This window comes from Kineosporia sp. NBRC 101677, from assembly GCF_030269265.1.
GTDB classification, from domain to species: domain Bacteria; phylum Actinomycetota; class Actinomycetes; order Actinomycetales; family Kineosporiaceae; genus Kineosporia; species Kineosporia rhizophila.
Genome location: NZ_BSTA01000001.1, coordinates 973319 through 1087946 on the forward strand (window position 1 = coordinate 973319; position 114628 = coordinate 1087946).

103 protein-coding genes, 1 tRNA gene and 1 riboswitch (2 of these 105 cut by a window edge) are annotated in these 114628 nt (G+C 69.7%); of the genes, 62 read left to right on the forward strand and 42 right to left on the reverse strand.

Annotated features, from left to right (window positions below):
• The 6 genes in view from QSK18_RS04440 to cpaB are tightly spaced (each overlapping or abutting the next) and all read right to left on the reverse strand, a layout consistent with a single transcriptional unit that may run on beyond the window.
• A protein-coding gene (locus tag QSK18_RS04440; RefSeq protein WP_285616625.1) for a type II secretion system F family protein crosses the window boundary here: on the reverse strand, window positions 1-820 show its 5' portion. It extends 86 nt beyond the left edge of the window; the window shows 820 of its 906 coding nt (coding positions 1-820); the start codon lies at window positions 818-820; the stop codon falls past the left edge of the window.
• Entirely contained in the window at window positions 820-1734 is a 915-nt protein-coding gene (locus QSK18_RS04445) for a type II secretion system F family protein (protein ID WP_232808631.1), read from the reverse strand. The genes QSK18_RS04440 and QSK18_RS04445 overlap by 1 nt, the downstream gene beginning before the upstream one ends.
• A complete protein-coding gene (locus tag QSK18_RS04450; protein WP_232808632.1) occupies window positions 1731-3047 on the reverse strand; it encodes a TadA family conjugal transfer-associated ATPase in 1317 nt (438 codons plus the stop codon). The genes QSK18_RS04445 and QSK18_RS04450 overlap by 4 nt, the downstream gene beginning before the upstream one ends.
• A complete protein-coding gene (locus tag QSK18_RS04455; protein ID WP_232808633.1) occupies window positions 3038-3400 on the reverse strand; it encodes a hypothetical protein in 363 nt (120 codons plus the stop codon). The genes QSK18_RS04450 and QSK18_RS04455 overlap by 10 nt, the downstream gene beginning before the upstream one ends.
• On the reverse strand, window positions 3397-4974 hold the full coding sequence (locus QSK18_RS04460; RefSeq protein WP_232808634.1) for a CpaE/TadZ family protein: 1578 nt from the start codon (window positions 4972-4974) through the stop codon (window positions 3397-3399). The genes QSK18_RS04455 and QSK18_RS04460 overlap by 4 nt, the downstream gene beginning before the upstream one ends.
• A complete protein-coding gene (cpaB, locus tag QSK18_RS04465; RefSeq protein ID WP_232808635.1) occupies window positions 4971-5729 on the reverse strand; it encodes a Flp pilus assembly protein CpaB in 759 nt (252 codons plus the stop codon). The genes QSK18_RS04460 and cpaB overlap by 4 nt, the downstream gene beginning before the upstream one ends.
• A gap of 280 nt (window positions 5730-6009) precedes the next feature.
• Here cpaB and QSK18_RS04470 point away from each other — a divergent pair, with 280 nt between their 5' ends.
• A complete protein-coding gene (locus QSK18_RS04470; protein WP_285616626.1) occupies window positions 6010-6351 on the forward strand; it encodes a hypothetical protein in 342 nt (113 codons plus the stop codon).
• 106 nt (window positions 6352-6457) lie between these two features.
• Here QSK18_RS04470 and QSK18_RS04475 read toward each other — a convergent pair whose 3' ends face one another.
• From QSK18_RS04475 to QSK18_RS04500, 6 genes are all read right to left on the reverse strand, one after another.
• On the reverse strand, window positions 6458-6949 hold the full coding sequence (locus tag QSK18_RS04475; RefSeq protein WP_232808637.1) for a heme-degrading domain-containing protein: 492 nt from the start codon (window positions 6947-6949) through the stop codon (window positions 6458-6460).
• An 11-nt stretch (window positions 6950-6960) separates the two neighbouring features.
• The gene (locus QSK18_RS04480; RefSeq protein ID WP_232808638.1) at window positions 6961-7425 is read right to left on the reverse strand and encodes a heat shock protein transcriptional repressor HspR; all 465 of its coding nucleotides are present in this window, start codon (window positions 7423-7425) and stop codon (window positions 6961-6963) included.
• Window positions 7426-7450: 25 nt separating this feature from the next.
• Window positions 7451-8518, reverse strand: a complete 1068-nt coding sequence (locus QSK18_RS04485; protein WP_232808639.1) for a DnaJ C-terminal domain-containing protein — start codon at window positions 8516-8518, stop codon at window positions 7451-7453.
• A 77-nt stretch (window positions 8519-8595) separates the two neighbouring features.
• The gene (grpE, locus tag QSK18_RS04490) at window positions 8596-9420 is read right to left on the reverse strand and encodes a nucleotide exchange factor GrpE (protein WP_232808640.1); all 825 of its coding nucleotides are present in this window, start codon (window positions 9418-9420) and stop codon (window positions 8596-8598) included.
• Window positions 9420-11288, reverse strand: coding sequence for a molecular chaperone DnaK (gene dnaK, locus QSK18_RS04495; RefSeq protein WP_232808641.1), 1869 nt, complete (start codon window positions 11286-11288; stop codon window positions 9420-9422). The genes grpE and dnaK overlap by 1 nt, the downstream gene beginning before the upstream one ends.
• 143 nt (window positions 11289-11431) lie before the next feature.
• Window positions 11432-12463 (reverse strand): hypothetical protein, encoded by a 1032-nt coding sequence (locus tag QSK18_RS04500; protein WP_232808642.1) that lies wholly within the window; start codon window positions 12461-12463, stop codon window positions 11432-11434.
• Window positions 12464-12563: 100 nt separating this feature from the next.
• Between QSK18_RS04500 and QSK18_RS04505 the strand changes: the two genes are divergently transcribed.
• From QSK18_RS04505 to QSK18_RS04530, 6 genes are all read left to right on the forward strand, one after another.
• A complete protein-coding gene (locus tag QSK18_RS04505; RefSeq protein WP_231438679.1) occupies window positions 12564-13250 on the forward strand; it encodes a response regulator transcription factor in 687 nt (228 codons plus the stop codon).
• Window positions 13251-13252: 2 nt separating this feature from the next.
• A complete protein-coding gene (locus tag QSK18_RS04510) occupies window positions 13253-14626 on the forward strand; it encodes a HAMP domain-containing sensor histidine kinase (protein WP_232808643.1) in 1374 nt (457 codons plus the stop codon).
• A gap of 188 nt (window positions 14627-14814) precedes the next feature.
• Complete coding sequence (locus tag QSK18_RS04515) at window positions 14815-15345, forward strand: hypothetical protein (protein WP_285616627.1); 531 nt, start codon at window positions 14815-14817, stop codon at window positions 15343-15345.
• Entirely contained in the window at window positions 15345-16388 is a 1044-nt protein-coding gene (locus tag QSK18_RS04520) for an FAD:protein FMN transferase (protein WP_232808645.1), read from the forward strand. Before QSK18_RS04515 ends, QSK18_RS04520 begins: the two co-directional genes overlap by 1 nt.
• Complete coding sequence (locus QSK18_RS04525) at window positions 16385-17035, forward strand: DUF8596 domain-containing protein (protein WP_232808646.1); 651 nt, start codon at window positions 16385-16387, stop codon at window positions 17033-17035. The genes QSK18_RS04520 and QSK18_RS04525 overlap by 4 nt, the downstream gene beginning before the upstream one ends.
• Complete coding sequence (locus QSK18_RS04530; protein ID WP_232808647.1) at window positions 17032-18282, forward strand: NADH-ubiquinone oxidoreductase-F iron-sulfur binding region domain-containing protein; 1251 nt, start codon at window positions 17032-17034, stop codon at window positions 18280-18282. The genes QSK18_RS04525 and QSK18_RS04530 overlap by 4 nt, the downstream gene beginning before the upstream one ends.
• A 3-nt stretch (window positions 18283-18285) precedes the next feature.
• Here the strand turns inward: QSK18_RS04530 and QSK18_RS04535 are convergent, their stop codons facing one another.
• Genes QSK18_RS04535 through QSK18_RS04545 form a run of 3 tightly spaced genes read right to left on the reverse strand, consistent with a single transcriptional unit; the run spans window position 18286 to window position 21378 of the window.
• Complete coding sequence (locus tag QSK18_RS04535; RefSeq protein WP_232808648.1) at window positions 18286-19077, reverse strand: energy-coupling factor transporter transmembrane component T family protein; 792 nt, start codon at window positions 19075-19077, stop codon at window positions 18286-18288.
• A complete protein-coding gene (locus tag QSK18_RS04540; protein WP_285616628.1) occupies window positions 19074-20615 on the reverse strand; it encodes an ABC transporter ATP-binding protein in 1542 nt (513 codons plus the stop codon). Before QSK18_RS04540 ends, QSK18_RS04535 begins: the two co-directional genes overlap by 4 nt.
• Window positions 20608-21378, reverse strand: a complete 771-nt coding sequence (locus tag QSK18_RS04545) for an ECF transporter S component (protein WP_285616629.1) — start codon at window positions 21376-21378, stop codon at window positions 20608-20610. The genes QSK18_RS04540 and QSK18_RS04545 overlap by 8 nt, the downstream gene beginning before the upstream one ends.
• Before the next feature lie 50 nt (window positions 21379-21428).
• Window positions 21429-21535: riboswitch (TPP riboswitch) on the reverse strand.
• A gap of 106 nt (window positions 21536-21641) precedes the next feature.
• Between QSK18_RS04545 and QSK18_RS04550 the strand changes: the two genes are divergently transcribed.
• The 3 genes from QSK18_RS04550 to mmuM all read left to right on the forward strand — a co-directional run bounded on the left by QSK18_RS04550 (window position 21642) and on the right by mmuM (window position 23048).
• Window positions 21642-21794 carry a hypothetical protein gene (locus tag QSK18_RS04550; protein ID WP_285616630.1) on the forward strand — a complete coding sequence of 51 codons (153 nt, stop codon included), beginning with the start codon at window positions 21642-21644 and terminating at the stop codon, window positions 21792-21794.
• A 79-nt stretch (window positions 21795-21873) separates the two neighbouring features.
• Window positions 21874-22149, forward strand: coding sequence for a DUF4235 domain-containing protein (locus tag QSK18_RS04555; RefSeq protein WP_232808651.1), 276 nt, complete (start codon window positions 21874-21876; stop codon window positions 22147-22149).
• 2 nt (window positions 22150-22151) lie between these two features.
• Window positions 22152-23048, forward strand: a complete 897-nt coding sequence (gene mmuM, locus QSK18_RS04560) for a homocysteine S-methyltransferase (RefSeq protein ID WP_285616631.1) — start codon at window positions 22152-22154, stop codon at window positions 23046-23048.
• An 87-nt stretch (window positions 23049-23135) separates the two neighbouring features.
• On the opposite strand, the gene QSK18_RS04565 is transcribed toward mmuM, so the two are convergent.
• Both QSK18_RS04565 and QSK18_RS04570 read right to left on the reverse strand, forming a co-directional pair.
• The gene (locus QSK18_RS04565; RefSeq protein ID WP_232808653.1) at window positions 23136-24251 is read right to left on the reverse strand and encodes an IPT/TIG domain-containing protein; all 1116 of its coding nucleotides are present in this window, start codon (window positions 24249-24251) and stop codon (window positions 23136-23138) included.
• 679 nt (window positions 24252-24930) lie between these two features.
• Window positions 24931-25809: an oxamate carbamoyltransferase subunit AllH family protein gene (locus QSK18_RS04570; RefSeq protein WP_285616632.1), complete on the reverse strand. Its 879-nt coding sequence runs from the start codon at window positions 25807-25809 to the stop codon at window positions 24931-24933.
• A 318-nt stretch (window positions 25810-26127) separates the two neighbouring features.
• Between QSK18_RS04570 and QSK18_RS04575 the strand changes: the two genes are divergently transcribed.
• Window positions 26128-27522, forward strand: a complete 1395-nt coding sequence (locus QSK18_RS04575) for a uracil-xanthine permease family protein (RefSeq protein WP_285616633.1) — start codon at window positions 26128-26130, stop codon at window positions 27520-27522.
• A gap of 2 nt (window positions 27523-27524) precedes the next feature.
• On the opposite strand, the gene QSK18_RS04580 is transcribed toward QSK18_RS04575, so the two are convergent.
• Together QSK18_RS04580 and QSK18_RS04585 are read right to left on the reverse strand one after the other, a co-directional pair.
• Entirely contained in the window at window positions 27525-28391 is an 867-nt protein-coding gene (locus QSK18_RS04580; protein ID WP_285616634.1) for a 5-oxoprolinase subunit C family protein, read from the reverse strand.
• Window positions 28391-29023, reverse strand: coding sequence for a 5-oxoprolinase subunit B family protein (locus QSK18_RS04585; protein ID WP_285616635.1), 633 nt, complete (start codon window positions 29021-29023; stop codon window positions 28391-28393). Before QSK18_RS04585 ends, QSK18_RS04580 begins: the two co-directional genes overlap by 1 nt.
• A gap of 139 nt (window positions 29024-29162) precedes the next feature.
• Between QSK18_RS04585 and QSK18_RS04590 the strand changes: the two genes are divergently transcribed.
• Complete coding sequence (locus tag QSK18_RS04590; RefSeq protein WP_285616636.1) at window positions 29163-31010, forward strand: bifunctional metallophosphatase/5'-nucleotidase; 1848 nt, start codon at window positions 29163-29165, stop codon at window positions 31008-31010.
• Between the two features lie 116 nt (window positions 31011-31126).
• Here the strand turns inward: QSK18_RS04590 and QSK18_RS04595 are convergent, their stop codons facing one another.
• Window positions 31127-31657 (reverse strand): GNAT family N-acetyltransferase, encoded by a 531-nt coding sequence (locus QSK18_RS04595; RefSeq protein ID WP_285616637.1) that lies wholly within the window; start codon window positions 31655-31657, stop codon window positions 31127-31129.
• Window positions 31658-31704: 47 nt separating this feature from the next.
• Between QSK18_RS04595 and QSK18_RS04600 the strand changes: the two genes are divergently transcribed.
• From QSK18_RS04600 to QSK18_RS04610, 3 genes are read left to right on the forward strand one after another with little or no spacing between them, the layout of a single operon-like run.
• Window positions 31705-32919 carry an endonuclease gene (locus QSK18_RS04600; RefSeq protein ID WP_232808660.1) on the forward strand — a complete coding sequence of 405 codons (1215 nt, stop codon included), beginning with the start codon at window positions 31705-31707 and terminating at the stop codon, window positions 32917-32919.
• 46 nt (window positions 32920-32965) lie between these two features.
• Window positions 32966-33670, forward strand: a complete 705-nt coding sequence (locus QSK18_RS04605; protein ID WP_285616638.1) for an alpha/beta fold hydrolase — start codon at window positions 32966-32968, stop codon at window positions 33668-33670.
• A gap of 31 nt (window positions 33671-33701) precedes the next feature.
• Window positions 33702-34118, forward strand: a complete 417-nt coding sequence (locus tag QSK18_RS04610) for a Fur family transcriptional regulator (RefSeq protein ID WP_285616639.1) — start codon at window positions 33702-33704, stop codon at window positions 34116-34118.
• Here QSK18_RS04610 and QSK18_RS04615 read toward each other — a convergent pair.
• Together QSK18_RS04615 and QSK18_RS04620 are read right to left on the reverse strand one after the other, a co-directional pair.
• Window positions 34105-34692: a mismatch-specific DNA-glycosylase gene (locus QSK18_RS04615; RefSeq protein WP_285616640.1), complete on the reverse strand. Its 588-nt coding sequence runs from the start codon at window positions 34690-34692 to the stop codon at window positions 34105-34107. The two genes, QSK18_RS04610 and QSK18_RS04615, sit on opposite strands and share 14 nt — an antisense overlap.
• Before the next feature lie 27 nt (window positions 34693-34719).
• The gene (locus QSK18_RS04620; protein WP_285616641.1) at window positions 34720-35526 is read right to left on the reverse strand and encodes a PP2C family protein-serine/threonine phosphatase; all 807 of its coding nucleotides are present in this window, start codon (window positions 35524-35526) and stop codon (window positions 34720-34722) included.
• Window positions 35527-35981: 455 nt separating this feature from the next.
• Here QSK18_RS04620 and ilvD point away from each other — a divergent pair, with 455 nt between their 5' ends.
• Window positions 35982-37829 (forward strand): dihydroxy-acid dehydratase, encoded by a 1848-nt coding sequence (gene ilvD, locus QSK18_RS04625; RefSeq protein WP_232808665.1) that lies wholly within the window; start codon window positions 35982-35984, stop codon window positions 37827-37829.
• 107 nt (window positions 37830-37936) lie between these two features.
• Here ilvD and QSK18_RS04630 read toward each other — a convergent pair whose 3' ends face one another.
• Window positions 37937-38956, reverse strand: coding sequence for a LacI family DNA-binding transcriptional regulator (locus QSK18_RS04630; protein WP_232808667.1), 1020 nt, complete (start codon window positions 38954-38956; stop codon window positions 37937-37939).
• A gap of 254 nt (window positions 38957-39210) precedes the next feature.
• Here QSK18_RS04630 and QSK18_RS04635 point away from each other — a divergent pair, with 254 nt between their 5' ends.
• The 5 genes from QSK18_RS04635 to QSK18_RS04655 all read left to right on the forward strand — a co-directional run bounded on the left by QSK18_RS04635 (window position 39211) and on the right by QSK18_RS04655 (window position 45127).
• Window positions 39211-40587 carry an extracellular solute-binding protein gene (locus QSK18_RS04635; RefSeq protein ID WP_232808668.1) on the forward strand — a complete coding sequence of 459 codons (1377 nt, stop codon included), beginning with the start codon at window positions 39211-39213 and terminating at the stop codon, window positions 40585-40587.
• Complete coding sequence (locus QSK18_RS04640) at window positions 40584-41528, forward strand: carbohydrate ABC transporter permease (protein ID WP_232808669.1); 945 nt, start codon at window positions 40584-40586, stop codon at window positions 41526-41528. Before QSK18_RS04635 ends, QSK18_RS04640 begins: the two co-directional genes overlap by 4 nt.
• Window positions 41525-42370 (forward strand): carbohydrate ABC transporter permease, encoded by an 846-nt coding sequence (locus QSK18_RS04645; RefSeq protein WP_285616650.1) that lies wholly within the window; start codon window positions 41525-41527, stop codon window positions 42368-42370. The genes QSK18_RS04640 and QSK18_RS04645 overlap by 4 nt, the downstream gene beginning before the upstream one ends.
• A gap of 16 nt (window positions 42371-42386) precedes the next feature.
• Window positions 42387-43910: an arabinosylfuranosidase ArfA gene (gene arfA / locus QSK18_RS04650; protein ID WP_232808671.1), complete on the forward strand. Its 1524-nt coding sequence runs from the start codon at window positions 42387-42389 to the stop codon at window positions 43908-43910.
• 203 nt (window positions 43911-44113) lie between these two features.
• Window positions 44114-45127 carry a TerC family protein gene (locus QSK18_RS04655; protein ID WP_232808672.1) on the forward strand — a complete coding sequence of 338 codons (1014 nt, stop codon included), beginning with the start codon at window positions 44114-44116 and terminating at the stop codon, window positions 45125-45127.
• A gap of 142 nt (window positions 45128-45269) precedes the next feature.
• On the opposite strand, the gene QSK18_RS04660 is transcribed toward QSK18_RS04655, so the two are convergent.
• From QSK18_RS04660 to QSK18_RS04680, 6 genes are all read right to left on the reverse strand, one after another.
• Window positions 45270-46745 (reverse strand): hypothetical protein, encoded by a 1476-nt coding sequence (locus QSK18_RS04660; protein WP_285616652.1) that lies wholly within the window; start codon window positions 46743-46745, stop codon window positions 45270-45272.
• Between the two features lie 159 nt (window positions 46746-46904).
• Window positions 46905-47810 carry a chitosanase gene (locus QSK18_RS04665; RefSeq protein ID WP_285616654.1) on the reverse strand — a complete coding sequence of 302 codons (906 nt, stop codon included), beginning with the start codon at window positions 47808-47810 and terminating at the stop codon, window positions 46905-46907.
• A gap of 106 nt (window positions 47811-47916) precedes the next feature.
• Window positions 47917-48645: a hypothetical protein gene (locus QSK18_RS04670; protein ID WP_285616655.1), complete on the reverse strand. Its 729-nt coding sequence runs from the start codon at window positions 48643-48645 to the stop codon at window positions 47917-47919.
• A 67-nt stretch (window positions 48646-48712) separates the two neighbouring features.
• Entirely contained in the window at window positions 48713-49027 is a 315-nt protein-coding gene (locus QSK18_RS04675; protein ID WP_232808675.1) for a transcriptional regulator, read from the reverse strand.
• The gene (locus QSK18_RS35840) at window positions 49024-49194 is read right to left on the reverse strand and encodes a type II toxin-antitoxin system RelE/ParE family toxin (RefSeq protein ID WP_352396434.1); all 171 of its coding nucleotides are present in this window, start codon (window positions 49192-49194) and stop codon (window positions 49024-49026) included. The genes QSK18_RS04675 and QSK18_RS35840 overlap by 4 nt, the downstream gene beginning before the upstream one ends.
• Before the next feature lie 37 nt (window positions 49195-49231).
• Window positions 49232-49795 carry a dihydrofolate reductase family protein gene (locus QSK18_RS04680; RefSeq protein WP_285616657.1) on the reverse strand — a complete coding sequence of 188 codons (564 nt, stop codon included), beginning with the start codon at window positions 49793-49795 and terminating at the stop codon, window positions 49232-49234.
• A gap of 186 nt (window positions 49796-49981) precedes the next feature.
• On the opposite strand from QSK18_RS04680, the gene QSK18_RS04685 reads away from it, so the two are divergent.
• Window positions 49982-50692, forward strand: coding sequence for a hypothetical protein (locus QSK18_RS04685; protein ID WP_232808678.1), 711 nt, complete (start codon window positions 49982-49984; stop codon window positions 50690-50692).
• A 169-nt stretch (window positions 50693-50861) separates the two neighbouring features.
• Here the strand turns inward: QSK18_RS04685 and QSK18_RS04690 are convergent.
• The 3 genes from QSK18_RS04690 to QSK18_RS04700 all read right to left on the reverse strand — a co-directional run bounded on the left by QSK18_RS04690 (window position 50862) and on the right by QSK18_RS04700 (window position 54070).
• Window positions 50862-50934, reverse strand: a tRNA-Arg gene (locus QSK18_RS04690).
• Between the two features lie 128 nt (window positions 50935-51062).
• The gene (locus QSK18_RS04695) at window positions 51063-52340 is read right to left on the reverse strand and encodes a hypothetical protein (RefSeq protein ID WP_285616660.1); all 1278 of its coding nucleotides are present in this window, start codon (window positions 52338-52340) and stop codon (window positions 51063-51065) included.
• A 308-nt stretch (window positions 52341-52648) separates the two neighbouring features.
• Window positions 52649-54070, reverse strand: coding sequence for a cation:dicarboxylate symporter family transporter (locus QSK18_RS04700; protein WP_285616662.1), 1422 nt, complete (start codon window positions 54068-54070; stop codon window positions 52649-52651).
• Window positions 54071-54239: 169 nt separating this feature from the next.
• Here QSK18_RS04700 and QSK18_RS04705 point away from each other — a divergent pair, with 169 nt between their 5' ends.
• On the forward strand, window positions 54240-55874 hold the full coding sequence (locus QSK18_RS04705; protein WP_232808696.1) for a sensor histidine kinase: 1635 nt from the start codon (window positions 54240-54242) through the stop codon (window positions 55872-55874).
• Window positions 55871-56572 carry a response regulator gene (locus QSK18_RS04710; RefSeq protein WP_285616663.1) on the forward strand — a complete coding sequence of 234 codons (702 nt, stop codon included), beginning with the start codon at window positions 55871-55873 and terminating at the stop codon, window positions 56570-56572. The genes QSK18_RS04705 and QSK18_RS04710 overlap by 4 nt, the downstream gene beginning before the upstream one ends.
• 29 nt (window positions 56573-56601) lie before the next feature.
• On the opposite strand, the gene QSK18_RS04715 is transcribed toward QSK18_RS04710, so the two are convergent.
• Both QSK18_RS04715 and QSK18_RS04720 read right to left on the reverse strand, forming a co-directional pair.
• On the reverse strand, window positions 56602-57456 hold the full coding sequence (locus tag QSK18_RS04715; RefSeq protein WP_285616664.1) for an ABC-2 transporter permease: 855 nt from the start codon (window positions 57454-57456) through the stop codon (window positions 56602-56604).
• A gap of 29 nt (window positions 57457-57485) precedes the next feature.
• Window positions 57486-58505: an ABC transporter ATP-binding protein gene (locus QSK18_RS04720; RefSeq protein WP_232808699.1), complete on the reverse strand. Its 1020-nt coding sequence runs from the start codon at window positions 58503-58505 to the stop codon at window positions 57486-57488.
• 131 nt (window positions 58506-58636) lie between these two features.
• On the opposite strand from QSK18_RS04720, the gene QSK18_RS04725 reads away from it, so the two are divergent.
• Together QSK18_RS04725 and QSK18_RS04730 are read left to right on the forward strand one after the other, a co-directional pair.
• The gene (locus tag QSK18_RS04725) at window positions 58637-59755 is read left to right on the forward strand and encodes a sensor histidine kinase (protein ID WP_285616668.1); all 1119 of its coding nucleotides are present in this window, start codon (window positions 58637-58639) and stop codon (window positions 59753-59755) included.
• On the forward strand, window positions 59752-60402 hold the full coding sequence (locus QSK18_RS04730) for a response regulator (RefSeq protein WP_285616670.1): 651 nt from the start codon (window positions 59752-59754) through the stop codon (window positions 60400-60402). Before QSK18_RS04725 ends, QSK18_RS04730 begins: the two co-directional genes overlap by 4 nt.
• Window positions 60403-60404: 2 nt before the next feature.
• On the opposite strand, the gene QSK18_RS04735 is transcribed toward QSK18_RS04730, so the two are convergent.
• A complete protein-coding gene (locus tag QSK18_RS04735) occupies window positions 60405-61589 on the reverse strand; it encodes a damage-control phosphatase ARMT1 family protein (protein WP_285616672.1) in 1185 nt (394 codons plus the stop codon).
• Window positions 61590-61798: 209 nt separating this feature from the next.
• Between QSK18_RS04735 and QSK18_RS04740 the strand changes: the two genes are divergently transcribed.
• On the forward strand, window positions 61799-62026 hold the full coding sequence (locus tag QSK18_RS04740; protein WP_232808703.1) for a hypothetical protein: 228 nt from the start codon (window positions 61799-61801) through the stop codon (window positions 62024-62026).
• Window positions 62027-62131: 105 nt separating this feature from the next.
• On the opposite strand, the gene QSK18_RS04745 is transcribed toward QSK18_RS04740, so the two are convergent.
• Entirely contained in the window at window positions 62132-63322 is a 1191-nt protein-coding gene (locus QSK18_RS04745; RefSeq protein WP_232808704.1) for a hypothetical protein, read from the reverse strand.
• A gap of 337 nt (window positions 63323-63659) precedes the next feature.
• Here QSK18_RS04745 and QSK18_RS04750 point away from each other — a divergent pair, with 337 nt between their 5' ends.
• Window positions 63660-65165: a carboxyl transferase domain-containing protein gene (locus QSK18_RS04750; protein WP_285616675.1), complete on the forward strand. Its 1506-nt coding sequence runs from the start codon at window positions 63660-63662 to the stop codon at window positions 65163-65165.
• Between the two features lie 211 nt (window positions 65166-65376).
• Window positions 65377-67842, forward strand: a complete 2466-nt coding sequence (locus QSK18_RS04755) for a heterodisulfide reductase-related iron-sulfur binding cluster (RefSeq protein WP_285616677.1) — start codon at window positions 65377-65379, stop codon at window positions 67840-67842.
• Window positions 67843-68603: 761 nt separating this feature from the next.
• Here QSK18_RS04755 and csrA read toward each other — a convergent pair.
• The 5 genes from csrA to QSK18_RS04780 form a co-directional block, all read right to left on the reverse strand.
• A complete protein-coding gene (csrA, locus tag QSK18_RS04760; protein ID WP_285616678.1) occupies window positions 68604-69161 on the reverse strand; it encodes a carbon storage regulator CsrA in 558 nt (185 codons plus the stop codon).
• A gap of 102 nt (window positions 69162-69263) precedes the next feature.
• The gene (locus QSK18_RS04765; protein ID WP_232808707.1) at window positions 69264-69692 is read right to left on the reverse strand and encodes a flagellar assembly protein FliW; all 429 of its coding nucleotides are present in this window, start codon (window positions 69690-69692) and stop codon (window positions 69264-69266) included.
• A gap of 86 nt (window positions 69693-69778) precedes the next feature.
• The gene (locus QSK18_RS04770) at window positions 69779-70636 is read right to left on the reverse strand and encodes a flagellin N-terminal helical domain-containing protein (RefSeq protein ID WP_285616680.1); all 858 of its coding nucleotides are present in this window, start codon (window positions 70634-70636) and stop codon (window positions 69779-69781) included.
• 4 nt (window positions 70637-70640) lie between these two features.
• A complete protein-coding gene (gene flgK, locus QSK18_RS04775; protein ID WP_285616682.1) occupies window positions 70641-72059 on the reverse strand; it encodes a flagellar hook-associated protein FlgK in 1419 nt (472 codons plus the stop codon).
• A 4-nt stretch (window positions 72060-72063) separates the two neighbouring features.
• Entirely contained in the window at window positions 72064-72561 is a 498-nt protein-coding gene (locus tag QSK18_RS04780; RefSeq protein WP_232808710.1) for a flagellar protein FlgN, read from the reverse strand.
• A gap of 345 nt (window positions 72562-72906) precedes the next feature.
• On the opposite strand from QSK18_RS04780, the gene QSK18_RS04785 reads away from it, so the two are divergent.
• From QSK18_RS04785 to QSK18_RS04930, 30 genes are all read left to right on the forward strand, one after another.
• On the forward strand, window positions 72907-73812 hold the full coding sequence (locus QSK18_RS04785) for a sigma-70 family RNA polymerase sigma factor (protein ID WP_232808711.1): 906 nt from the start codon (window positions 72907-72909) through the stop codon (window positions 73810-73812).
• A gap of 158 nt (window positions 73813-73970) precedes the next feature.
• A complete protein-coding gene (locus QSK18_RS04790) occupies window positions 73971-74786 on the forward strand; it encodes a flagellin N-terminal helical domain-containing protein (protein ID WP_285616686.1) in 816 nt (271 codons plus the stop codon).
• Window positions 74787-74927: 141 nt separating this feature from the next.
• Window positions 74928-76799, forward strand: coding sequence for a flagellar filament capping protein FliD (gene fliD / locus QSK18_RS04795; RefSeq protein WP_285616688.1), 1872 nt, complete (start codon window positions 74928-74930; stop codon window positions 76797-76799).
• 119 nt (window positions 76800-76918) lie between these two features.
• Window positions 76919-77317: a flagellar export chaperone FliS gene (locus QSK18_RS04800; protein WP_232808713.1), complete on the forward strand. Its 399-nt coding sequence runs from the start codon at window positions 76919-76921 to the stop codon at window positions 77315-77317.
• Window positions 77318-77324: 7 nt separating this feature from the next.
• Window positions 77325-77654: a hypothetical protein gene (locus QSK18_RS04805; protein ID WP_232808714.1), complete on the forward strand. Its 330-nt coding sequence runs from the start codon at window positions 77325-77327 to the stop codon at window positions 77652-77654.
• 445 nt (window positions 77655-78099) lie between these two features.
• Entirely contained in the window at window positions 78100-78456 is a 357-nt protein-coding gene (locus QSK18_RS04810; protein ID WP_232808715.1) for a flagellar basal body rod protein FlgB, read from the forward strand.
• Between the two features lies 1 nt (window position 78457).
• The gene (gene flgC, locus QSK18_RS04815; protein WP_285616692.1) at window positions 78458-78856 is read left to right on the forward strand and encodes a flagellar basal body rod protein FlgC; all 399 of its coding nucleotides are present in this window, start codon (window positions 78458-78460) and stop codon (window positions 78854-78856) included.
• Between the two features lies 1 nt (window position 78857).
• Complete coding sequence (gene fliE, locus QSK18_RS04820) at window positions 78858-79265, forward strand: flagellar hook-basal body complex protein FliE (protein WP_232808717.1); 408 nt, start codon at window positions 78858-78860, stop codon at window positions 79263-79265.
• Window positions 79265-80863, forward strand: coding sequence for a flagellar basal-body MS-ring/collar protein FliF (gene fliF, locus QSK18_RS04825; RefSeq protein ID WP_232808718.1), 1599 nt, complete (start codon window positions 79265-79267; stop codon window positions 80861-80863). The genes fliE and fliF overlap by 1 nt, the downstream gene beginning before the upstream one ends.
• Before the next feature lie 6 nt (window positions 80864-80869).
• Window positions 80870-81889, forward strand: a complete 1020-nt coding sequence (gene fliG / locus QSK18_RS04830; RefSeq protein WP_232808719.1) for a flagellar motor switch protein FliG — start codon at window positions 80870-80872, stop codon at window positions 81887-81889.
• Entirely contained in the window at window positions 81889-82575 is a 687-nt protein-coding gene (locus QSK18_RS04835) for a FliH/SctL family protein (RefSeq protein ID WP_232808720.1), read from the forward strand. The genes fliG and QSK18_RS04835 overlap by 1 nt, the downstream gene beginning before the upstream one ends.
• Window positions 82572-83897 carry a FliI/YscN family ATPase gene (locus QSK18_RS04840; protein WP_232808721.1) on the forward strand — a complete coding sequence of 442 codons (1326 nt, stop codon included), beginning with the start codon at window positions 82572-82574 and terminating at the stop codon, window positions 83895-83897. Before QSK18_RS04835 ends, QSK18_RS04840 begins: the two co-directional genes overlap by 4 nt.
• A gap of 13 nt (window positions 83898-83910) precedes the next feature.
• Window positions 83911-84363 (forward strand): flagellar export protein FliJ, encoded by a 453-nt coding sequence (locus QSK18_RS04845; RefSeq protein ID WP_232808722.1) that lies wholly within the window; start codon window positions 83911-83913, stop codon window positions 84361-84363.
• On the forward strand, window positions 84363-85400 hold the full coding sequence (locus QSK18_RS04850; RefSeq protein ID WP_232808723.1) for an NlpC/P60 family protein: 1038 nt from the start codon (window positions 84363-84365) through the stop codon (window positions 85398-85400). The genes QSK18_RS04845 and QSK18_RS04850 overlap by 1 nt, the downstream gene beginning before the upstream one ends.
• Window positions 85397-87415 (forward strand): flagellar hook-length control protein FliK, encoded by a 2019-nt coding sequence (locus QSK18_RS04855; RefSeq protein ID WP_285616700.1) that lies wholly within the window; start codon window positions 85397-85399, stop codon window positions 87413-87415. Before QSK18_RS04850 ends, QSK18_RS04855 begins: the two co-directional genes overlap by 4 nt.
• A gap of 30 nt (window positions 87416-87445) precedes the next feature.
• A complete protein-coding gene (locus tag QSK18_RS04860) occupies window positions 87446-87994 on the forward strand; it encodes a flagellar hook assembly protein FlgD (RefSeq protein ID WP_232808725.1) in 549 nt (182 codons plus the stop codon).
• 93 nt (window positions 87995-88087) lie between these two features.
• Window positions 88088-89290: a flagellar basal-body rod protein FlgF gene (gene flgF / locus QSK18_RS04865; protein WP_285616703.1), complete on the forward strand. Its 1203-nt coding sequence runs from the start codon at window positions 88088-88090 to the stop codon at window positions 89288-89290.
• Between the two features lie 316 nt (window positions 89291-89606).
• Window positions 89607-89939, forward strand: a complete 333-nt coding sequence (locus QSK18_RS04870; RefSeq protein ID WP_232808727.1) for a flagellar FlbD family protein — start codon at window positions 89607-89609, stop codon at window positions 89937-89939.
• Between the two features lie 2 nt (window positions 89940-89941).
• Window positions 89942-90715, forward strand: a complete 774-nt coding sequence (locus QSK18_RS04875; protein WP_232808728.1) for a flagellar motor protein — start codon at window positions 89942-89944, stop codon at window positions 90713-90715.
• Entirely contained in the window at window positions 90715-91617 is a 903-nt protein-coding gene (locus QSK18_RS04880) for an OmpA/MotB family protein (protein WP_285616706.1), read from the forward strand. Before QSK18_RS04875 ends, QSK18_RS04880 begins: the two co-directional genes overlap by 1 nt.
• Window positions 91618-91657: 40 nt before the next feature.
• A complete protein-coding gene (locus QSK18_RS04885; protein ID WP_232808730.1) occupies window positions 91658-92233 on the forward strand; it encodes a flagellar basal body-associated FliL family protein in 576 nt (191 codons plus the stop codon).
• A 153-nt stretch (window positions 92234-92386) separates the two neighbouring features.
• Window positions 92387-93304: a flagellar motor switch protein FliM gene (locus tag QSK18_RS04890; RefSeq protein WP_285616709.1), complete on the forward strand. Its 918-nt coding sequence runs from the start codon at window positions 92387-92389 to the stop codon at window positions 93302-93304.
• A gap of 103 nt (window positions 93305-93407) precedes the next feature.
• A complete protein-coding gene (gene fliN, locus QSK18_RS04895; RefSeq protein WP_232808732.1) occupies window positions 93408-94202 on the forward strand; it encodes a flagellar motor switch protein FliN in 795 nt (264 codons plus the stop codon).
• A complete protein-coding gene (locus QSK18_RS04900) occupies window positions 94199-95719 on the forward strand; it encodes a FliO/MopB family protein (protein ID WP_285616711.1) in 1521 nt (506 codons plus the stop codon). Before fliN ends, QSK18_RS04900 begins: the two co-directional genes overlap by 4 nt.
• A gap of 191 nt (window positions 95720-95910) precedes the next feature.
• Complete coding sequence (gene fliP / locus QSK18_RS04905) at window positions 95911-96609, forward strand: flagellar type III secretion system pore protein FliP (protein ID WP_285616716.1); 699 nt, start codon at window positions 95911-95913, stop codon at window positions 96607-96609.
• 41 nt (window positions 96610-96650) lie between these two features.
• Complete coding sequence (locus QSK18_RS04910; RefSeq protein WP_232808735.1) at window positions 96651-96920, forward strand: flagellar biosynthetic protein FliQ; 270 nt, start codon at window positions 96651-96653, stop codon at window positions 96918-96920.
• A 9-nt stretch (window positions 96921-96929) separates the two neighbouring features.
• Window positions 96930-97691, forward strand: coding sequence for a flagellar biosynthetic protein FliR (locus tag QSK18_RS04915; RefSeq protein WP_232808736.1), 762 nt, complete (start codon window positions 96930-96932; stop codon window positions 97689-97691).
• Window positions 97692-97700: 9 nt separating this feature from the next.
• Window positions 97701-98870: a flagellar biosynthesis protein FlhB gene (flhB, locus tag QSK18_RS04920; protein WP_285616719.1), complete on the forward strand. Its 1170-nt coding sequence runs from the start codon at window positions 97701-97703 to the stop codon at window positions 98868-98870.
• 279 nt (window positions 98871-99149) lie between these two features.
• Window positions 99150-103823: a beta strand repeat-containing protein gene (locus tag QSK18_RS04925; RefSeq protein WP_285616721.1), complete on the forward strand. Its 4674-nt coding sequence runs from the start codon at window positions 99150-99152 to the stop codon at window positions 103821-103823.
• Window positions 103824-103859: 36 nt separating this feature from the next.
• Entirely contained in the window at window positions 103860-104507 is a 648-nt protein-coding gene (locus QSK18_RS04930) for a sortase (RefSeq protein WP_232808739.1), read from the forward strand.
• 13 nt (window positions 104508-104520) lie between these two features.
• On the opposite strand, the gene QSK18_RS04935 is transcribed toward QSK18_RS04930, so the two are convergent.
• Window positions 104521-104679 (reverse strand): hypothetical protein, encoded by a 159-nt coding sequence (locus QSK18_RS04935; RefSeq protein ID WP_232808740.1) that lies wholly within the window; start codon window positions 104677-104679, stop codon window positions 104521-104523.
• Window positions 104680-105190: 511 nt separating this feature from the next.
• On the opposite strand from QSK18_RS04935, the gene QSK18_RS04940 reads away from it, so the two are divergent.
• The 3 genes in view from QSK18_RS04940 to QSK18_RS04950 are tightly spaced (each overlapping or abutting the next) and all read left to right on the forward strand, a layout consistent with a single transcriptional unit that may run on beyond the window.
• Window positions 105191-107269, forward strand: coding sequence for a flagellar biosynthesis protein FlhA (locus tag QSK18_RS04940; protein ID WP_232808741.1), 2079 nt, complete (start codon window positions 105191-105193; stop codon window positions 107267-107269).
• Window positions 107253-114479, forward strand: coding sequence for a hypothetical protein (locus tag QSK18_RS04945; RefSeq protein WP_285616727.1), 7227 nt, complete (start codon window positions 107253-107255; stop codon window positions 114477-114479). Before QSK18_RS04940 ends, QSK18_RS04945 begins: the two co-directional genes overlap by 17 nt.
• Window positions 114476-114628: the 5' portion of a hypothetical protein gene (locus QSK18_RS04950; RefSeq protein WP_285616729.1), read on the forward strand. Its footprint extends 141 nt past the window's final position; only the first 153 of its 294 coding nucleotides appear in the window; its start codon is at window positions 114476-114478; its stop codon lies beyond the right edge, outside the window. Before QSK18_RS04945 ends, QSK18_RS04950 begins: the two co-directional genes overlap by 4 nt.

Genomic DNA, 114628 nt, shown 5'->3' on the forward strand with positions numbered 1-114628 from the left:
TGATCAGGCTGACCCGGGGCGCGGCCCGGGAGGCCCGGCGCCGGGCGATCTGGGCGAACTCCCGGCGCATGTCCCCGGCCAGCTGGTTCAGCGTGTCGGCGAGCGGGGCACCGAGCTCCTCGGCCTGGATCATCGCGGTGACGAACAGGCCCATCGTGGTCGAGCGGGGGTTGCGGTCGCGCAGTTCGAGGAACGCCTCGCGACGGTGCACCCCGATCTCCATGCGACGCATGGTGCGGCGCACCTCCTCGGCCAGCGGCCCCTCCAGCGTCTCGCCCACCCGCTCCATCGCGGCCCGGAAGCCCAGGCCCGCGGTGACGGTGATGGCCAGGACGTCCAGGAAGTCGGGCAGTTCCTGCTCGATCTGCCGCTGCCGCCGCTGGGCCTCGCTGTAGAGCCACACCGAGGGGTAGGCCAGGAGCAGCAGGGAGGCCGGCCCGGCCAGGACCGGCAGCTCGCGCAGAACCAGCAGGAACCCGCCGAGCAGGGCGAGCACCGTGTAGGCGCCCTGCAGCTCGGCGAACCCGGCCACGTCCATCCCCCGGGGCTGCCCGGCCGCGGCGATCAGGTTGCGCACCTCCAGCCGCCAGCGGGGGCCGAGCAGGCCGCTGATCGCCGGGCCGGTGCGCCGGCCCAGCAGCCGGTAGATCCCGGCCACCAGCGGGATCCGGGCGCCCACCGGCCCGCGCCCGAGAACCGGCACCGATCCGGTGTCGGGCAGGGCCACCTCGGGCGGGGCCTTGAGCAGCTGCCAGCCGTACAGGCCGAACAGGTACACCAGCAGCCCGGTGAGCGCGAAGGTGAGGGCGTCGGGGTTCATCAGACGTCGATCCGGGTGGTCCGGCGGATCATCCAGAATCCGGCCGCGTACATCACCAGGGCGATCACCAGCACCACCTGGCCGATCAGCGAGGAGGTGACCTCGTTCAGCGTGCCCGGGGCGATCACGTTCATCATCAGCAGCGACCCGGCGCCCAGGAAGAGCACGATCCAGCTGGTGAAGACCGCGCCGGAGAGCATGGTCCGGACCTCGCGGCGCAGGTCCTTGCGGGCCTCCAGGGTCTCCGACATCCCCCGTAGCGCGGTCACCACTGCGCCCCCGGCCCGGGCCTGGATGATCAGGGTGCGGGTCAGCAGGGCGAGCTCGCGGCTGGGCATGCGCTGCTGGAGGTGGTCGAGCGCATCGCTGAGCGGGGTGCCCACGTCGAGTTCGCGGGCCAGCCGGGCCATCTCCGAACCGGCCGGTTCCTCCAGATCCTCCCCGGCCATCCGGATCGCCGAGCGCAGCGCCAGCCCGGCCGAGGTGGCGTTCGACAGCACCCGCGCCACCTCGGGCAGCTGCCCCACGAAGTCCTCCCGCCGGCGGGCCTCCCGGCGGTCGAGCACGGTCAGCGCCAGCCGCACCGCGGCGGCCGCCGCCAGCACGGCGAACCACCAGCTCAGCAGCTGGGCCGAGAGCAGGTAGGTGACCACCGCCAGGCCCGCCAGGGCCAGCCAGATGTCGGCCATCCGCCAGCGCACCCCGGCCCGGTCCAGCCGCATCTGCAGCCACCGGCCGTGGGCGGTCCGCCGCAGCCGCCCGTCCAGCCGGTTGATCCAGCGGTTCGACGAGCGTTCCACCGTCTCCAGCGCGGTGCGCTGGGTCAGCGCCTCGCGTTCGTTGGTGCCGAGCACCCACTGCGCGTAACCCAGCACGGCGAGAGCCAGCACACCGGAAGCAGCCCAGAGGATCATCGCCGGTACTCCAGGAACTGCGGCGGGATCAGCTCCCCGCGCACGATCAGCCGGTCGGCCAGCGCGGCGGGCAGCCGGTGCGGCACGAAACGGCCGACGACCACCCGGTCCGCCCCGGTCGGCTCGGCCTCGAAGTGCATCAGCCGCTCCAGCCGGTACTCCTCGCGGCGCTTGGAGGTCACCGCGATCACCTCCACCACCCGGCGGGACCCGTCGCCGAACCGGGAGAGCTGGATGATCACGTCGATCGCGTTGTTGATCTGGTCGCGGATCGCCGCGAACGGCAGTTCCAGCTCGCTCATCGTGGCCAGCGTCTCCAGCCGGGACACCGCGTCCTGGGTGGAGTTGGCGTGCACCGTGGCCAGCGAGCCCTCGTGGCCGGTGTTCATCGCCTGCAGCATGTCCAGGGTCTCGCCGCCGCGGACCTCCCCGACGATGATCCGGTCGGGGCGCATCCGCAGGCTGTTGCGCACCAGGTCGCGGATCGTCACCTCGCCCCGGCCCTCGATGTTCGAGGGCCGGGCCTCCAGGCTGACCACGTGCTCCTGCTCCAGCCGCAGCTCGGCCGCGTCCTCCACGGTGATGATCCGCTCGTGGGTCGGGATGAACGCCGAGAGCGCGTTCAGCATCGTGGTCTTGCCGGTACCGGTGCCGCCGGAGATCAGCACGTTGAACCGGGCCCGCACCATCGAGGCCAGCAGCAGGGCGGTGGCCGTGTCCACGGCGCCGATCTCGGCCATCCGGTGCATCGGGATCGGTGCCGGGAAACGGCGGATGGTCAGGGTGGGCCCGGTCAGCGAGAGCGGCGGGATCACCACGTTCACCCGCTCCCCGCCGGCCAGCCGGGCGTCCACCATCGGGCTGGACTCGTCCACCCGGCGGTTCACGGTCGAGACGATCCGGTCGATGGTCTGGTAGAGCTGCTCCTCGCTGGCGAAGGCGAAGGGGGCGCGCTCCAGCCGGCCGGCCCGCTCGATGTACACGTCCTTCGGCCCGTTCACCATGATCTCGGTGACCGACGGATCGGCCAGCAGCGGTTCCAGGACGCCCAGGCCGAGCGAGTCGTCGATCACCCGGCGGATCAGCTGGGTGCGCTCGGTGCCGGAGAGCATCGGGCCCTCGCGGCTGAGGATCCGGGCCAGGACCCGCTCCAGCCGGGTGCGCCGCTGGGCCGGGTCGAGCGACGAGAGCTCGTTCAGGTTGAGCTCTTCCAGCAGCGCCCGGCGGTAGCGCTCGACCAGCGCCTCGAACTGCCGGGCGGCGTCCTGGCCGGCACCGCGTTCACCGGCCGAGCGCAGATCTCTCAGCCCCATGGCGGCGTCGCCTGCTCCCGCTCGAACCAGGCCGTGCGGGCCACTTCGGGGCCGGAATCCAGACCAGGGACGATGATGGGCATCTGGAGAGTGACTGTCACCGAAGGGCTCTCCCCACCATTGAGAGTCACACTCATCCCCGCCTCCAGCCAGTCCGGCACCGACCGCTGGGCCGAGGCCTGCGGGTCACCGTCGCCCTGACTCACTGTGCGGGCCGCCGCCCGGGCCGCCGAACTGGCCGCCTGGACCGTGGTGGCGGCCACCGTGAGCTGGAGCGCGGCGAACAGACCGAGCGCCAGGTAGGGCACCGAGCCGAGCAGCTCGATCGACGCCTGCCCCCGATCGCCTCTCAAGGCAACCGCCCCTCGAAACGCATCTGCGCCGTGGCGGTGGCATTCAGCGCATCACCGAAAAGGGCGGCCACGCCGGGGATGAAGGCGGGCGTGACCACCTCCACCGTGACCTCGGCGTCGGGATCGCCCCAGCGCGGATCGCCGCCGGCCCCACCGCCCAGCGTGACCTGCGCCCCCTCCTGCCAGGCGCCCGGCAGCTCTTCCCGGGCCCGTGCGTCGATGTCGCCGAAGCCCTGCTCGGGCGAGACCGACACCCGCGCCGCCGCACTCGCCGCATGCCCGGCCAGCACGTGGCTGTAGCCGATCAGCACGCCCTGCACCAGGCAGGCCAGGAGAATGCCGAGAACCGGCAGCAGGCCCATGAACTCGACCGCTGCCTGGCCCGCGTCGCGCCGCCGGGCGGCCCGGCGGCCACTGCCGCCTGCCTCGGCCGGCTGCCGGACCCCGAGCGACTCCGCCACCCGCACCAGGGCGCGGCGCGTGTCCCGGTCGACCAGCCGCTGCGGTTCACCCGTGTTGGCGGCCGCCTCGAACGACCGGAACGAGGCGGGCACGCCGAACTCGCTGATCGGCAGCCGGGCCAGGCGGGCGGCCAGGTCGGGCTGCACCTCCACGCCGCGCGAGATCCGGTTCAGCAGAACCGTGACGTCCTTCTCCGGACGCAGGCGCAGCCTCTCCCACAACTGGGCGGTGCGCCGGCACCCGCGCATGCTGAGAACATCGGGCGTGGCCACCAGCACGGCCCGGTCGGCGATCTCCACCGCACAGGCCCCGGCCGGGGTGAGCACGCTGCCCACGTCCATCACGACCACGTCGAACCGGGACTTCAGGGCCCCGATCACCGCCCGGCCGACCGCCTCGGTGATCTCCTCGCCGCGCTCGCCCTCACGCGGGGCCAGCAGCACACTCAGGCCGGAGGAGTGCCGGAACAGCACGTCGTCGAGGGTCTGCCCGGAGATCTCGCCGACCAGCCCGATCAGGTCGGTGATGTCGCGCCGGTGGCTGATGTTCAGCAGGGTAGCCAGGTCTCCGCTCTGCAGGTCCAGATCGACCAGGCAGGTGCGGCGCCCCGCGGCGGCGGCCTCCAGGGCCGTGTGCAGAGCGAGCGTGCTGGTGCCGACCCCGCCCTTGCTGCCGGCCAGCGCCACCACGTGCCCACTGCCCAGCATCCGGGCGTTGTCACCGGCGATGTGGCTGCGCACGATCCCGGCCCAGGAGGCGGCACTCTCGATCCGCTGCCCGAGGTCGTCGATGGTGAACCCGAGCGGGGCGATACTGCGGGCCCCGGCCTCCATCGCCACCCGGAACAGTTCCGGGTCGGAGGTGGAGGACAGCAGCAGGATGCCGACGAACGGATCCTGCCGGGCGGTCTGCCGGATCAGGTCGAGAACCGGCACCGGACCCAGTGTTTCGGAGACGATGAGTACGTCGGGGCGGAAACCGGCCACCGCGTCGGACACCTCGTGCGAGGTGGAGCAGACGTGGACCAGCTCGTCGCCCAGTTCCTCGGCCACCGACGAAACCCGTTGCACGGTGACCTCGTCCGCGCTACCGAGCAGCAACCGGCGGTTCACGGCCCGTTCCCCCCGGCTTTCACCGGCTTGAGCAGCTTGTCCCCGTCGAGCACGTCGGCATTGCCCGGCGGGCGCGAGCGGGTGCCCGGCGCGACCAGCGCCAGCCGCACCTTGGTGGCGAAACTCTCGGCGTAGGTGACCTTCAGGCTGTCCTCGCGATCGAGCGCGAACGTCACCGGCACCACCTCGTTCTGCTCGAAGTCACCGGCCTCGGCATCGGGTGAGTCGACCCGCTGCAGCGCACCGATGGCCAGCACCTGGGCATTGCTGACGATCACCCGGGCCTGGTCCTGGTCCTCGCTGGCGCCCTGGGCATCGGTGCTGCGCACACTGAAAGTGCCGTAGATGTCGACCAGGTCGCCCTTCTGGATCTTCCCGGCCACCCCGGTCTCGGCGTCGATCAGGATGGCGATCTCGCTCTGGCCGGGCTTGAGCTCCGGCGGCGCGGCGGCCATCCCCTCCTGCAGCATCGCCCCCTGCGGGATGTCGGCGGTGGCGACCAGGCCGCGGGAGGTGTCGAACGACTGGATCGCCGCCTCGGGCAACCACTTCGAGGGCAGCTCGACCTCCTCGACCTGGTCACCGGTGATCGGCTGGTTCTTCTCCACGTCCTCGGTGAAGCGGTAGCTCGTGGTCATCGGCCCGACCCGGCGGCCGATGTCGGTGACGTAGCCGGCGATCATCACGAACACCGCGATCGCACCGAGTACGGCGACCCCCATGAGCAGCACACCGCGCCGCTGTCGCGGATTCATCCCTGCCCTCCAGCGCGAGAACCACCAGGTTGGGCCCCCTGCTGGGCCCGGCCGGGCCCACCTCAGTGACCTTGGGTTGAAGTAAGGTAACAGAGAATTGTGTCGTTAAACGGGCAATACCGGAGAATCGGTCATCGGTCGTTACCTGCGCGCCACCCCTCGCAGCGCCCGGACACCCCTGTCCCGGCGCTGGTGGTCGTTCCCCGAGGACGAGGACGCGGCCGAGGCCACGGCGGCGCGCATCCTGCTCGGCACGGCGGTCGGCCTGGCCACCACCGTCGTGGCGTTCCTGGTGCCGCAGACCCTGCTGGTCGCAGTGGCGTTCGGTACGGCCGACTACGCCACCGGCCGGGCCGGCGGGCCGGGCTTCACCCTGCTGGCCGTGCTGGTGGTGGTCTTCGCCTGTGGCGCAGGATCTTTGACGGCGGCGCGGGAGTTCCGCCGAGCCGAGCTGAGTCAGCTCGACAGCATGCGCACCGCGGTGCTCCCGACCGGGCTGCTGGCCCTGGGGATCGCCGCGCACGGAGGGCTGAACGGGTCGGGCTGGCTCGGCGCCGGTCTGCTGCTGCTGGCCACCGGGCCGGCGATCGTGCTCTGCGCCCGGATCGGCGCCCGCACCTGAACCCCCAGCCGCAAGTCGTCCATTCGGCCCATCTCAAAAGAACCCGAACAGAGGACGAGGGGAGCCACCTCGCGGAGGTGGCTCCCCTCGTCCTTCAATCCGGTTTCTAGTTCTTGCTCAGGTCCTCGAGGTACTGCTCCAGTCCGGCCACCACCATCATGTGGTCCTCCACCTCGGGCAGCCCGGACACGGTGACCGTGCCGACCACGCCCACACCGTGCACGTGCACCGGGAACGAGCCCCCGTGGGCCGCGTACTCGGCCGGGTCGAGCCGGAACCGTTCCTCGAACGTCTCGCCCGCCGCCAGCGACTGGCGCCCGACCAGCAGCGAGGACAACCCGAAGCGATCCACCACGGCGGCCTTGCGGCGGATCCAGGCGTCGTTGTCGGCGCTGGTGCCGGGCAGGGCGTAGTGGAACAGCTGCTGGCCGTTGCGGCGCAGGTCGACCGTGACCGGGGCGCGCCGGGAGGCGGCGAGCTCGACCAGGATGATCCCGATCTGCCAGGCGTCGTCGTTGTCGAAGCCGGGCAGCCGCAGCCGTCGCTCCTGATCCTCCAGTTCCTCGATCAGGGCATCCAGCTGTTCGTCGTTCGCCATGCTCACCAGTCTTACCTTCCCGGTCGCCAGACGACCAGCGCCGTAGAGGTGACAGGCCGCCGCGGCCGCCGGCCGGGTGGCACCGCCACGATGTCGCCCCCGGGCTCGGCCGCGAACACCCGCCCGCTGCTGCGCAACTTGGCCTGGGTGAGCCGCAGCTCCTCGAGCAGTGCGTCGAGGCGCCCCTGCAGGGCCCGGTTCTCGTACTCCAGCTCGAGGATCCGCTTGATCCCGGCCAGGTTCACGCCCTCTTCCTGCGAAAGCCGTTGCACCTCGCGCAGGGACGCGACGTCGCGGGCGGAGTAGCGCCGCCCCCGGCCGGCCGACCGGCCCGGCGTCACCAGGCCGAGCCGGTCGTACTGGCGCAGGGTCTGCGGGTGCATCCCGGCCAGCTGGGCAGCCACCGAGATGACGAAGATGGGCGCGTCCGGATCGACGTTGAACTGCACGTCCGCGGCCTTGCCCTGGTCTGTCATCGCCGGGCCCTCCGTGTGCTACCGCTTAACGGTTCTCGTCCAGATGAGCGAACAGATCGGCCCGCGGGTTCTCGTTCCCGGTGGCCTCGGCGAAGGTGCGCAACGCCTCGCGCGCCTTGCCGTCGACCCGCTGCGGCACCGCCACCTGCAGGGTGACCAGCAGGTCGCCGGTGCGCTTGGCGGTCTTCACACCCCGGCCGCGGGCCCGCAGGGTGCGCCCCGAGGGCGTGCCCGCCGGCACCTTCAGCTTGACCCGGGCGCCGTCCGGGGTGGGCACCTCGATCTCGGTGCCGAAGACGGCCTCGGGGAAGGTGACCGGGACGGTGAGCCGGACGTCCGGGCCGTCCAGGGTGAAGATCGGGTGCGGGGCCACCGAGACGGTGACCCACAGGTCCCCCGGCTCGCCCCCCATGTCCGAGGCCTTGCCCTTGCCGCGCAGCCGCACCTTCTGACCGTTGCGGACCCCGGCCGGGATCCGCGCGGTGATGTTGCGCAGCCCGGCCTGCGGGTCATCGACCCGGAGGTTGAGCTGGGCCCCCTCCATCGCCTGCCGGAACGTCAGCGTGGCGGTGGCATTGAGGTCACCACCGCGCATCGGGCCGCGCGGGGGACGGTACTGCCCGTTGCCACCGGAACTTCCGGGCGGGAAGAGACCGCTGAGCATGTCCTCGAAGATGGGCGACTCGGTGCCGCCGCCGTAGCCGCCGGTGTTGTACCGGACCCGCTGCTGCCCCGCGCCGGCGCCGGGCATGCCGCCCGCACCGCCGAACAGGTTGCCCAGCAGGTCTTCGAAGCCCGCGCCGCCACTGCCGCCCGCAGCCGGCCCACCGCCGCCGGCCGTGAACCGCGCGCCTCCGCGGGACATCGCCCGGATCGCGTCGTACTGCTGGCGCTGCTCCGGGTCGGACAGCACGGCGTACGCCTCGCCGACCTCTTTGAACCGCTTCTCCGCCGCGTTGTCACCGGGGTTGGCGTCCGGGTGATGGGTGCGGGCGACCTTGCGGTACGCCTTCTTGATGTCCGCAGGGGTGGCGTTCTGCGGCACACCGAGGACGGAATAGAAGTCCTTTTCGAACCAGTCCTGGCCCGCCATGTCTCTCTCCTAGCGCCGCCTGCCCGACCGGCCCGCCGGACGCTGGATCAGCGCCCGGCGGGCCGGTCGTCGAGGTGTCAGTTGGGGTCGGCGACGGCGACCCGGGCTGCCCGCAGCACCCGGTCACCGCTGCGATAACCGGGCTGGAGCACCTGGACGACGGTGGTCGTCGTGGTGCCCTCGGCCAGTTCCGCCTCGGTGCGCATGAGCGCCTCGTGCACCTCCGGGTCGAAGGCCTCACCGGCCTCGCCGTAGCGCACCAGGCCGAACCGCTCCAGGACCGCCTCGAGCTTCTCGGCGATCGCCGCGAACGGCCCGGACTCCAGGTCACCGTGCTGACGGGCCAGGTGGACGTCGTCGAGGACCGGAAGCAGCGCCTCCAGCACCCCGGCGATCGCCGTCTCCTTGGCCACGTCCCGGTCCCGGTCCACCCGGCGCCGGTAGTTCACGAACTCGGCCTGCAGACGCTGCAGGTCGCCGAGCCGCTCGGCGGCGGAGGACCGGGCGGTGTCGAGGTCGGCCAGGATGCCGTCCAGCGAAACCTCCTCGGCCGTCACGTCTTCCCCGTTCTCGCCGGAGTCTTCACCCTCGGCCTGGTCAGCCTTCTCGGCCTGGTCGGCCTTGCTGGCCTGGTCAGCCTTCTCGGCCTTCTCGGACTCGCCGGACTCGCCCGTTTCCGGTTCGGTGTCGGCCGGTGCCCCGGCGGCGTGCTTGCCACCGTTCTTCGCGGCGTTCTTCCCGGCCGGGGAGGGGGAGCCGGACTCCTCCGGCTCACCCTCGGCGGACGATGCGGACGAGTTCTGGCGCACCTCGCCGGTTTCCGGGTCGAGCCGACGTCGGTCGCGGATGACCGGACCCGAGGGACCCTGACCTTCCGACGGATCGACAGTCTGCTCGCCCATCACTTGTCCTCGTCGACGATCTCGGCGTCCACCACGTCGTCGTCGTCCTTGGTGGCGGAACCGGCCGCACCCGCACCCGCGCCGGCGCCCGGGGCACCGGACTCGCCGCCCTCGGACTGCGCCGCGTAGAGCGCCGCGCCGAGCTTCTGGCTGGCCGCGGACAGGTTCTCCTGCTTGGCCTTGATCTCGTTGACGTCGGTGCCCTCGAGCGCCGTCTTCAGCTCGGCGATCGCGGTGTTCACCTCGGCCTTGCCGTCCTCGGGCAGCTTGTCGTCGCTGTCGCGCAGGAACTTCTCGGTGGAGTAGACCAGCTGCTCGGCACCGTTGCGGACCTCGGCCTCGTCGCGGCGCTGACGGTCCTCCTCGGCGTGCTGCTCGGCCTCCTTGACCATCCGGTCGATCTCGTCCTTGCTCAGGGCCGAGCCACCGGTGATCCGCATCGCCTGCTCCTTGCCCGTGCCCCGGTCCTTGGCGGACACGTTCACGATGCCGTCGGCGTCGATGTCGAAGGTGACCTCGATCTGCGGCACCCCGCGCGGGGCGGGGGCGATGCCGGTCAGCTCGAAGTTGCCCAGCGGCTTGTTGTCCCGGGCCAGCTCGCGCTCGCCCTGGAAGACCTGGATGAGCACCTGCGGCTGGTTGTCGTCGGCGGTGGTGAACACCTCGGACGCCTTGGTCGGGATCGCGGTGTTGCGGTGGATGAGCTTGGTCATCACGCCGCCCTTGGTCTCGATGCCCAGGCTCAGCGGGGTGACGTCGAGCAGCAGGACGTCCTTGCGGTCACCGAGGATGACGCCGGCCTGCAGGGCGGCGCCGATGGCGACGACCTCGTCCGGGTTGACGCCCTTGTTCGGCTCCTTGCCCCCGGTCAGCTCACGCACCAGGTCGCTGACCGCCGGCATCCGGGTGGAACCGCCGACGAGCACGATGTGGTCGATCTCCGAGACCGAGATGCCGGCCTCCTTGATCACCGACTGGAACGGCGCCTTGGTGCGCTCGAGCAGGTCGGCCGTCATCTGCTGGAACTGTGCCCGGGTGAGCTTCTCGTCCAGGTGGACCGGGCCGTTCTCGGTCATCGAGAGGTACTGCAGCGAGATCGTCGTGGACGTCGCGCTGGAGAGTTCCTTCTTCGCCTGCTCGGCCGCCTCGCGCAGCCGCTGCATCGCGATCTTGTCCTTCGACAGGTCGACACCGGTCGAGCTCTTCACGGTGTTGACCAGGTGGTCCATGACGCGCTGGTCCCAGTCGTCACCACCGAGGTGGTTGTCACCGGCGGTCGAGACGACCTGGATGGCGGTGCTGCCGCCCTCCTCCACGTCGACCTCGAGCAGGGAGACGTCGAACGTGCCGCCACCGAGGTCGAAGACCAGGATGCGCTCGTCAGCCTTGCCCTTCTCCAGACCGTAGGCCAGGGCCGCGGCGGTGGGCTCGTTGATGATCCGGCGCACGTTCAGGCCGGCGATCTCGCCGGCCTCCTTGGTGGCCTGACGCTGCGAGTCGTTGAAGTACGCGGGCACCGTGATCACCGCGTCGGTGACGGTCTCGCCGAGGTACTCCTCCGCGTCCCGCTTCAGCTTCTGCAGCACCCGCGCGGAGATCTCCTGCGACGTGTACTTCTTGTCGTCGATCGCGATGTTCCAGTCCGTGCCGACGTGCCGCTTGACGGAGCGAATGGTCCGCTCGACGTTCGTGACGGCCTGGCGCTTGGCGACCTCACCGACCAGCGGCTCGCCGGACTTGGCGAACGCCACGACGGACGGCGTGGTGCGGCCACCTTCGGCGTTGGCGATGACAGTGGGCTCGCCACCCTCGAGCACGGACACGACCGAGTTGGTGGTTCCGAGGTCGATTCCGACCGCTCTTGCCATGATCTTGGTTCCCTTCGATAAGAGCTGAGTGGCCCTCACTCAGGTTGGTGCAGCGACCCGAGGTAGTCAACTCGGGACTGACCTAACTTGAGTCTGCCTGGCTCAACTGACGAGAAGGGCGCGGTGTTCCCGGCCGGGGAGATTTACATCCCCAGAGTGAGGCCCCGGTCGGCCGCCGAGGGGGCGGACGCGCCCCCTGTCACGCAGTCGGCCGTGCTCGGCGGCACCGACGCTGCACCCGATGAAGCCGGTTCGGTGGATGCGCACCCGGATGCGGGCGGGACGTCAGAGTTCTTGGGGACGTCTGTGGTCTCCACCGGCGCGCTCGTCACCTCTTCGGCGGAGCCGTCCGGCTCGCTCACCTCGACGGTCTCCCGAGAGTGCTCGGACGCTCCGACCGACGAACGGGTGACCGTGGGCGTGGACGAGTGGGCGGGAGGGGTGGAGGCCGATGTGGGCGGGGCCACGGGCGGCGTGACCGGAGCCCCGGAAGGTGTCGTCCCGGTGGGCTCTTCGGTCGGGGCGGGGAGTTCGGCGCTGCCCGAAGGGACCGGCGTTCGGGTGTCTGTAGGGGCAGAGGGCGCGCTCGGCACCGGCGAACTGGACGAGACATCCGTCACATCCGGGTCAGGCCCTGTGGTAGGGGTGCCCGCCTGCGGGCGCGGAGCCGCCTGCACCGGGTTCCGCGGGTCGAGCGGGGTCTGCCCGAAGGCCGGCGAACCCTGCTCACAAACGGCCGTGACCAGCACCGCACGCTCTTCGCGGAGAGAGAAGACGACCTCGAGCCGGCGTTGCCCGGTGGCGGAGATGCGGGCCTGCCAGCCGTCGAACGGCAGGGCGTAGCCCGCTACCCGGGAGCCCGCGCAATCGGCGTGCACACGACCCCCGGCAGCACGCATGGCCAGGCTCGTGGGCCGCTCGGCCGCGCCCTCGGCCCCCTGGGACGACGGCTGCTCCGGCTCGTCACCACCGGCCCCCAGGACCTGCCCGCCGGAGCCACCGACAGTGACAGGGGTGGACTGGACAGACGCCGAGACTGCGAGGGGTGACGAAGGGCTGAGCGACTGCGACGTGACCTGACGGCCGGCCGCGCCGATCGCGATCGTGGCGATTGCGGCAACCACGGCCACCGCTGCGAGCCAGCCGAGCATGGCGCCGACGATCCGGCGTTTCACCCAAATCACCTCCTCGGGAACCCTAGCGTTGAGCCGGGCGGGTGTAGATCCGGACATTCAGAATGTCCCCAACCAGGTTTCAGCCGGTACCGTCGCGCACGTGGCGGTCATTCTGATCATCGAGGACGACGCGGGGATCCGCGCGGCCCTCTCCAGAGCTCTGACCGATCGCGGTCACGCAGTGCAATGGCAACCGGGCGGCCTGCCCGGCCTGCAGTCGGTGATCGACGATCGGCCGGACGTGGTCCTGCTCGACCTCGGTCTGCCCGACGTCGACGGCATCCAGGTGCTGACGATGCTGCGCGCGGTCAGCGAGGTGCCGGTGATCGTGGTGACCGCCCGGGACGAGGACCAGGACGCGGTGAAGGCGCTGGACGCCGGGGCCGACGACTTCGTCACCAAGCCGTTCGGGGCCGACCACCTCGACGCCCGGATCCGCGCGGTGCTGCGCCGCGGCGGTCCGCAGAAGACCGAGGGCCCGCTCACCGTGGGCGGTCTGGCGCTGGACGCCCGTACCCGGGTCGCCACCCTGGACGGCGAGCCGCTGGAGCTGTCCCGCAAGGAGTTCGACCTGCTGCTGGCCCTGGCCCAGCGGGCCGGTGAGGTGGTCAGCAAGCGCGAGCTGCTGGCCGAGGTGTGGCAGCAGCCCTACGGCGGCGGCGACCGCACGATCGACGTGCACCTGTCCTGGCTGCGCCGCAAGCTCGGCGAGTCGGCCGCGGAACCGCGTTACCTGCACAGCACCCGGGGCGTGGGCATCCGCCTGGTCGCCCCCGGAACCGACTAGAGATGCGCTGGCGGCTCACCCTGCTGGTCGCGGCCACCACCTCCGCGGTGGTCCTGGCCTTCCTGATCCCGCTGACCCTGCTGCTGCGCTCGCTGGCCGAGGAACGCACGCTCGCCACGGTCACCGCCGACGCCACCAACCTCGCGCAGATCGCCGCCAACTCCGGCGCCGCCGGGGCCGCGGCCGAGCTGGAGAACACCGACGACCCGCTGGGCACGGTGTCGGTCTACCTGCCCGACGGTGACGTGCTCGGGGCCAAGGCCGACGACGCCGCGAACCTCGGCAAGGCCCTGAAGGGGCTGGCCTTCACCAGCCGCGACGACGGCCGGGCGGTGGTCTACGCGCCGGTGCGCACCACCGAGGGCACCTACGTGGTGCGTACCGAGGTCAGCGGCGACGAGCTGCACCGCGGGGTGGGCCGGGCCAGCTGGATCCTCGGCGCCCTGGGCACCCTGCTGCTGGCCCTTTCGGTCGGCGCGGCCGACACCCTGGCCCGAAGACTCAGCGACCCGATCAAGGACCTGGCCGCCGCGGCCGACTCGATCCGCGACGGGCGCCTGGACATCCGCAGTCCCGAGCACGGCCCGCCCGAGGTGGTGGCCATGGCCGGGGCGCTGAACCGGCTCTCGGCCCGGATCGAGCAGCTGCTGATCTCGGAACGCGAGTCGGTGGCCGACCTGTCGCACCGGCTGCGGACCCCGGTCACCGCGCTGCGCCTGGACGTGGAGAGCATCTCCGACCCGGAGCTGGCCCAGCGCATCGAGGAGCACGTGGCCACCCTCGAGCGCACGGTGAACGCGGTGGTGCAGGACGCCCGGCGCCCGGTCAAGGCCAACGTCACCTCGCGCACCGACGTGGCCGCGCTGGTCGGCGAGCGGGTGGCGTTCTGGTCGGCGCTGGCCGACGAGCAGGGCCGGTCGCTGCGCACCTGGCTGCCGAGCCGGCCCACCTGGGCCCGGATCGACTCGGTGGAGCTCACCGACGTGGTCGACGTGCTGATCGACAACGTGTTCGCGCACACCGAAGAGGGTGTGCCGCTGGAGGTCACGGTCAACACCAACGCGGCGCACGAGATCGTGCTGGCCGTGCAGGACGGCGGCCCCGGCCTGCCCGGTGCCGACGTGGTGGCCCGCGGGCACAGCAACGCCGGTTCGTCGGGGCTCGGGCTGGACATCGTCCGCCGCGCCGCGATCGCCTCCGGCGGCCGCCTCGAACTGGGCCGTTCCCGCCTCGGCGGGGCCAAGGTGCAGGTCGTGCTCAGCCCGGCCGAGACCCGCACCCGGGAGCGGATGCGCCAGCGGCGCAGTTCGGCCGGCGGCGGTCTGAGCCAGCGCATCCGCAAGCTCGCCGGGATGGGCTCGTCGCAGGCCTCGTGATCGCGCGGGGTGCGGGCCCGGATCACTGACCGGACCCGCACCACCCGCGCCGCCGAGCACTCATTCGGCTCCCCACCACACCCGTCCGTAATCGGTTTGCCACCCTCACCTGCGCTTTCACAGCTGGTTAGGGTTCATTTGACGATTGAATGACCGGCGCTTCACTTGTTTCCCGCCACTGTGTCCGCGTGCGTTCCGTGAGCCCTGACGACCGAGACCGCGGCCTGCGGGTCGCCGGCACCGTGACCGGTGCGGTCACCGCCATCACCCTCGTCGCCGTCGGCGGCACCACCGCCCTCGCGGCCTCGCAGACCCGTGAGCAGGATGCGGTGAAGGCCGCGGCCGCCCAGGCGCAGGTCCAGCAACCGGCCGCCCAGCCCACCCAGCCGGGGCAGGCGACGCCCACGGTCGAGCCCACCGGAAAGCCCAAGCACAAGAAGAAAAAGAAGACGCCGAAGCCGAAGAGCGACACCGCGGGCACCACCGCGACCTCCGGCAACTCCGGCGGGTCCGGCAGCGGCTCGGGCGGCCGGACCAGTGCCGACGAGACCACCGCGGACACCCCGGCCACCACCAGGACGAAGACCAAGACCACCACCTCGGAGCCCGAGGCCAGCACCCCCGAAGAGACCACGACCACCACCGAGCCGGCCGAGACGACCACCACCACGGCTCCGGCCACCACCACGCCCCCGGTGGTACCCACGAGCGCGTCCTGATGCCGGTGCAGGAAACGGCCGTCCGCTACGGCACCGCCCGCTGGAACGCCCTGGGCACCTACGTCGCGCTGGTGGTGTCCGACGCCGACCGGCTCGACGCCGCCCGGGCCGCCTGCGAGCGCATCCTGGCCGACGTGGACCAGGCCGCCAGCCGTTTCCGCACCGACTCCGACCTGACCCGGGCCAACCGCCACGCCGGTGAGTGGGTGGGCGTGGCCCCGCTGCTGTGCCGGGCGCTGTCCGCGGCGGTGTGGGCGGCCGATCTGACCGACGGCCTGGTCGACCCGACCCTGGGCCGTCAGCTGCTCGCTCTGGGTTACGACCGGGACATCGAAGAGCTGCGCCGGTCCATGGCGGCCGGGCAGTCGATCGACTCCACGGTCACCCCCGGGATGGTCTCCACCGACCCGGCCCGGGCCTCCTTCCCGGCCCGCACCGGCGCCTGGCGGGAGATCGAGATCGACCCGCAGGGTGCAGTGCGGGTGCCCAGCGACGTCTCGCTCGACCTCGGTGCGACCGGCAAGGCGTTCGCCGCCGACCTGATCGCCGGCACGGTGCCCGCGCTGGCCGATACTGACCTGGTGATCAGCCTGGGCGGTGACATCGCGGTCGGTCTGCGGCCGGACACGGAGCCCGGTACCCATCCCTGGCGGGTCTCGGTCACCGAGCTGCCCGAGGTCCCCCAGCCCCTAGGGGGCCGGGAGGTGCCCCCAGCGGCCGGGCCGGGCAGCGAGGTCGTGGTGATCCACGAGGGCGGCCTGGCCACCTCGTCGGTGCTGGCCCGCCGCTGGTACCAGGACGGCGACCGGCACCACCTGCTCGACCCGCGCACCGGCCGCCCGGTCGAGGAGGCCTTCCGCACGGTCACCGCCTGCGGCTGCTCCTGCGTCGAGGCCAACGCGATCAGCACCTCCTCGATCGTGCGCGGTGCGGCGGCGCTGGCCTGGCTGGAGGCCGAGGACGTGGCGGCCCGGCTGGTCGCCGCCGACGGCACGGTGCACCGGGTGGCCGGCTGGCCCGAGAACCTCGCCGTGAGCGCATGAGCCCCGACTTCTTCACCGAGGCCTTCCAGGACGACCGTCTGCTCTGGTTCCTGAACCGCGGCACCGGCGTGATCCTGCTGGTGCTGATGACCGGCTCGGTCTGCCTCGGGGTGCTCTCCACGGTCCGCGCCTCGTCGGTGTTCTGGCCGCGCTTCGTCACCCAGCAACTGCACCGCAACCTGTCCCTGCTCTCGGTCGCCCTGCTGATCGCGCACGCCGCCCTGGCGGTGATCGACGAGTTCGTGAACATCCGCTGGTGGGACGTGCTGATCCCGTTCCTCGGCGAGTACGAACCGCTCTGGCTGGGTCTGGGCACGCTGTCCACCGACCTGGTGATCGTCACCGTGCTCACCGGCCTGTCCCGCACCCGGTTCCGTTCCCGCACCTGGCGCGCCATCCACCTCACCTCCTACCTGGGCTGGGCCGCGGGCCTGGTGCACGGGTTCGGGATCGGCACCGACAGCCGCGAGACGTGGTCGGTGGGGATCAGCGTGGCCTGCGTGGGTCTGGTCGCCGGGGCGATCGCCGTGCGGCTGAGCACGCTGGGCCAGGAGAAGCAGCTGGAGCGCCGCTCCGAGTCCCGCCGGCCCACCGGTTCGGGCTACGAACCGGCCCAGAGCCGACGCAGCCGCAGGAGGAACCGATGACGCATTCGCTGCTGGAAGCCGGTTTCCACGGCGAGGTCTCGGTGCTCGACGGGCCGCTGCTGCTGCGCGGTCTGGACGTCGGGCCCGACCTGCCCGAGCACCGGCGGTTGTGGCGTGAGCCGGCCCCCCGCACGGCGGCCCAGCTGGTCGACCTGAGCTGGAAGATCGGGCTGACCGGGCGCGGCGGGGCGGAGTTCCCGTTCGCCCGCAAGCTGCAGGCCGCGCACGAGTCGGGGCGCAAGCGGGAGCTGGTGGTGAACTGCTCCGAGGGTGAGCCGGCCAGCGCGAAAGACAGTGCGCTGATGCTGGCTGCGCCGCACCTGGTGCTCGACGGGGCCCAGTTGCTGGCCGAGGCGCTGGAGATCACCCACGTGCACGTCTCGGTGCCGGGTGAGCGGCCGAGTGTGGTGGCGGCGGCCAAGGCGGCGATCCGCGAACGGCGACGCGGGCGTAAGGCGGTTGCGTTCGAGCTGCACACCACCAGCGGCGGTTTCGTGGGTGGGCAGGCGCGGGCGGTGCTGGAGATGGTGTCCGGGCGGGACAATCTGCCGGTCACCGCGAAGGAGCCGGAGGCGATCTCGGGGTTGCGGGGGCGCCCGACCATGCTTTCCAACGCCGAGACTCTGGCGCATCTGGCCGCGGTGAGTGATCTGGGGCCGGAGGCCTATGCGGCGTGGGGCACACCGGCCGAGCCCGGCACCCGGCTGCTGTCGATCTCGGCCGACGGCCCGGGCGGCCTGGTCATCGAGGCGCCCTACGGGGTTCCGCTGGCCGAACTGCTCAGCTTCTGCGGCTACGACCCGGCCCGGCCCCTGCTGCTGGGTGGCTACCACGGCACCTGGCTGGCCCCCTACCAGGTCACCAACTGCACGCTGAGCAGCACCGACCTGGCCCGCTTCGGGGCCCGGCTGGGCGCCGGGGTGCTGTTGCCGATGCTGCCCGGCGACTGCCCGCTGAGCTACACCGCGCAGATCGTCGACTACCTGGCCCAGCAGCGGGCCAAGCGCTGCGGCCCGTGCACCAACGGTCTGCCCGCCCTGGCCGCGGCCTGCATCCGGCTGCCCGGGGTGCGCTCGCGGCGCGAGTCGGCCGACCTGGTGCGGCGTCTGCAGGAACTGACCGGGCTGGTCACCGGGCGCGGCGCCTGCGCCCACCCCGACGGTACGGCCCGCCTGGTCAGTTCCATGCTCGACACCTTCGCCCCCGAGATCGAGAACCACGTGGACGGGTACTGCCACTACGCCTGAGCTTCAGGTCAGCAGCAGCTCCCAGGTTCCGGCCCAGACCCCGGCGGCGGTCGCCAGCACCGCCACGGCCACTCCGCCCAGCACCACCAGCGCGTCGCCGCGGCCGAACACCGACCGGCGGGCCCAGGTGCGCGGGGCATCCACCCCGAAACCGCGGGCCTCCATCGTGGTCGCCAGCACGGTGCCCCGCCGGATCGCGATCACCAGCAGCGCGAACACCTGACCGGCGAACTGCCTCGGGCCGTGGTCGAGCCCGCGGGCCCGCCGGGCCATGGTCAGCGTCTGCCACTCCTGGGCCAGCAGCCCGACCAGGCGCAGCGAGGCAAGTGCCGAGAGCACGAAACGGTGTGGCAGGCGCAGGTTCTGGGAGAGCGAGTCGGCCAGGTCGGTCGGGTCGGTGGTGGCCAGCAGCACCACCCCGGGCAGTCCGATGGCCAGGATCCGCAGGGTGATCGCGATGGCCGAGGTGAGCGAGCCGTCGGTGACCGTCACCGGCCCCAGCCCCAGCAGGGTGCTGCCACTGTCCACCCCGAAGAACAGGGTCAGGATGCCCGCCGGGATCGCCCCGAGCAGGATGATCCAGCTGGCACGGAACAGCTTTCGCGGGCCGAGGCCGCACCACGGCAGGGCCGCCAGTTCCAGCGCCAGGGCCACCCCGGCCGTGACCGGGTCGACGGTGAGAATCAGCGCCACCGAGATCACCGAAGCCACGGCCAGTTTCGCGGCCGGGTTGGCCCGGCCGATCGGCGCGGTCGAGGCCTCGCGCTGATCGAGGCCGTTCAGCAGCAGACTCACAGCGTCACCACCGATCCGTGCCCGGCCAGCACCTTCACCAGCTCGTCGTCGTGCGTCGCGGCCACCACCGCCCGGCCCTCCCCGAGCAGCTCCACCAGCAGAGCCGCGAGTTCCGCCCAGGTGCGGGCGTCCTGGCCGAAAGTCGGCTCGTCGAGCACCAGCACGTCCGGTGCAGTGGCCAGCACCGTCGCCACCGAAAGCCGCCGCTGCTCACCCCCGGAGAGGGTGTACGGGTTGGCGCGGGCAAGATGGTCCAGCCGCAGTCGTTCGAGCAGATCACCACCAAAGGACGTTTGTGGCGGGCGATGTTTCCGGAAGCGCCTTTTGTGTTGGGCGGCCACCCGTTCCGGGCCCACGGCCAGCTCCTGCGCCACCGTCGGGGCGACGAACTGGTGCTGGGGATCCTGGAACACGGTCCCGATCCGGCTCACCAACTGCCCGGCCCGCCAGGTGTGGGGCTGCGGCCCGGCGCCTTTGGCCAGCTCCTCCGAGGCGGCCAGGCTGCCCCCGGCCGGAGCCGTGAGCCCGGCCAGGGCCAGAGCCAGGGTGGACTTGCCCGCGCCGTTGGCCCCCGTGATCGCCAGGGCCCGGCCGGCCTGCACCACCAGATCCACGTCCCGGACCGGCGGGTGCTCCTGACCAGGCCGCCGGGCCGCCAGCCCTCGGGCCGTCAGCAGTGCCACCCCCGTGCCCACAGCGTTCCCCGAGACAGCAGCGGCAGCCGCGTCGACCCGTCCATTGTCTGGCTTTTCGGCCCCGAAGCCCTCCGGTACCCATACCCCGGCCGCCGCCAGCGAACGTCCTTGCTCTGTGAAAACCCGCCCGGGCTCGCCCTCGGCCCGCACCCCGCCGCCCGGCTCCAGCACGATCACCCGGTCGACCAGCGAGAGCCAGGGCTGCACCCGGTGCTCGATCAGCACGCAGCCCGCGCCGGTCATCTCCAGCACCGTGGCGATGGTGCGCCTGACCTGCTCGGCGCCCTCCGGATCGAGCATCGCCGTCGGCTCGTCGAGCAGCAGCAACCCCGGCCCGAGCGCCAGCACCCCGGCCAAGGCCAGCCGCTGACGTTCACCGCCGGACAACTGGCCGGTCGAATGCCCCACCGGATAAGGGAATCCGACCCCGTCGAGGGCCTTGTGCACCTTCGGCCAGATCTCGGACTCCGGCACCGCGTGGTTCTCCAGACCGAACGCCACGTCGTCGCCGCACCGCGCCAGCACGGTCTGAGCCTCCGGGTCCTGCAGCAGCAGCCCGGTCACCGCATGACCGTCACGCACCGCCTCCTGTCGGGCCTGCCGAGTGGGAACGCCGTCGAACAGCAGCGTGCCCTCCTCGTCGCCGCCCGACTCCTCCGGATCCAGCAGACCCGCCAGCCCGGCCAGCAGCGTCGACTTGCCCGCGCCGCTGGCCCCCAGCAGCATCACCCGCTCCCCCGGCTCGATCCGCAGATCCAGCCCACGCACCGCCCAGGCCTTGCGGGTGGAGTGCCGCCAGCCCCAGCCCCGCGCCTCGACCAGCGCGGGACGCACGTCAGACACGTTCGGCAGTCCGGCCCGAAGCCAGCGGGGCCAGCGCTCCGGTGCGGGCCAGGGCCTGGGTGAGCAGCCACGACCCGAGCCCGGCGATCACCACGCCGGAAGCGGCGGCGACCCCGATGTAGGCCAGTTTGGTGCCGGCCCCCAGCTCCGGGTAGTAGATCAACGTGTCCAGCATGCCCACGGCAACGCCGGCCCCGGCCCCGGCCAGCAGCGCGGTGACCAGGCCGTAGCTGCGGTAGAGCAGCAGCGCGAACACCACCTCGGCGCCCATCCCCTCGACCAGGCCGTACCAGACCGTGCTGAAGCCCCACTCGTTGCCGACCAGAGCCGACAGCGACGCCGCCACCAGCTCGGTGTAGACCCCGGCGCCCGGACGCCGGACAACCAGCGCACCGAGCACCGCCGGGAACAGCCACATGCCCACGACCAGGGCAGACGCCGGCGGAACGAGGGCGTCGCGCAGCGGGGTGGAGGCCACGTTCCAGGCCGCGAAGATCAGCCCGCTGGCCACCCCGAGCACGCTGGCCACCACGATGTCGACCACCCGCCAGCGCCCGGCCCTGGCGGTGGAGGCGGCCACCGCGACCCCGGCCATGCCCACGAACAACGCGACCGGCAAGGTCAGGTCGGCCAGCGGGGTCCCGAACAGGCTCGTGCCCTCAGGCAGCCCGACCAGGTAGATGATCACGCCCACCAGCACCGAGCCGATCGCGATGATCAGGCGAGGTCCGGTCCAGGGCCCAGCGCTCACGTTGGTGCTCATGCGAAGTTCCTCCGTCATCGGAGGGGGGCCGCCCGCCGGGTGGGCAGACGGCCGAGGACAGCTCGACTCCCTTCGCCGGCATGACCCGGATCAGGTTCGAGGGTCTGCGGTCACCCGCACTCTCAGCGCCCCTTCTGGCGCTCCCCTGTCGCACCGGTGACGTTACACCTACTCAGCGGTCAGCGTGATCCCGGTTCCGCAGTCGGTGATCAACTCTGCGTAACCCCTAGGACGCAGAGGTGAACGTCTGTCACGCTGGTGCGGTGATCTTCAGGATGCTGCGCAGCACCACCCAGTCCGGCAGCGGGCCCAGCCCGCTCGCCCGGCTGCTCGCCCTGCTGCTGCTCATCGGCATGCTCGGGCTCACCGCGCCGGTGCTCGTCCCGGTCTTGCGCTGGGTGATCAACCTGCTGTGATGATGCTTGGCTCGCACTTGTGAGCGAGGATTGACCCGAAGGTCCGGACGTCAGCGGCGCGGTGAAGGAGATCAGGCAGATGAACTCGGTGATGTGGAAGGTCCTGTCGGCGGCCTCCGCCATCGCGGCGGCCCAGGCGGCCAACCAGACGCTCAACATCATCTGGAAGGGCGCGACCGGCGGTCAGCCGCCGACCGTGCCCGAAGACCCGGAGACCACCTGGAAAGAGGCGATCGCCTGGGCCGCGCTGTCCGGCGCGATCATGGGCGTGGCCCGCATGTTCGCCACCCGCAAGGCGGCGGCGTACTACGTGAAGTCCACCGGCACCATGCCCAAGGCCCTGATCCGGGACTGAAATTGCTCTCAGCACTGAACGGCGGCCAGCCCCTCGTCCTGGACGGGGGGCTGTCCACCGAACTCGAACGCCGCGGCCACGACATCACCGGCCGCCTCTGGTCCGCCCAACTCCTGCTCGACGCCCCCGCGGCCGTGGTCGAGGCCCACCGCGCCTTCCTCGACGCGGGCGCAGACATCATCACCACCGCCAGCTACCAGGCCTCCCCCGAGGGCTTCGCCCGCGCCGGCTTCGACGCCGCCACCGCAGCCGAGCTGATCCGGCTCTCGGTGCAGCTGGCTCAGCAGGCCATCGAAGCCTCGGGCCGCCCCGCCCTGATCGCCGGCTCCGTAGGCCCCTACGGCGCAATGCTCGCGAACGGCGCGGAATACACCGGTGACTACGGCTCAGTGACCCTGGCCGACCTACGGGCCTTCCACCGCCCACGCCTGGAAATCCTGGCCGAAGCCGGCGTAGACGTCTTGGCCGTAGAGACCGTCCCCTCCCTCCTGGAGGTAGAGGCCCTCCTGGCCGAACTGGACCGCCTGAACCACCCCGTCTGGCTCTCCCTCACCACCGACGGCGTACGCACCCGCCGCGGCGAACCCGCCGAAACCGCCTTCAGCATGGCCAAATCCGTGCCTGCCGTGGTTGCCGTCGGCGCAAACTGCACTGACCCTGCAGGGGTCGGAGCGGCGGTCAAAGTAGCAACGGACGCCAGCGGCAAGGCCGGGGTCGTGTACCCGAACAGCGGCGAGGGCTGGGACGCGGTTGCCCGCGCCTGGACGCCGGCCGCTGCTTCACAGGGTTTGCTGATTGGGGACGTGGACGGCTGGGTCGCATCCGGAGCCCGCATCATCGGTGGTTGTTGTCGGGTCGGGCCGGAGCAGATTGCGGCTGTAGCAGCAGCTTTGCGCTGAGCCGCTGTATCTAGACGCGGAAAGGCCGAAGCCCGGCCCTCGTTCGAGGGCCGGGCTTCGGTTTTGCTGCGCTTCGAGTTACTCCGATCAGAACGGGGCGACCGTGTAGGTGGCGCCGCGGGAGACTGCAGTGAACGTGCTGACCGTGGTCGCGGCGGGCGCGGCAGTGAGCACGTGGACCGTGTACGGGCCGGAGTCGCCGGCGGCCGTGAGGTCAGGCAGTCGGCAGGTCAGTTCGGTGTCGCTGATCACCTGGATCGTCCCGCAGTTGTCCAGTGCGGTCGCGTCTGCGAGGGTGGTGGCCGTGGAGATGTTGGTGCCGGCCGGGGCCAGCTTGACCACCGAACTGTCGGCCACGAGAGTGCCGCCGGCAGCGAACTTCTTGGCCTCGAAGTCGACGCCGGTCACCGTGATGACACGCCCTGCGGTGCCGTCACCGAAGGCCGGAGAGACCTTGGCTGCGTCGAGGTAGTCGAAGTTGGACGTCGAGGTCGCCGTACCACCGTCGGTCTTGACCACAATCGCCTTGTCGTCCCCGGTTCCGGCCGGGACCATGCCGGTCAGGACGTCGTCACCGGCGTTGCCGCTGTCGTCGTCGTCGGCGCCAAGAACGACCTTGACCCCGGTGAGCGCCTTACCACCGATGGTTGCCGTGGTCTTGCTGGTGAAGTTCTCACCTGTGATGGAGATGGACGAGCCACCGAAGACCGGGCCGGTTGTGGCGGTGACACCACCACCAGTCGTGTTGATCGTCGGCGCCTTGAACAGCTTCATCTTGGCTGTGCCCACCACCTCGACGGTACCCGAGGCATTCTGGACACAAAGGTTGATGGCAGCGCCCTTGGTGGTGGGCGTGAGGCTTGTCAGGCTCGGCGTGGTGAAACTGGCCCGAGTGTCCGAGATAACGTTCAGAGTCGCGGCCGTGATTTCGACCAAGGGCGACGTGAGCGTAGTGGTGGCCGTGCAGGCGTTGGCCGAGAAGTAGGCACGGCCGATCTTGCTCGCACCGGCCGCGGTCTGGAAGTCCTTACCGGTGAATACGACGACCTGACCGGCAGCCGGGCCAATGCTGGCCTTGCTCACCTTCAGGCTCTGGACCGCCGCCTGCGAAGGGCCGGCAACAGCAACGGTTCCCGCGATGGCCAGGGCCGCCGCGGCGGTGAGGCCGAGAGCCCGCTTGGCCGTGAGTTTGGGGGTGCGCATGCGATTCCTCCGCGAGACTTTCCGGGGCTCCTCTGTGAAGCCCCACCGGGATGCCTATCGACGCCCACCCCATGGGATTGACGTCCAGGTCGTACCCTCACCCCTACGCATCGGTAAGGCTACGCATTGCTCAATTTCCCCACCTGAATTTCTCGTTCAGTCAGGCCCTTTCGGGTGACAGCAACCGGCAATAGCCCAGAAATGTTGCGCTCAGTCAGTTCTCGCGGGCGAACGGGTGAGAATCCGTTCTGGGGCAGGTTGATGTGTAACGCAGGCCTGCGCCGTATGGATGATGATCGGCGCCGAAATGACCTTCGTGGCAGACCCTGGACAGAGAACGCCACCGGGTCCGATCAGATCGAGTGCCTTTGCGGCGTTGATACCCCGCGCACCCCCTGGACCGCCTATGGCACGTTTCTCGACTCCGGCTCAGAGTCGGCCAGCCACCCCCCACTGCCGGCCCACTTGCCTTATCGGATGACATTTTGCGGCTTATTCGCCACTTTTGGCATCCGATCTTCCCCAGCGCGCTTTTGACATCCGATCCCTGGGGCGAAGGGCCTTGGCCGGGCAGAACACCGCGGACCAATCACATGAGCCGGGGCAGACAACTCTGCCCCGGCTCAAATGAAGGTCCTCTACGCACGGCCCGCGGCCCGGTGGATCCAGGCAAAGGCCCCTACAGAACGAAGGCGGCGCCGATCGGGCCGGTGGCGTCGATGGCCGCCCGACGCCGGCGCGGCCCCTGGATGAGGCAGGTGAGCTGGGCCACCGCCCCGGCAGCCATGGCGGCGCCGGAGCTCGCGCCGACCGGGAGCACCTCGTCGAGGGCGGGGCGGATGGCGGCCGGGTCGCCGGTGCTCAGGGCGCCGACGAAGCGGATGAGCTGGGGCACCACGGCACCGGTGACGGCCGAGCGCAGAAGGGCGGCGCTGATGGCGGTGGTGCGGCCGTCGGCACCGGCCACACCGTCGGCCAGGAGGCGGTGGGCGGTGGAGCGGGGGGCCCAGGCGGCGAGTGCAGCAAGGGCGCCGACCAGGGCGTCGTCGCCGGCCGGGGTGAGGCCGGGGCCCACGCCGATCAGGGCCTGGAAGGCAGCCTCGGTGTCGCCGGTGCGCAGCAGGTTCAGGCCCTCGTCGAGCGGGCCCGCGGCCTCGGCCAGCAGGCTGTCGAGCAGGGCCGTGGGCAGCAGCTCGGGAGCCGGCGGGGGCAACACCTGCTTGGGCACGCTCGGGTTCCACCAGCGCAGCACCGGCAGGCGCGTGCCCGCCATCGACACCGCGCCGTAGCCGAAGACGATCGGGCCGGGCGAGACCGGATCGCCGTCGACCATCACCGGCACCTTGTCGGCGACGCCAGGCGGAAGGGTCAGACCGATCGGCAGCTGCACTGCACCGGGCTCGAGCAGGGCCACCACGGCGCCGGGAAGGTGCTTGCCCTCGTCGTCGGTGGTCGGATCGAGTTCCAGGTAGACGGCCCCCGACACGATCGCGCTCACCCGCGCGGGTCTGGCCGGCCCGGCGAGCAGAGGGAACAGGGTCAGGCTCGCGGCCGTCATTTTCTTACCTCCGAACGTCCGCGAGATGTCGCCGCGGACAACAGCACGTCTGAGGAACGCTGCTGAAACTACCGGACGGGGGCGACACATCGGGCATCCGTACCCGGGGACGCGCGGAGGGGCTCCGATCGGGCCCGATCAGGCAACGGGCCGCTACCGATCAGTCACAAAACGGCTCCACGAAACAAGATCCACTCTCGTCCCTCTGTGAGCTTCTGGTTAAGACGTTCACCACCGCGTGACGGGTGTGCCCCCGCACTCCTACGCTGCGCCCCAGACCAACCCCCAGACCAAATCTGAAGAGGAGCCCTGACCAGGATGGCCATCGGCTGGAAGCTGCACGGTGACGGCAAGACGCTGGCACCGGGCGAAGTCGTCGCACCGCACGAGCGGCTCAGCTGGGACCGCACGATCGGGCTGGGCGCCCAGCACGTGGTGGCGATGTTCGGCGCCACCTTCGTCTTCCCGGTGCTGATGGGCCTGAACCCCCAGCTGGCGATCATGATGAGCGGGATCGCGACGATCCTGTTCCTGCTGATCGTCAACAACAAGGTGCCCTCGTACCTGGGCACCAGCGCCTCGTTCGTGGGCGGCGTGGCGGCGATCCGGGCCCAGGGCGGTGACTCCTCCGACGTCACCGGCGCGATCCTGGTGGCCGGCCTGGTGCTGGTGGCGGTGGGCGTGCTGATCCACTTCGCCGGCTCGCACATCGTCAACCGGGTCCTGCCCCCGGCCGTCACCGGCGCCGTGGTGATGCTGATCGGCTTCAACCTGGCCCCGGTGGTCGCGGACACCTACTGGCCGCAGGACCAGTGGGTGGCGCTGCTGGTGATGCTGTTCGTGATCGTGCTCAGCGTGGCCGTCGGCGGTTTCGTCGGCCGGATCGCGATCTTCCTGGGCCTGGTCTTCGGCTATGTCCTGTCGTGGATCTTCGACCAGGTCTTCGGGCGGATCACCGCCTTCAACGCGGGCACCGGCGAGGTGGACACGCACTGGCGGGTGGTCTGGGACAGCGTCGAGAGCGCGGCCTGGATCGGCTTCCCGGACAAGACCGTGATCGGCCCGGACGGCCTGGAGATCGCCGGCTGGCACACCCCCACCTTCTCCGGCACCTTCATCCTGCTCGTCCTGCCCGCGGTGATCGCCCTGGTGGCCGAGAACGCCGGCCACGTGAAGGCCGTGGAGGAGATGACCAGCACCGACCTCGACCCGTACATGGGCCGGGCGATCGCCGGCGACGGCGTGGGCACGGTCCTGGCCAGCGCCGTCGGCGGCTCCCCGACCACCACCTACGCCGAGAACATCGGCGTGATGGCGGCGACCCGGGTCTACTCCACCGCCGCCTACTACGTGGCCGCGATCGTGGCCGTCCTGTTCGGCCTGTGCCCCAAGTTCGGCGCCCTGGTGGCAGCCACCCCCGGCGGCGTGCTGGGCGGCATCACCGTGGTGCTCTACGGCATGATCGGCCTGCTCGGCGCCAAGATCTGGATCGAGAACCGGATCGACTTCGGCAACCCGGTCAACCTGGTGCCGCTGGCCGCCGGCATCGTGATCGCGATCGGTGACACCAGCCTGCAGATCACCGACGACTTCTCGCTCTCCGGCATCTCGCTGGGCACGATCGTCTGCGTGCTCGGCTGGCATCTGGCCCGCACGGTCGCTCCGGCCAACCTCAAGGAGCGCCTGCAGGCCGAGCGAGCCGCCCGCGACTGAGCTCAGCGCCCCGGCGTTCGCAGCCGGAAGCGCAAGGTGGTGCCCGGAGCCGCCTGGGCCGCCCGATCGAGGGCGGCCCGGGTCACCACCCCGATCACCGGATAGCCGCCGGTGACCGGATGATCGTTGAGGAACAGCACCGGCAGTCCGTTACCCGGAACCTGCACACTGCCGGTAGCCGTTCCCTCAGAAGCCAGTTCGCCCGGGCGAAGCCGTTCCAGCGGCGGCCCCTGCAGCCGCAGGCCCACCCGGTTGCTGGTCGGCGAGACCGTCCAGGCAGTGCGGGTGAGCGTGTTCAGGGCGGCTTCGGTGAACCAGTCGTCGCGCGGGCCGGGCACCAGGTCGAGTACCGGTTCATTGAGGACGCCCGTGGGCCCCACGAATTCGATGTCCGGTATCGCGGTGGTCGGCCCGACGGGCAACTCGTCGCCGACGGCGAGCGCCGACGGCCCCAACCCACTGAGGACGTCGGTGGACCTACTACCGAGCACCTCGGTGACTTCCAGCCCACCGGAGAAGGCGACGTAAGAACGCAACCCGGCCGTCACCGTGCCGATTTCGAGAACCTGACCAGGCAGCAACCGCACCGACGCATCAAAGGCGGCGGGACGTCCATTGATTGAAATCGGCGCCGGAGCACCGGTCACGGCGAACCAAACCGGCGCAACCCCGTCCCAAATCAGTCGTGGTCCGCGCATTGTCGTCTCAAGAACCGCTGCCCCGGAAGCATTCCCGACCAGACGATTGGCCAGGCGGTACGAAGCCCGGTCGAGGGCGCCCGAACCCGGCACGCCGAGATGGGCGTGACCCGGGCGCCCCCCGTCTTGGATCGTGGTGAACAGACCAGGCTCGAGCACCCGCAGAACCATCAGTCCACCGCCCGGAATCGCACGGCCATGCCCGGACGGATCAGTGCCGGCGGATCCTGCACCAGATCCCAAAGCCGTTGCTGCGTAGCGCCGATCAGCCGCCACCCACCCGGGCTGCGCTGCGGGTAGACCGCGGTGAACTGATCGGCCAGAGCCACCGAACCATTCGGCACCACAGCCCGCGGTTCGCTGCGCCGGGGCACCTTCAGCTGTTCCGGAACACCGGTGAGATAGACGAATCCGGGGGCGAATCCGCTGAACGCAGCCCGGAACTCAGTGCCCGCATGGAGTTCGACCACCTGCTGCTCGTCGAGCCCGGTCAACGACGCCACCTCGGCCAGATCCGGCCCGTCGTACCGCACGTCGATCACGACCGCACCGCCGAGACCGACTTGTTCGGCCCCGCCAGATCCGGCCTCAGCCATCAACGCCTCGAACAAAGCCTGCTTCATCGGCTCGTCCAGCACCACCAGCACGGTGGACAGCCCCGGCACCACCTCGGCGAGCCCGGCGCCCCGCTCCTGGGCAAGAGCCCGCACCCGCTCGGCGATCTGTGCCGGATCGCCCTGGGGCAACTCCACCAGATATCCGCACTCGCCCGCCGGGCGGACAACCGCTCCTCGTCCTGCCATGACAACAGTGTCCAGAACAAGGAGCCCAGATGACAGAAATTCGGCGTCTGTGAACAACAGGTCAATGTTTGTGCCTGATGCCCAGATCTGTCCCCCGGATCCCTGGCCCGGCCGCACAGCCTCTGGATAGTTTTCCCACATGAAGTCCCTCACCAAGCGCACAGGCGGGATCACTGCGGCGATCGCCGCGGGCACGGTCGCCGCCCTGTTCGCCCTTCCCGCTGCACCCGCCCAGGCCGCTGACGCCGCCGACCAGGTCACCCCGGTGGCCGAGAAGAAGAAGCCGAAGACCGTCGACCTGCAGATCCTCGGCTTCAACGACTTCCACGGCCACCTGGAGTCGGACAGCCCGGGCACCGTGCTGACCAAGAAGGGCGAGGTCGAGGCCGGGGGCGCGGAGTACCTCTCGACCAAGCTGGCCTCGCTGCGCAAGGGTGAGAAGAACAGCCTGACCCTGGCCACCGGCGACCAGATCGGTGGCTCGCCGTTCCTGTCCGGCCTGTTCAAGGACGAGCCGAGCATCGACGCGCTGAACCGGATGAAGGTCGACGCCGCGGTGGTGGGCAACCACGAGTTCGACGAGGGCATCCCCGAACTGCTGCGCATGCAGTACGGCGGCAACCACCCCACCGAGGGCGCCTTCGACAAGGACGGCTACTCCGGCGCGAACTTCAAGATGCTCGCCGGCAACGTCAAGTACAAGAAGAACGCCAAGGTCACCAAGCCCAAGAACGCCAAGAAGTACGGCAGCTGGTTCTCCAGCTCCACCGGTAAGACGGTGCTGCCGCCCACCACGGTCAAGGTCGTGAACGGCGTCAAGGTCGGCATCATCGGCGTGGTCACCTCGGACACCCCGCAGCTGGTCGCCCAGGCCGGGATCAAGGACGTGACCTTCACCGACGAGGTCAAGGCGGCCAACCTGGCGGCCAAGGACCTGCGCAAGCGCGGGGTGAAGTCGATCATCGCCCTGGTGCACGAGGGCGGTCTGGCCCCCGAGGGCGCCACCTTCGACTACAAGTGCAACAACGGTTCCGGCGCCAACCTGACCGGCCCGATCGTGGACATCGCCAAGAAGCTCAGCCCGAGCATCGACGTGATCCTCAGCGGCCACACGCACAACTCCTACGTGTGCGACATCAAGGACCCGGCCGGGAACAGCCGGCTGGTGACCAGCGACCTGTCGTACGGCAAGACGGTCACCGAGATCAACCTGAAGCTGGACAAGAAGACCGGCGACGTGGTCCGGTCCTCGGTCAAGGCGAAGAACGTGGTGGTCGGCCACCAGCAGAAGAAGGCCGCCGACCAGACCAAGATCATTGCCAAGTGGCAGAAGCTGGCCGGCCCGATCGCCAACGAGGTCGTCGGTGACATCACCGCCGACATCAAGCGCAGCGAGAACCGCGACTCCGAGTCCAGCCTCGGTGACCTGATCGCCGACGCCCAGCTCGCCGCCACCAAGGCCGCGGCCGACGGCGGTGCCCAGATGGCGTTCATGAACCCCGGTGGCGTGCGCGCCGACCTCACGTTCGCCGGCTCGGCCGCCGGTGAGGGCAACGGCAAGGTCACCTACGGCGAGTCGTTCACCGTGCAGCCCTTCGGCAACCTGCTGGTGTCGCTGGACCTGACCGGCAAGCAGATCGACACGCTGCTCGAGCAGCAGTGGTCCAAGCAGACCGACGGCACCACCAAGTTCCTGCACCTGGGCGTGTCCGAGGGCTTCAGCTACAGCTGGTCCCGCTCGGCCGCGATCGGCAGCAAGGTGGACGCGAGCACGATCAAGCTGAACGGCGAGACGATCGTGCCGGGCACCACCTACCGGGTCACGGTGAACTCGTTCCTGGCCGACGGCGGTGACGGCTTCGCCGTTCTGCCCGAGGGCAAGAACCGGGCCGGCGGTGGCGAGGACCTCGAGGCGTTCAACGCCTACCTGAAGGCGAACTCCCCGGTCACCGGCCCGACCCCGAACCGGGTCACGGCGCTCGACTGATCCAGAACCGAACCACGCGGACGTCTGTGGTCACCTTCGCCGGTGACCACAGGCTGGGGGTCCCCCGGCCCTCTAGGGCTGGGGGACCGCAGTTCTGTTTGAAGACGTTTGCCACCTCACCTCGGTTCGGCAGGCGGGTCACCACTGCCCAGCGCACGCTGGAAATAGGCCACGGAGAGCCACTTCCCGTGCTTGAAGCCGACGTTCTCGTGCAGCCCCACCTGGCGGAAGCCCATCGCCTTGTGCAGCCGGTCGCTTGCCTCGTTCGGCACCGAGACCAGCGCCATGGCCTGCCGGTACCCCCGGTCCTCGAGCCGCTGCAGCAGCTCTTCGTACAGCGCCCGGCCGCCGCCCTTACCCCTGCGCTCCTGGTCCAGGTAGACGCTGACCTCGCACGACCAGCGATAGGCCGCCCGGACGCCGAGCCGGTTGCCGTACGCGTACCCGACCACCCGGCCCGAGTCGTCCTCCAGCACCAGCCACGCGTGCCCCTGCTGCGCCGAGGCCATACGGGTGGCCATCTCGTCCGGGGTAGGGGGCTCTTCCTCGAAGCTGATCGTGGTCTCACGGACATAGGGCGCGTAGATCGCAGCGCAGGCGGCCGCATCCTCAGGGGTTGCCGGGCGAATCAGGTGCTCGTGCTTCATGCTCGTAGATTGTGTCCGACCACGGATGCAGACGATCGGAGCCGACCGTGAGCACCACCCAACGCCGCCGTGCGCTCCCCCTGGCCCTCTCGGTCGCCCTGGCCCTGGGTCTGGCCGGTTGCTCCGCCGAACCCACGGCCGGCATCGCCCCCACCGTGGCCCAGCCGGTTGCGGGGCAGACCAGCCTGCTCACCGTGGAGCAGGCCCTGGCCCTGCAGAACGGCAGCAGCGAGAGCGTGCGCGGCTACGTGGTGGGCCAGCCCACGGCCGCCGACTCGGTGCTGCCCAGCGGCTTCACCGGCGACACCGCCCTGGCCCTGGCCGACTCGGCGACCGAGACAGACCCCGGGGCCATGCTCTACGTCCAGCTCAGCAGCGCCTACCGCAGCGAGTTCGGGCTACAGAGCAACCCCGATCTGCTCGGCACCCAGCTCGACGTGACCGGCACCCTCACGGCGTATTTCGCGCACGGCGGCCTGAAGTCGCCCACCGCACTCAACCCCGCCGGCGCCGCCGGTACCGCTACCCCCACGAGCCCGCCACCCCCGTCCTCAAGTTCTACTCCTGGCGACCTGGGCGACTACTACGCCGCAGCAGAAGGCAAGACCGGCAACGACCTGCGCGAGGCCCTGCACCAGATCATCTCCACCGACGCCCGCGCGCTCTCCTACGACGCGGTCTGGGACGCACTCAAGGTCACCGACGAAGACCCGAAGAACTCCGGCAACGTGGTTCTGCTGTACAGCGGCACCAGCCGGTCGAAGAGCCTGAACGGCGGCGACCCGGACGACTGGAACCGCGAGCACGTCTGGGCCAAGTCCCACGGCGACTTCGGCACCGCCACCGGCCCGGGAACCGACCTGCACCACCTGCGCCCGGAAGATGTCACGGTCAACGCCGACCGCAGCAACAAGGACTTCGACGACGGCGGTGGCGAGTCCGGTGAGGCCCCGGGCAACTTCACCGACGCCGACTCCTGGGAACCGCGCGACGCGGTGAAGGGCGACGTGGCCCGGATGATCTTCTACATGGCGGTCCGCTACGACGGCGGCGACGGGTTCGCCGACCTCACCCTCGACGAGGCCACCACCGGCGGGAAGGCCCCGCGCTTCGGCAAACTCTCCACCCTGCTGCAGTGGCACGTCGAGGATCCGCCGGACAGCTTCGAGCGGCGTCGCAACGACCTGATCGACGAGCGGTTCCAGCACAACCGCAATCCGTTCATCGACCACCCGGAGTGGACCGCGGAAGTCTTTGCCTGAGAGCAGATCGCGGTTCCCGGCGGTGATCCCGGGCTAGCCTGCCGATGTGGCCCAGACATTTACGACATCCGGCGGCGTCGACATCAGCTACTCCGAGAGCGGACCGGCCGATGGGCCGGTGCTGGTCCTGCTGCATGCCCTGGGCGGCAGCGAGGCCGACTGGCAGCCGATCCGGCCGGCCTTCGAGGAGGCCGGGTACCGGGTGGTGGGCGTGACCCTGCGCGGGCACTCGCCGAGTGCCTGGCCGGGCGACTACAGCTACCAGAGCATGTTCGCCGACGTGGTCGAGCTGCTCGATGCGCGGCACCTGCGCAGGGTCGCCCTGCTCGGGCACTCGCTCGGCGGCATGGTGGCCTTCCGGATCGCGGTCGACCGGCCCGACCTGGTCGCCCGGCTGATCATCGAGGACGTGGCGCCGGGAGACCCGACGCCGCCGCGCGAACTGCCCGAACGCCCGGCCGAAGAGCTGCCTCTCGACTGGGAGATGGTCGTGGCCATGCGCCCGCAGATCGACGCGGGGGCGCTGGAGCTGCGCGAACGGCTCAGCCAGGTGTCCGCGCCGACCCTGATCGTCGGCGGGGGCGAGACCAGCACGGTGCCGCAGGCCTGGCTGCGCGAGGCCGCCGCCCGGATCCCCGAGTCGGAGCTGGTCACGCTGGGCGGTGGGCACTACGTCCACGACCAGGAGCCGCAGAAGTTCACCGCGACGGTGCTGGACTGGCTGGGCCGCCACCCGGCCGAGCTTTTTTGACAGCCTCAAAACAACCCCGCATAGTGAGGGCATGACGACGGATCCGGCCGTGCTCCTGCGGGGCGCCGGCCTACGCAGCACCGCACCGCGCCGGGCCGTTCTGCAGGCCCTGCTCACCCGGCCGCACTCGACCGCGACCGACCTGTCCCAGGCGGTCGGCGGTCAGCTGTCCAGCCAGACCATCTACAACGCGCTCGACGACCTGACCGGCTCCGGCCTGGTCCGCCGGATCGAGCCGGCCGGGTCACCCACCCGCTACGAGACCCGGGTCGGCGACAACCACCACCACGTGGTCTGCCGCTCCTGCGGCGCGGTCGCCGACGTGGACTGCGCGGTCGGCCTGGCGCCCTGCCTGACTCCGGGCGCCGCCCCCGGCTTCGCCCGGATCGACGAGGCCGAGCTGACCTGGTGGGGCACCTGCACCGACTGCGCCCTCAAGCAGCGATGACTCCGGCGGCCCGGCCGACCTCGCGGAACGCCTCGGCCAGCTGAGGCAGCTGCACGTTGGCGTTGAGGCCGCTGGGGTTGGGCAGCACCCACACCTGCGCCTCATGCATCGGTTCGGGCTGCCGCCCGACCTTTGCCTTAGGTAGCGCAAAAGCCGTGCGGTAGGCCGTGATCCCGAGAAAAGCAACTACTTGAGGACGCTTGCGAGCCACGAGCGCTCTCAGCTGGACAGCGCCTTCGAGGAGTTCGTCGGGTGTGAGTTCGTCGGCCCGCGCGGTGGCCCGGTGGGCCAGGTTGCTGATGCCCAGACCGCGGTCGTACAGATGCTGCAGGTCTTCGGGCGTGTAGCCGGAAGACGCGTCGATCAGCCGGTCGGTGAGCCCCGAGCGGTACAGCGCTGGGTAGAACCGATTGCCCCGCCGGGCGAAGTGCGCCTGCACGGCGGCCGTCCACAGGCCCGGATTGATGCCCACGAAGAGCAGCTTCAGGTCGGGGGCGAGCAGATCGGGAACCCGGGCGTCGCGGAACGCCTGCAGTTGCTCCCGGGTGAACCTGGCTCGTCCCGGATCTGCCACCCGGGCAGTTTACGAGGCTAGCTCGGCTCAGGCGCTCTTGAGGTAGCCCGCGGCCCGGGCCTCGGCCACCTTCTGCTCGGCCGCCTCCAGGGCACCTTCGCCGAGCTCCTGGGCGGACCCGACGAACTCGCCGTCGCCCGTCGGCTTCACGTCGTCGTCGACCACGTCGCCGACCACGCAGGTCACGTTGTCCGGGGCGCCGGCCTTGAGCGCCAGCGCGATCAGCTTGTCGATCGCCTTGCCTGCGTGCTTGTTCCCGGCCAGCGCCTTCTGGATCGCCTCGGCGGGCACGTAGTCGCTCAGGCCGTCGCTGCACAGCAGGTAGCGGTCGCCGGGCACCGCCTCGTGCACCGACACCTCGGCCGTGCCGCCGTCGTCGCCACCGCGCAGCACCCGCAGCAGCACGCTGCGCTGGGGGTGCTGGGGGATCAGCTTCGGATCCAGCCAGCCCTTGTCGGCCAGCATCTGCACGTAGGTGTCGTCGTGGGTGAGCTGGTACATCTCCCGGCCACGCAGCAGGTAGGCCCGGGAGTCGCCGACGTTGGTCAGGGCGATCGTGTCGTGGTGGATCAGCATCGCGGTGAGCGTGGTGCCCATCCCGGACAGGCTCGGGTTGTTCTCGATCGCCCGGGCCAGGCGCTGGTCGGCGAACTCGACCGCACCGACGATGTCCCGCTCCGGGCCGAACAGCGAGAGGTGGTCGTCGAGGTAGGCGACCGTGCGGGCGACGATGGCGCTGGCCACCTCGCCGAAGTCGTGCCCGCCCATGCCGTCGGCGACGAGGAACAACCGGCGTCCGATGAAACCGGAGTCCTCGTTGTTGGTACGGCGCAAACCGGGGTGCGTCTTGACGCACGCACGAATCCGCAGCGCCATTGCGCCTCCGCTCACTCTGCGATCTTGCCGACGAAGATTACTGTTCAACTCCTTTTTGGGCTAGAGCTCAGAAGCGGGTGAAAACTATCAAAGGGTGACAACCCGCGACACCGGAGAGCGCACTTCGTGCTCGGCATCCTGCACTTTGGCTACGCGGCACCCGGATTTGGCTACTCAGAGTCAGGTTAACGACAGCTGACGGGCATCCGCCCGGTGCCCGCCGGTCGATGTTCGCCCGCGAGTTACCATCGGGTCGTCGCCAGAAGCGACCGTCCTCCAGCACCGGGCGCAGACGCGCGAGTGGGTGACCCCGGCCCTTCTCCCGCGCGTCCACCGACGACATCCGGTCGCCGCCGCCGGCCCCCGCCCAGGCCGCCGCGCGACCAGCAGACGCAGGAAAGAAGACTTTCACGATGAAACAGCTTCGGTCGGCCACCTCGACCACGGGTCGCAACATGGCCGGAGCCCGGGCGCTCTGGCGAGCGACCGGGATGACCGACGACGACTTCGGCAAGCCGATCGTGGCCATCGCCAACTCGTTCACCGAGTTCGTGCCCGGCCACGTGCACCTGCGCAACGTGGGCCAGATCGTGGCGGAGTCGATCGAGCAGGCCGGCGCGGTCTCCAAGGAGTTCAACACCATCGCGGTGGACGACGGCATCGCGATGGGGCACGGCGGCATGCTCTACTCGCTGCCCAGCCGCGAGCTGATCGCCGACGCGGTCGAGTACATGGTGAACGCGCACTGCGCCGACGCCCTGGTCTGCATCTCCAACTGCGACAAGATCACCCCGGGCATGCTGCTGGCCGCCCTGCGGCTCAACATCCCCACCGTGTTCGTCTCCGGCGGGCCGATGGAGGCGGGCAAGACCACCGCGATCGAGGGCATCGTCCACTCCAAGCTCGACCTGGTCGACGCCATGGTCGCGGCCGCCGACGCGCGGATCAGCGACGAGCAGCTCGACGTGATCGAGCGCTCGGCCTGCCCCACCTGCGGCTCCTGCTCGGGCATGTTCACCGCCAACTCGATGAACTGCCTGACCGAGGCGATGGGCCTGTCGCTGCCCGGCAACGGCTCCACCCTGGCCACCCACGAGGCCCGCCGCCAGCTGTTCAAGGACGCCGGCACCACGATCGTCGACCTGGCCCGGCGCCACTACGGCCAGGACGACGACTCCGTGCTGCCGCGCACCGTGGCCAGCCGCTCGGCCTTCGAGAACGCGGTCGCCCTGGACGTGGCCATGGGTGGCTCCACCAACACCGTGCTGCACCTGCTGGCCGCCGCCCGCGAGGCCGAGCTGGACTTCACCGTCTCGGACATCGACGCGATCTCGCGCAAGGTGCCCTGCCTGTCGAAGGTCGCCCCGAACTCGCCGAAGTTCCACATGGAAGACGTGCACCGGGCCGGCGGCATCCCCGCCATCCTCGGCGAGCTGAACCGCGGCGGGCTGCTCAACACCGACGTGAAGCCGGTGCACAGCGACGGTCTGCAGGCCTGGCTCGACGAGTGGGACATCCGCGGCGGCTCCCCCTCGCAGCGGGCGCTGGAGCTGTTCAAGGCCGCCCCCGGCGGGGTGCGTACGGTCGAGCCGTTCTCCACCCAGAACGAGTGGAGCTCGCTCGACACCGACGCGGCCGAGGGCTGCATCCGCGACGTCGAGCACGCCTACACCGTCGACGGCGGCCTGGCCATCCTCTTCGGCAACCTCGCCCCCGACGGCTGCGTGGTCAAGACCGCCGGTGTGCCCGAGGCGGTCTGGAAGTTCACCGGTCAGGCCATCGTGTTCGAGAGCCAGGAGGCCGCGGTCGACGGCATCCTGGGCAAGAAGGTCACCGAGGGCCACGTCGTGGTGATCCGCTACGAGGGCCCCAAGGGCGGCCCGGGCATGCAGGAGATGCTCTACCCCACGTCGTTCCTGAAGGGCCGCGGCCTGGGCCAGAAGTGCGCCCTGATCACCGACGGCCGCTTCTCCGGCGGCACCAGCGGCCTGTCCATCGGCCACGTCTCGCCCGAGGCGGCCGGCGGCGGCCTGATCGCCCTGGTCGAGGACGGCGACCCGATCTCCATCGACATCCCCAACCGCCAGATCTCGCTCGACGTCGACGAACTCGTGCTCGACCAGCGCCGCGCCACCCAGGAGAAGCGGGACAAGCCCTACACCCCGCTCGACCGCCAGCGCCCGGTCTCGGCCGCCCTGCGCGCCTACGCCTCGATGGCCACCGCAGCCTCGGACGGCGCCTACCGCCGCGTGCCGGAGTAAGTTCGGGTAGACCATTGGGCCCGTCGATCGTCGTCTGATCGGCGGGCCCTTCGGGTCTGCGACGACTCACTCATTCCAGAAGCGTGCCCCGATGACTCGACTCCAGATCACGCTGATCCCACCGTGCTCTGCCTCGCGATCAGCCGGTGCCCGGCCCGTAGGTCCACCCCGGGCACCGGCTCGGTGCTGTTGATCCGCATCACCAGGCGTTCCACTGCCAGCCGGGCGATCTCGGTCTTGTCGGGGGCGATGGTGCTCACCGAGGGCAGGGCGTAGCGGCCGTCCTCGATGTCGTCGTAGCCGATCACCGCCACGTCTTCCGGCACCCGGAAACCCCTGCTCACCAAGGTGTGGATGGCCCCGAGGGCGACCAGGTCGCTGTAGCAGAACACGGCGTCGGGCGGATCAGCCCGGTCCAGAAGGGTTTCCATGGCGGTGGCGCCGTCGACCCGGTTGAAGCGCGGGGTCCCGATGATGAGCGAATCGTCCACAGGCAGGCCGGCCGCTACGTGGGCGGCGCGAAAACCCTTGGTGCGACGCTGAGCTGCCTCGCCGGTGGGGTAGGGCTGGTCGCCGATCGCGGCGATCCGGCGGCGGCCCAGGCCGATCAGGTGCTGCACGGCCTCGGTGGAGGCGGCGACGTCGTCGATGCCGACATGGTCGAAATTGGCCTCCGACGTGCGTTCTCCGAGCACCACCAGGGGCAGCGCCGGGTCGCGGCCGGAGAGGTCCTGCTGGGACAGGCCGAGCGGGCTGTAGATCATGCCGTCGAAGAACGAGCGGTGCGAGGGCCGCCCGATCAGCTCCCCCTCATGTTCCCGGTCACCGTCGGACTGGTCGATCAGCACGTTGTAGCCCTGACGCCGGGCCACCGGAATGATCGCCTGCAGCAGCTCGGCGAAGTACGGGGTGTCCAGATAGGGCACCACCACCACGATCTGCCCGGAGCGGCCGGTGGCCAGATGCCGGGCCAGCACGTTCGGCCGGTAGCCGAGCTGGGCGATCGCCAGCTCGACCTTCTCCCGGGTGCCCTGGGCGACCTTGGCGTAGCCGTTCACCACGTTGGAGACCGTGCGCGGCGACACGCCGGCCAGGTCGGCTACGTCACGCAGCGTTGCGTCTCTCATGGGTACCCCTCAGTCCAGCGCGAGCCAGACCACCCAGCGGGGCTCGCACCGCCCATCGTATTTCGGTCGGATCCCCTCTTGTCACCCCGGAGAATCACTGGGCATACTCCTTTGCAGCGCTGCAATCGGATTCAGACCCGCATATAGCTCCTCTGGCTACTGCCGACGACCGGCAGAGCCGTACTGCCCCCCGTGCGTCACCATGCGTAGTCCCGATTGCAGCCCGACATGTCATGACCAAAGGAGGCATCGACATGCGCTTGCGCAAATCCACGGTCCTGGTCACCGGGCTGGTCGCCACGATCGCCCTGGCCGCCTGCGGTGGCGGCGGAGACGACGGCGGCAGCGGTGGAGGTGGCGGCGGGACGGCCGCCGAGCCCACCAACTGCACCAACAAGATCCTGCAGCCGGACGCCAAGAAGGTCCTGGTCTGGGCCTGGTACCCGAACATGGCCAAGGTCGTCGACAACTTCAACAAGGCCAACACCGACATCCAGGTCTGCTGGACCAACGCCGGTCAGGGCCAGCCGCAGTACGCGAAGTTCCAGACCGCGATCTCGGCCAAGAAGGGCGCCCCCGACGTCATCATGCTCGAGACCGAGCAGCTGGTCGGGTTCGAGATCCAGGACGCGCTGGTCGATCTCGCCCCGTTCGGCGCCGACAAGGTGAAGGGCAACTTCAGCGAGGGGGCCTGGAAGGACGTCTCGCAGGGTGACGCGGTCTACGCCATCCCGGTCGACGGCGGCCCGATGGCGATGATCTACCGCAAGGACATCTTCGAGAAGTACGGCATCGACAAGATCCCCACCACCTGGGACGAGTACGCCGAGGCGGCGCAGAAGATGAAGGACGCCGGCGGCCCGGCGTTCGGCGACTTCGGCAGCAACGTGCCCTCGGCGGTGACCGCGCTGATGATCCAGAAGGGCGCCCAGCCCTTCCAGTACGACCTCGCCGACAAGCAGAACATCACGATCAAGCTGGACGACCAGGCGACCAAGGACGTCCTCAACTACTGGGGCGACCTGGTGGCCAAGGGGCTGGTCGGCAAGGAGGACCAGTTCAACACCGACTACATCACCGGGATGGTGGGCGGGAAGTACGCCACCTACGTCTCGGCCGCCTGGGCGCCGGGCTACCTGACCGGTCAGGGTGTGGGCAAGGGCAAGGACAGCGGTGAGTTCGCGGTCGCCCCGCTGCCGCAGTGGGACCCGGCCAACCCGGTGTCGGTGAACTGGGGCGGTTCCACCTTCGCGGTGACCAGCCAGTCGAGCGACAAGGAGGCCGCCGCCAAGGTGGCCATGGAGCTGTACGCCGACGAGGCCTCGCTGGAGGACGGCTGGAAGACCCAGACCATCTTCCCGCTGAACCAGAACGTGCTGAAGTCGGACGAGTTCGTCAATGCCGAGGTCGAGTTCTTCGACGGCCAGACGGCCAACAAGGACATCTACGTCCCGGCCGAGAACGCCTACCAGGGCGCGGTGTACAGCCCGTTCACGGTCTACTACTACGCCCAGCTGCAGGCCCAGATCGCCAAGATCAACGCCGGGCAGGTCACCGGTGACCAGGCCGCGACCGACCTGCACAACCAGATCGTGCAGTACGCCAAGGGCCAAGGCTTCACTGTGAAATGACCGATCTCGAGACCACCGAACGGGCGGTGGAACCCCCGAAGGCCAGGCCCGCCAAGGCGTTACGGAAGAACAAGCGTGAACAGATCGGCTGGTTCTTCGTCCTGCCGTTCCTGATCGTCTTCCTGGCCTTCTTGGTCGCTCCCCTGCTCTACGCCGGCTACCTCAGCCTCTACACCAAGGGCCTGGCCACCGGCACCACGTTCGCCGGGTTCGACAACTACACCCGCGCGTTCGGCGACCCCTCGTTCCGCAAGGGGCTCTGGTTCGTCCTCAGGTTCTCGCTGGTGGTGATCCCGCTCCAGATCGTCGTGGCCCTGGCGGCCGCGCTGCTGCTGGACGAGATCACCGGCCGGCTGGCCAGTTTCAGCCGGTTGATGATCTTCCTGCCGTACGCCATCCCGGCCGTGATCGGCGCCCTGATGTGGGGCTTCCTCTACAGCCCCAGTTTCGGGCCGATCGAGCAGGTGGCCTCGTTGTTCAACGTGCAGGCACCGTTCCTGCTCAGTCAGGGCAACGTGTTCTACGGCCTGCTCAACGTGGTCACCTGGCAGTGGTCCGGCTACTACATGATCATCATCTACGCCGCCCTGAAGGGCATCGACCACACGCTGTTCGAGGCGGCCCGGATCGACGGCGCCAACGGAAGGCAGATCGCCCTGCGGATCAAGGTGCCCCTGGTCGCCTCGGCCCTGGTCGTGATCCTGATCTTCTCGCTGATCGGCACCCTGCAGTTCTTCGCCGAGCCGCAGATCCTGCGCAACATCGCCAACGGCTCGATCACCCCGGACTTCACGCCGAACATCTACGCCTACGAGACCGCCTTCAGCTACGCCCAGTTCAACTACGCCTCGGCCATCTCGTTCGCGCTCGGCTTCGTGGTCTTCCTGGCGGTGGGCATCTTCATGTTCGCCACCCGCAAGCGAGGAGGCCTGTTCACGTGAGACCTCGTCACATCGGTGTGAAGCTGGCCCTGCTGGCCCTGGTCTGCTACTTCCTGCTGCCGGTCTGGTGGCTGGTGGTGGCCAGCACCAAGAGCGGGGAGGGCCTGTTCTCCGGATCCGGGCCGCTCTGGTTCGAGGGGTTCCACCTGTTCGACAACCTCGAGGCCCTGTTCACCTTCAACAACGGCGAGTACCTGCGCTGGCTGGGCAACTCGGTGCTGTACGCCGGGCTCGGCGGGATCGGCTGCACCGTCGTCTCGGTGCTCGCCGGCTACGGCTTCTCCATGTACCGCTTCACCGGTCGCACAGCGCTCTTCGCGGCCGTCCTGGGGTCGGTCATGGTGCCGCTGACCGCCCTGGTCATCCCCACGTTCGTGATGTTCTCGAACGCCGGCCTGACCGACACGATCTGGGCGGTGATCCTGCCCTCCCTGCTCAGCCCGTTCGCGGTCTACCTGATGCGGGTCTACGCGGGCGGCTCGATCCCCACCGAACTGATCGACGCGGCCCGCATCGACGGGGCCGGTGAGCTGCGCATCTTCTGGCAGGTCGCGCTCCCGCTGATGCGGCCGGGGGTGATCACCGTGCTGCTGCTGTCGGTGGTCTCCACCTGGAACAACTACTTCCTCCCGCTGATCATGCTCTCCACTTCCAAGCTGTACCCGCTTCCGGTGGGCATCGGCCTGTGGTCGCAACTGGCCACTTCCAACAACAACAGCGGGCAGTCGCTCTGGACCCTGGTCATTGTCGGCTCGCTGGTCTCGGTGGTTCCGCTGGTCATCGCCTTCCTGACCCTGCAGCGGTACTGGCAGGGCGGCCTGACCGTCGGCAGCCTCAAGTAGCTCGAAGGAGAGACCCTTGCTCAACGCGTCATTCCGGCTCGATCCCGCATTCACCGTCGCCCCGGTGTCGCGCCGCATCTTCGGCTCGTTCGTCGAGCACATGGGGCGCTGCGTGTACACCGGCATCTACGAGCCGGACCACCCCACCGCCGACGCCGACGGCTTCCGTCAGGACGTCCTGGCCCTGACCCGGGAGATGGGCGTCTCCCTGGTGCGTTACCCCGGCGGCAACTTCGTCTCGGGCTATCGCTGGGAAGACGGCATCGGCCCGCGGGAGCAGCGCCCGGTGCGTCGCGACCTGGCCTGGCACAGCCTGGAGACCAATGAGTTCGGCCTGGACGAGTTCATGCGGTGGGCGGGCAAGGCCGGGGTCGAGGTGATGTACGCGCTGAACCTCGGCACCCGCGGGGTGCAGGAAGCGCTGGACGTGCACGAGTACCTGAACCAGCCCGACCGCACGCACCTCGCGGAACTGCGCCGCAGCAACGGGGTGGACAAGCCCTACGGGGTGAAGCTGTTCTGCCTGGGTAACGAGCTCGACGGCCCCTGGCAGACCGGGCACAAGACGGCTCGGGAGTACGGGCGACTGGCGGTCGAGACCGCGCGGGCGCTGCGTACCGCCGAACCAGACCTGCAGCTGGTGGCCGTCGGCAGCTCCAGCTCTTCCATGCCCACCTTCGCCACCTGGGAGTCGGAGGTCCTCGAGGAGACCTACGACGCGGTGGACTACATCTCCGCCCACGCGTACTACGAACCCCTGAACGGGGACGTCGCGAGCTTCCTGGCCTCGGGCGTGGACATGGACCACTTCATCGACAGCGTGGTCGCCACCGCCGACAGCGTGGGCGCCCGGCTGAAGAGCAAGAAGAAGATCATGGTGTCCTTCGACGAGTGGAACGTCTGGCGTCAGTCCGACTTCCAGTCCGGGGTCACCGCGGTCGACTCGAGCGAGTGGCCGATCGCCCCCCGGGTGATCGAGGACCAGTACGACGTCACCGATGCGGTGGTGGTGGGCAGTCTGCTGATCTCGCTGCTGCGGCACAGCGACCGCGTCACCGCCGCGTGCCAGGCACAGCTGGTGAACGTGATCGCGCCGATCCGCAGCGAGGCCGGCGGTCCGGCCTGGCGGCAGACCATCTTCCACCCGTTCGCGATCACCTCCCGGCTGGCCCGGGGCCAGGTGCTGCGGGTCGAGCCGCAGGGCCCGGTGCAGGAGACCGAGCGCTTCGGTGAGGTGCCGGTGGTGGACGCGGTGGCGACCCACGACCCGGAGACCGGGGAGGTCAGCGTGTTCCTGGTGAACCGGCACCTGAGCGAGCCGGTCACCCTGGCCGTGCCGCTGGCCGGCTTCGAACTGGGGACGTTCGCGGTCACCGAGGCGTGGACCCTCACCGACTCCGACCTCTCGGCCACGAACACGGCCGAGGAGCCGGACCGGGTGGTTCCGGTGGCCAATTCCGGGGTCACGGTGGCGGACGGGGTGCTCCGGCTGGAGCTGCCGCCGGTGTCCTGGAGCGCAATCCGGCTCACCGCGCAATAGTTCGAAAGAGCAACAGACAGGCGCGACTTCCGATTTGCGGTGTGAGCTGGGTCGCCTCGGGCCCGAAATCCGGAACTTTTGTGTGTCCGGACACCGTTGGTGTTCTGGCTGGGTGGCACGCTACGCCTTTTCCGGCCAGACCTGACCCCCTGGGGCCAGCCGGATCACCCGGACCACCCCGCAACTCGGAAGGCCTGTGCCGTATGGATGTCTCCACCACGACCTGGTTGATCACCACCGTGGTCCTGGTCGCCGTGCTCGCGCTCGACGTCTTCGTCATCGGGCGCAACGTGCACGAACCCTCGATGAAGGAGGCCGGCGCCTTCGTCGCCACCTTCGTGGCCCTGGCCATCGTGTTCGGCCTGGGCGTGTGGGCCACGTCGGGCTCGCGTTACGCCGGTGAGTTCTTCGCCGGCTGGCTGACCGAGTACAGCCTGTCGATCGACAACCTGTTCATCTTCCTGATCATCATGTCGAAGCTGGCGGTGCCCCGGCACCTGCAGCAGTACGCCCTGACGATCGGCATCATCCTGGCGCTGATCTTCCGGGCGATCTTCATCGCCCTCGGCGCCGCCGCGATCGAGCAGTTCGCCTGGGTCTTCTTCATCTTCGGCGCGTTCCTCATCTACACCGCGATCAACCTGGTGAGGGAGTACCGCAAGCACGACGACGATGACGAGATGGTCGACAACGCGCTGATGCGCCTGGTCAAGCGCCGTTTCCCGTCGACCGACGAGTACCACGGCCGCTCGCTGACCATCACCCAGGCCGGCAAGCGCCTGATCACGCCGATGTTCTTCGTGATCGTCGCGCTGGGCAGCACCGACCTGCTGTTCGCGCTCGACTCGATCCCGGCCATCTACGGCCTCACCGAGGAGCCGTACCTGGTCTTCACCGCGAACGTCTTCGCGCTGATGGGGCTGCGCCAACTGTACTTCCTGATCGGCGGCCTGCTGCAGCGACTGATCTACCTGTCGCTGGGCCTGTCGTTCATCCTGGCCTTCATCGGTGTGAAACTCGTGCTGCACGCCATGCACGAGTACCACTGGGCCGACTGGGCCCCGTTCGGCGGCGAGATCCCGATCTGGCTGTCTCTCACCGTCATCATCGGCACCCTGGTCGTCACCACGGTGGCCAGCCTGGTGGTGTCGAGCCGGATGAAGCCCGACGAGGCCGAAGAGACCTCGGTGGACAACGCCGACCGGCGGGCTGTCTGACGCTGACCAGCTTGCCCCAGGCAACCTGAACCCAGCCTGAAGCGAAGTCCGGCAACAAAACCAAGGTGCCCACGAACGTCCTTCAATTGAGGACGTTCGTGGGCACCTGGTCTTTTGCGCCGGCTGACCGCGTGGTCGCGGATCAGCTCATCGGCATCACGCGGGCGATCTTGATCTGCGAGCTCGTGCTGCCCGCAGCGGGGTAGGCGACGCTGCCGTCCTTGTACTCCTTGAAGGCGGCGTAGTCGTGGTCCTTCACGCCCAGCGTCAGGGTCGAGCCGATCGTGGCACCGGTGGAACGGTTGAGGATCTTGACCTTGGTCTTGGCGCCGGAGCCCCAGCTCAGCACCATCCGGTTCTTGCCGTACTTGACCAGGTGCGGGTGCTGGCTGGACACGCCGGGGGCCACCGTCTTGTTGGCCGAGCCGGTGGTGAAGCGGGACAGCTTGACCGCGTTGCCCTGGCTCCAGGCCGTCCAGTAGCCCCTCTTGGCCAGCACCAGGTCGCCGCCGAACAGCGTGCCGTCACACTTGCCGGCCGCGACGGTGCGGTAGGGGTTCGGCTGGGCGATCCGGCACTCGTTGTCGGTCGCGCAGGTCATCACGAACTTCTTCTTGGCCGGGTCGTAGGCGATCCGCGACGTCCAGGCGTGGCTGCAACCGAAGTCGAAGCTCTTGCCCTTGACGATGTTGCCCTTGCTGTTGACCACCTGCATCCGGTCGCCCTGGTGGATGTCCACGCAGTTGCCGTTCTTCACGGTGATCGCGGTGCCGAAGTAGGCCGCGTAGTTCTTGCCGTCGTAGGCGAGCCGACCGTGGTGCTGGTACCACCAGACGAAGCGGGCGCCGTCGTCGTAGCCCTTACGCGAGCTGGTCAGGTTGGTGACCTGCTGGTCCCAGACCAGCTTGCCGCTGTTGTCGAACCGGATCATGTGCATGGTGTTGCAGGGGCTGGAGGTGCCGCCGCACAGCGGGCCGGTGCCGCACTGGCCCTTCTTGGTGATCAGCAGAACGCCGCCCTTGGCGTCGGCGGCGACATCCTGCAGGTCGATGCCGGTGAAGGCGGTGGGCTTGCCGACCAGCTTGTCGTTGCAGCCGAGCTTGCCCAGGTAGACCTTCTCGTCGGTGCCCATCCAGGCCAGCCACGACTGGCCGTTGGGGGCCGCGGCGACGGCCATCGGCAGGACCTCGGTGTCGCCCTCGGAGCCGTAGCCCCGGACCTTCTTGGGCAGCTTGACGTTGGTGACCTTGGTCTTCGCGGTCTTGGAGGCGGTGCGTGAGCACTTGGCCGCGGCCGTGGAGACGGTGGTCGAGCTCTCGGTGCTCTCGACGACCTTCGCCTCCTTGACCTTCTCGGAGGTGGCGGTGGCCGGCTTCTCGCTCTTGGCGGTCGCGCTGCCGGCGCCGTCGGCGCTGGCGGCGCTGGTGGCACTGCCTGCACCGTCGGCTGCGGCGGCGTTGCTGGAGGTGGCTGCGGTGGTGTCGGCCGGCTGACCCGAGGCCGACTGCAGCGCGACGCTGGTGCCGGCCACCGCCAGCACCACGGCACTGAGGCTCACGGTCCAGAGCCGCCAGGACGTGGCCTTCCGGCCGCCGCCCGTCGTGGAGGGAGTACGCATGGCGGCATGATCTTGGAGGCAGCATTAAGCGCGGCTAGACCCTCGCCTAAATCGGGCATCAGGCCCAATCCCGGCGAGGGTCTTTCCGTAATCGACTGGTGACGGTGCGGTTTGACTGATGACGCGGCCCGGCCGGATCAGAAAATCTTCCAGCCCGGGTCAGAGGATCTCGTAGACCGGGTCGCCCTCGTAGACGGTCCAGCGCAGCGGCGGGTCCAGGTCGAGGTTGCCCTCCCGCAGGAACTTACGCTGCTGCGTATCCACCCGCCCGGTCTCGGAGTGTGCCTCCTCGGTCAGCATCGCCGCCTTGCGGGCATCGAGAAACGCATCGAGATAGACGGTTTCATCGCCGCCCTGAGACGGCGGAGTGGCATTACGAAGAGCCGTCGCCCGGATACCGCCGAAGCTCACCGGATCCTCGCCCGGACCGTGCATGACCATCGCGTCGTAGTAGGCGAACTGCCCCAGCGCCCGCAGCCCGTCGGCCTTGGCCTGTTCGACCGCCGGATCGAAGTACGCCCGGTCTCGCTCAGCGTCTTGCGCCTGCTGGAACGCAGCCTTCTCCGCCTCGGCCTCCCAGGCCCTCACGTAGGCCTGCCCCAGCCCCGCGGTCGAATCCGTGCCATCCACCGCCCGCAACGCCGGCAGGAACTTCTCCAGCCCATTGCCCGGATGCTCGTCGGTGTACCGCTCGACCAGTTCCAGCATGTCGTGCGTGCCCGAGGTGAACCCGATGATGCCGCCGGTGAACCCCCGGCCGTCACCGATGTCCTCGATGTACCCGTACTGCGCCCGCCAGTCGAGCGAGGAGTTCTCCGCGCTCGAGACCAGCTGCATCGCAATGTCCTTCTTCTCCGGCGAGTCCAGGTCGGCCGCCTGGGCCGACTCCGCGACCTGGTTGGACTCTGTGGCCTGGTTGGACTCTGTAGCCCGGTTGGACTCTGTGACCTGGGCGGACTCCGTGGCCTGGGCAGGCGAAACCACACTGGTGGCAACACCCGCAGCGAGCGCGGCAGCAACCACACCGCCCACCAGGACTCCGGCCTTTGCTCTCAGGGTGAGCATGCTTGGTCCTTTCCTGCCGTTCCTTCAGGGGTGACGACGGTACTCGCGCTGCTTTAAGACGGCCTGGCGCTACGACCTAAGCCCGGCCTATCGGCCTGCATACCGGTCAGAAGTTGTACGCCCAAATGACTCGCCCGTCTTCAACAAACACGTTGATACGGTCCGCATACGCGTCAAGATGATGGTCGTTGCATTCACCATCCTCTCCAAGAATGCGGAATCTACGCCCCATCGCCCCGCCCCCAGGGGCAGCCTTCCTCGCCTCCCGCACCGTCAGGCCGACCAGCTCCGGTCGGGCCACTACTCTCCCGCCCTGCGTGACCTTCGTTGCCAGCTCGGTGAAGCAGGGCCATGACGTGTCAGCAGCCGAAGCCGGCGATTTCTCCGCCGCCGGTCCGGCAGTGCACTGCGAAAGCCCTTCCATCTGCCACTTGTCACCCACGGCAACCACCGCACCTCTGGCAACCACCCGCGAGTCGCTGAGATACTCGACGACCACTTTCGAATCTGACGCCGCAACCGTCTCAGGCCGCAGTTCCGATCCCCACTCGCGACTGACCGCGCGAGTCAGGAAGCCGATGGCCTCATCAGCCGAAGCCTCCCCACCCCCTGCGGCGTAGTCGCCGATGCTTCCGACCGAGTACCCGGAGAGGCAGTCGGTGACGCCGAGCATCGGCTCCGACAACAATGCAGAGCTGGAGGAAACGGGCCGCGTTGTAGCCACTTCACCGGCGGCCCGATCGGACGCAGAGCATCCACTGCCCGCCATCAGCGCGATCAGGACCAGCGAGATCCCGCAGGAAGCTCGCACACCGGACACCATGAGGACGTCCATCGGAAGGCACACGCCCAACCTTGAGTAACGCCACTAATTTCCGGAACTCGGTCAGCGATGCAGGGCATCAGGCAATCTGACGAAGATCGTCGCCGTAGTCGAAGATGATGCGCATTCGTGCCCCGAGCGCATGTGCGTACCGGCTGAGGGTCGCCACCTCGTTGACATCCAGATCACCGTTCTCGATCTGGCTGACCCGGCCCGGCGTGACGCCCATGAGCTCCGCCACCTGGGCCTGGGTCAGACCGAGGCGTCGACGCTCCTCAGCAAGATGGAAGGCGCTCGCCCAAGCCTCGGTACGAGCCCGCTCCTTCGCCAGGGCATCACTGTCACCATCGTCGAGCTCGGCTCGAATGTCATCCCAGTCGTGAAACTCAGTCATTGGTCAGCCCTTCGCTTTCCCTCAAGCGTCAGCCAGCTCTCGTAGGCCTGCTCAGCGACCGGGATCGCTGCTTGGTACCACCGCGACCAGTCACCCGCCTTGTTCCCCACCGTGAGCAGGATCGCCTGCGACCAAGGGTCGAAGACGAACAGCACCCGAACCGACACGTCGCGCCCAGTCTCGGATGTCGAGTACGCCAGGCTCCTAGCCCCTGGTCTCGTACCTAGACAGAAGCAAACCTCCGGAAAACGTCCGAGTCTCGACCAACTTCAGGTTCACCCAACTGTCCAGAGCCGTGAAGAACGGCTTGCCGCCCCCAACCAGGACCGGCGCCGTGACCAGGATGTATTCGTCGATGAGCCCAGCCCGCATCGCCGACGCGGCGAGCGTGGCGCCGGCAATGTCCATGTCGCCGCCGTCCTCGGCCTTGAGCCGGGCTATCTCGGCAACCGCATCACCGGCGCACAGGCGCGCGTTCCAGGCGACCTCGCTGATCGTCGAAGAGAACACCACCTTCGGCATGGCCCGCCAGCGCTGGGCGTACTCGACGTGGGCCGGGGTGACGCCGGGCTGCTCATCGGCGGTAGGCCAGTGAGAACTCATCCCTTCCCACAGCCTGCGCCCGTACAGCGCCAGACCGGTCGCCCCCACCCGGTCCGACCACCACTGGAACAGCTCGTCGCTCGGGACGCTCCAGCCGAGGTCGTCACCGGGTGCGGCGACGTAGCCGTCCAACGACACGTTCATCGCAAAACTCAGTTTCCCCATGGCGTCAGCCTCCCGTGAGCCGGTCTCAGACGTACAGACCATCCCGGCGCCGAAGAATCATCGTCGTTCATAGGCCCGAGGTTCCTGACTACACATAAGCGGAGCTACGTTCAGTAACCTCAACTACCCAGAGTAGGCGTACCCTTCATAGGTCGCAGGGATGCCTTCAGAGGGGACGGGCGGACGATGATCCGTATCGGCGTTGCGATTGCTGGTCTTTCAGCCATTCTCGGGTCCGCCACCGGCGTCGCGCAGGCTGCTGCGGCAGACCAGGACGCGCCTCCGGCACTGACGCTGAGCGCGAGCTCCGTCTCGGCCAGTCGCACGATCAGAGTGGACGCGGCCCAGCTGCGAGCCAACACAACCTATGAGCTCATCAGTCATCAGACCCGCACCGACCCCTCTTCGACGGACGTGTCGGACTCGGAAAAGGTGACAGTGCTGGCCCGGGTAAAGACTGACAGGACAGGCGAATTCTCGACCCGGCTCGTCGTGCCGCTGACCTGGAAGCACGATCACCTGATCGAGCTGCAGAAAGCCAAAGGGGCCGACCTGGTCGAGCAAGCCCACGGCTGGATCACCGTCACCCCGCCCCGTCCGTCCCTCGCATTGAGCACTGACAGGGTCTACGCCGGCTCTCGAGCCGGGGTCGTCGTCAGCGGGCTACGGGCCCACGCCAGGTACAGGCTGTTCAGCAACAAGACTCGCGCTAATGCGGAGGACCCTGGAATTGGCGGATCGTCCGACGATGGCGTGCTGCGTTCCATTCGCACCGATGCCAACGGCCGCGCGTACGTCACCTTTACGGTGCCTGACCACTGGGCCCACGATCATCTGATCGAGGTCAAGTGGAAGAAGGGCCAGACTGCCAACGCCTGGCTCACCGTCCTACGCTGACACCTCAGACCACGCTCACGCCGCAGCACCCGACTGTTGCTCCTCAGCCATGGTCACTCATTCAGTCACTCACCCCGCCCGACCAGGTCGCCGAACCGCACCCAAACACAAACGGCCCCGAGCTGCGTTTCCGCTGCTCAGGGGCCGTTCATGTCGCTGTCTCAACGAGTGCGCCCGAAGGGATTCGAACCCCTAACCTTTTGATCCGTAGTCAAATGCTCTATCCGTTGAGCTACGGGCGCTCGCTCCTCCCTGTCGGGGGGAGCGGTGACTACCTTAGCGGGTCTGCACCCGAAGTACTAACTCAGTGAACGTGGGGCGGCCAGATGCACCCGGAGCGCCGCATTCGTCACTCTCGGCACACGGCGGGTCACCAGCGCTCGCAGGCCCAGCCGTCGCCGTTCGTGTCCAGGTTGTAGATGTCCCGGCCGATGACCCGGGCCGGGGCGGCGAGGTAGGCGGGGCCGTCGCCGCCGGCCGACAGGCAGTCGACGTCGGAGGCGATGGGGACGCAGCTGACGGAGTAGTTGGGGTCGCACTGCCAGGGGGTGGCACGGTCGGGCTTGCGGTGGCGGCCGCGGCGGTCCTCGTCACGGTCGCGGTTGCGCTCGCGGTCGTAGTCCCGGTTGCGGTCGGAGCGGCGCTTCTCGTCGTCGGCGCCCGTGGTGGGGACGTCGCTGCGGCTGGTGCGGGACCACTGTGTGCCCGGGCCCGGGGTCTTGATCGTGGTGCTGGTGACGGTGGTGCGGGGGCGCTCGCCGGCCTTGGGCGTGGCCGCCTTGCCGGTGGACTGGGCCTCGGCCTTCTTCTCGGCGGCGGTGGCCTCGGGCGTGGGCACCGCGGCCTTGTGCTTACCCCCGCCCGACTGCTTGCTCTCAACAGTGGACGTCGGTGTGGGCTTGGGCTTGGGGGCGGCGGTCACGAGGTAGCCACTGGGCGCCTTCTGGCCGGCCAGGAGGGGCGGGTCGGCGAGGGTGACCTGACCCTTGGTCGGGTTCACGACATCCAGGGCGCCGCGGCCCAGGCTGAAACCGGCGACGCCGACCAGGACGACCATGGGCAGGACGATGCGCTTGCGGGGCCAGTTGGCGCGGCGGTCGGAGCCGTGGGCCTGGACGGGGATCTGGTTCTCGACGAGGTTGCGGAAGCGGCCCGGGTCGTTCGCGGCGTGCGCTGGGGCGCCTGCGCGACGGTTGGGGCGGTTCAGCGAGCCCAGGTCGTACTCCGGGATGCCCGCCGGGTCGGGCGCGCGGTCTGAGGGGCCGTAGAGACGGTCCAGCCAGTGAGCGGCGTCGGGGGCGCTCACGACCCCGAGCGATTCGTCCGGCCCATCGGAGGGGCGGCCCCCGGCGGGGACGGCACCTACCCGCCATGTGCCCACCGGCACCCAGGACTCGGAGGGCTCGGGGCGGGACAGATCCAGCCCGGCGTCGGGCGTATCGCCCTCTCCGGCCCAGCGGACGGTGCCGAACTCGTGCACCGGGGGATTCTCGTCCAGCCCGGCCCACTGCCGGGCCACCTGGGCAGCCCGGGCCGCCTGCACGGCGGGGAGAACGCTCTCGGCGGGCGGGGCCGGTGTGTCCCGAAGCCACTCGGACCGCTCGACGGCGTCGGAGACCGTGGGAGCCAGGCGCCCCTCGTCCCTCATTGGATCTTCTACTACGTACTGCCAGCCGAACGGCGCCAACGGCCAGGACGGGTCGGGCTGCCACCCCCGAGGCGGCAGCCAGCCCTCGGGCGGCCGGGGCCAGCCGGGCGGCGGATTGAAACGGCGCTTCACAAAAGAAAGGTACGAACTGGACAAGATCGTCTCAGCGAACTGCCCGAAAGAGCATCCTTTCACCCAGGGCTCAACGGGACCGTTCTACCCATGTACCCCTCAAGCCCCAAATGCACGACGAACGGTCCCCGAGGACGTCCTCAGGAACCGTTCGTCGTCAGAGCAGTTCGAAAACCTCAGACCGAGACCTTCTCCGAGCGACCGGTCACCGCCACCGAAGCGTCCGAGTCACCGTGCACCGCCGGAGCGGCGTGGTCGTCCACCAGCGTCGCCTCGTTGAACGGGCTCTCCCCGCGGAACGTGCGCAGCGCCTGCTCCTTGTCGAACTCGCCCACCCAGTGCCCGATCAGCACCGTGGCGACCGCGTTGCCGGCGAAGTTGGTCACCGCGCGGGCCTCGGACATGAACCGGTCGATGCCGACGATCAGGCCCACCCCGTCGACCAGGTCGGGGCGGTGCGACTGCAGACCGCCGGCCAGCGTGGCCAGACCCGCTCCGGTGACGCCGGCCGCGCCCTTCGACGCGATGATCATGAAGCCCAGCAGGGAGATCTGCTCACCGATGCTCAGCGGGTTGCCCAGCGCCTCGGCGATGAACAGCGAGGCCATGGTCAGGTAGATCGCGGTGCCGTCGAGGTTGAACGAGTAGCCGGTGGGCACCGTGATGCCGACGACCGGCTTCGACACGCCCATGTGCTCCATCTTGGCGATCAGCCGGGGCAGCGCCGACTCCGAGGACGAGGTGCCGACGATCAGCAGGAACTCCCGGCCCAGGTACTTCAGCAGCGAGAAGATGTTCAGCCCGACCGCCAGGCGCAGGATCAGGCCCATGATCACGAAGACGAAGATCGCGCAGGTCAGGTAGAAGGCGATCATGATCCGGGCCAGGCTGACCAGGGCGTCGACGCCGGTCGCACCGACCACCGCGGCGATCGCGCCGAAGGCACCGACCGGGGCCAGCCACATGATCATGCTGAGGATCCGGAAGACCAGCTTCTGGATGACGCCGATCGCGCCCAGCACCTTCTGGCCGGTCTCGCCCATCTGCTGCACCGCGAAGCCGACCAGCAGGGCGACCAGCAGCGCCTGCAGCACCTCGCCCTCGGTCAGCGCCGAGACGATCGTGGTGGGGATGATGCCCAGGATGAAGTCGGTGGTGCTGGTGTGCTCCTCACCGGCCGCCTCGGCGCCGGAGCCGGCCAGGCCGGACAGGTCCAGGCCGTCGCCGGGGTGCAGGATGTTGCCGACCGCCAGGCCGATCACCAGGGCCAGGGTGGACATCGCCAGGAAGTAGCCCAGGGCCAGCCCACCGACCTTGCCGACCTTGGCGGCCTCCCGGATCGAGCCGACACCCAGGACGATCGTGCAGAAGATGATCGGCGCGATCATCATCTTGATCAGCGCCACGAACCCGGTGCCCAGCGGCTTCAGCGACTCCCCGACGCCCGGGGCGACCAGGCCGACGATCGCCCCGATCACCACCGCCGCGATCACCGACAGGTAGAGGATGTGCGTGCGGTCCTTGTGCTGTTTCTTCGGGGCGGCCGGGGGATCCGCTGGTTGTGGGGCCGGGCTGCTCGCTGCGGGGATCTCGGACATGGCCGCCTCCTGCGTCGTCGAATGAGGTGTCGTGCGCCTGCGCGTCCGCTTCGAACCCATGGTCGGGCTCGCTGTGAACTGCGCCACTGCGGACGAGGTTGCCCGCCCTTCGAGCGACGGTCGCGCTTTCGGTCATTGAGTAAGGCGATGACATCGGCAGACTGTGGCTATGGACCCTCGGCACTGGAGCGTGGCCCGGCAGGCCTTCGGGCTGGTCGTCGCCGCCGTCGTGCTGCTGGTCGGATCGACGGTGGTGGCCGCCTACGTGCAGACCCACGACCGTGCCCGGGACGCCACCGCGCACGAGGTGCTGGCCCTGGCCGAGACGATCGCGCTGGAACCGACCGTGCTCCGGGCGCTGGACACCACCGACCCCTCCGCCGTCCTGCAGCCCTACGTGGAGCGGATCCGGCAGGCCACCGACACCGACTTCATCACCGTGATGAGCCCCGACGGCACCCGGTTCACCCACGCCAACCCGGATCTGATCGGCCAGAAGTTCCTCGGGCACACCGAGCCGGCCCGCACCGGCGAGGCGTTCACCGAGACCTACACCGGCACGCTCGGCCCTTCGGTCAGGGCAGTGGCACCAATTAAGGACGTCGGTGGCGGCGTGGTCGCGCTGGTCGCCGTGGGTATCACGATCGACAACGTCGGAGCACTCGTTCAGGAGCAGCTTCCGCCGCTGTTCGCCGTCGGCGCGGGGGTCCTGGTGGCCGGGGCCGTCGTCGCCTATGCCCTGGGCCGCCGCCTGAAGCGTCAGACGCTGGGCATGGGTCAGGCCGAGCTGACCAGGATGTTCGAGTTCTACGAGGGCGTGCTGCACGCCGTGCGGGAGGGACTGCTGATCGTCGACCGGCAGGGCCGGCTGCAGCTGATCAACGACGAGGCGATGCGCCTGCTCGGCCTGGACCAGAGTGCGATCGGCCGGCGCCTGGCCGAGCTCCCGCTGCCCGACGGCCTGACCGAGGCGATCGGCCGCGACGACACTCTGGTCGACGAACTGCACCTGACCCGCGAGGGTGTGCTCGTGGTCAGCCAGTCCCCCGCCCGCTGGAACGGTCGCACGCTCGGAAGTGTGGTCACCCTGCGCGATCACACCGATCTGGTCGCGTTGTCGGACGAGCTCAGCCAGACCCGCAGCCTGACCGAGTCGCTGCGCTCGCAGGCGCACGAGTCGGCCAACCGGCTGCACTCGGTGATCACCATGATCGAGCTCGGCGAGACCGACCGGGCCCTGGAGTTCGCCACCTCGGAACTGGCCGGGGTGCAGGAACTCACCGACCGGGTGATCAGTCAGTCGCAGGAACCGGTGGTGGCCGCGCTGCTGCTGGGCAAGGCCGCCGAGGCGGCCGAACGCGGCATCCGACTGGAGTTCCCCACCGATCTGGAGGTGCCGGACGGCGTCGTGCCGTCCCGCGACCTGCTCACCGTGCTGGGCAATCTGATCGACAATGCCTTCGAGGCAACGCTGTCGGCACCGGGAGACCGCCGGGTGTCGGTGGCCGCGCGGGTCACCGACGATCTGGGCGAGCTGTGCCTGAGGGTGAGTAATTCCGGGCCGCGCATCGTCGAACCGGAGCGGATCTTCGAACGCGGCTGGTCCACCAAGGAGGCCGACGCCGGCCGGTTCGGGCTCAACGGGGTGGCCGGGAAGCCCGGCGCCGGAAGAGGACTGGGGTTGGCTCTGGTGCGGCAGGCGGTGGAGCGCAACCGGGGTTCGATCTCTCTGTACCGCGACGAGGACCTGGACGAGACCGTGTTCGAGGTGCGCCTGCCACTGGCCGCGGTGGTGCGCCGGTGACCGGGACGATCCGCACGCTGGTGGTCGAGGACGACGAGCTGGCCGCCCGGGCCCACGCCGAGTACGTCCGCCGGCTGCCGCAGTTCGCCGTGGTCGGGCTGGCCCGGTCCGGGGCCGCGGCGCTGCACGAGGTCACCCACCAGCCGGTCGACCTGGTGCTGCTCGACATGAACCTGCCCGACCTGCACGGTCTGGAGGTGCACCGGATCATGCGGGCGCGCGGGGTGCAGGCCGACGTCATCGCCGTCACCTCGGCCCGCGACCTGGCGATCGTGCGCGGCGCGGTGGCCAACGGGGTGGCCCAGTACCTGCTCAAGCCGTTCACCTTCGCCACCCTGCGCGACCGCCTCACCAGCTACGCCGAGTTCCGCGCCCAGCTCAGCCGGGCCACCGGCACCGGTGAGGAGATCGACCAGCGCGAGGTCGACCGGCTGCTCGGCGACCTGCGCGGCGGCGCCACCGAGCAGCAACTGCCCAAGGGCATGAGCGCCGACTCGCTGGAGCGGGTGATCGGCGCGCTGCGGGCCGCCGAGGGGGCGCTCACCGCGATGGGCGCGGCCGAGGCCATCGGCATGTCCCGGGTCGGGGTCCGGCGTTATCTGGAGTACCTGGTCGAGACCGGCCTGGCCACCCGGGGATCGCGCTACGGGGGCACCGGCCGGCCGGAGATCGAGTACCGCTGGCGAGGTGCCCCCTGAGCGCCTTCCGTGCCTGCCCCTGAGCTCGATCAGGCCACGTCCCGCCGTCTGATCAGGAGCATCGTCCCGATCGCGAGGACGACCAGGTAGACCGCCATGGAGAGCGCGGCCGTCGGTCCGGAGAGCACATCGAGGACGCCCGGGGTGTCCAAGGCGGCTGCGTCACCTCCGATGACGGCCCCGACCAGAGAACCCGCAGCAGTCCCGGGGAGGAGCTGGGTGAAGGTCTCGATCGGGCCGAGCAGCCCGCCGACCCCGCGCAGCAGCATCTCCAGCACCAGGGTCCAGACCAGGCCGAGGCCGACCGACAGGGCCGGGCCGCGCGCCACCGTGCCCAGGAAGTAACCGGCCAGCATCCACATCTCGAGCACCAGGAATCCCGCGCCGAAAGAGCGCGCCAGCTCGGCGAAGGCGGGCCACACCACCGACTCGGCCTCGGTCAGCGCGATCAGCCCGGTGATGGTGGCGAACAGGGCCAGGGTGGCGAGCAGGACGCCCAGCACGAAGGCGGTGAGGGCCAGCAGCGAACCGGCGGTCACGGCCGAGCGCGAGGGCCCCTGGGTGTAGATCGTCTTCCAGGTGCCGTAGGCGTAGCCGTTGCCGGCCGAGATGGCGCCGAGCACCAACATCAGCGCCCCACCGAACATCGGCATGCCCTGGACGAGCACCGAGGGCAGGGCCTCGGGCAGCAGCGCGGCGAAGATCTCCTGGCGGCCCAGCTCTTCACTGGCGAAGTTGCTGCCACCCGTCGTGTAGGCGACGTAATTGAAAACATAACCGAAAAGGCAGGCCAGGAAGAGCCAGGCCCCCAGGGTGACCCACACCGTCGGCCAGCGGCGCAGCCGAAGTAGTTCGGCCCGTGCACTGTTCACGATCGCAGTCATTCCAGTCAGTCCTCTATCCACAGGTTTTTTCACAGATTGTGGACGCCGGTGCGCCCGTTGGGGACAACCGCCGGTTCCGCTGTCGCGGACGTCATCTCAAAGAACACTTCCTCGAGACTGCGCTCCAGAGGCGCAATCTCGAGAATGTCGGCACCCTCGGCGACCAGGACACGCGCGACCTCGGGGGCCGCGGAAGGGGGTAGGTCGAGCACCAGAGTGTCTGCGTCGTGCGGGTGGCCGCGCCGCTTTTCCACAGGGCCGCCGGGATTGCCCACAGGCCCGGCCCGGCGCACGCCGTCGTCCCCGGCGATCCGCATCGCCACGGCCAGAGCTGTCTCCGGCGGGGTGGCGCGCACGCGCAGAAGCGCACCCCCACGAAGTTCAGTGACAGTGGACTCCCGCAACAGACGTCCGTTGTTGATCACTCCCACCCGGTCGCAGATCTCCTGTACCTCGGCGAGCAGATGACTGGAGAGCACGACCGTGGTCCCGCCCTCGGCCAGCGAAACGATGAGCCGGCGCATGTCCTGCATACCGGCCGGGTCCAGGCCGTTGGTGGGCTCGTCCAGCACAATCACCTCCGGCTCCCCCATCAGGGCCGAGGCCACGCCGAGACGCTGCTTCATGCCCAGGGAGTACGACCGGAACCGGTCGTCGCCGCGCCCAGCCAGGTCCACCCGTTCCAGCGCGATCTCGGCCGCCGAGCCGGACAGTCCCCGATACCGGGCCATGACCTGGAGGTTCTCCCGGCCGGAGAGGAACGGGTAGAAGCCCGGACCCTCGATCAGCGCGCCCACCCGTGCCATCACCTCCGGCTCCCCGGAGGGCCGGCCCAGCACCGTGGCGGAACCGGAAGTGGGCCGGATCAGGCCGAGCACCATGCGTAACGTGGTGGTCTTGCCGGCGCCGTTGGGCCCGAGAAACCCGTAGACCTCGCCCCGCCGCACGCTGAGGCTCACGGCGTCCGCGGCGAGTCTGGCGCTCTCGCCCGTCCCATAGCGTTTCGTCAGTCGATCCGTGGTCACGACCACGTCCGGTGAATTCGTCATGGCGGCAACGTTCCCGGTCACGACCGCTCCGGTCGTCCGACGGCCGAGGGCCGACGGGTACGCAGATCTGCGTAGACAAGGGCCGCACGCGGGCGTACATGTCTGTCGGTGGGCACACCTAGTCTCGAAACATGACCGAACCCGGCCCGGTGCGCGGCTCCTGGTACACCCCTCTGGTGTCAGCGCTGCTCTTCATCGGGTCGGTCGGTGCTGCCCACGAAGACAGCCGCCAGGTGCTGCCGGTGCTGGTCCTGGCCGGCATCGCGACCCTGTGTCTGCCCGCCGCCTGGTGGCACCCCCGGCCCGCGGTCCTGGTCGCCGGCGCCGCAGTGGGCGCCTACTTCGCCCTGGGCCTGCCCAACGGCCCGCTGTTCGCCGTGATGCCGATGACCGCCTTCATCGCTGCTCAGCGGCTGCGCTGGCCCGCCCTCCGGCCTGTGATACTTCCGGCCCTGGTCCTGCTCACCACCGGGCTGGCGGTCAAGGCGATCGTGCACGAGGCGCCCGGCCACGTCACCGCCTGGCAGGCCCTGGGCGTCCTGGCCCTCACGCTCGGCGGCAGCCTGGCCGGCCTCCGCCTCAACGACCGGAAAGACCTGCGCGCCGAACAGGCCCGGCGTTCGGCCACCGAAGAACAGCTACGCATGGCCCAGGGGCTGCACGACGGGGTGGGCCACGGCCTGGCCGTGATCGCCATGCACGCCCAGGTGGCCATGCACGTGCTGGACAAGACCACCATCCCGGCCGAGGACGACCAGCGGCTGCGGCAGAGTCTCGATGCGATCCGTTCCTCCAGCCAGGACTCGCTGACGGCGCTGCGCCGCGAACTGGCCGTCATGAGCTCCGGCACCGCAACCCGGGCCCCCGCCCCCGGCCTGGCCGACATCCGTCCCCTGCTCGAACGGGTGCGCTCGGGCGGGCTGACCGTCGAACTGCCGTCAGACGTCCCCCAACCGTCCGAACTTCCGGGCGAGGTGGGGCAGGTGGTTTACGCCGTGGTTCAGGAGTCGCTGACCAACGTGCTGCGCCATGCTCAGGCCCAGCGCGCGGTGGTCACCTTCCGGCTTTCCGGTGGGCGGCTGTCGGTCACGATCGCCGACGACGGGGTGGGTGCCCAGACCGCCTCCTCGTCGTTGGGCATGGGCATCGCCGGAATGCGAAAACGGGTCGAGAACATCGGCGGTCATCTCGAGACCCCTGTGGTGGCATCCGGTTTCGTGGTCAATGCGACGATCCCGGTGCCGTCGTGATCCGGGTGGCCCTGGTCGACGACCAGCCGCTGGTCCGGATGGGGCTGTCCACCCTGATCGGCACCGAGTCCGACCTGGCGCTGGCCGGGGAGGCCGGCGACGGGCGCGAGGGCCTGGCCCTGATCCGCCGCACCCGCCCCGACGTCGTCCTCTGCGACATCCGCATGCCCGCCCTCGACGGCCTCGGGCTGCTGTCCGAGGTCGCCGCCGACCCGGCCCTGTCCACCGTGCGCGTGGTCATGCTGACCACGTTCGAACTGGACGAGTACGTCTTCGAGGCACTGCGTCACGGCGCCAGCGGGTTCCTGCTGAAAGACGCCGCCCCGAAAGCAATTCTGGAGGCAATCAGAGTAGTTGCCGAGGGCGGGTCGCTCCTGGCCCCCTCGGTGACCCGGCGGGTGATCGAACAGTTCGGTACGAGTTCGCCCGCCCGGCAACCACATCCGCGCCTGAAAGACCTCACCGAGCGCGAGCGTGAGATCGTCTCCTGGGTGGCCACCGGCCGGTCGAACGCCGAGATCGCCGAGGAACTGGTGGTCTCCGCCGACACCGTGCGCACCCACGTCAGCCGGGCCATGGTCAAGCTGCAGGCACGAGACCGGGCCCAGCTGGTGGTGTTCGCGATCCAGTCCGGCCTCGGCCGCTGACTTTACCGCACCTGGATCACCGCGTAATTCCCGCTGGTGCGCCACTTCTCACCGGTACTGTCGAGCTCGGCCAGCCGGTCTGCATCCAGGCCCACCAGCACGTCGGACTTCAGCGTGCGCAGGGCCGCCACCCGCCCCGGCCAGTAGCTGGTCATCGCGGCGAACTCGGTGGTGGCCGGCCAGGCGACGTCACCGACCAGCCTTCGATAGTTCAGATCGCCCTTCACTACGGTGAGATCCGCTTCTGCGTAAGTCTTTTGAAGGTCTTCAGAAGCCTGGTCGAAGGTCAGGGGCGCTACGTAGAAGGGATGCGCATCGATCCGCAGGCGCCCCTCCGACAGGGAGTTGCGCAGCCGGTGCCCGATCTGGGAGGCGACCCCCGGACCGTCGACCAGTCGCTGCACCGTTTTCAGAACGTCGATGGGAGTGGCGTCCGAGGTGAAGTACGGACTGGGTTTCACGTGCAACCGGAAGGTAATACCCGGATGGAGCAGGAGAAGCCGGTCGGCGAGCACCAGATCGGGCAGAAGTTCGCGGCCGATGTTGTCAGTGACCCAAACGATGTCGCGCGCATCGGCGAGCAGCGGGATCAAGGTGGCCCGATCGTCCTCAATCAGGTTTTCTCCGGCCGGCTGACGGCCGCCCGCCGCCGGCCTCTGCAACTGGAAGCCCAGATCCGCGCGGTTCCCCCAGAGCGCAGCCAGGACGAGCGAGTCGATCAGTTCGCCTTCGGGGATGTTCTCCAGTCCGCTCAGCGCCTCGAGTTCGGCCTGCACCGCGGGTCCGGCCAGCTCGGCGTCTTTCTGCGGGCCGAACGGGTCCACCCCCTGCCAAGGGCCGGGGCCGAACCAGCCGGTGGCCGCCAGCAGCTTGCGATAGAAGTAGTTCTCGGCCCACAAGAACGGCACTTCGTACCAGCTCTTGCCCAGGTAGGGCGCGGACCACTCGGCCCACTGCCGCGCGTCGGCGTGTGTGTCGGACAGCGGCAGGATCGGCCCCTCGATCTCCTCGGCCAGGCCGTTCACTGCGGCACGGATCTCTGGCGGGTAAGGGACGCCGTCCAGCACCTTGCGCAGCAGTTCGGGGTGGCGCTCGCTCAGGACGGTCCGCGGAAAGCCGTCCTCGCTGGTGATGACGGGGGCGGTGAGGTTCGGGTCGCCGGGTGCGGTCATCGGTTCCAGGTCCATGGGGCCAGCCTCTCAGCCCGCGGCCAGGAGTGAGCGGCCCGATTGAGACAATGCTGCACAGATCGCGGCGGAGAGGGTTCGATCGGCCAGGGGTACGGCCCGACAGTGCCGGTGCATCCCGTCCTCGCTACCGCCGCGATCAGAATGGAACACCTGAGCGAGCCGGGTGAGCGGGCGGAAGGCGTGACGACGAAGCGGGAGTACTGGCGATGATTGACGCTACGGGGCGACTCGTCCGGGACATGTTCTTCGTCTTCGTCGACATGGTGAACTGGCTCTGGAACAAGCTCTGGAAGTTCAACAAGGGCGCGGCGAAGGCGATGCTGCCGGGGCAGTCGCGCGGGGTCCAGACCATGGTGGCGCTGCTGGCGGTGTGCGCCGAGATCGTCGGCCTGTGGGTGTTCCTGGTCGACTTCGCCGACCAGCATCCCCTCTGACCCGCGGAGCGGGTTCTTCCTGACGGCGAACGCCGCTGCGGCGGGCAAACGACTGCGGGCCGGAACCCGTCGTGGGTTCCGGCCCGCAGTCGAGCGGTGCGGCGATCAGAGACCGGTGCCGCCACCGGCCAGGCCGGAGAGCGAGTCGGCCGGGATCAGGCCGAAGATGCCCTTGATGTCGACCGCGGTGGCGTTGCCCGGCACCTGCACGGCGCTGGCCTCGGCGTCGACCGCCAGGTCGACCGCGAAGGTGGCGTCCTCGACCGGCTTGTCGAGGAACTGGACCAGGTCCAGGTTCACACCGGTGAGCTTGTCGTCCTTGACGAAGACGTCGAAGGCGATGTCCTTCTCCGGCATCTCCTTGATCGAGTCACGGATCTCGTCGGCCGACTCCTGACCGACCACGCCGATCAGGTCGTTCTGCACCGAGGTGGCGATCTTCTTGGCCGGCACGGTGACCCGGTAGCCGTCGCCCCGGTCGCCGCCGTCGATCTCGTCGATCTGCGCGTCGGCCTCGAACGAGGCGCTCAGCGAGTCGAGGAAGGCCTGGACCTTGGCCTGGTCGACGGTGGGGCTCACGGTCTCCTGCGGGATCTGGTCGAGCACCCCCTGCTCGTCCAGGCTCTTGACGGTGGCGATCAGGTCGAGCGAGACCCACTCACCGTCGAGCAGCTTCTGCACCGGGGTGGCGATGACCGGCGGCAGCTGACCGAGCTGGGACTCCAGGGCGGAGACGTTCTGCTCAGCCAGTTCGGCGATCTTGTCCACGTCGGCCCGGACGTAGATCACGCCGTCCTTGGTGACGAACTCGAACAGGCCCGAGTCCTCGAGGACCACGGACATGGCGAAGGAACCCTGCCCCTTCAGGGCGGCCTCGAGCGCGGCCGGGTCCTGCAGGAGGGCCTGCGCGTCCTGGTTGGCGGTGGACTCCTTGGTGAGGTCACCGAAGGTCTTGCCGTCCGGCGCGGTCATGTTCATGGTGACCTTGCCGGACAGGACCTGCTCGATCGCCTTGCGGTCGGCCGCGTCGATCTTGTCGGCGGCGTCCTGCGCGGCGTTGATCTTCTTGATGTCTTCCGGGCTGCTCTCGAGCTTCAGGGTGAAGCCGGCGTTGCTGGACTCGTTGAGGCCCTGGAAGGCGGCGATCACCTCGCCCTTGGGCGTGCCGTCGCTCTGGGCTACGCCCGAGCCGGCGTCGCCGGAGGCGCTGCCGGAGTCCGAGCCACAGCCGCTGATCCCGACCGCGGCCGCCAGGCCGAAGCCTGCGAATGCCATGACTTTGGAACGCGTGGTCACTACCCCACCCCTTGCTCTGGATTTACTTCTTCTGTTCTTCACGTTCGAGTTCCGCTGCCCGCCCCGACAGATACTTGACCGTAGCGGACGGATACACCGACCCGACGCGGTTCCCGCCCAACGGGCTAATACCGAGTCCGGTTCGCAATGTGCTCACCGTGCTCGCTCTTTCACCGCCTTCGGGTGCAGCGTGCTCCAGACGCCTGCGGAAGTGCCTGGCGTTGCATCGGATCGCCGATTCTTTTCCGGGTTCACCGACTGTGGTGCGCCGTTCCCCCACCAGGGAAGGGCCCGGCCGCCACTCCTGGCAAGTGCAGTGCCGTTGCACACTGGGACCGTGCGGGCCTACGAACTGATCGAGCAGACCCTGGACGAGGGCAGCTGGCGCTCCTGGGACGAGCCGGTGGAGCACGAGCGTCTCGGACCGGTGGACCGGTCCTACGCAACGGCGTTGCGCACGGCCCGCGAGCGCAGCGGCCTGGACGAGTCGCTGGTCACCGGCGAGGGGCGGCTCGGTGGGCGGGCGGTCGCGCTGGTTGTCGGCGACTTCTCGTTCCTCGGTGGCTCGATCGGGGTGGCGACCGCCGAGCGTTTCGTGGCCGCCGCCGACCGGGCGCGGGAGCGGAGGCTGCCGCTCATCGCCTCACCGGCCTCGGGCGGCACTCGCATGCAGGAGGGCACGGTCGCCTTTTTGCAGATGGTCAAGATTTCCGCCGCCGTCGCCGCCCACCGGGCCGCCGGGCTGCCCTACCTGGTCTACCTACGGAATCCGACGATGGGCGGGGTGCTGGCTTCCTGGGGAATGCTCGGGCACCTGTGCGCGGCCGAGCCCGGGGCAATGATCGGCTTTCTTGGGCCGCGGGTGTTCGAGGCCTTGAACGGGGAACCATTTCCCGAAGGAGTGCAGACCGCGGAGAACCTTTTCCGGCACGGACTGATCGATGCCGTGGTCGGGCCGCAGGAACTGCGCAGGGTGGCCATCGATGCGCTCACCGTGCTCACCGTGCTCACCGGCTCGTCCGCACCCGACGCTCCGCGGCCGCTGGAACCCGGGCTGGCCACCACGGACGTGGCCGAGGTGCCCGACCAGCCGGCCTGGGACTCGATCGTGCGTTCCCGCGATCCGCGGCGACCGGGGCTGCGGGAACTGCTGAAGGTCGCCGCCGACACGGTGGTGCCCCTGAACGGCACCGGGCAGGGCGAGGCCGATCCGGCGATGCTGCTGGCCCTGGCCCGGTTCGGCAACGCCGGGTGCGTCGTCCTGGGCCACGACCGCCGGGCCGAGGCCGGCGCCGCGATCGGCCCGGCCGGTCTGCGCGAGGCCCGGCGGGGCATGCGGCTGGCCGCCGAGCTCGGCCTGCCGCTGGTCTCGATCGTGGACACCGCCGGGGCCGCGCTCTCGCGGGAGGCGGAGGAGGGCGGGCTGGCCGGTGAGATCGCCCGGTCGCTGGCCGACCTGACCACCCTGGCCGCGCCCACCGTGTGCCTGGTGCTGGGGCAGGGCGCGGGCGGGATGGCGCTGGCCCTGCTGCCGGCCGACCGGGTCGTGGCGGCTCAGCACGGCTGGATCTCGCCGCTGCCGCCCGAGGGTGCGGCGCAGATCCTCTACCGGGCGCCGGAACGGGCGGCCGAGCTGGCTCAGGCCCAGGGGGTGCGGGCCCGCGACCTGTTGCGCGACGGGATCGTCGACACCGTGGTGCGCGAGTTCGCCGAAGACGACGCGGACGGGTTCCTGCGGCGGGTGGGAACGGTGCTGGAGCACGAACTGCTGCAGGTGCTCCGCGTGGACCCGGAGCAGCGACTCGCCCAGCGCCTGGCCCGGTACCGCCGGATCGGCCTCTGAACCGGCCCCTACCTCGGCCGCCGGCATTCTGTCGGTGCCCGGTGGAACCATGTCGGACATCGGGCACCACCCGTCCACCCCACCGGAGGAGACCTGGGTCACAGGAGCGGTGCATGCCCGGGCATTCGCCGTCCGTAAGCTGGATCCGCACGACACCGACGCAACCCGGCACTCGGCCCGGGCGCGTATCCCGACAGGAGTACCACCCCGCATGAACACTCCGCTCCAGATCGCGGTCATCGTGGTGAGCCTTGCCATGACCGTGGCGGGGGTCGCGCTGCTGGCCCGCGCCGTCACCAACTTCGTGCAGGTCATCCGGCTCGGCGAGCCCGACCGCTCACGCACGGCAGACCCGGTGGCGCGTACCCGGACGCTGGTGGTGGAGTTCCTGGGCCACACCCGGATGGCGCGGCTGCCGCTGGTCGCGGTGGCGCACTGGTTCACCATGGTCGGGTTCGGTTTCCTGTTCTTCACCCTGGTCACGGCGTACGGGCAGATCTTCGACCCGCACTTCCGGCTCTGGCTGGTGGGCGCGTTCCCGCCCTACGAATGGGTGTCCGAGGGCCTGTCGGTGATCGGCCTGGGCGGCATCCTGCTGCTGATGGCGGTGCGGCAGAAGCAGCACCCGCGCAGCCAGGGCCGCCGGAGCCGGTTCTTCGGCTCGACCTTCTGGCAGGCATACTTCGTCGAGCTGGTGATCCTCGGCGTGATGGTGTGCATCCTGCTGCTGCGCAGCCTCGAGTACGCGATCGACCACGAGCACGGCAACGGGTGGCACTACCCGGTCGGGCAGCTGCTGGGCTCGGCGTTCGGCGGCCTGTCCGACAGCACGCTCGAGAACCTGATCGTGCTGGTCGCCGGCATCAAGATCGCGATCTCGATGTCCTGGGCGATCACGATCGGGCTGAACACCACGATGGGTGTGGCCTGGCACCGCTTCCTGGCCTTCCCCAACATCTGGTTCAAGCGCAACCCCACGCCCTCGCGGGTGGGCCCCTCGACCACCAGCCTGGGCCCGCTGCAGCCGATCTCGCTCAAGGGCGAGGTGCTCGACTTCGAGAACATCGACGAGCTCGACGAGGACGCGGCGCTCGGCGTCGGCGCCGTCGAGAAGTTCACCTGGAAGGGTCTTCTCGACTTCTCCACCTGCACCGAGTGCGGGCGCTGCCAGTCGCAGTGCCCGGCCTGGAACACCGACAAGCCGCTGTCGCCGAAGATGCTGATCATGTCGCTGCGCGACAACGCCTACGCCAAGGCTCCCTGGCTGCTGGCCTCCGAAGAGGCCCGCAAGGAGGCCGAGGCCGCCGGTGGCGCGGCCGGTGCCCCGGCGGCGGACGCGGGCAAGGGCAGTCTCGGGCTCGGCGGTTCCGGGCTGGATCTGCTCCGGTCGGCCAAGGCGGTCGCCGACCGGCCGCTGATCGGCGAGACCGGTTACGAGCTGGACAATCCGCTGGCCGCCTACAACGGCGGGGCCGACGGCACCGGCGGCGTGATCGACCCGGACGTGCTGTGGTCGTGCGTCACCTGCGGCGCCTGCGTCGAGCAGTGCCCGGTCGACATCGAGCACGTCGACCACATCGTCGACATGCGGCGCTACCAGGTGCTGATCGAGTCGGCCTTCCCCAACGAGCTCAACGGCCTGTTCAAGAACCTCGAGAAGAACAGCAACCCGTGGGGTCTGGCCCCCCGCCTGCGGATGGACTGGGCCAAGAACCTGCCCTTCGAGATCAAGCAGGTCGGCGCCGACATCGAAGACCTGTCCGAGGTCGAGTACCTGTTCTGGGTCGGCTGCGCCGGCGCCTACGAGGACCGGCAGAAGAAGACCACCGTCGCCATCGCCACCCTGCTGCACGAGGCCCAGGTCGACTTCGCCGTGCTCGGCGACGGCGAGGCCTGCACCGGCGACTCGGCCCGCCGCTCCGGCAACGAGTTCCTGTTCCAGCAGCTCGCCCTGCAGAACGTCGAGGTGCTCAACGAGTCCAAGGCCACCAAGATCGTGGTCTCCTGCGCGCACTGCTTCAACACCATCCAGAACGAGTACCCCCAGCTGGGCGGCCACTACGAGGTGGTCCACCACACCCAGCTGCTCAACCGCCTGGTGCGCGAGAAGCGACTGACCCCCGTCGCCCCCATCGACAGCCCCGCCCCACCGGTCTCCAACGCCGGAACCGAGGGCAGTGCCGGTGCATCATCGACCGCCGCACCAAGCGCCGCACCAGCCGCCGCACCGACCGACACAGCACCGGCGGAGACTGCACCGGCCACCCCGGCCGCGCTCACCCCGGTGACCTATCACGACCCCTGCTACATCGGCCGGCACAACGGCATCTACGAACCTCCGCGCGAACTCATCGGCTCCCTGCCCGGCGTCGAACTGCGCGAGATGCCCCGCAACTCCGAACGCGCCTTCTGCTGCGGCGCGGGCGGCGCGCGGATGTGGATGGAAGAGAAGCTCGGCAAACGCATCAACACCACCCGCACCGAAGAGGCCGTGGCCACCGGCGCCGACACGATCGCCGTGGGCTGCCCGTTCTGCCGGGTGATGCTCTCCGACGGGCTCACCGCCAAGCAGTCCGAAGGCGCTGCCCGCGAAGAGGTCCAGGTCCTCGACGTGGCCCAGATGCTGCTCGCCGCCGTCCAGCGCGGCAAGCCGGACCAGGCCCAGCCGGCCAAATAGGGATAAAGCAAGCCAGAAGAGCCGGTCCGGCCAGTGCGCCGGGCCGGCCAGAGGGCTGCGCCGGTCAGAGGGCTGCGCCGGTCAGAGGGCTGCGCCGGTCAGAGGGCTGCGCCGGTCAGAGGACCGAGCCAGCCCGAGGACCGAGCCGCCAGAGGGCTGGGCCGACCGGTGGGCCGCTCCGGCTAGTGAACCGGGCCGGTCAGAGAGCCGAGCCAGCCAGAAGGCCGAGCCAGTCAGGGGGCCGAGCCAGTCAGCGCCCCGGGCCGGCCAGTGAACCAGGGCGGCCAGTGCGCCAGGCCGGTCAGAAGGGCCGACCCGTCCGAAGGCCCACCCGTTAGAGGGCCCGACCCGTCAGAGGGCCGAGTCAGCCAGTGAGCCGAGCTGTTCAGAATGGTGAGCGCGGTGAGAAGAGGCGTGCTGGCCAGAAGACCCTTGTTGGTCGGACGAGCGAGCTGAGCAGGCCAAGAGGGCGGACCGGCGTGGAGCTCCGGCGAGCCCCACGCCTCGAGGTAGGACAGGGCGCTTCATCCGCCGAACCAGGTGGGTCAGCGCAGGAAACGCCGCCCGGCAAGGACCACGTCGACCAGGCCGTTCAGGGGAGCCGGCCCTGGTCTCTCCACTGCGCCGGGGCCCCGCCTGCCCAGCCGCCCCGAGCGCCCAGGTGACCTGCCCGGCGTCCGGGCCCACCGACGTCCAAAAGCAAGCTGGTCCGGCCCGAGTCGACTCGGGCCGGACCAGCTTTGCTCACGAGAGTGATGACCTCAGGCGCCGTCGGCGCCGGTCTCCTCGGCGGGGGTGCCGGGCCTCGGGATCGGACCGATCGGCCCCGGCTTGGGTACCCCCGACCGCGGTGGCGCGGGAACGGGTCGTGGTGCCCGCATCGTCCGGACACCCCGCTGTTCGTGCTGACCCGCTCCACGGGCAGGTGGTGTCGGCACCGGGCGCGGCGCTGCGCTCGGTACCGGCTCCCCCGCCGATGCCTCAGGCCCCGGCGAGGGCGGTTGGTTCTGCGATGGTGCCTGCGGTGGTCCTGGCCTCGGGGTCGCCGATCGACCCGAACCACCACTGCGCCGTTGGGGAACGACCGGGCGAGCCAGACGTCGCAGCCTCTCGGCCACTTCGTCGAGACTCTCCCCGGAGGCCGCCGCGGCAGCGTTGGCGGCCTGGACCTCGGCGTAGACCTCCGCGCGGTGCACCTGGATGCTGCGCGGGGCCTCGATGCCGAGGCGGACTGTGTCTCCCCGTACGTCGAGGACGACGACTCGGACGTCGTCCCCGATCACGATGCTCTCGCCAGCTCGGCGTGTCAGTACCAGCACCGCGGCTCCCTCCCTGGACCCCGTTGGATCGCGAACAGCAAGGGGCCGCGACCACGGCCGACTTCAGGCCGTGAGGAGAGGCTAGCGGATAGTAAGCACCGATCAACCCAGTGGCGCGCGCACCGGCCAGTCCGTGCCGGTCAGGATGACCTGGGCCGCGGCCCGGGTCTTGGCGTTGATCACCATCGGCGCCAGCAGGTTGGCGGTCGTGGACTTCGCGTCCTCACCGGGCGTCAGCACGGTCAGGATCAGAGCGTCCGCGGCCGACTCCAGGCCCAGCTGCTCGCAGTCCTCGTCGTCGAGCTCGACCACATAGTCACTGAAGAAGATGGCCGGCGTCGTCACGACGAACCGGACATCCGGGCGCTCCAGGCTACGCAGCTCCGAGATCAGACTCTCTCGGTCGTCGATACGGGCCAGCGCGAAATGCCGCAGATCGCTGAACCCTGGGATGGGCCGGACGAAATTGATCTCGGGGACATCGGTCCCCGCCGTCCCGGAATTACTGTTGGTGAGAAGAGCAGGATTCATGGACCTGTCACCCCATCCTGGCGCCCCGACCGTTCGGGGCGCCTCTCGGACCCGGTGCACGCTTTTTGCGTGCCCCTTTCTGGCGGTTACTGCAGGAAATCGAGGAGGGACGTCTGGTTGAGTCGCGCCGTCACGCCCAGGGCCGCCTGGTAGGCCACCTGCTGGGACGAGAACCTGGTCAGGACCTCGGCGTAGTCGATGTCCTCGTTCTGGGCGAGAGACACCGTGAGGTCGGCGTTCTGGGACTCGATCGCGCGGGTGCTCGAGGTCACCCGGTTCTGGATGGCACCGACCTGGCCGGTCGCGGTGATGACCTCGTTGAGCAGGCCGTCGATGGCGGTCAGGTTCTGGGCCGCGGAGCCGTCGAGGATGTCCTGGGCGACGGTGTCCAGCAGTCCGCTGAACTCGCCGGCCCCGATGGTGGCTCCGTCGACGTCCACCCGGACCGTCGAGGTGGAGTTGAGCTGAACCATCACCGGGTTGCCGTCACCGGTGAAGGTGCCGTCCTCGGCCACCGCCCCCACCGGGGAGGTGCCGCCGAAGATCGAACGGCCCTGGTACTGGGTGTTGTACAGGCCCTGGAGCTCTCCCTTGAGCTGCACCACCTGGGCCGAGAGGGCCGAGCGGGACTGCTCGCTGGAGGTGCCGGCGGTGGCGACGATGTTGCTGCGCACCTGGTTCAGCCGGGAGAAGATCGACTGCAGGGTGCTGTCGACCGTGGCCAGCTGGCCGTTGGCGTAGTCGGCGTTGCGAACGTACTGGGTGTTCGCCGCCTGCTGGTCGCGCAGCTGCATCGAGATGGCCGCGCCGGTGGGGTCGTCGCTGGCCTTGTTGATCCGCTTGCCGCTGGCGGCCTGTTCCTGCAGCCGGCTGGCCGCGTTCAGGCTGTTCTGGATCTGGGCCAGGGACTGGTTCATCTGGCCGAGCTGGGTCACCCTAGCCATGTCGTCACACCATTCCGATCAGGGCCTGGAGCATCTCGTCGGCGGCGCTGATCACCCTTGAGTTCGCCTGGAACGAGCGCTGGAACAGGATCATGTTCGTGAGTTCCTCGTTGATGTCGACCCCGGACTCCGAGTCCACCGCCGACTGAGCAGTTGCCACGACGCCGTTCTGCGCGTCGATCGCCGTCTCGAGACCCTGTACCTGGGTACCGATCTGGGTGACCATCCGGGAGTAGACCGACTGCGGGGCCTCGGCGCCCCCCAGGGCCTGCGAGGCCTCGGTCGGGCGCACCAGGTTGCCCAGCCGCACCGCGTTCGAGCCGTCCACCGAGGGGGCGGCAGTTCGCGAGATGGCCAGTTCTTCGGCCGAACCGGCCACGACCGTGAGGCCCTGCGCGCCTTCTCCGCCGAAGAAGTCCCCACCCGGAGTACCGTCGAGCGTGTAACCCGTGCTGTGCACGGCGTTCACGGCGTCCCGGATGCCGTTCGCGACGGTGTCGAGAGTGTCCGACAAGCGCGGCAGGTCGGTGTTCAGGGCCGAGAGCACGCCGGCCGCCTGACCACCCGAGGGCCGGGCCTGGACGGTGCCGATCAGCAGCGACGGCGGGTTGTCGGCGGCCTCGCCGATCGTGTTGGCCCCGCCCACCGACATGGTGTTCACGGCGACGCCGGAGACCAGCGTGACCCCCGAGACCGAGACCTGCACACCGCCGTTGTTCAGGTTCGTGACGGTGGCGCCGGTGAGCCGGACGATGTCGGTGAGCGCCTGGTCGCGCTTGTCCAGCAGCGCGTTCACATTGGTGCCACCGGCCTGGCCCTGCATGATCGACTGGTTCAGTCCGGCCACCTTCTGGGCGGCCGTGTTCACCTGGTCGACGATGCCTTCCAGGTTGGTGTACTGGTTCCGGAACTCCTCGGCCACGCCCTGCGAGAGGCTGTTCAGCTGCGCGGCCACCGTGGCCCCGCGCTGGATCACCACGCCGGCGGCGGCGCCGTTGATCGTCGTCGCGCCGTTGGCGGTGCCGGCCGTGGGGTTGTTCCCCAGCGTGGACCAGCCCTGGTAGAACTGGGTGATTGCAGACTGCAGGCCGGTGGTTCCCGGCTCCTGCAGCAACCCTTGCACGTTGTCCAGCGGGGCGGCCTGCGCCTCGAGGGCCTCCTGCTTGCCCACGGCACTGTTCAGTGCGGCCTGCTTGAAGGCGCTGGAGATCCGCTCGATGCCGGTGACCTGAACGCCCATGAACTGGGCGCTGTTTCCGGTGTAGACGTTGGTCCCCGGCGAGGTCTGCTGACTCTCCAGGATCGCCCGCTGCCGGACGTACCCGGGGGTGGTGGCGTTGGCGATGTTCTGGCTGACCACATTCAGGGCCTGCTGAGAGGCCTGCAACCCGGTCAGTCCGTTGCCCAGGATGTTGAAAGGCATGTGATCACAGAACCCGATCGATGACGGCGGGCAGTCGCCCGGCTACTGGGTCGGCATGGCCGGTCGCGTCGTAACCCACCGCCTGGTGCGGGGAGAGCGATCCGAGAGAGTTCATTGCGGCCTCGACCAGCGCCATGCCGCTGCTGATCATGGTCTTGTTGGCGTCCGCGAGGGCGTGCAGCTCGGCGGTGAGCGCGATCAGGGCCGCCCGGTGTTCCAGGAGCACCCCGGTCCACGGCGGCTGTGCCGCGGCGGCCAGGTCGGACAGCCCGCTCCCGGCGGGCAGGCCGAGCTCGGCGGCGGCCCGGTCGGCCGCCTCGCCGCGTTGCAGCTCCAGCACCTGGAGGTCTTCGACGACGGTCTCCACCTCGGAAACGGCGAACGCAATACGATTCATCCGGCCGGCCGCGAGCAGGAGCTGCTCGCACTCCAGCCGGTAGCACAGCCGTTCGATCAGTTCTCGCTGTCGCCACAGCACGGCGGCGAGATCAGGAAGGCTCATCGGGAGTTCTCCAAATAAGTTCCGACGGAGGATCTTCGGACTGAGCAGCTTCAGAGGTTGGATCGGCGTCCGGGCCGGGATACTGACCTCTGGACATCGATCTCACCCACCTGGCGGCTTCCCTTTCCCCAGAGCGGCCGCGGCGGCGTTCAGGCGCTTGGAAGACCTGTCGGCATCCGGGTGGCGGACCTGAGGTCCGGGTGTCGCCCAATCGCAGTACCCGCAGCACGACCGTGCTCGGAGGACTGCTCCGTCGGTGTCCGGGCGGTTGCTCCGTCGGTGTGTAAAGCCGGAAAACCCCTGTAGGACGGTGGAGCCGAAGCGCCCGACGGTCGAAGACCAAGCGTGGCCGAACTTCTGAACTCCCCCCAGACGTCCGGGAAGTCCGCCTCTGGCCGTCCGGCGGCGGAGGTGGAGGCCCTGGTGCGTGAACACCTGCCCCTGGTGGGTTACATCGCCCGGGAGACCTCGTCCCGCCTTCCGCGGCACCTGGACTCCGACGACCTGACCGGGGCCGGCGCGCTGGCTCTGGTGCAGGCGGCGCAGTCGTTCGACCCCAGTCTCGGGGTCCCCTTCGCGCGGTTCGCCAACACCCGCATCCGGGGGGCGATGATCGACCAGATGCGCCAGCGGGACTGGGCCACCCGGTCGCTGCGCAGCCGGGCCCGGGCCCTGGCGGCCACTTCCGAGGCCCTGACCGTGGCGCTGGGGCGCACCCCGGTCGACAGCGAGCTGGCCGCCGCCTCGGGCCTGACCGAGAGCGAGATCGGCGAGATCCGCGGTGGGCAGGACCGGGCGTCGCTGTTGTCCCTGGACTCGTTCACACCCGAGGGCGAGGGGCTGGCGGCGACCCTGCGGGACCCGGCCCCCCAGCCGGAGGACGCCCTGGTCGCCGCGGAGCGGGTGGGTTACCTGCGGGACGCCATCGCCGAGCTGCCGGAACGGCTGCGCAAGGTGGTCAGCGGGTACTACCTGGAACAGCGGCCGCTCACCGAGCTGGCCACCGAGCTGAACGTGACCCAGTCGCGGGTCTCGCAGTTGCGTGCCGAGGGCCTGGAACTGCTGCGGGAGGCCCTCTCCCGGCTGCTGGAGGCCGATGCCCGGGCCGGCGCGGAAGCCAGCAGCCGGAACAACACCCAAGGGGCCAGAGGACGTCGGCGGGACGCCTACGTGGATGCGGTCGCCCGGCGCTCGACGGTCAACCGGCGAGTGGACGTCGGTCGCTACCTGAGCACGTACTCGGACGTCTGAGACGTCCCCGGCGGGGGTCCGCGGGGGTCGTCCGATCGGACGCCCGATCGAGAAAACTTCGCCGGAAACCCTTCAAGAGCCCAGCACTCCGGCCGATGGAGCTGCTGTACCGGTCCACGGACGGATCGGGGATCGACCCACATCAAGGAGGACACATCATGGGTATGTACGTCACCAGCAACGTTGCCGCCCTCAACGCCTACCGTAACCTGAGCGCGACCCAGACCAGCCAGAGCAGCTCACTCGAGAAGCTGTCCAGTGGTTACCGCATCAACCGTGCGGCTGACGACGCGGCCGGCCTGGCGATCTCCCAGGGTATGCAGGCGCAGATCGGCGGTCTCAACGTTGCCGTGCGTAACGCGCAGGACGCCATCAGCGTCGTTCAGACTGCTGACGGTGCCCTGAACGAGACGCAGGCCATCCTGCAGCGTATGCGTAACCTTGCGGTGCAGGCGGCTTCCACCGGTTCTCAGGGTTCGACCGGCGCGGCCGCGGCCCAGACCGAGTTCGACCAGCTGGGCCAGGAGCTGACCCGGATCTCCAGCACCACGACCTTCAACGGTCAGGCGCTGCTGAGCGGCTCCTACAACGGCACGTTCCAGGTCGGTGCCAACGAGGGTCAGGCGGTCTCGGTCGAGATCTCCACGCAGGTGGACTCGGCCACCCTCGGCGTCGACGGCCTGGACCTGGCCACCGGCGCGGCGGCGGCGATCACCACGATCGACAACGCCCTGAACACCGTTTCCACCACCCGCGCCACCCTGGGTGCTTACCAGAACCGTTTCCAGCACACGGTGAACAACCTGAACGTCGCGGTGGAGAACATGACCGCCTCCAACGCCCGTATCCAGGCCACCGACATGGCTTCGGAGATGGTGAGCTTCACGCAGGCGCAGATCCTGTCGCAGGCGGGTACCGCAATGCTGGCGCAGGCCAACCAGCAGCCGCAGAGCATCCTCAAGCTGCTGCAGTGATCCCGGTCCGGGCGCTGACCGAGAGGTCACCGTCCGGGACGACTTTCACTATCTGAATGATGGGCCGGGCGGGCAGAGTTCCTGCCCGGTCCATCACTCTTTCGCCTTGCCGTAGCACTGTGCACAGGAAGAGCACGCCCCATGAGTACACCCGGAGTTTTCATCGGCGGCCTGGCGTCCAACTTGGACACCACCTCCATCATCAACAAGCTGGTCCAGGTCCAGGGCAACCAGCAGGTCCTGCTGAAGGACCAGCAGGCCACCCAGAACAAGGCGGTCAGCGCCTACACCTCGATGCTGAGCGGGATCAACTCGACGGTGGGCCAGTTGAAGTCGCTGGCCAACACCGACGCCTGGTCCACCACCTCGGCGGTCTCCTCGTCCACGTCGGTCAGCGCGAGCACCACCGGCGGGGTGGCCAGTTCGCTGACGTTCGACGTGACGGCGGTGGCCCGGGCCCACACGGTCCTGTCCGACGGTTCGGTCAACTCCACCGGCGCCAAGGTGGCCGGCAGCGAGATCACGCTGACCCGGAACGGGACCGAGACCAAGATCAACGTCGGCACCGGCACGCTGAACGAGGTCGTCTCGGCGATCAACGGCGCCAACGCCGGCATCACCGCGACCGCGGTGCAGACCTCCCCGGGCAACTACCGCCTGCAGGTGGTCTCGACCACCACCGGTGAGGCCTCGAAGTTCACCCTGGACGGCCTGAGCGGATTCGCCGGCGGGACCGGAGGTCCTGGCGACCCGGTGATGAAGCAGCTGGTGGCCGGCACCAACGCGGCCATCAAGGTGGGCGGCGCCGACGGTTACACCGTCTCCTCCGCCACCAACACCTTCAGCGACGTGGCCCAGGGCATGTCCTTCACGGTCAGCAAGGTCGAGGCCGGGGTGACAGTCAGCAGCGCGGTCGACACGACCAAGGTGACCGACCAGATCTCCGGCGCGGTCACCAACATCAACAATCTGCTGAGCGCGATCCAGAGCAACACTGCGTGGGACTCCACCACCAAGTCCGGTGGCCCGCTGATGGGTGACAGCGCCGTTCGCAACCTGCAGCAGCAGATCCTGAGCACCGTGGCCGGGATGAACGCCCCCGGTCTGTCGGTGACCCAGGGCGGGCAGGTGCAGTTCGACAAGGCCGCCTTCGACACCGCGTTCAAGGCGGACCCGAGTGGGACCATGGCGGCCTGGGGGGCGAGCTCCTCGTTCACCGCCAGCGCCCCGAACGCCAGCGCCCGGTTCACCAACGCCGGGGCGGCCACCCAGGCCGGCAACTACGACATCGCGGTGTCCACGCCGGCCGCAGCCGAGCAGTGGCAGGTCATCCCGCCCGGCACCGGCGTGGTGGGCCGCACCGTGGAGCTGATGCGCACCAGCAGCGGCGCCAAGGTCAACTACACGATCGGCAACGGCACCGAGGCCGAGGAAGCCGCCAAGCTGAACTCCGTGCTGGCCCAGTCCAACCTCGGGCTGACCGCCAGCTACGACGCCGCCAACGGCATCACCGTTACTGCGATCAACCCGGGTTCCGCCAGCGCGTTCACCGCCACCCTGTCTGCGGGAGCCGCCCCGGTCCGGAAGGTCACCGGCACCGACATCGCCGGCACCATCGACGGGGTCGAGGCCACGGGCAAGGGCAACGTCCTCACCCTGGCGGTCGACGCCGAGTCCGACGCCAAGGGTCTGTCGGTGGCGGTCAACGCCTCGGCCCCCGGAGCGATCGGTTCCCTGGAGTACAAGCCCGGCCTGGCCCAGAGCCTGCAGCAGCTGCTCTCCCAGGTCAGCGACTCCGAGTCCGGCGCCCTGGTGCAGGCCCAGTCCACGGCCAAGAACCAGGCCCGCGACCTGCAGACCCAGATCGACGCCTGGACCGACCGGCTGGAGGCCTACCGGGCCACCATCACCAAGAAGTTCACGGCCATGGAGACCTCGCTGCAGAGCCTGAAGGCCCAGCAGAGCTCGCTGTCCAGCTTCTTCAGCGCGGCCGAGGCCAACTCCAGCAGCTGATCCCCCGGTCGTGAGGCCCGCACCCATCGCCGGTGCGGGCCTCACGACTCAGCTTTGCCGACCCATCTGCCGACAATCCCCTGGCGGCAGAATTCCCGGCGCAAGGGCAAGGAGCACGAATGCCGAACGGACTGGCCAGGTCGCGCTATGCGGACGACACCGCGCACACGGCCTCCCCGCAACGTCTGCTGACCATGCTCTACGACCGTCTGATCGGTGATCTGGCGGTCGCCGAGGCCGCGATGCGGACGAACGACTTCGCCGCCGTCGGAAACCGGATCCAGCACGCCCAGGAGATCCTGATGGAGCTCTGGGGAAGTCTGGACACGCAGCTCTGGCCGGAGGGTGAGGGCCTCAAGAGCCTCTACCTGTGGATGGTCACGGAGCTGAACAGCAGCCGGATCCCGTCCCAGCCCGAACGCATCCTGACTGTGCGGGAAATGCTGGAACCGTTGCGTGACACCTGGAAGCAGGCAATGACGCTGGACGCCTCCAACACCCCGACCCCCGTTGGCTGAGGTGACCATGACCAGTCAATCCGTACTTTCCGCCAACCAGTCGGCCGTGGCCGCCTGGAACAACTACTTCGATGCCGTCGAGCAGTCGATGCACGAGTTCGAGGTGGCGCTGAGCCGGCACGACGTGTTCGACCTGCGGCCGATCGAACCGCCCGGAGGCCGGCCCCCGGAGTCGTTCCGGCGCCGCGGCGAGGACCTGCAGCGCTGGATCACCGAACTGGAGTTCCGGGCCCGTTTCCTGCGTGAGGAGTTCCGGGCCGAGATCACCCGGGTCCGGCCGCAGGCCGCCCGCCGGTCCGAGTCCCGCGTCGGCGCCACCCTGGACATCAACGGCTGAGCCGACGGCCCGGTCACAGAGCACGGTCTTCCCTACGGGGGGCCGTGCTCTGGCGTTTTGCCCACGCAGCGCCCTGGCCGGCTCGAGACCGACTGAGGCCCGAGGACGTCCTCAATGAACCTTCCGGGTACCAAAGACGGGCCGGTGACCACACCGGCCGGTAGCCGCCCGTCCGGCGGCGACCCAGCTGGCGCAGCGTAGTCGGGCGGATCGGGGCCGACCGGGCATCCTGCCGGTGATCCGGGGCCCGGCTGATGCTTTCGGGTGAACCGCGTTCACAGGAACGGAGCAGCCCTCAAGCACCGGCACGCCGGGGTCGAAGCCTCCATCTGAGCAAGGACCGCTCCTGACGCGCCACGGATCGGCGCACCCCGCGCCGCTGACCGCGAAGGTCACCGGCCGAAAGACGATTGTGCCCGCTAGTTCTCGCCGAAGGGCTGCGTTCATGTCCATGCTCGACGACGTCTCCATCGACGCCCTGCACTCCGCCCTGGACGGTCTGTCCATGCGGCAGCGGGCGGTCAGCGACGACATCGCCAACGTCAACACGCCCTACTACCGGGCGCGCTCGGTCGCCTTCGAGGACCAGCTGGAACGGGCCCTGGTGAACGGGGACGACCCGATGGAGTCGGTGACCCCGAAGGTGGTCTACTCCGACGCCCCGGGCGACCTCACCGGCAACAACGTCGACCTGGGCACGGCCACGGTGAACAGCGTGAAGACCGAGATGAGCTACGAGCTGGCGCTGCGGGCCACCGGCGACCGCTTCAGCCTGCTGCGTGCCGCGATCAGGAGCAACTGACATGTTCGATTCCCTCACCATCTCCGGCAGCGGCATGTACGTCCACCAGAACTGGATGGACGCCGTCTCGGACAACATCGCGAACGTCAACACCGTGCGGCCCAGCAACGAGGACGCCTTCCAGGCCCGCTACGTGATCGCCCAGTCGATCGAGGACGGCCAGGTCGGCGCCGGTGTGCGGGTGGCCGGGGTGGAGCTCGGGGACGCGACGGGCCGGCTGGTCTACAGCCCCGAGCACCCCTACGCGGACGCCCAGGGCTACGTGCGCCAGCCGGACATCGACCTGGGTGACCAGATGACCCAGATGATCATGGCGCAGCGCGGTTTCCAGGCGAACTCCGCCAACCTCGACCGGGTGCGGGCCGCCTACCAGGCCGCCATCCAGATGGGACGCAGCTGACATGAGCACCGGACCGATCGAGGCGGTCGGCGGTGTCGGCAGCGCCGACCCCGCCCAGATGATGTCGATCGACGCCCTCTACAGCCAGATGGCCTCCGGGCTGGGCAGCGCCGACCTGGGGAGCATCGAGAACGTGTCGGTCCCCGGGATCGACGCGACCACGATCGGCCAGGCCGCGGCCGCCCGCAGCGACTCGTTCGGCGAGATGCTCGGGCAGGGCCTGCAGGAGGTCGAGAACCTCGACATCAACGCCCAGAACAAGGCCCTGGGCGCGGCCACCGGGGATCTCGACGACGTCCACGACTACGTGATCGCCGCCGTGGAGGCGCAGACCGCCGTCGAACTGACGACGACGCTGCGCAACAAGGCGCTTGAGTCGTTCCAGCAGATCATCGGGATGCAGCTGTAATGAGCCCTCAGTTCAACGCCAAGACGATCACCACGCGGGCCCGCACCTTCGCCGACGGTTTCACCACCGGGCAGCGGGCCGTCGTGATCGTGGCGGTCCTCGGCCTGCTGCTGGGCGCGTTCGCCCTCAGCCGGTACCTCTCGCAGCCCGACTGGGCGCCGTTGTACGGCGGCCTGTCCGGGGAGGACGCCAGCGCGATCACCGACCAACTGGACGCCGAGGGCGTGCCCTACCAGCTCGCCGACAACGGCACCGCCATCCTGGTGCCGCAGGAGCAGGTCTACGCGACCCGGATCAGCCTCGCCGCGGCCGGCCTGACCGGCGGGGCCGAGGGCGACGGCGCCGGCTGGGAACTGCTCGACGACCAGGGCATCACCGCTACCGAGTTCCAGCAGAACGTGGCCTACCAGCGGGCGCTCTCGGGCGAACTGTCCCGGACGCTGGAGGCGATGGCCGGGGTGGAGGACGCGGTCGTCCAGCTCGCCATCCCCGAGCCCAGCGTGTTCTCCGAAGAGGAGGACAACCCGACGGCCGCCGTGCTGCTGAAGCTGACAGCCGGTACCGAGATGGCCGACAGCCAGGTGCAGTCGGTCACCAACCTGGTCGCCGGCTCGGTGGCGAACTTGAGCCCGGACGACGTGACGGTCACCGACCAGAACGGCGAACTGCTCTCCGGAGGCAGCGGAGGCGGGGGCGCGGCCGGCGACGCGAGCGCCACCGACAGCCAGACCGCCGCCTTCGAGGCCCGGATGAACAAGTCCGTCGAGGACGTCCTCAATGCCGTTGTGGGTCCGAACAACTCGAAGGTGCAGGTGAACGCCACCCTGAACTTCGACGACACCGAGACCACGAGCAAGACCTACAACCAGGAAACCCCGCCGCCGCAGCCACTGGAACGTGCCACGGTCAACGAGACATACACCGGCGGCGGCGCGAACGCCGGTGGCACCCTCGGTCAGGAGGTCCCGACTCCACTGGCCAGTGGGGCCGGCAACGGAAACTACTCCCGCGAGCAGGAAACCGTGAACAACGCCGTGAACGAGAGCATCTCGAAGATCAACGAGGCCCCCGGCACGGTGGAGCGGATGACTGCGGCGGTGGTGCTGAACAGCGACAAGGCCAACGGGCTGACCACCCAAACCGCCTCCGCACTGGTGTCCCAGGCCCTCGGTCTGGACACCGCCCGGGGAGACACCGTGACCGTCAGCGTCCTGCCGTTCGACACCAGTGCCGCCGAGGCCGCCCAGAAGGCCCTGGACGAGCAGGCCAGCGCCGAGCGCACGGCCGGCTACCTGAACCTGGCCAAGCAGGTCGGCCTGGCGCTCCTGGTGCTGATCGCGGTGATCATCTTCCTCCGCCGCCGCAAGAAGAAGCTTCAGGAGGAGGAAGAGGCCCGGATCGAGGCGACCGCCTCCGACCTGCCCGAGGGCTACGTGATGCAGCAGCAGGGCGCACTCGGGGGCAACCAGCAGCTCGCCCTGGCCCAGGAGGCGGACCTGTCCCGGGACCGGATGCGGGACGAAGTCTCCGCCATGGTCGACAACCAGCCCGACGACGTCGCCGCGATGCTTCAGGGCTGGCTGGCAGAACGGAAGTAGCAGCAGATGTCTCTGGCAACCCAGAACGAGGCGCTCAGCGGTGTCCGCAAGGCCGCCATCTTCCTGGTCCAGCTGGGCCAGGAGAAGGCTGCGCGGATCATGGGCATGCTGCCCGAGGACATCGTCGAGGAACTCACCGGCGAGATCGTGCGGCTCAAAGAGGTCAGCGCGATCGATGCCGAGGCGGTGCTGTCCGAGGCCCACGACAACCTGGCGGCGCAGTCCGGCTCCCGGGGCGGCATGGACCTGGCCCGGCAGCTGCTGGCCCAGAGTCTGGGCAGCGACCGGGCCGAGGAGATCATGGAGCGCCTCGGCGCCTCCCTGGCCGAGATGCCGTTCGAGGGGATCCGCCGGGCCGACGCCCGGCAGCTGCTCTCGTTCCTCGCCGACGAGCACCCGCAGACCATCGCCCTGGTCCTGGCCCACCTCGCCCCGCAGCAGTCGGCGGTGGTGCTCTCCGGCCTGGCCCAGAGCCTGCAGGCCCAGGTGGCCTACCGGATCGCCTCGATGGAACCGGCCAGTCCGGACGTGATCCGGCTGGTGGAGCGGGAACTCGAGCGCCGGATGACCACGGTGCTGGGCCCGCAGGAGATGTCCAGCGTGGGTGGTGTGGAACCGCTGGTGGCGATCATCAACCGGGCCGACCGCTCGACCGAGCGGATGATCCTCGAGGGCCTGGAGACGGTGAACCCGGAACTGGCGGAGACCGTCCGCGCCCAGATGTTCATCTTCGAGGACATCCTCACCCTCGACGACAAGGCGATCCAGCTGGTGCTGCGCAACGTCGAGAGCGGCGACCTGGCCCTGGCCCTCAAGGGCGTCAGCCCGGCGGTCAAGGACAAGATCACCCGCAACCTGTCCGCCCGTGCGGCCGAGAACCTGGTCGAGGAGATCGACCTGCTCGGTGCCGTCCGGATCAAGCAGGTCGAGGAGGCCCAGGCCAAGGTGGTCCAGGAGATCCGGGCTCTGGAGCAGACCGGCCAGATCCTCATCCAGCGCGGCGACGACGAGGCGATGGTGGAGTGATGACGTCCCGAACCGGTTCCAGCCCGGTGCTTTCCGGGGCCGAGGCGCAGGCTGCGGTGCGGCCGGCCAATCTGGACCGGCCGCTGCACCGGGGCACGATCGACCCGCAGTACAGCGATCCCCGGCTGGAGGAGATGATCCGGGCCACCGCCGAGCGAGCCCGCGAGGAGGCCCAGGCCCAGGGGTATCTGGCCGGCTGGTCACAGGGCCGGCAGGCGGCGGCCGAGGAGAACGTCCGGGTGCAGGCCCGGCTGCAGGAGGAGAACCAGAAGCTGCGGGCCCAACTCACGGTCGAGGCCCAGCAACTGCTGGAGAACCTCCGGGACGCCACCCGGCAGGTTCAGCAGGCCACCCTGCCGCAGTGGAACGAGGTCTCGGACATCCTGACCGATGGGGCCCTGCGCCTCGCCGAGGCGGCGTTGGGCCGGGAACTTCAGACAATGGACGATTCGGTCACCTCAGCGGTCCAGGCTGCACTTCGGCAGGTGGCCGCCTCCGAGGAGACCGAGGTGCACCTGCACCCCTCCGACGCCGAGGTCCTGGCCGAGGACGCGGTCGAGGGGGTGACGATCGTGCCCGACCCGGCGGTGCCCGCGGGTGCGGTCACGGTGCTCACCCCGACCCAGCGGTTGCGGCACGACCTTCCGGGGGCGCTCAGCGCCGCCGAGGAGGTGCTGCGTTCGTGAGTTCTTCGCTGGCTGAGACTCTTCGGCAGCGGCTGGACGCCGCGGCCGGGGCGGCTGCCCCGCGGCCCGAGGGGCGGGTCGGCGAGGTCGTCGGTCTGGGCATCGGCGTGCGCGGGCTGTCCGCGGCCGTCAACGAGCTGCTCAGCATCGAGACCTCGGCCGGGCAGCTGCCCGCCCAGGTGATCGCCGTGCAGCGGGACGGGGTCACGGCGATGCCGCTGGGGGCCACCGCCGGGGTGGCGGCCGGCAACCCGGTCCGGCGGACCGGCGACCAGCTCCGGATCCCGGCCGGCTACGGGATGATGGACCGGATCATCGACCCGCTCGGGCGCCCGATGGACGGCAAGCCGAAACCGGTCGGCGTGAGCTGGGTCCCGGTCGAGAACGCCGCCCCCAACCCGCTGTTGCGCCGTCGGGTGGAGAACGCCCTGCCCACCGGCGTACGGGCGATCGACACCCTGATCCCGGTAGGCGCCGGGCAGCGGGTCGGCATCATGGCCGGCTCCGGTGTGGGTAAGTCCACCCTGCTGGGCATGGCCGTGCGGGGCACCGTGGCCCCGGTGCGCGTGGTCGCGCTGGTCGGTGAACGTGGCCGTGAGGTACGCGAATTCATCGAGGACACCCTGGACGCCGAGGCCCGCAGCCGGACCGTACTGGTGGTGGCCACCGCCGACGACCCGGCACTGCTGCGGGTGACGGCGGCCTTCACCGCGACCCGGATCGCCGAGTGGTTCCGCGACCAGGGCGAGGACGTGCTGCTGGTGGTCGACTCGGTGACCCGGACCGCGATGGCCCAGCGTGAGGTGGCCCTGGCCGCCGGCGAGCCCCCGGCCACCCGCGGCTACCCGGCCAGTGTGTTCGCCATGATGCCGCGCCTGCTGGAGCGCTCGGGACCGGGTCAGAACGGTTCCATCACCGCCCTTTACACGGTTCTGGTGGAGGGCGACGACCTGCAGGACCCGGTCGGCGACACCGCCCGAGGCATCCTGGACGGGCACATCGTGCTGTCCCGTGACCTGGCCACCGCCGGCCACTTCCCCAGCATCGACGTGCTGGAGTCGGTCTCCCGGGTGGAGCGGGCGATCCTCAGCGAGGAGGACCGCCAGCTCGCGCTCACCCTGCGGCGGCTCATGGCCTCCTGGCGCGACGTGCGCGAACTGGTCGAGGTCGGCGCCTACGTGAGCGGCAGCGACCCGGTGGCCGACGCCGCGATCCGGCTGCGCCCGGCGATCGACAACTTCCTGCGTCAGCGTCCCGACGAGGCGATCCCGGTCCAGCAGTCGTGGGCCGAGCTGGCCGGTCTGCTGCAGGTGAGGCGATGAGGCCGGTGCCGTAGTGGCCAAGAAGGGGTTTCGCCTGGCCACGGTGGAGCGGCTGCGCGAGAAGCGCCTCGAGGAGGCCGCCCAGGCACTGCACGAGGCGCAGGCCGCGGTGCGCGAGGCGACGGCCCGGCGCGACGACCTGCTCGAACGGCTCCGGGCCGGGCGGCACGGCGGGAACACCGCGCACGAGCTGGAACTGGAGTCGGTGTACCGGTTCCGGCTGCGCGGTGACCTGGCCGAGGTCGAGCACGAACTGAAGAAGCTCAGCGCGAAGCTGAACGAGCGGCGGGAGGCCTGGTTGCAGGCCCGGGCCGAGGTGCACGCGGTAGCCGCCCTGCACGACCGCTACCGGCGGCAGCGGGCCGAGATGCTGATGCGCGCCGAGCAGAAGGAACTGGACGAACGGGCCGGGTCCGGGCGCCGCCTGCCGGTGCCGACCAACGGCAACGAAGACGGGGGGAACTGATGTCCGAGGGCATGAGCGCGGTGCTGGGGCGGATCAGCCAGATCGAGGCCCTGATCAATCCGCAGCGGGTGAACCAGTCCGCCGCGACGTCGGCCGCCTCCTCCACCGCAGCCACGGCGGCCACGGGCTCGGCCACGACCGGCTCGACCGAGTTCGACGACCTGCTGGAACTGGTCAACGGCAAGACCGGCGACACCGGTACCCGCGGATCGTCCGGAGCCACCAAGAGCCTGGCCGAGCAGGCGGTCTCGATCGCCAAGCAGTACCTGGGCGTGCCCTACCGGTGGGGCGGCAACGACCCGTCGACCGGTCTGGACTGTTCCGGCTTCACCAAGCTGGTGTTCGGCCAACTGGGTATCGACCTGCCGCGCACCAGCGCCCAGCAGGCTACGGTCGGTACCAGGGTCTCCTCGCTGGCTGCCGCCCAGCCCGGCGACCTGGTGTTCTTCAACTCCCCGGTCTCCCACGTGGGGATCTACCTGGGTGGCGGCAAGATGATCGACGCGCCCAAGGCCGGCGACGTGGTCCGGATCCGCGACGTCTACGAGACCCCGGCGCACATCCGCCGGGTGATCAGCGACGCCGGCGGTTCCTCGTCCGACTCGGTGGCCCGGACACTGGCCCAGCTGACCGGTTCGGCCGGCTCCGGTTCACTCGGATCGACGCCGTACGCAAGGCTTTTCGAATCTTCCGGCAAGAAGTACGGCCTGGATCCGGCGCTCCTGTCGGCCGTGGCCAAGACGGAGAGCAACTACAACGCCTCGGCCCGCAGCCCGGCCGGCGCCCTCGGCCTGATGCAGATCATGCCCGGCACCGCCCGGGAACTGGGGGTGGACCCGATGGTCCCGGCCCAGGCGGTGGACGGTGCCGCCCGCTACCTGGCGGACCAGCTGCGCACCTTCGGCCGGGTCGATCTGGCCCTGGCCGCCTACAACGCCGGACCCGGTGCGGTCCGGAAGTACGACGGTGTACCGCCCTATTCCGAAACCGAGAACTACGTCCGACGAGTACAGAACGCTTGGGGGCAACTGCGATGACCGCTTCGACCAACCTGCAGAGTGCGATCGATTCCCTGATCGGCCCGGCCGCCGGCCGGCCCACCTTCCGTAACGACTCGGCCCTGGCGGCGGAGCGCGGGCTCCAGTTCGACCAGCAACTGTCCAAGGCCCAGGACCGCTCGTACGACGAGCGCGTGCTGGACCGCCAGAACGCCTCCGAACGGGCCGCCCAGGACGCGGCGCGACGGCGCACCGCAGCCGCCCGCGACCGGGCGGAGGACGCCGCCGAGGACCGAGAGGCCGAGAACCGCGCGGCTGAGAAGGCCGCCGACCGGGCCGCCGCCGAGAAGGCCGCCGACCGGCGGGCGATGCTCACCGAGTCGCTGATCGACACCCGCGCCGACGTGACTGCGCAGGCCGGTCTGGAGCCCAGCGAGACCTACCGCACCGCCTCCCAGAACGCGGAGGCCGCCTCGGCCTCGGCGTCGGCGGAGGTGTCGGCCCTGGTCCAGGTTCTGGCCGCCGAATCGCTGGCGGCCCGCCAGATCGCGCAGGCGCTGGCCGGGGCCGACGCCGAGGCTGCGGCGAAGGTGCCGACGGTGACCTCGATCGAGACCACCACCGGCCCGGACGGCGTGCACACCCGGCTCTCCATCGAGGTGGCCCTGGACGCCTCGGCCGGTGCCGGAGGAGCCGAGGGCGAGGCCGGGCTGGACGCGAACCTGGCTGCTCGCCTGAGCGCCGAGATCGAGGGCCGGCACAACAGCGTGCTGGCCGCTCTGCTCGGGGTGGACGCGGACGCCTCGGTCGATGCCGCCACCGGGGTGCAGGGCACCGCCGGCGCCGCCGCCGGGGTCGGGACTGGCACTGGTCCTGGTGCTGGTGCTGGGGTCACCGGAACTGCTGACCTGACCGGCACCGCTGCCGCTACTGCCCAGGCTGGTGTGAGCGGTGACCAGGGTGAGCAGGCCCCGGCCACCGGGAAGACCGGCTCCGGCCTGCCGGAGGACACCCAGGCCGCTGCGAAGGCCAAGGCCGGCGGGTCGGCCTCGGCCGAGGTGGCGGCGGAGGTGGCCAAGGCTGCCGCCGCGGGCATCACCCAGAAGTTCGACCCGTCCTCGATGCCGAACCGGATCATGGTCGACGGCCAGTGGATGAACGGGACCGAAGCGGCTGCGAAGCTGAACGGCACCGCTGCGGGCGAGGGCGCCGGGACCTCCGGGACCTCGGGCACCTCCGGGAGCACGGCGCCGCTGCCCTCGCGGATCATGGTCGACGGTCAGTGGATGACCGGGGCCGAGTTCGCCGCCCTGAACAGTAAGCCGGCCGCCGACGAGACCGCCCCGACGAAGTCCACCGGGGCCACCGGCACCCAGGACGGCACTGAGGGTGCCGAAGGGGCCGGTACCGCCGGCGACGCGACGAAGGCCGCGGCCCGCTCGGGCGCGACCTCGGACTCGTCCGCTGATGCGGAATCGTCCGAGAGCTCGCAGTCCTCCGCCCGTAACGACGCCTTCGCCACCCAGATCAACCAGGCCCAGCAGACGCAGCAGGCCCAGCTGCCCACTGCCGTGACCGGCTCCGGCTACAGCTCGGCGGCCGCCGAGAGCGTGGCCCAGCAGGTGGGGATGCAGCTCGCGGCCCAGCTGCGCAACGTGCGCGACGGCAATCACCGTGCGGTGATCCACCTTTCGCCGGACGAGCTGGGCGACGTGACGGTCACCCTGTCGGTGCACAACGGTGACGTCCGGCTCGACCTGCTCGCGGCCCCGGCGGCGCTGAGCCAGCTGCAGGCCGGGCTGAACGACCTGCGCGAGCAGATGTCGCAGGCCGGGCTGAACCTGGCCGACGTCAACCTGGAGGCGAGCACGAGCACCGAGACCGCCACCAGCAGTGGGAGCGGTCAGTCCGGCTACCAGCCGGGCACCCCGGTCCCCGGGACGAGTTCGATGAGCACGGGGACGGCCGGCAGGCCGATGGCCCTGGCCGGTGCGTCGGGCACCCCGATGACCGGTGCTGCGATGAGTGACAGCGCCCTCGACGTGACGATCTGACGCCCACCCCCGGACTGCGAGGAGGACCCGATGCCCACGAGCGCACCCATCGGCAACATCGCCGACATCGTCAAGGCGAACCAGACCGCCAGTGCCCAGGAAGTCTCCCGGGCCACCAACAGCACCACCTCCGACAAGGACATGTTCCTGAAACTTCTTCTGGCCCAGATGAAGTACCAGGACCCGATGAACCCCACGGACTCGGCCCAGTACCTCTCCCAGATGGCGCAGTTCACCACCGTGGAGAAGCTGCAGGACATGGTCGACAACACCACCAGCCTGCTCACCGCCAGCCAGATGCAGTCGGCGCTGAACATGGTCGGAGCCACGGTGGAGTACGGCCTGGGCGACAAGCAGGGCAGCGGTGTCGTCACCGGCATCGCCATGATCGACGGCTCCCCCCAGCTGATGGTCACCAACGGTGAGAAGACCACCAAGGTGCCGCTGGCCGACGTCTCCAGTGTGAAGGTGGCCGGCACCGCGACGGTCCCGGACGAGAAGTCCGAGGAGACCCCGCCGAAGTCCGCCGCCCAGAACACGACCGATCCCTCCCGGTCCGACGACACCGGGACGATCTGACCCGTCCTGGTCCCCCAGTTCCGGGCGCACGATGCGCCGGATTTCCCCGGCACGGATGCCGACCGCAGTAATGACCGAACCAGGAGGTCCGGCATGCTCCGCTCACTCTTCACCGGAATCAGCGGCCTGAAGGCCCACCAACAGATGATGGACGTGGTCAGCAACAACATCGCCAACGTCAACACCACCGGCTTCAAGACCTCGAACATCGTCTTCGAGGACACGCTGAGCCAGCTGCTGCGGGCCGCCGGGGCCTCGACCGCGACCAGCGGTGGCCTGGACCCGACGCAGATCGGTCTGGGTGTGAAGCTGGCTGCGGTGCAGCAGAACTTCGCCCAGGGATCGGCCCAGGTCACGAACAAGGCGACCGACCTGATGATCAACGGTGACGGGTTCTTCGTGCTCGACGACGGCGGCACCCAGGTGTACTCCCGGGCCGGTGCGTTCACTCTGGACAACGACGGCTTCCTGGTGAACCCGAACGGTATGTACGTGCAGGGTTTCCAGGCCGTGGACGGTGCGCTCACCGCCTACGGTGAGCTCGGCCGACTGCAGCTCCAGGCCGGCCTGAGCATTCCGGGCTCGGCGACCACCACGGTCTCGCTGGGCGGCAACCTGGATCCTGAGGGCACGGCCGAGCTCCAGGTCACGGCCACCGTCTACGACGAGGGCGGCGCGGCCTACGCGGTGCCGATCATCCTGACCCCGAACGGCGACGGCACCTACGCCGTGCAGGCCCGCGACCCTGCCGACAACGACGCCGACCTGGGTACGGCCGGCACCGTGGCCTTCGACACCGCCGGCCGGTACGACGCCGGGGCCTCCACCGCCCCCACGTTCACCATCAACGGCGTGAACATGACGGTGGACCTCAGCCAGTTCACCGGCTACGCCGGCATCAGCGGACCCCAGACCAGGGACGTGGACGGTTTCGCGGCCGGCACCCTGAACGAGTTCCAGATCGGGCCGGACGGGGTGATCACCGGCATCTTCAGCAACGGCCAGAAGCAGGCCCTGGGCCAGCTCGCCCTGGCCACGTTCAACAACGTGAACGGTCTGGAGAAGCAGGGCGACAGCGTGTACCGCGACACCGCCAACTCCGGTCTGCCGCAGATCGGTATCGCCGGTTCCGGCGGCGTGGGCCTGGTCACCGGGGGCGCCCTGGAGATGTCCAACGTCGACCTGGCGGCCGAGTTCACCAACATGATCATCGCTCAGCGCGCCTTCCAGGCGAACTCCAAGGTGATCACCTCCAGCGACGAGATCCTGCAGGAACTGGTCAACATCAAGAGGTAGTGACTGCTCGGCGTCAGGGAGGGTCACCGGTCACCGTCAGGCGGCCGGTGGCCCTCTCGCGCGTCACCCGGCCGGATCACCCACTGTGCAGCTACTTTCGGGTGACCGCCGGACGGACGTCGGCCGTACGGGCCCGGGTCAGCGCCCAGGCCGGGCATTTACGCATCTTCCGGGGCGGTCGCCCGAGGCGCCGGACCGCCCGGGTAGCCCGACCGGAGCAGCCGGTACCCGATCGTCTCAATCCCGGGCCCCCGCTGCCGACCGATTAAGAGGTGGCCAAAGGACGGGCCACACAACTCCAAGGACGGATCTTCGCGTGATCATTCTGACCCGACTGGGTAACGGGATAGCCGTTGCGGTGAACCCAGACCTGATCGAACGCGCCGAGGCGACCCCCGACACCGTCATCACGCTGGTCGACGGCCACAAGCTGGTCATCGAGGAGCCGCTGCCGCGTGTCGTCGAGCTGGTCCGCACCTGGCGCGCCTCGGTCGCGGCCGAGGCGATCACCCTCGCCCGGTACGGCGGCGACGCCGGGACGCTGCGGCCCGCCTCCGAGCAGGAGGCCGGCACCGCCTCGATGGCCGACCGCACCAGTCAAGATTCGACAATCGGCCGGGTTCTACGGCTGCCCTCACGGGAGGTGTGAGCATGGACGTGGCAATGATTGCCGGCGTGGTCGTCGCGATGGTGGCGATCTTCGTCTCGATGATCCTCGAGGGCGGCAGCCCGCTGGCGATCTTCCTGATCCCGCCGATCCTGCTGGTCATCGTGGGTACCTTCGGCGCCTGCATGGGTGGCGGCACGATCCCCTCGATGATGACCGCCTTCAAGTGGCTGGCCTACGCGTTCACCGCCAAGCCGCCCAACCACGAGGAGATCGTGGAGCCGCTGGTGAAGATGGCCGAGAAGGCCCGCCGGGAAGGGCTGCTGTCGCTGGAGTCCGAGATGGACGACGTCGCAGACCCGTTCATGCAGCGCGGCCTGCAGATGGCCGTCGACGGCACCGACCCCGACGACCTGTACGACATCCTGATGGCCGAGGTGCGGGCGAAGAAGGCGTCGGCCGCCATCGGCGCCGGATTCTGGACCGACGCAGGCGGTTACGCCCCGACGATCGGTATCGTCGGTACCGTCCTCGGTCTGATCCACGTGCTCGAGAACCTCGACGACCCCTCGAGCCTGGGCGCCCTGATCGCCGCGGCCTTCGTCGCCACCCTGTGGGGCGTCATGTCGGCCAACGTGATGTTCCTGCCCTGGGGCAAGCGGATCAAGTATCTGGCCGCCCAGGAGGCGGCCAAGATGGAACTGATCATTGATGGGGTGCTGGCGATCCAGGCCGGCTCCAACCCGCGGGTGGTGGCCACCAAGCTGCGCTCGAAGATGACCCCGACCGGCCCGAACGAAGTGCGTGAGGCGGCCTGATGAGCGGCGGCGGGGGCGGTAAGCGCCGGGGTCACGAGGAGGAGCACGAGGAGCACGAGAACCACGAGCGCTGGCTGGTCAGCTACGCCGACATGATGACCCTGCTGATGGTGCTCTTCATCGTGCTCTTCGCGATCAGCCAGGTGGACTCCAAGAAGTTCGCCGCCCTGGCGACCGGTCTGTCGACCAGCTTCGGTACTCCCACCGAGGTTCTCAGCGGTGGTCCCTCCCTGCTCGACCCGGGAGGTGCGGTCGCCCCCGACACCATGCCGAAGCCTGGAGTGGACGGGACGAACGAACCCCAGGAGGGAGAGGTCGACCCGGAGAAGGTGGCCGAGCTGGTCAAGGCCACCGAAGAGGCCGCGGTGAAGGAGGAGGTCAACAACCTCCGGGAAGCGCGGAAGGAACTCAGGAATGCGCTGAGCCGGGCCGGACTCAAGAACGGCGCCAACTTCCGGTTCGACGAGCGCGGCCTGGTGGTCACCATCGCCACCGACAACGTGCTGTTCACCAGCGGCAGTGCCACCCTGCAGCCGCGCGGCCAGCGGATCCTGAACGCCCTGGGCCCGACCCTGCGGAGTCTGCCCAACCGGCTGAGCGTGGACGGGCACACCAACTCGATCCCGATCCGCACCGCGCAGTTCGCCTCCAACTGGGAGCTTTCCGGTCAGCGGGCCTCGAACGTGTTGCGCTACCTGCACAACGAGCAGAGCATCCCGTTCCGCCGGATGACCTTCACCGGTTTCGCCGACACCCGGCCCCGGCTCTCCAACGACGACCCACGGGCGGTGGTCGTCAACCGCCGGGTCGAGATCGTCGTCGTGGCCCGGGTGGACGAGTCGGCCGGCCAGGCCGTCGAGGACCTCGGCAACCAGAGCGGTTCCACCACCTCGGGCGAGTAGCTCGCCCACGGACCACCAGACCACAGAAGGAGACAGTCACATGGCCAAGGCAGAAGAGAAGGAGGGCGATGAGGAGGCCAAGGGCGGGGGCAAGAAGAAGCTCCTGATCATCGCCCTGCCCGTCGTCGTCCTGATCCTCGCCGCCGCCTACTTCCTCGTGCTGAAGCCGAAGGACGACGGGGCCGCGGCCGCGTTGCCGGAACCGACCGCCGGTGTCGTGGTCCCGCTGGAGTCGATCACGGTGAACCTCGCCAGCGGCCACTTCCTCAAGGTGGGGGTCGCTCTGCAACCCACCGCCGAGGCGGCCGAGGTGGACGGCTCCAAGGCGCTGGACAAGATCATCGACGTGTTCAGCGGCATGTCCGTGGCCGAGCTGTCCGAGGCCAAGGGCAAGGACGAGGCCAAGGAGGAGCTGGTGGCCCGGATCAAGCTGGCCTACCTGCCGCACGGCGAGATCACCCACGAGGAGATCAAGAAGGCCAACGAGGAGGTCAGCGGAGGCAAGGCGCACGAGGACGACGAGCTGACCGCCGCCCAGGCGATCAAACGCGCGTCCGAGCTGACCGTGCAGCCGGAGGTCTACGACCTCTACTTCACCGAGTTCGTGATGCAGTGAGGTCCTGACCGACCAGACCCGAGCACGAACGGACGGCGGTGGCAGCCCCCCAAGGCTGCCACCGCCGTCCTTCGTTTGCCGTCCTGACCGCCCCGCCGCAGATACCGCCGGAGACGGTTAAAGGATCTCGCCCGGCCCACCGATGCACCTTTCGTGGGCTACTCCAATCAGGCGACCAGCACGGGCAGACGCCCAAGGGCAGGTGCTCGGACCTATGACTTCCGCCGGCCGGTCAGGCTGGCCCGGGAGGATGCCCACCTGCTGAAGGTCGCGATGCAGACCTTCGGCCGGCAGGCAACCACCGTGCTGACGACCAGTCTCCGTGCGGTCAGCGTGCTCAGCCTCGTGCAGGTCGAGGAGATGAGTTACGACGAGTTCCTGTCGGGGCTGCCCGAGGCGAGCGTCTGCGCCGTGATGTCGCTGGAACCGTTGCAGGGCAAGGCGCTGATGAGTCTCGACCTCAGCAACCTGATGGTCATGATCGACCATCTGCTGGGCGGCAGCGGGGTCGACGAGCAACCCGAGCGTCCGCTGACCGACATCGAGCAGACGCTGGTCCGGCACCTGCTGGGCCGGGCGCTGCGCGAGTTCGCCTACGCGCTCGAGCCGATCGCGGTCACCCGGCCGCAGCTGCTCACGCTGGAGAGCAACGCGCAGTTCGTGCAGGCGGCCGCGGCCACCGACCCGGTGATCGTGGCCCGCATGCAGCTGGCAGTGGGTGAGCGGGTCAGCACGATGGACCTGTGCATGCCCTACGCCATGCTGCAGCCGGCCCTCGAGCAGGCCACCCGGTCGCAGGACCGCGGTGAGAAGCAGAAGCAGCGCAGTGCGGCGGCCGCCAAGACCACCCAGCGGCTGAACGACGTCGAGGTCGACGTCTCGATCCGCTTCGACCCGCTGCGGATGAGCTCCTCGCAGATCGGCCGGCTGGCCGTGGGTGACGTGGTCAGCCTGGGGCACCGCACGTCCAAGCCGCTGGAGGTCACTTCGGCGTCCTCCACGTTCGGCTACGCGATCCCCGGCGCCAGCGGCAAGCAGCTGGCGGCTCTGATCGTCGATCCGGAGCAGTAACTTCGCGGAAGTTCACTCAGTCAGCTCAATCGACGCAGGGATGCGGCCGAGAAGGCAGGGAAGCCACCTCGACATCTGACTCATCGCACACCGAGGACCCCTCATGTCTTTCTCAGCCTCACCCATGGTTCCCGAGCAGCGCACAGGCGATGCCGGCAACCGGGACGCAGTGGCCCAGGCCGCGATCGGGGCCGTGCGGGAAGCCCTGCCGCAGATCCCCTCGGCCTCGCCGCTGACCATCGGCGAACCGGTCGCGGACCCGGCCCAGGCCGTCCTGCCCGATCCGGCCGGCGCCGCGATCACGGCCTTCCTCTCCGGCGGGGTCGAGGGCAAGGTGCTCCTGGTCGTCGGTCAGGAACTGGTCGATGCCCTGGCCGGCACCCCGTTCGGCTCGCTCGAGCCGGCCCAGGCCCTGCGCCCGGCGCTGGACTCGATCGCCAGTTCGCTGGGCGGCCGGCTGGACGGTGACCCCACCGCCACCCCGGTCGAGCAGTGCCTGGAGGTGCTCAACGGCGGCACCACGGTGATCCTGCCGCTGGCCGGGCCGGAGGGCAGCACCACCGCGCTGGTCGGGCTCTCGATCACGCAGATGGCGCCCTCCGCCCCCGCCGCTCCGGCCGCCTTCGGCGCCCGGCCCAGCTCCGGCGGCAACAGCTGGGGCATCGAGATGCTGCGCGACGTCGAGATGGAGGTGACCTGCGAGCTGGGCCGCACCCGGATGTCGGTGCGGCAGCTGCTCGCCCTGGCCCCCGGTGACGTGGTCGAGCTCGACCGGCTCGCCGGGTCACCGGCCGACCTGCTGGTCAACGGCACGCTCCTGGCCCGCGGCGAGGTGGTCGTGGTGGACGAGAGCTTCGGCCTGCGGATCACCGAGATCGTCACCCGGGACGCGACGTGATCGGCGACCTGGACCAGCTCGGGCGCGTGGTCGGCGGCCTGATCGTGGTTCTGATGACGATCGCCCTGGCCGCCCGGCTCGCCCGGCGGGCCGGGGGTGAGAACGGCACCAGCGGCCTGCGGATCGTCGAGCGGATCGGCCTGTCCCGTGAGGCCAACCTCGCGGTGGTCGAGATCAGCGACCGTAAGCTGCTTCTCGGTGTCACCTCGCAGGGGGTGACGATGCTGGCCGACTTCGACGACGCCGACGAGGCGGTCCGGAGCGCAGTCCAGAACGCAGCCCAGAAGCAGCTCACCGGCCGCCGTAGCCGGCGCACCCCGGCCGCCGCCCGGGCCGGTTCAGCCGGTGCGGTGGCGGATGCCGTGAAGTCGAGTCTGCGTCGTCAGCTCGGCCTCCGGAGCAACCGGCAGGAAGCGGACGAGGCATTCGCCGGGCGCCGGACCGCCAGGCGCGGGCGTCGGTCGAAGGGCTTCGGCCTCACCCGGCCCACCGCCGTCCCCAACAGCGAGCCAAGTTTCGTGCCCGGTTTCGTCCCCACCTCGATCAGTGCGCCGGAGAACATCGACGCCGAGGATCTGTTCGAGAGCGAGTTGGCTGCGCAGGAACTTGCCGCAGCCTTCGGCGCCCCGGCGACGGAGGCCGAACTGCCACCGTCTCCGGCTGCTGCGGCCTACGCGGAGGAGGAGCTGATGCCTACTCAGCCACAGACCTCCCCGGCGCCGGTAGACGCACTGCTCATCGACGTCCGCGATTTGACCGATGCGCCCCACTACACCGACCTCGACACCCGCGAGCCGGACCCCCTGGACCCGACCGTCCCGGTGCTCGCCTTCGAACCGGACCACCCGGCGCAGTCTGCCGAGTTGCTGCTCGAATCCGAGCGCCCGGTGCGCCGTTCCGGTCGCCGGGCGGCCGGACCGCCCCGCGATCCCGGTCCCCTCACCCGGGCCCAGAACCGCGCCTCGCTGCGGGACACTCCCGCCGAGGACGAGCCTCTGCCTCTGCCGGACGGCCTTCAGGTGGACGAGTTCCCCGACTTGGCCAGCGCCCTGCGCGCCGCCGGCCGGACCACGGCCGAGCCCGAACCGGAACCCGCACCGCAGCCGGCGACGTTCCCGAGCGCCGAGGTGACCGGAAGGCGGGCTTTCGTTCCCGACAGCCCGGCCGCCCTGATCCAGAGGCCCGCGGAGTCACTGCCGGAACGTACTGCCCGTCAGGTAGCTGCTTTCCAGGCCGAGGCCTACCCCGGTCGTCGGGCCGCAGGCCAGCCCGAGCGGCGGCTGCGCCCCCAGCGTCAGCCTCAGGAGCCGGTGCCAGTACCGGTGCCGGGCCAGGGGCGCCGAGTGGCCCAGCCCCAGGACCAGTCTTCGGACCATCAGCCCGCCCATGTCGCGAGCCGGCCCTCGGGCCGACGGTCCCAGGAGCTGAACCCGCAGGTGAACGGATCGGTGTTGTCGCCCAGGACGTGGCGGCAGGGAGTCGACGCGCTGCGCGACCTGACCGTCCGGCGAGGCTGACCATGGACGGCCGTTCCCCACGGAAGGTGGGGGAACCTCCCGGAGCCGGAGGCGTTGGGGGACTACGACCCGCACTCCGGCTGCTCGCCGGCCTGGTGTTCGGCGTGGCCTTCCTTCTGCTGCAGGTGCCTTCGGCCCAGGCCGCTCCGGTCTCCGAGACACCGGCCGTGAGTGTGACTGCCGTACAAGCCGTGAGTGTGACTGCTGTACAGGCCAACACGGTCGAGCCGGGCGACAACGACGTCACCGTCAGCGTTCCCGGTCAGCGCAGCCAGGTGCTGTCGATCATCATCCTGGTCACCCTGATCGGGGTCGCTCCATCACTCCTGCTGCTGTGCACCTCGTTCACCAAGATCGTGGTGGTGCTGTCGCTGACCCGCAGCGCCCTGGGCACCCCCTCGGTACCGCCGAACCAGGTGCTGGTCGGTCTGGCCCTGTTCCTCTCTCTCTTCATCATGGGCCCGACCGCCGACGCCATCAACGAGGCGGCCATCCAGCCCTACAGCGCCGGCGACCTCAACGCCACCGAGGCCTACCGGGCCGGTACCGACCCGATGCGCGAGTTCATGCTGCGGTTCACCCGCGACGAGGAACTGGCGCTGATGACCAAGGCGGCCGACCTGCCCCTGCCGGAGAACCGCGAGACCGTCGATCTCCGCACCCTGGTACCGGCTTTCGTGCTCAGCGAGCTGCGCGGTGCGTTCATCATCGGGTTCGTCATCTTCATCCCGTTCCTGGTGATCGACATCGTGGTCAGCGCGATCCTGATGTCGCTGGGTATGGTCATGCTGCCTCCGGCGCTCGTCTCGCTGCCGTTCAAGCTGCTGCTGTTCGTGCTGGTCGACGGTTGGACGCTGATCGTGACCACCCTGATCGGCAGCTATCGCTAGCGCCCGTTCCCCCTGCCCGATCCCCGACCCGGAGGCGCGTTATGGAAGACACGATCATCCAGATCGTCGCGGCCGCCCTGCTCACCGCGACCAAGGTGGCCGGCCCCGTGCTGGGCGCGACCCTGGGGGTCGGGCTGGTGCTGTCGATCGTCCAGTCCGCCACCCAGATCCAGGAACAGACCCTGACCTTCGTGCCCAAGCTGGTGGTGACCGCGGTCGTCCTGGTGCTCACCGGGGGCTGGTGCCTGAAGACGCTGGAGGGCTTCACCCGCGAACTGTTCGCCATGGTCCCCAATCTGCTCAACAGCTGAGAAGGCCCTGTGGACCTCGGTTTCGCCACGCTGACGCTCTCGGGCTACCTGCTCGCCCTGGGCCGGGTCGTCGGCTTCGTCCTGATCGCCCCGCCGTTCAACACCCGGGCGATGCCCAGCCAGGTGCGGGCGACGACGGCGTTCGCCCTGGCGATCCCGATGTCCACGTGGACCGTCAGGCAGGCCCCGCCACTTGGCTCGGGCGCGATGATCGGGCAGATGCTGCTGCAGATGCTGCTCGGGGTGGCGCTCGGCTACTTCGTGCTGATGGCGGTGGCCGCGATCCAGACCATCGGTGACTTCATCGACCTGGCCGGCGGTTTCAGCATCACCCAGGGCCTGGACCCGCTGTCGATGGTGCAGAGCTCGGTGATGGGCCGGCTGCACCAGCTGATCGCGATCACCCTGCTGTTCGCCGCCGACGGCCACCTGGTGATCCTCACCGGGCTGTCGCGCACCTTCGAGATCTCGGCCCTGGCCCGGATGGACCTGGCCCTGGTGGCCGAGACCCTGACGAAGATGCTGGCCACCATGTTCGTCTCGGCGATCCAGGTGACCGCGCCGATCCTCGCCGCCCTGCTGATCGCCGACGTGGCCCTGGGTCTGCTCACCCGCGCCGCCCCCGCCCTGAACGCCTTCGCCCTGGCCTTCCCGCTGAAGATCATCCTCAGCCTGTTCCTGATCGGGCTGATCCTCGTGCAGATCCCGGGCACGCTGGAGAACTTCGTCAACACCGCGGGCCTGGCCATGATCCGCCTGGTCGGGGGGTGAGGTCCCGACATGGCCGGTGACAAGGACGGCAAGACCGAGAAGCCGACCGAGAAGAAGATCAAGGACGCCCGTAAGGAAGGGCAGTTCCCCCGTTCCCAGGACTTCGGCACCTGGGCCTCGCTGGCCGCGGCGGTCGCGGTGATGCCGTTCAGCGTGCACCTGACCAACGAGCGGGTCCGGGCGATGCTGACCGACCTGCCGGCGATCGCCAGGGACCCGAGCCTGCCCCGGGCCTACGAGGTGATGAACCAGATCCCGATGGCGGTGCTGATCGGGGCCGCCCCGATGTGCCTGGCCTCGATGCTGACCGCCTTCGTGGCCACCGCCATGCAGGGCTTCTATCCCAGCGCGAAGGTGCTGCAACCGAAGTTCAGCCGGATGAACCCGTTACAGGGCCTGAAGCGGATGTTCGGGATGAAGGCGGCCTGGGAGGCCCTGAAGGCCTTGCTGAAGGTGGTCGTCCTGGCCACCGTGGTCTGGATCATCGGCCAGGACCTGGTCGCCCAGCTGATCGGCCAGGGCATCCTGCCGCTGATGGCCACGGCCGAGATGGCCGCCGCCGACATCCGCAAGCTGGTCTTCGTGGCGGCCGGCTCGGGTCTGGTGCTGGCCATGGCCGACTACTTCTACCAGCGTCACGATGTCATGAAGCAGCTCATGATGACGCCGAAGGACATCAAGGACGAGTACAAGCAGCAAGAGGGCGACCCGATGCTGAAGGGGGCGATCCGGCAGAAGCAGATGGCCATGTCCCGCAACCGGATGATGGCCGAGGTGGGCGACGCGAACGTCGTGCTGACCAACCCGACGCACCTGGCGATCGCCCTGAAGTACGAGTCCGGCAAGGGCGCCCCGAAGGTGGTGGCCAAGGGGTCGGGCTCGGTCGCGGCCGCGATCCGGCAGCTCGCCAAGGAGCACCGGGTCCCCGTGGTGGAGGACAAGCCCCTGGCCCGCGCCCTGTTCCGGGTCTGCGAGATCGGCGAGGAGATCCCGGCCGAGCTGTACATGGCGGTCGCCCGGATCCTGGCGTTCGTGATGCAGGCCGGCAAGCCCGGCCGCAATGCCGCAACCCGGAAACCGCCTACCAAGATCCCGGTTCCGGACGTCCTGCCCACCCGGGCCGAGCTCAATGCACGCCGCCGTCGGGAGATCAGCGAGGCGCGCCGAGCGCCGCGCTGATTCTTCCCCGGCCGCAAGGCAAGTCCCCCGTCTGTGCGGCGTAAACCACCACCCCGGGGCAATTTCACCGCTTCTCGCGTAGATCTTTTTGGACACGCCGCGAGTAATCCCAAGCGTGTAATTACAGCGCTACCTAGAGTGCCCGATCGACCGGGATCGAGAGGGTCCTGGCTATCAGGTAGCGGGGGCGCCTCAATGCGTGTCTTGACACGGAACAGTACGAACCCAGGCGGGGGGCCGCTTTTCGGCGGCCCCGTCCGTTTCCGCCGCAGACGAGGGGTGGCGCAGGTCGTGGCCGGCCTGCTCGTCGCCGGTGGAGGACTGCCGGCCGCGGCCGCCTCGGCATCGGCCGCACCCGAGGCGGCTGTCTCCTCGGCGGTGGGGAAGCCGTCGAAAGACAGCGAAAAAGACTCCAAGGTAAGCAAGAAGGACATCAAGGCGGCCGCCGACGGCTCCACCGCCGCCTCGTCCTACGGCGTCTTCGCCAACGTGTCGCTGCTCGGAGCAGTCGGCATCGGCACCGGGCAGACGCCGAAGTCGGACTGGCCGGCCGGGCCCGCGCAGGCCACCACGGCCAAGGTCGCGGTCACCGGACTGCTCTCCACCGGTGCGGTGACCACCACCGCCGAGGGTGACGACCTGAAGGACACCGCCAAGGCGACGAGTTCGGTCGCCGGGCTGGGCACCGGCACCGGCCTGCAGGGCCTGCAGGCGGTGACCGCCGACGTGATCGGCTCCAGCTGCCTCGGCGACGCCGGTGGCGTCACCGCCACCACCACCGTGACCGGCCTGAAGCTGAACGGCGTCCTGAACACGTCGGTCCCCGCCAACCCGGCCCCGAACACGGTCATCGACATCCTGGGTCTGGGCAAGCTGCACCTGAACGAGCAGACCCGCACCACCACCGGGGGGAAGACCCGGCTCGCCACCAACGCGCTGCGGCTGCAGCTGCTGGGCGGCGCGCTCAGCGCGGTCGGCCAGGGTGACGTGATCGTCGGCCACACCGAGTGCCTGACCACCGACGCCGTGACCCCCACGGCCGGCAGCCTCACGCCGACCAGCGGCCCGGCCAACGGCGGCACCGAGGTCCGGATCACCGGTAGCGGCTTCCGCGGCGCCACCGGCGTCCGTTTCGGCGCCAAGACCGCCGGTTTCACCATCGACAGCCCGACCCAGATCACCGCGATCGCCCCGGACGGCACCGGTTCGGTCAACGTCCAGGTGATCACCCCGGCCGGGACCGGCACCGCCTCCGGGCAGTACACCTACGTGGCGGCCCCGGCGGTCACCGGGGTCAGCCCGGCGACCGGCCCACCGGGAGGCGGCACCACGGTGACGATCTCGGGCAGCGGCTTCTCCAGCGGCTCGACGGTCAAGTTCGGCACCGCCGACGCCACCGGGGTCACGGTCAACAGCCCGACCTCGATCACCGCCACGGCCCCGGCCGGCACCGGTAGCCAGTTCGTCACGGTGACCAACTCGGGCGGCACCTCGGCCCAGACCAACGACGCCGTGTTCAGCTACGTCGGGGTTCCCACGGTCGGCTCGATCACGCCCGGCCGGGGCCCGGTCGCCGGTGGTACCGCGGTCTCCCTGAGCGGTACCAACTTCACCAACGCCAGTGTCGTGCTGGTCGACGGAACCCCGGTTCCGACCACCTACGACAGCTCGACCGGACTGAGCTTCGTCACCCCGCAGCACGCCGCCGGCACCGCCACGATCACCGTGCGCACCGGTTCGGGGGGCGGCGCGGTGGCCGGCACCGGCAGCGCGACCTTCACCTACGGCAGCCCGACGGTCTCCAACCTGGCCCCGGGCAACGGCTCGATCCTGGGCGGCACGTCGGTGACGGTCACCGGGACCAACCTCGACCAGGTCACCTCGGTGGACGTGGGCAACGCGGCGGGCACCATCACCGCCCAGTCGAACGACGGCACCAGCCTGACCTTCACCACGCCGGCCAACCTGAGCGTGGGCACCGTGACGGTCACGCTCAACGGCCCCGGCTCGACCACCACCAACGCCGGCCCGTTCGCCTACCAGCTCGCCGGCCTGCCGCCGATCGCGGTGACGATGAACCCGTCCACCGGCCCGATCGCCGGCGGCACCCCGGTCACCATCACCAGCCTCAACCTGGTCGGGACCCCGATCGGGGTGGACTTCGGGGGCGTGCCGGGGACGAACTTCTCCTGGGACGGGCTCACCATCTCGGTGACCTCGCCGCAGACCACCAACCCCGGTGACGTGGGTGTGGCCATCCGCTACAGCGGCGGGGTCACCCAGAGCATCGTGGCCAACACCTTCACCTACACGGCCGCGGCCGCGTCGGTCGGGTCGCTCAGCCCCAGCGCGGGCCCGGCGACCGGTGGCACCACGGTCACGGTCACGGGTTCCGGCTTCACCCCCAGCTCCATCGTCTTCGTGGACGGTATGCCGGTGGTGACGACCTTCGTCAACTCGACCACCGTGCGCTTCACCTCGCCGCTGCACGCAGCCGGCGCGGCCCCGATCACGGTGCGCACGGGCGGTGTCACGAGCAACGCGGTGAACTTCACCTACGCCGCCGTCCCGCTCAACGTCGTGGCCCTGCCGCTGACCGGCCCGACCACCGGCGGCACGGCGGTCACCCTCTCCGGTCTCGGCCTGGGTGACGTGGACTCGCTGGTGATCGGGGGCAACACCGTGAACGCGGGCTCCTTCACCAGCCAGAGCAGCAGCCAGATCGTGTTCGCCACCCCGGCCCACGCGGCCGGCATCGTGACCGTCACGCTGCAGGGCGACTTCGGCACCAGCCTGCTGCCGAGCCTGTTCGTCTACGCCGCGGCCGCACCCAGCATCACCTCGGTCACCCCCTCCTCGGGCCCGCTGCAGGGTGGCTTCGACGCCACGCTGACCGGCACCGGCTTCGACAGCACCCTGGCCGTCCTGGTCGGGGGTCTGCCGGCGACCAACATCAGCGTCAACGGCGCCGGTACCTCCGCCACCTTCCGGGTGCCGGCCGGTCTGGTGGCCGGGGCGACCAGCATCCTGGTGACCACCACCGGGGGCACCGACACCGTTCCCTTCACCTACACCGCCTTCGACGGGCAGATCACCGGTATCTCGCCGCTGACCGGCCCGACCACCGGCGGCACCCAGGTGACGATCACCGGTACCGACTTCGCCGGGGCGACCGGGGTCGAGTTCGGCGGTACGCCGGGCACGTCCTTCAACGTCAACGGCCCGGGCACCCAGATCACGGTGAACACCCCGGCCAAGGCCGCCGGCGTGGTCTCCGTGGTGATCACCAGCCCGAGCGGGAACAGCACCAGCACGTCGCTGTTCACCTATCTCCCGGTGAACCTCGGACCGACCGTCACCACCATGTCCCCGGCCGTCGGGCCGGTGGCCGGCGGCACCCAGGTCGCCGTCTACGGCACCGGTTTCCTCGGCGCCACCGGAGTGACCTTCGGGGGTACCGCGGGCACCAACCTGACGGTGCTGAACAGCACCACGCTGCTGGTGGACGCTCCCGCCCACGCGGCCGGAGTGGTCGACGTCATCGTGACCACACTGGTCGGCAGCAGCACCGCCAACGACGGCTCGAAGTTCACCTACGTGGCCGCGAACAGCGTCCCCGTGGTCGACTCGATGACGCCGCGCAGCGGCCCGACCGTGGGCGGCACCACGATCCTGTTCCGCGGCCTGGGGCTGCAGGGCGTCGACCGGGTGACCTTCGACGGCCAGGCGGCCACCGACCTGAACGTCGTCGACGACACCACGCTGTCGGTGCGGACGCCGGCCCACCCGGCCGGTGGGGTCGCCGTGGTGCTGCGCAACGCCAACGGCAGCAGCCGCAGCTATCTCTTCACCTACGTGCCGCTCTCCGGGCTGCCGACGGTGTCGAGCCTGACCCCGAACGTGGGCCCGGCCGCCGGTGGCACCGAGGTCACGATCATCGGCACCGGGTTCGACCAGAACACCACCGTCTCCTTCGACGGGGCCGAGGGCACCGACCTGGAGCTCGGCCCGGACGTGGACGACCCGGCGACCGGGCTGGACACGGCCCGGTCGGCAGGCAGCCTGAAGCAGGCCACCCGGGACAAGGACATGCGGGTCCGGGCCTTCCGCCCGGCCCTGGCCGAGAAGGCCGTCGGCGAGTGGAAGGCCGCGGCGTCGAACATGCTGCGGGTGACCACCCCGGCGCACCCGGGTGGGCCGACCACGGTGACGGTCACCAACTCGGCCGGCTCGATCAGCTTCGTCCAGTCGTTCACCTTCATCCCGGTGCTGGCGGCCACCGCCACGATCAACACCAACGTGGCGCTCGGGGCCAGCAAGCGGGTCACCCCGCAGGGCCCGTCGTACTCGGGCATCGAGGTCACCAGCTGCAGCACGCCCGACGGTCTGGGCTCGGTGCGGATCGCGGACGACGGCCGGGCCTGCGTCTACCGCGCCGCCGACCGGGTCGGCACCGACCGGTTCGTGATGTCGGTGATCGACGACCTGAACCAGGTCTCGCAGCAGACCGTCAACGTCACGGTCGTCGCCGAAGGCGGCGGTGGCACCGGCGGAGGCGGCGGTAACGACACCGGCGGGGGCGGCGGCAACAGCGACGGCGGCGACGGTGACGGCGGCGGCACCGGCGGCGGGGGCGGCAACGACTCCGGCGAGGGTGACGGGGACGGCACCGGGGGCAGCGGCGGCAACGACACCGGGGGCGGCCTGGCCTTCACCGGTACCCCGCTCCTGCTGGTGCCCGGCCTGGTCCTCGGTCTGGTCCTGGTGCTGATCGGTACCGGTCTGCTGGGCGCCGAGCGCTTCCGGATCCGCCGGGGCGGCAGCTACCGGCAGCCGACCACCGACGAGGACGGGCGGCAGCTGATGCCGGCCGGTCTCTTCGGCCCCGACCCGGTCTCCCGCCCGGAGCCCGGCCAGGACAGCGATAAATCCTCACCTGACGACGCGGCGTAACCAGCCGCTGACCAACAGATCCGAGAAGATGGAGGAGTGAAGTTCCTGAGGCGGGCCCGCGGATCGCGGGTCCGCCTCATCGGTTTGGTGACGCTGGTGGTCGGGGCCCTGCTCACGGCCGGTGTCGGAGGCGGCTGGTGGTGGACCAACCGACAGGCCCGCACCACCGCGCACAGCCTCGCCGACCGCGCGACCCAGGCGTTCACGTCCCCGGTCGAGAAGGGCACCGGTACCGCGGTGGTCCCGAAGGGAGTGGCCGGGCCGGTGGTGGCGGTGGTCAAGATCCCGAAACTGGGCGCGGACTGGCGGATGCCGGTGGAGCAGGGCACCGGGACCGAGGTTCTACGGCAGGGGCTGGGCCTGTACGAGGGCAGTCCTGAGCCCGGCCGCCGCGGCAACGTGGGCATCGCCGGGCACCGCACCACCTGGGGTGCACCGTTCCGGGAGATCAACACGCTGGCCGACGGCGACCTGATCCGGGTCTGGACGGCCCGGGGCCGGTTCGACTACGAGGTGGTCGGCGAGGGGGTCACCGATCCCGCGGACGTCTCGGTGATCCAGCAGCGCACGGCGAAGGGGCAGGCCATGCTCACGCTGACCACCTGCCACCCGGAGTTCTCGGCCACCGAGCGGCTCTACGTACACGCCGTACTGGTGGGCAGTCGGCCCGCAGCCCGGGCCTGAACCCTCCGCCGGATCAGCTGACCGTCGAGTCCGGAGCCGGGACGGAGGTTGCCGGGCCCGGGAGCTCGGCCGGCGTACTTCGGGGCATGAGCCCGTTCTCGGCCTTGGCCAGGCCGATGATCAGCAGGGTGAGCACGGGAAAGACCGCGATCGCGGCGATTACGACTGACATTCGGCACCTCCGCCGGAGGGCAGTGCGACTCACGAACAGAAACAGGTACAGCTGTCGGACACCTGGGGAACCGCACACGCCGGTGTGCGCGGACGTGCCCTGCCGAAGGCCGAACAGAGCATAGTTCGCCCCGTTTCGGGATGGATCGCGGCCCGCTGCAGACCAAAGTACGCCGCATCGGACGATCGGCACGTCTGGACGGTCGCTCACCGCGCGAACCTGCTGAAAGAACCGTGCCGCAGCGACTTTGACAGCTGATGGACACCAGGCAACCGGGCGGTGATACCTGGTCGCGGCACCGGCGGCGCAGATTCGCCCCTTCGGCACAGCGCCGAGGGGCCCGGCCCCGCCCCGCCGTCCCCCGATCGGCTCAAGTCCCGTACGGCCACCGCCGATGTGAGCATCAGCCACGGATGGCCGAACCGCGGGACCACGGATTCACGCTCGCTCACGAGCGACGACCCGCCCCCTCACAGTCTCGTCGACTGCACTGCTGTCGGAGGTCGCCCCCGTGCCGTCCAACCGGATGACCAAGATCGCCATCCCTGTGGCGATCGTGATCGTCGTCCTCATGATGGTCGTGCCGCTGCCGGCCTTCCTCCTGGACATCCTGATCGCCCTGAACATCGGCATCAGCCTGGTCGTCCTGCTGGTCGCGCTGCAGGTGAAGCGCGTGCTGGACTTCGCCATCTTCCCCACCGTGGTGCTGGTGGCCACCATCTTCCGGCTGGCGCTGAACGTCAGCTCGACCCGGCTGGTGCTGCGCGACGGTTTCGCCGGTCACGTGATCGAGGCGTTCGGCCACATCGTGATCGGGTCCAACCTGATCATCGGTCTGGTCATCTTCGCGATCCTGATCATCATCCAGCTCACCGTGGTCACCAACGGTGCGGCCCGGGTCGCCGAGGTCGGCGCCCGGTTCACCCTCGACGCCATGCCGGGCAAGCAGATGGCGATCGACGCCGACCTGAACTCCGGCCTGATCGACGAGGACACCGCCCGCCAGCGACGCAAGGACGTGGCGGCCGAGGCGGACTTCTACGGGGCCATGGACGGTGGCACCAAGTTCGTCAAGGGCGACGCCATGGCCGCGGTGATCATCACCCTGGTCAACCTGATCGGTGGCTTCGCGATCGGCATGCTGCAGCTGGGGATGCCGGCCGGTGAGGCGGTCCAGAAGTACAGCCTCCTGACCGTCGGTGACGGCCTGGTCTCGCAGATCCCGGCGCTGCTGATGTCGGTGGCCACCGGCGTGATCGTGACCCGCTCGACCGGGGCCGGCGACGTCGGCAGCGACCTGATCGGGCAGCTCGGCCGCAACCGCCAGGCGCTGATGATCGGCGGTGGGTCAATGATCGCCCTCTGCCTGATCCCGGGTATGCCCAAGCTGCCCTTCCTGATCGTCGGTGCGCTGGTGCTGCTGATGGCCTTCCGCGCCAACGACGACTCGATGAACGACGAGGGCACCGACACCCCGGCCGCCTCCGGCGCCATCGCCATGCCCTCGGGCCAGGTCCCGCTGCCGGCCGGCGGCGGCACCGGCGACCCGGTCACCGACTCGCTCCGGGTCGACCCGCTGGAACTGCTGCTCTCCCCCGACGCCGTCGACCTGGTCGACACCGCCCGCGGCGGGGACCTGCTCGACCGGGTCCGGGCCCTGCGCCGCAAGACCGCCCTCGACCTGGGCCTGGTCCTGCCGCCGGTGCGTACCCGGGACGGCGCGATGCTGGCGCCGGGCACCTACGAGATCCGGATCGGTGGCAGCAGCGTGGCCACCGGCGAGGCCCCGCCCGGGCACCTGCTGGCGATCGGCGACTCGATGGACGGCCTGCCCGGCCGGCACACCACCGAGCCGGTGTTCGGTCTGCCCGCGGTATGGGTCCCGATCGAGTACCGCGCCTCGGCCGAACTGGCCGGCGCCACCATCGTGGAGCGCGCCGCCGTGGTCACCACCCACCTCGCCGAGATGGTCCGGCAGAACGCCTCCCGGCTGCTCAGCCTGGACGACACCCGGGACCTGCTCGAGGTGCTCAAGAACGACCGGCCCGCCGCGGTGGAGGAACTCGTGCCCGCCGTGCTGCCGCTCTCGGCGGTGCAGCGTCTGCTGCAGGGGCTGCTCGACGAGCAGGTCTCGATCCGCGACCTCGGCCGGGTGCTGGAGGGGGTGGGCCAGCGGGCCCGCACCTCGAACGACCCCGACGCCCTGCTCGAGGCCGCCCGGGCCGCCCTCGGCCCGGCCCTGGCCGTGCAGTACGTCCGGGACGGCGTGCTGCGGGCGATCACCCTGGAACCGTCGGTCGAGACCTCGATCGGCGAGGCGCTGCGGGCCAGCGAGCAGGGTGTGGTGATCGCCCTCGACCCGGTCCAGGCCCAGCGCCTGGTCTCGGACATCTCGGCCCTCCAGACCGCGGCCGAGCAGCGCGGCGAACTGCCGGTGCTGCTGATCTCCGGCCCGTTGCGGCTGCCGATGCGGCGTCTGCTGCGCGGTTCGCTGCCCCAGCTTCCCGTCATCGCCTTCACCGAGGCGACCGGCATTCACCAGATCGAGACCGTCGGACAGGTGAGTAGTAGTCATGAATTTGCTTCTTGAAGGTGACGACCTCGAGGCCCTGCTGATCCGGGCACGCCGCGAGGGGGGCCCGTTCGCCCGGATCGTCCGGGCCGAGAAAGTGCGCCGGGGCGGTGTAATGGGGTTCTTCGCGAAGGAGGCCTTCGAGGTCGCCGTCGAGGTACCGGGCGGGCTGAACGCTCTGGACGACGACGAGGAACTGGCGCTCCCGGCCTCCGCGACCCCTGCGGCCGCCGAAGCCCCCGCCGCTCGGCCTGCCACTCCCCGCGCAACTTCCCGCGCAACTTCCCGGGCGACTTCACGGGCAGTGTCGGCGCGATCTGGCGCCCGGGGCCTGCGCTCGCTCACCCAGCGCGCCGGGAACAAGCGCACAGACGAGGACGAGCGCGGTTCGATCGAGCAGGCCGCCGCGCTGGCGATGGCCCGGCAGGCAGCGTTCGAGGCGGCCATGGCCTCCGACGAGCGTGCCCCCGTCCAGGACGCCCCTGGCCAGAATGCCCTCGGACAGGCGGATTCCCGCTCCCGTCGCGGGCCGTCATTCGACCCCTACGGGCAGGACGAGGTCCGCGAGACCCTGGACCTGGCCGCCATCCTCAACGCCGGCGGTTACCCCGGGGCTCGCCCCACGGTCAGCCCCGACGCCGTACGCAACCTCGGTGGCGGCCGCCCGGGCGACCCACGGATCCCAGCCGATTCGGGCCTCCCCCTGTCGATGCCCCTCCACCGCGCGGCTCAGGCTCAGCACGGGCCGGACAACATGGAGTGGGACGAGAGTGAGTGGGGAGAGTGGGACGGCTCAGTCGCGGAGCAGCAGGATTTCGAACAAAGGACGCTCGCGGAGACTGAGCGCGACGCGGACGCCCTGAACGTCCCTGAGGCCGTCCGTCAGGCTGCGGCACGCGTAGAGGCCGAGGAGGCCTCCCAGCACGCGGAGGCCGAGGAGACCACCCAGCAGGCCACAGTCCAAGCGGAAGCCGAAGAGGCCGCCCAGCACGCCGCAGCCCAAGCAGAAGCCGAGGAAGCCACCCGTCAGGCTGCCCAGGAGGCCGAGGAGGAAGAGGCCGCTCGCCGGGTCGCAGCGGAACGTGAGGCCCGGATCGCGGCGCGGGCGGAGGAACTGCGGGCCGAGCGAGCAGCCAAGGCCGCCCGGACCACCAAGGCGAAGGCCAGGACCACCCGGGCCACCACTCGCAAGCAGGCGGCCAAGGCGAAGACCAGCACCGCTGAGCCCAGCCCTGAGCCCGAGCCCGGTGTCGAGCCCACCAAAGCAGAAACGCCCACCTCCGAGCTCGCTCTCCAGAACACCCCTGAGCCCGCCCCCGATCTCCCCCAGGAACCGGAGTCCGCCGACAACGTCACCGTCGTGGACACCGTCCCGAGCAAGGTCGCCGAGACCGCCAGCGAAGACGCCCACCCGGCCACCCCGATCATCCCGAACACAGCTGCAACCACCGAGACAGAACTCATCGACGGCGCCACCGTCGCCTCCTTCCACCCCGAGCCCACCCCGGCTGCCGCGAAGACTCCGACGATCGAGCTGCCGGCAACCCCTGAGTCCGCCGACAGCGCCGCCCAGTCCGTCGCCGAAGATGCTCCGGCCGAGACCCCCGCACCGAAGACCCGGCGCCGCGCCCGCAAGGCGGCCCATCGTGCACCGAAGGCGAAGAAGTCGGCCGACACACCCGCGGTCAAGCGGATCGAGATCCCCGAGCCTCCGGCTGAGGACATCAAGTCTCCCCTGCCCGCCTCCACCGACGACCTGGACTTCAGCGGGCTACGTCCCGCCTGGGCCCGCGGCCGGAGCCCACGCACCGAAGCCCCCCGGAAGCGGGCCATTCCGGCCGATCTGGGACTCCCGGCCAGCCGCCGCAGTCCCCGCCCGACGCAGACGCCAGGCGCTCTGATGACCCACGCCCTCCCGGGCATCCGGGTGGAGATGTCCACGCAGACTCCGTCCGGGGGACAGCAGACCGAAGCCGACGGCCCGGGTCCGCTCAACAACGGTGAGGTTCCTTCCGATCCATCGACGGTGAGGGACATTCCGAAACTTCTCCCGCTCCCGCCCAAGGCCCGCTCCGGCGGTGCCGGGCGCGACCAGGCGGGCGACTCCCCGGGGACGCCCTCAGACCCGCAGCCCGGCCAGGAAAAAGCCCAGGAGAACACCCAAGACGCCCAGTCGTCGGGCAGTGTTCCCATGGCGCCCGACCTCACGCCTGCGGCCTCCCCTGCGTCGAACGACATTTCCGGCACCTCGGATGCCGAGGCCGAACTGATCGCCAAGTGGGCCGACCCGACCGGGCCGAGCACGCCCAGTACCGGCATGCCCAGCACGGGCACACCGAGTCTGGCCACCCCGAGCACAGGTACACCGGGTCTGGCTCCGAGCGATCCGCCGGCCGTGAGCGAGACCGAGGACGATGTGGTGTCGCGCTGGGCTGCCACCCCGCCGATTCCCTCGCCCTCCAAGGCGCCCGAAACACCCCAGAAAACGCCCAGCCTCGCACCCGTGACGGCCCCGATTCCCACCCTCCAGGCCATTGCTCCCGCATCGCCGACCGAGGCGCCCCAGCCGCTGCCCCCGGCCCAGCTCGAATCGGCCGATGGCCGTCCTCAGGGACCCGCGCAGAACCCAGGATTCGGACAGAACCAGAGCCTTGGACAGGGTCAGACATCCGAGCAGAGCCAGGACCTCGGTCATATCGGAAGTTCGCTACAGTCAGAGGGTTCTGAGCAGCCGTTGAGTCTCGGCCGATCTGAGCCTTCTGGCCAATCTGAGAATTCGAGCCCATCTGCAAGTTTCGGCCAGTTCCTTGGCTTCGGCCAGACTGCGGGTTCCGGTCGGCCTGAAGATTCTGACCAGCCTGCGTCCGGAACAACCACTCAAACTCCCGCCCTGGCACCCCCCAGCGCCTTCGCCCCGAGCGAGCCCATCAACTCCAGCGCCGCTGACGCCCCCGCCACCTTCGGCCAAGGCGAGGCCACGCCCACGTTCGGCCAGGGCAGCACCACGCCCACGTTCGGCCACAGCGACGCAACGCCCACCCTCGCCCAGGGCGACATCGCACCCACCTTCGGCCAGAACACCACCGCACCCGCGTTCGGTGAAGGCAACGCCACGCCCAGTTTCGGTCAGAGCGACGCCACCCCAGCTCTCGGTGACTCCATGCCCAGCTTCGGCCAAGGCAACGCCACACCGACCTTGAGCCATGGCCACGACGCGCCCACATTCGGCCAGGGCAACGCCGCGCCCACCTTCAGCCACACCGACACCACCCCCACATTCGGCCAGCACAACTCCACGCCCACGTCCCCCCAGGGCGACCCCACCGCCACCTTCAGCCAGGGCGACACAACCACCTCGGACCCGAACAACAGCGCGCCCACATTCGGCCAGAACCCCACCGCGCCGGCATTCGGCCAGGGCGAATTCACCAGCACCTTCGGACAGGCCGAAAACCCGTCAGCCTCCGAACACCCCGAATCCGCAACCCCTCTGGCAACCCCGACGACCGGCGCACCTACCGATGCTCCGACGTCCAGCCCCTACGCCTCCCCCGAAGAAGCAATCGCAGCCCAGTGGGCAGCACCGATGCCGGGGCAGGGCGACACCACGATCACTTCCCCCTGGTCCACACCCGCAACAGCCGAAAACGCCCCAGCGACCGGCGGTGAAGGTCAGGCACAGCAGTGGTCAGCGCCCGCATTCGGCAGCGACACCGCAACGGCACCAGCGACCAGCTCGGCTGCCCCTCACCCGTCATCCGAACTGGACGAGCTGGCTGCCACAGCTCCGCGGGCCACCACGGTCTTGCCCAAGGGCAAGGCTCGTCGCTCGAAGAAGAACATGCCCAACCAAAGGACGTCCGCGGAGACCAATCCCGCATCAGTCCAGTCCGTTGCGCCTCCAGTCACCGGCCAGGCCACGCCTGCCGCAAATGAATCGTCCACAGGAAGTTCCGCCACTGATACCACCAATCGTGCGCTGGGTCAGGCACCTTCGACCGGCGCCACCGGAACGTCTGCAGAAGGCACCCCTCCGGCGCCGATTTCCGCAGCCCGGGCCGAGGCGGACACTCCTCCGGAAGGTGGCTTCAAGCTGTTCGGCGTGCGCTTCGGCGGCAAGAAGAAGGGCAAGGGCAAAGACGAAACCAAGGACGAGTCGGTCGCCCCGGTGACTTCGATCAGTCCGGCAGTGGGCGACGAAGCAACGAAGTCGTCCGAGGGCAGCGGTGTCCCGGATGCGCCGAAGATCGAGGCGTCCAGCGCAGCGGCCGACGACGAGCCCCCGGCCTGGGAGACCATGGCCGCGCGGGCCAGTTCGGCCGCAACCGCCGGGGAGGTCGCAGCCGCCCAGGCCGTGATGAGTGCCAGTGCAGCGAGCGCGACTTCCGACTCCACAGGCCAGTCAACCGCTGACCTTGGCACCTCGACAGCCGGCGCTGCTTCTCCCGCCGAGACTCAGCCGAGCGACACCACGCACACCTTCAGTGACACCACGCCGGCCTGGGCCACCCCAACCGAACCAAGTGCGGCCACACACCCGCCGGCAGAGACTCCCCGGGCCACCCCGTCCGAGGCAAACGCAGCCACACACCCGCCGACCGACACCCCCTGGGCCACCCCCACCGAGGCAGGTGCGGCCACACACCAACCGGCCGACGCTCCCTGGGCCACCCCGTCCGAGGCAAACGCAACCGCACACCCGCCGACTGACACCCCCTGGACCACGCCTACCGAGGCAAACGCAGCCACACACCCATCGGCCGCCGCTCCCTGGGCCACGCCTACCGAAGCAGACGCAACCACACACCCACCAACCGACGCTCCCTGGGCCACGCCTACCGAAGCAGGCACAACCACACACCCACCGGCCAACACCCCCTGGACCGCCCCCACCGAAGCAGACGCAGCCACACATCCACCGGCCAACACCCCCTCGGCCACCCCCACCGAAGCAGACGCAACCACACACCCGCCGACCGACACCCCTTGGGCCCCGCCTACCGAGGCAGGCGCAAGCATTCCCCTGACGAGCGAACCTGCCCCCGCGTCCCAGACCGAGTCCGGAGTCGCTACCGGAGTCGCGGCCGAAACCGCTACCGAAATCGCCCCCCGCACCGAGGCCGGCCCTACCCCTGCCCTCGAAAGCGCCTCCTCAGGTTCCGATCTGCCGGCAGCCGCTCTCGAGACACCCTCACTTGCGATGCCCGTCCTCGCACCGCCCTCGTCAGAGACGCCCGCCTTCGCAGTTCCTTCCCCCGAGACCGACGGAGACACCGAGACCAGCACGGACGCCAACGCCGCCGAACACACCGAAAGCAACAAGCCCACCGAGACAACCGGGCCCACCGAGACAACCGAGACAACCGAGCCCACCGAGCCCACCGAGACAACCGAGCCCACCGAGCCCACCGAGCCCACCGAGCCCACCGAGCCCACCGAGCCGACCGGGTCTACCAAGACGACCGGGCCCACCGATCCAACCGGGCTCACCGAGACGACCGAGCCCATCAATACGACCGAGCCCACCAAGACAACCGGGCCCACCGAGACGACCGAGCCCGCCGAGACGATCGGGCTCACCGAAGGCCTGCCCACCCAACGCACGGCCAGCCCCAGCGACAACCTCACAGCAGCACTCGCCGAGGACACAGCCACAACCAACGGGGCCATCACCGAGCCCTCAACCACCGTGCCCTCAACCACCGAGGCCGCCACGACCGGGCCCGCAACCACCACAACCGGACCCGCAGCCACCGAGCCTGTAACCGCCAGCACCGCAGCAGCCCCCCTGGCCGGTCCCGAGCCCACCAGCGCAGCCGAAGACATCCAGGCCAAGTGGGCCGAAGTCATGCTGGCCGAGCGCGAGACCTCACCCGAACCAGAAGCCGCACCCGAGAATGCTTTCAGCGCGTCCCTGAGCCCGGAGATGAGTGCTTCCCCCGTCGTCCCCGCCCAGCCCGGAGCACCGGCCCCGGAAAACACCGGGCCAGAAAACACAGGGCCGGAGAACACAGCCGCGGGAACCACCTCACCCTGGGCCACGCCCACGAGCACCAGCCCGGAGTGGGCTCCCCCGGCCACCCCAGCCGCGCCGGCCACCGACTCCAGCAGCGGGACGTCAGGCTGGGCATCCCCTGCCGACCTCCTGGCCCGCTGGTCCGACCCCAGCGCCACGCAAACCGAGACCACCGAGCCGGAACCGGTGACCACCTGGGCCTTCCAGCCGGACACCGAACCCAAGCCCGACCCCCTGACCGCGACCGAGACCACGTCGGGCGTCGTCCCGAACATGGAAGCCCCGGTCACACCCGGCTTCCCAGTGACCGAGTCGCCGTTCCTGCACGAACCGCCCCTCCCCGTACCGAATGCCCCGCTCTCCCTGACCGACTTCCTGACCAGCCACGCCACCACCAACCCGACAACAGACCAAACCCCTGCCCCCGACCACACCGAGACGGACGATCCCAACGCTTCAGGCGCACCGACGTCCGAAATCTCAGAAACCAATACCCCCACAACCGACTTCAACCACGCCCTGGACTTCGAACAGGTCCGGGCCGGCGTCCAGGCCGGGCTGGAGACCGCCGAGGCGATCGCCAACGGCCTCGCCCTGGCCGCCGACAAGATGCACCTGAACAGCCTGGGCGTGCCCACCGACTGGACCGCCAACCTGCAGCCCGGCGACCGGTTCATGGCGGTGGTGCAGATGCTCGGCGAGATGCCCGAACCCGAGATCGCCTACGACGTAGCGGTGATCGCGGTGATCGGCCCGCCGGACGTGATCGGGCTGGAAGCCGCCCGCACCGCACTCGACCTTCCGCATGAGGGCGGTCCGCGACCGGTGGTCACGGTTCCCCTCGAGGTCGGGCCCGAACGTCTGGAGGCGGTCGATCGGGTGGCCGCCACCCGTCCGGTGGTGGTCAGTGTCCCAGTCCCGGCCCTGACCCCAGAAACCGGGAAGATTCGTGAGGTCCTGCAGGACGTGCAGGCGGAGGCGGTGATCGCAGTGCTCGACGGCACCAGGTCGATCGAGGAGAACCAGCGCTGGCTGGAGTCTTTGGGCAAGGTCGACGCGGTGGCCCTGGACGGAGCGTTCGAGTCCGGTGAACCGGCCGCGGCCCTCCAGCTGGGCCTGCCGGTGGTCCGGCTGGACGGGATCGCCGTCGACCGGGTCGGCTGGGCCGCGCTGCTGTGCACCCAGCTCGCGGTGGGTGGCGCGACCTCGTGAACCCACTGCTGGTCGGCTGCGCGATCGCGGCTGTGCTGGCCGGCCCGTCGCTGTACTCCCAGTACGCCGGCGGCGGGCTCGACGCCATGACCGCACTCACCCGCTGGCTGATCGTGGCCGTCGTCTGCTCGGTCGGAGCCGCGCTGATC

What these genes read in the sequence shown, in the direction of transcription:
- QSK18_RS04565 (WP_232808653.1), bottom strand. Translation starts at nt 24,251, where the DNA reads ATGCGCACCCCCAAACTCACGGCCAAGCGGGCTCTCGGCCTCACCGCC.
- QSK18_RS04665 (WP_285616654.1), bottom strand. Translation starts at nt 47,810, where the DNA reads ATGCTCACCCTGAGAGCAAAGGCCGGAGTCCTGGTGGGCGGTGTGGTT.
- flhB (WP_285616719.1), top strand. Translation starts at nt 97,701, where the DNA reads ATGGCCGGTGACAAGGACGGCAAGACCGAGAAGCCGACCGAGAAGAAG.
- fliD (WP_285616688.1), top strand. Translation starts at nt 74,928, where the DNA reads ATGAGTACACCCGGAGTTTTCATCGGCGGCCTGGCGTCCAACTTGGAC.
- QSK18_RS04685 (WP_232808678.1), top strand. Translation starts at nt 49,982, where the DNA reads ATGATCCGTATCGGCGTTGCGATTGCTGGTCTTTCAGCCATTCTCGGG.
- QSK18_RS04720 (WP_232808699.1), bottom strand. Translation starts at nt 58,505, where the DNA reads ATGACGAATTCACCGGACGTGGTCGTGACCACGGATCGACTGACGAAA.
- QSK18_RS04570 (WP_285616632.1), bottom strand. Translation starts at nt 25,809, where the DNA reads ATGACGGCCGCGAGCCTGACCCTGTTCCCTCTGCTCGCCGGGCCGGCC.
- cpaB (WP_232808635.1), bottom strand. Translation starts at nt 5,729, where the DNA reads ATGAATCCGCGACAGCGGCGCGGTGTGCTGCTCATGGGGGTCGCCGTA.
- QSK18_RS04530 (WP_232808647.1), top strand. Translation starts at nt 17,032, where the DNA reads ATGACGCATTCGCTGCTGGAAGCCGGTTTCCACGGCGAGGTCTCGGTG.
- fliG (WP_232808719.1), top strand. Translation starts at nt 80,870, where the DNA reads ATGTCTCTGGCAACCCAGAACGAGGCGCTCAGCGGTGTCCGCAAGGCC.
- QSK18_RS04850 (WP_232808723.1), top strand. Translation starts at nt 84,363, where the DNA reads ATGTCCGAGGGCATGAGCGCGGTGCTGGGGCGGATCAGCCAGATCGAG.
- QSK18_RS04780 (WP_232808710.1), bottom strand. Translation starts at nt 72,561, where the DNA reads ATGAGCCTTCCTGATCTCGCCGCCGTGCTGTGGCGACAGCGAGAACTG.
- QSK18_RS04480 (WP_232808638.1), bottom strand. Translation starts at nt 7,425, where the DNA reads ATGACAGACCAGGGCAAGGCCGCGGACGTGCAGTTCAACGTCGATCCG.
- QSK18_RS04580 (WP_285616634.1), bottom strand. Translation starts at nt 28,391, where the DNA reads ATGGTTCTGCGGGTGCTCGAGCCTGGTCTGTTCACCACGATCCAAGAC.
- QSK18_RS04520 (WP_232808645.1), top strand. Translation starts at nt 15,345, where the DNA reads ATGCCGGTGCAGGAAACGGCCGTCCGCTACGGCACCGCCCGCTGGAAC.
- QSK18_RS04660 (WP_285616652.1), bottom strand. Translation starts at nt 46,745, where the DNA reads ATGCGTACTCCCTCCACGACGGGCGGCGGCCGGAAGGCCACGTCCTGG.
- QSK18_RS04510 (WP_232808643.1), top strand. Translation starts at nt 13,253, where the DNA reads ATGCGCTGGCGGCTCACCCTGCTGGTCGCGGCCACCACCTCCGCGGTG.
- QSK18_RS04635 (WP_232808668.1), top strand. Translation starts at nt 39,211, where the DNA reads ATGCGCTTGCGCAAATCCACGGTCCTGGTCACCGGGCTGGTCGCCACG.
- QSK18_RS04610 (WP_285616639.1), top strand. Translation starts at nt 33,702, where the DNA reads ATGACGACGGATCCGGCCGTGCTCCTGCGGGGCGCCGGCCTACGCAGC.
- QSK18_RS04585 (WP_285616635.1), bottom strand. Translation starts at nt 29,023, where the DNA reads ATGGCAGGACGAGGAGCGGTTGTCCGCCCGGCGGGCGAGTGCGGATAT.
- QSK18_RS04680 (WP_285616657.1), bottom strand. Translation starts at nt 49,795, where the DNA reads ATGGGGAAACTGAGTTTTGCGATGAACGTGTCGTTGGACGGCTACGTC.
- QSK18_RS04725 (WP_285616668.1), top strand. Translation starts at nt 58,637, where the DNA reads ATGACCGAACCCGGCCCGGTGCGCGGCTCCTGGTACACCCCTCTGGTG.
- QSK18_RS04525 (WP_232808646.1), top strand. Translation starts at nt 16,385, where the DNA reads ATGAGCCCCGACTTCTTCACCGAGGCCTTCCAGGACGACCGTCTGCTC.
- QSK18_RS04880 (WP_285616706.1), top strand. Translation starts at nt 90,715, where the DNA reads ATGAGCGGCGGCGGGGGCGGTAAGCGCCGGGGTCACGAGGAGGAGCAC.
- QSK18_RS04860 (WP_232808725.1), top strand. Translation starts at nt 87,446, where the DNA reads ATGCCCACGAGCGCACCCATCGGCAACATCGCCGACATCGTCAAGGCG.
- QSK18_RS04945 (WP_285616727.1), top strand. Translation starts at nt 107,253, where the DNA reads ATGAATTTGCTTCTTGAAGGTGACGACCTCGAGGCCCTGCTGATCCGG.
- QSK18_RS04800 (WP_232808713.1), top strand. Translation starts at nt 76,919, where the DNA reads ATGCCGAACGGACTGGCCAGGTCGCGCTATGCGGACGACACCGCGCAC.
- QSK18_RS04765 (WP_232808707.1), bottom strand. Translation starts at nt 69,692, where the DNA reads ATGAATCCTGCTCTTCTCACCAACAGTAATTCCGGGACGGCGGGGACC.
- fliF (WP_232808718.1), top strand. Translation starts at nt 79,265, where the DNA reads ATGAGCCCTCAGTTCAACGCCAAGACGATCACCACGCGGGCCCGCACC.
- QSK18_RS04885 (WP_232808730.1), top strand. Translation starts at nt 91,658, where the DNA reads ATGGCCAAGGCAGAAGAGAAGGAGGGCGATGAGGAGGCCAAGGGCGGG.
- dnaK (WP_232808641.1), bottom strand. Translation starts at nt 11,288, where the DNA reads ATGGCAAGAGCGGTCGGAATCGACCTCGGAACCACCAACTCGGTCGTG.
- QSK18_RS04755 (WP_285616677.1), top strand. Translation starts at nt 65,377, where the DNA reads ATGAACACTCCGCTCCAGATCGCGGTCATCGTGGTGAGCCTTGCCATG.
- flgC (WP_285616692.1), top strand. Translation starts at nt 78,458, where the DNA reads ATGTTCGATTCCCTCACCATCTCCGGCAGCGGCATGTACGTCCACCAG.
- grpE (WP_232808640.1), bottom strand. Translation starts at nt 9,420, where the DNA reads ATGGGCGAGCAGACTGTCGATCCGTCGGAAGGTCAGGGTCCCTCGGGT.
- QSK18_RS04700 (WP_285616662.1), bottom strand. Translation starts at nt 54,070, where the DNA reads ATGTCCGAGATCCCCGCAGCGAGCAGCCCGGCCCCACAACCAGCGGAT.
- QSK18_RS04590 (WP_285616636.1), top strand. Translation starts at nt 29,163, where the DNA reads ATGAAGTCCCTCACCAAGCGCACAGGCGGGATCACTGCGGCGATCGCC.
- QSK18_RS04715 (WP_285616664.1), bottom strand. Translation starts at nt 57,456, where the DNA reads ATGACTGCGATCGTGAACAGTGCACGGGCCGAACTACTTCGGCTGCGC.
- fliN (WP_232808732.1), top strand. Translation starts at nt 93,408, where the DNA reads ATGTCTTTCTCAGCCTCACCCATGGTTCCCGAGCAGCGCACAGGCGAT.
- QSK18_RS04855 (WP_285616700.1), top strand. Translation starts at nt 85,397, where the DNA reads ATGACCGCTTCGACCAACCTGCAGAGTGCGATCGATTCCCTGATCGGC.
- flgK (WP_285616682.1), bottom strand. Translation starts at nt 72,059, where the DNA reads ATGCCTTTCAACATCCTGGGCAACGGACTGACCGGGTTGCAGGCCTCT.
- QSK18_RS04910 (WP_232808735.1), top strand. Translation starts at nt 96,651, where the DNA reads ATGGAAGACACGATCATCCAGATCGTCGCGGCCGCCCTGCTCACCGCG.
- QSK18_RS04875 (WP_232808728.1), top strand. Translation starts at nt 89,942, where the DNA reads ATGGACGTGGCAATGATTGCCGGCGTGGTCGTCGCGATGGTGGCGATC.
- QSK18_RS04475 (WP_232808637.1), bottom strand. Translation starts at nt 6,949, where the DNA reads ATGGCGAACGACGAACAGCTGGATGCCCTGATCGAGGAACTGGAGGAT.
- QSK18_RS04555 (WP_232808651.1), top strand. Translation starts at nt 21,874, where the DNA reads ATGAACTCGGTGATGTGGAAGGTCCTGTCGGCGGCCTCCGCCATCGCG.
- QSK18_RS04835 (WP_232808720.1), top strand. Translation starts at nt 81,889, where the DNA reads ATGACGTCCCGAACCGGTTCCAGCCCGGTGCTTTCCGGGGCCGAGGCG.
- QSK18_RS04655 (WP_232808672.1), top strand. Translation starts at nt 44,114, where the DNA reads ATGGATGTCTCCACCACGACCTGGTTGATCACCACCGTGGTCCTGGTC.
- flgF (WP_285616703.1), top strand. Translation starts at nt 88,088, where the DNA reads ATGCTCCGCTCACTCTTCACCGGAATCAGCGGCCTGAAGGCCCACCAA.
- QSK18_RS04630 (WP_232808667.1), bottom strand. Translation starts at nt 38,956, where the DNA reads ATGAGAGACGCAACGCTGCGTGACGTAGCCGACCTGGCCGGCGTGTCG.
- QSK18_RS04575 (WP_285616633.1), top strand. Translation starts at nt 26,128, where the DNA reads ATGGCCATCGGCTGGAAGCTGCACGGTGACGGCAAGACGCTGGCACCG.
- QSK18_RS04695 (WP_285616660.1), bottom strand. Translation starts at nt 52,340, where the DNA reads ATGAGGGACGAGGGGCGCCTGGCTCCCACGGTCTCCGACGCCGTCGAG.
- QSK18_RS04675 (WP_232808675.1), bottom strand. Translation starts at nt 49,027, where the DNA reads ATGACTGAGTTTCACGACTGGGATGACATTCGAGCCGAGCTCGACGAT.
- QSK18_RS04485 (WP_232808639.1), bottom strand. Translation starts at nt 8,518, where the DNA reads ATGGCGGGCCAGGACTGGTTCGAAAAGGACTTCTATTCCGTCCTCGGT.
- QSK18_RS04670 (WP_285616655.1), bottom strand. Translation starts at nt 48,645, where the DNA reads ATGGACGTCCTCATGGTGTCCGGTGTGCGAGCTTCCTGCGGGATCTCG.
- QSK18_RS04735 (WP_285616672.1), bottom strand. Translation starts at nt 61,589, where the DNA reads ATGGACCTGGAACCGATGACCGCACCCGGCGACCCGAACCTCACCGCC.
- ilvD (WP_232808665.1), top strand. Translation starts at nt 35,982, where the DNA reads ATGAAACAGCTTCGGTCGGCCACCTCGACCACGGGTCGCAACATGGCC.
- QSK18_RS04935 (WP_232808740.1), bottom strand. Translation starts at nt 104,679, where the DNA reads ATGTCAGTCGTAATCGCCGCGATCGCGGTCTTTCCCGTGCTCACCCTG.
- QSK18_RS04595 (WP_285616637.1), bottom strand. Translation starts at nt 31,657, where the DNA reads ATGAAGCACGAGCACCTGATTCGCCCGGCAACCCCTGAGGATGCGGCC.
- QSK18_RS04450 (WP_232808632.1), bottom strand. Translation starts at nt 3,047, where the DNA reads ATGGGGCTGAGAGATCTGCGCTCGGCCGGTGAACGCGGTGCCGGCCAG.
- QSK18_RS04740 (WP_232808703.1), top strand. Translation starts at nt 61,799, where the DNA reads ATGATTGACGCTACGGGGCGACTCGTCCGGGACATGTTCTTCGTCTTC.
- QSK18_RS04545 (WP_285616629.1), bottom strand. Translation starts at nt 21,378, where the DNA reads ATGAGCACCAACGTGAGCGCTGGGCCCTGGACCGGACCTCGCCTGATC.
- QSK18_RS04770 (WP_285616680.1), bottom strand. Translation starts at nt 70,636, where the DNA reads ATGGCTAGGGTGACCCAGCTCGGCCAGATGAACCAGTCCCTGGCCCAG.
- QSK18_RS04805 (WP_232808714.1), top strand. Translation starts at nt 77,325, where the DNA reads ATGACCAGTCAATCCGTACTTTCCGCCAACCAGTCGGCCGTGGCCGCC.
- QSK18_RS04705 (WP_232808696.1), top strand. Translation starts at nt 54,240, where the DNA reads ATGGACCCTCGGCACTGGAGCGTGGCCCGGCAGGCCTTCGGGCTGGTC.
- fliE (WP_232808717.1), top strand. Translation starts at nt 78,858, where the DNA reads ATGAGCACCGGACCGATCGAGGCGGTCGGCGGTGTCGGCAGCGCCGAC.
- QSK18_RS04790 (WP_285616686.1), top strand. Translation starts at nt 73,971, where the DNA reads ATGGGTATGTACGTCACCAGCAACGTTGCCGCCCTCAACGCCTACCGT.
- QSK18_RS04640 (WP_232808669.1), top strand. Translation starts at nt 40,584, where the DNA reads ATGACCGATCTCGAGACCACCGAACGGGCGGTGGAACCCCCGAAGGCC.
- QSK18_RS04810 (WP_232808715.1), top strand. Translation starts at nt 78,100, where the DNA reads ATGTCCATGCTCGACGACGTCTCCATCGACGCCCTGCACTCCGCCCTG.
- QSK18_RS04445 (WP_232808631.1), bottom strand. Translation starts at nt 1,734, where the DNA reads ATGATCCTCTGGGCTGCTTCCGGTGTGCTGGCTCTCGCCGTGCTGGGT.